This is a genomic window from Sphingomonas sp. Leaf5, assembly GCF_001421155.1.
GTDB lineage: Bacteria > Pseudomonadota > Alphaproteobacteria > Sphingomonadales > Sphingomonadaceae > Sphingomonas.
This window is the reverse complement of record NZ_LMJZ01000024.1, coordinates 114692-211032: the sequence shown is the minus strand read 5'-3', so window position 1 is coordinate 211032 and position 96341 is coordinate 114692. Positions and strand designations below refer to the sequence as shown.

The window sequence follows — 96341 nt, the reverse complement described above, 5'->3', positions numbered from 1 at the left end:
TCGATCCGCTCGTCAAGGCTGAACTGCCTGTAATCTCGTCCCATCGCGCTGCCACCTTATCGATGGTGCACTTCTTTCGTGAACTCAGCGAATCCATAGACGCCGACGGTTCGGCTCGATCCGCGACGCTGGCGTATATAGACTCCCGTCTGCGCGGAAGTGACGAAAGGAGATGGAGCGTCATTCGTGCGCCCAGCGAACTGAATGTCGATTGGCCCTAGCGACGGAGCAAGGTTCGAAGCAGTTCCGGCCGGCAAAACGCACAACCGCGCATTTTCAGACAATTACGCGAGGTCGTTCAGCGCCTTCTCGACCGCGTCCATCGTGAACGGCTTCGACAGCACCGGACGGTCGCGGTGCGCGGCCTCGATCATGTCGCCCGACCCGCCGGTTGCCAGCACGAAGGGAATACCCGCCGCCGCCAGCCGGTCCGCGACCGGCCAGCTCTTCTCCCCGGCGCGCAGATGCACGTCGAGGATCACCGCATCGATGCCGCCGCGATCGACGGCCGCCAGTGCCGCGCCGACATTGTCGGCAGTACCGGTGACGGTTCGACCGAGCAGATCGAGGAAATCCTCAAGCATCATGGCGATCAGGGGTTCATCCTCAACGACGAGGATCCGGGCGGGCGAAGTCATATGCGCGGTCCTTAGCGGTCAAAGCGGGAACACCGCAACAGGATTCCACGTACCATCAGGTGTTCGACAGCGCGTCGCGCGCCGCCGTGGCGAGTTGCTGGACCGAAAACGGCTTGGGCAGGAACGAAACTTGATCCAGATCAATCGATCGACGCAGCTGCTCTTCGGCGTAGCCCGACATGAACAGGATCGGCAAGGTCGGATAGACTTTGCGTACGTGGCCGACCATCGTCGGACCATCCATCGTCGGCATGACCACGTCGGAAATGAGCAGGTCGATATGCGGCCGGTCGGCGAGCAGTTCGAGCGCGACCTCGCCATTTTCGGCGGTCATCACGGTATAGCCCTGTCGGGTGAGCGCACGTTCGGCGATGGCGCGGACCATGTCCTCGTCCTCGACCAGCAGGATCGTGCCCGACCCCCATGCCGGCGCGGTCGGTTCGGTCTTGAGCTTCGGGTTGGTGCCAAGGCGCGGCGGTTCGGCGGCGGCGGCATGGACCGGCAGGTGGATGACGAAGGTCGCGCCGCGCCCGGCACGCGATTCGGCAAAGATATAGCCGCCCGACTGTTTGATGATGCCATAGACGGTCGACAGGCCGAGGCCGGTCCCCTTGCCCACTTCCTTGGTGGTGAAGAAGGGTTCGAAGATCTTCGGCAGGATTTCGGGTGGGATGCCGGTGCCGGTGTCGGACACCTTCATCGTCACATAATCGCCGATCGGCAGGACGTCGTCGTCCATAGCGCGGACTTCCTGCGCGCTGGTCGCCAGTGTTTCGATGGTCAGCACGTTGCGGTTGCCGCCCTGCGACAGCATCGCGTCGCGGGCATTGACCGCGAGGTTGACGACGACCTGTTCGAGCTGCCCCGGATCGGCGCGCACCGACCCCAGACCGCGCCCGTGATTGACGACCAGTTGCACCGTCTCCCCCAGCAGCCGCTTGAGCAGGTTCGAGACTTCGGAAATGACGTCGGGCAGCTGCAAGACCTGCGGGCGCAGCGTCTGCTGGCGCGAGAAGGCGAGCAGCTGGCGGGTCAGGCTGGCGGCGCGGTTCGAATTGGCGCGGATCTGCTGGATATCGTCATAATCGCTGTCGCCGGGCGAATGGCGCATCAGCATCAGGTCGCAATGGCCGATGATCGCGGTCAGGATGTTGTTGAAATCATGCGCGACACCGCCGGCGAGCTGGCCGACCGCCTGCATCTTGGTCGCCTGTGCCACCTGCCGCTTGAGCTTGCCCTCCTCGCCCGTATCGCGCAGCGACAGGACGACGGCGGCCTCGCCCAGCCCGCGCGCACCGGCAATGGTCAGCGCGATCGGTTCGTCGGAACGATCGGCCAGCCGGACCGCCATGTCGGCATTGTGCTGCGCGCCACCAGCGAACCGGCGGACGGCATCGGCCAGCGCGGCCTTGTCCTCACGCACCACCAGATCGCCCGGATAGAGTGGCGGCGCGACCGGATTGACGCCGGTCGCGCGGATGAAAGCGTCGTTCATGTGCAGGAAGCGCCCGTCGCGATCGACCAGCGCCATGCCGACCGGCAACAGCGACACGAGCGCGCGCACCTGCCCCGCCGATCCCGGCGCGGCGATCGGCATCAGCCCGACCGGCGCCTCCTCCTCGTCGAGCAACGCCACCAGCATCGGCCCGGCAGGATCGTCGGTAATCGGGACCTGTACGATGCGCAGCGGATCGCCGCCCAGCCCCTCGCGTTCGAAGCGCACCCGACCGCGATGGTCGGTGACGAGGAACCGCGCGAAATCGCGGCCCTCGATCGCGGCGTCCTCATTGCCGACGGCACGGGCGCGGAACACGCGGTTGGCAGCGCGGATCCGGCCATCGGGGCTGAGCAGCGCGAGCATCACGCCGGCGACGCCCAGCCGGTCGCCGGCGGTGCCCGCAATCATGTTGCGCATCGTCATCGCCTCGGCAATGACCTGCCCGCCTTCGAACTGCCAGACGAGCATGTTGTCGCCGGCGCGGCTGAGCGTCACGTTGAGCGGGGCATCGCCCTGCCGCACCGTCGCCCGCGCCTCGCCGTCGCGCCATGCCGACCGGGCGGCCCCGGCCAGCGTGTTGGCATCGACCCCGTCGCCCAGCACGCCCGGCGGCGTCGGATATCCTCCGAACATCGTCGCGAACCGGTCATTGGCGCTGACCAGCCGCCCGGCGCGGTCGGTCACCCCCAGCGCGAGCGGACAGGTGGCGGCGATCGCCTGCACCAGCGACCAGTCGACGCTGGGCTCGACAGGTTCGCGGGTGTCGGTCCAGTGCAGCACCGCCTGCGCCACGCCGGCCAGCACCACCGCCGCCGCGGCGAAGCCGGTCGCTACGGCCACGCTGCCGATCAGCCACAGGACGATGGCACCCGCAACGACCCCGGCGGCAAGCGCGGTGATCAGCGGCAGGACCGGCGACGGGCCAGCGGAAAATTTCGGCAGCATGGTTAGGCTGTTGGGGTGGTTGGCCCCCGCACGTCAAGCGTTGTGGCCGCGATCCGTCGCAGGGCCACGGGTGCTATTGGCTACGTGGCGGGGGCAGGAATGATCCGGGGATCTTTCCAGACTGGGCCGAACCCCGCGAGAGTATGGCATTCTGTGGGGATCGGCATTCGGCAAACCGGCATTTACCGTCACCCCGGGTCAAGCCCGGGGTGACGCGTAACGTGGCCAGCGCCACGAAGCAGGATGGGTAGATGAAGCGCACGACGCCCCGCCAGCGGATGCCGGCGGGGCATCGCATCACCAGATGCGGACGCGCTGTTCGGGGGGGAGGAACAGATATTCGCCCGCCGCCGGCTTGTAGCCCGAATACCACGGGTCGAGATTGCGGACGACCCATGCGCGCTGTTCGGACGGGCTGTGCGGATCAGTCAGCAGCCGCTGGCGCAGATTCGCCTCGCGATAGCTGCGCCGCCACACCTGTGCCCAGCCGAGATAGAAACGCTGTTCGGGCGTGAATCCGTCGATCGCCTTCTGCTCGCCCGGATAGGCATGGGAATAGGCATCCCATGCCGCGGTCAGCCCGGCCAGATCGGCGATATTTTCGCCCAGCGTCAACTCGCCCTTCACATGCATGCCGGGCAACGGTTCATAGGCGTCATACTGTTTGACCAGTGCGGCGGTGCGTTCGTCGAACCGCTTCACGTCCTCGGCGGTCCACCAGTCGGTCAGGCTGCCGTTGACGTCGTATTTGCGACCCTGATCGTCGAAATGGTGGCTAATTTCGTGCCCGATCACCGCGCCGATCGCGCCGTAATTGATCGCCGGATCGGCGTTGGGATCGAAGAAGGGCGGCTGCAGGATCGCGGCGGGGAACACGATCTCGTTCATGACCGGATTCGCATAGGCGTTCACCGTCATCGGCGTCATGAACCATTCCCATTTCTGGATCGGCTTGCCGAGATGCTGGACGTTGTAACGCTGCTGCCACTGGTTCGCGCGGACCATGTTGCCCAACGCGTCGCCGGGCGTAATCGTCAGGTCGCTCATGTCGCGCCACTGGTCGGGATAACCGATCTTGGGCGTGAACGCGGCCAGCTTGGCGCGCGCCTTCGCCTTGGTCTCGGGTGCCATCCAGTCGAGGTTATCGATCCGGCGGCCCATCGCCTCGGTCACGTTGCGGACCAGTTCGTCCGCCGCCGCCTTGGTCGCGGGCGGGAAGAATTTCGCGACATAGGCCTTGCTGACATCGTCGGCGACCGCCTCCGACGTGAAGTCGACCGCACGCTTCCACCGTTCCTCCTGCTGCGGCGTGCCCGACAGGACGGTGCCGTAGAAGGCGAAATTCTCGGCATCGAACGCCTTGGGCAGCACGCTCGCAAAATTGTCGAGCGAGCGGAGCAGCAACTGGTCCTTCAGCACGCCGATCGGGGCCGCGCCGATCACCCTGGCCATGCCGGTGAACGCGGTCGGCTGGGCGACGATCACATCGGGGGTGCTGGCACCGAGGGTGCGGAAATAGGTCGCGAAGTCGAACCCCGGCGCTTTGCGCTGGAGCTCGGCGACGGTCATCTTGTTATAGGTCTTGTTCGCGTCGCGGCTTTCGATCCGGGTCCAGTGCGCGCGGGCAATCTTCGTTTCGAAGTCGACGACCGCCTTGGCCCGCGCCGCTGCATTCGATTCACCCGCCAGCGTCAGCACCTTGGCGAGATGCGCTTCATACGCTTTGCGCGTTTCGACCAGCTTGGCGTCGGTCGACAGATAGTAATCGCGGTCGGGCAGGCCGATGCCGCCTTGTGCGCTCTGCAACGCATAGACCTGCGGCTGCTTGTCGTCGGGACCGACATAGGCACCGAACGGCCCGCCGACGCCGATCTGCGATGCCTTCGCCGCCAGCGCGGCATAGCCGGCCTTGGACGACAGGCCCTTGATCTCGGTCAGCCAGGGCTGGATCGGGGCCAGTCCCTTCGCCTCGATCGCGTCGCTGTCGAGGAAGGTCGCATAGGCGACACCGATCTTGGAGTTGGGATCGCCCTTCGCCGCATCGAGCAGCTCGCGGGTCCGCATCTTCGACAAGTCGTCGAGCGCGGTGAACATGCCGTAGCTCGACTTGTCGGCGGGGATCGGCGTGATCTTTTCCCACGTGCCGTTGGCATATTTGTAGAAATTGTCGCCCGGCTTCACCGCGCGGTCCATGCCGGCGACGTCGAAGCCGAAGTCGCCGATTTCGGGCCTGGGTGCCGGCGCAGGCTCGGCCATGGCGGTCGCGGGGGCCGGGGTCGCCGTCTCGACGGGCGTCCGCGTAATCGAGCAGGCCGACAGGGCGGAAGCCGCGAGCAAGGTGGTCAGGACGAAACTACGCCGCATCATATGCCTCTTCGTATCGGGTGATACGGTCATGCTGCACCCCGGCATATCGATCGTCAATATCTGGTTTGACCCAAAAGGCCCTCTGCGTCCTTTCCCTCTCCGTTTGCTTCGAGCGCAGGTTCGAGCTTGTCGAGAACCGTAGTCGAGAAGGGGTTGCCCCAAACACAGGGTTCTCGACGGACGCTTCTCGACAAGCTCGAAGCTGCTCGAACCGAACGGAGAGGCTATAGGGAAGCCCGCGCCCCATGCCCCCGCCGCTTCCACTTGGTGGCGATCCACCACCGCCAACCGAGCGCCGCGACCGCATAGCCCAGCACCGCGCCGACCACCGAGCACACGACCATGCCGAGCGCGGTCGCCGGGCCGACCTCCGCCACCAGCCATTCGAGCCAGCCCGGCGGCGTGGAAACGGCGTCGCCGATCGGCCGGCCCGGCACCACCCGGTCGAGGTGGAGCAGCCATGCCCCGACCTTGTAATAGAGAATGAACAGCAGCGGCGTGGTGATCGGGTTGGTGAAGAAAGTGGTCAGCGCCGCCGCCGGCACATTGGCGCGAAGCGGCAGCGCGAGGACCGCCGACGCCGGAATCTGACCAAGTGGGATCAGGATGCCGGTGAACATACCGAGCGCCACGCCGCGCGGGACCGAGCGGCGGGTGAATCGCCATAATTCGGGCGCGAGGACACGGTGCGCGACCGGCCGCAGGAAGCGGTTGGCCTCCATCGATTCGCGCGTCGGCAGGTTCGCGCGGACCCAGCGGAGCGCACGGCTGCCCAGCCCCCGGGCGTCGCCAGCGGGATCAGCCACGGTCGCGGAGCAACCTTCCCTGTTCACGCTTCCAGTCCCGTTCCTTGATGTGCTCGCGCTTGTCGTGGGTCTTGCGACCCTTGGCCAGTGCCAGTTCGACCTTCGCCCGCCCCTTGCCGTTGAAATACACCGATAGCGCGATCAGCGTCATGCCGTCGCGCGCCACCGCGCCGTGCATCTTGTTTATCTCACGTTCGTGAAGCAGCAGTTTACGCGGGCGACGCGGTTCGTGATTGAAGCGGTTGCCGTGGCTGAATTCGGGGACGTTGGAGTTGATGAGCCACACCTGTCCGTCGCGGACGTCGGCATAGCTTTCGGCAATCGACCCCTCGCCGAAACGCAACGCTTTCACTTCGGTGCCGGTCAGGGCGATCCCGGCCTCGTACACGGTGTCGATCTCGTAATCGAACCGCGCGCGGCGGTTTTCGGCGACGGTCTTTTTCTTGTCGAACAGCTGGGGACGCGGACGGCTCATGCGCGGGACATAGGAGGTCAGGGGGCGCAGGGGAAGCGCCGGCCGCAAAGTCCTCCCCGCCCCGCGGGGAGGGGGACCGCCGCGTAGCGGTGGTGGAGGGGGGTGGCGGCGCACCGCAGCGTTGCGTGTGCGGACCGCCCCCTCCACCAGCTTCGCTGGTCCCCCTCCCCGTGCCGGGGAGGACTTACGCGTCCAGCGCTTCCCGGACCTTCCTTGCCAGTTCGTCGACGTCGAACGGCTTGGGCAGCAACCGCGTCCCCGGATCGAGCACGCCGTTATGCACCACGGCGTTGCGGGTATAGCCGGTGGTGTAGAGCACGCGCAGTCCGGGGAACATGGTCAGCGCACGGTCGGCGAGCTCGCGCCCGGTCATGCGCGGCATCACCACGTCGGTGAACAGCAGGGTCACCTGCAACCCGTTTTCGAGCATCTCGACCGCCTCGAACCCGTCCGACGCATGGAAGACGGTGTAGCCGAGATCGCGCAGCACCTCGACCGAGAAGCTGCGGACGCGCATCTCGTCCTCGACCACCAGGATCGATTCATGCGCGCCGCCGCCACGCACCGGGCCGGTGGTCAGGCGGGGGGTCGGGGTCGGCGTCTCGCCATAGAAGCGCGGCAGATAGAGGCGAACCGTCGTGCCGACATCGGGCTCGCTATAGATGCGGACATGCCCGCGCGATTGACGGACGAAGCCGAACACCTGGCTGAGCCCCAGCCCGGTGCCACGCCCGACCGGTTTGGTGGTGAAAAACGGGTCGAATGCCTTGGCCAGCACGGCGGGTGCCATGCCGGTGCCGGTATCGCTGACCGCGATCAGCACATATTGGCCGGCCGCCATGTCCGCCTCGCGCGCATAATCGTCGCCGACATGGGCATTGGCAGTCTCGATCGTCAGCCGCCCGCCCTCGGGCATCGCGTCGCGGGCGTTGACGGCGAGATTGACGATCGCATTTTCGAGCTGCCCGCGATCGGCCTCGGCCCGCCACAGTCCCGCACCGAGCACCGTTTCGACCGCTATGCGTTCGCCCAGCGTCCGCGCGAGCAGGTCGGTCAGGTCGGCGATCAGGCGGTTGCCCTCGACCGGTTCGGGCGACAGCGGCGACTGGCGCGAAAAGGCGAGCAGCCGCTGGGTCAGCGCGGCGGCACGGGTCGCACCGTCCTTCGCCGCCTCGACGTAGCGGCCGACATCGTGGCGGCCGCTGGCCAGCCGCCGGTCGATCATGTTGAGGCCACCGATCACTACCGCCAGCATATTGTTGAAATCATGCGCGATGCCGCCGGTCAGCTGGCCGACGGCCTCCATCTTCTGCAACTGGCGCACCTGCGTTTCGGCGGCGGCGCGGGCGGAGGCGGCGTCGTGGAGTTCGGTCGCGACGCGTTCGAGCTGCGCGCCCTGTCGCCCGACCTTCGCCTCCAGCCGCAGCAGCGCATCGGCGCGCTGGATCGTGACCCAGCTGATCTCCGCCACTTCCTGCACCAGCGCGATTTCGCCCGGCAGCCAGTGGCGGGGTTCGGCATGACCGATGATGAGCAACCCTTCGAGCCGCCCGTCGCGCCGCAGCGGTACGGCAAGGCCCGACTTCGCGCTGTAGCTGGCGACGGTATCGGGTTCGAACCGGTCGTCCTGTACAAAGGCGTCGGACACCACCGTCCGGCCGGCGCGCAGCAGCGACGTGTTGCTCCGGCCCATCCGGTCGATCGAATGATCGCCGATCAGCGGCGGCAGCGCGCCGTCGTTCCACCCGGCGATGTAACGGACGCGATTCTCCCCGACCCGCGCGAAGCAGACGCGGTGGACGTCGAGCCGTTCGCCGAGCGCCCGGGCGGTGAACCGCATGATCGTTTCGGGATCGGTCGCCGCGCGCTGACGGGCGCTGAGTGACAGGACGAACTCGCGCTCGACCTTCGCCGCCAGCGCCGCCAGCTCGGCCTGTTTGCGGTCGTCAATGTCGTAGCTGACGCCAGGGAAATGGGCGGGGCGGCCTTCGTCGTCGAAGCTGCACCGGCCCTGCGCCGAGACCCAGCGGCTGGTCCCGTCGGCACGCACCACGCGATATTCGGCGATGAAGGTGCCGTCGCCCGCCGGGTCCATCGCCACCGCGATCTGCTCTTGCGCTCGTGGCAGATCGTCGGGGTGGATCGCGGCGAAGAAGGTGCCGATCGGCGCCCCCGCCTCCGCCACCGCCGGATCGACGCCGTAGAGCAAGGCGAAGCGCGAATCGGCGCGGACGACGTCGCCCTGCACGTCCCAGTCCCATGCGCCGATATGGCGGCCCGCCGACAATGCCTGTTGCAATCGTTCGTCGGCGGCGGCGCGCTCGCGCTCGGCCACGACGCGGGCGGTCGTCTCACCGGTGACGCACAGCAGGCCTGCGACCCGGCCTTCATCGTCGAAGGCGGGGGAATAGGTGAAGCTCCACCAGCTGTCCTCGGGCTCGCCGGTGCGGGCGAGGTCGAGCTTCATGTCGGTCGCGGTGACGCTGCCGCCGGCCATCGTCTGCTCGACCAGCGGCAGCAATTCGTCCCAGATGTTCGACCAGACGATGTCGAACCGCTCGCCCAGCGCGCCGTCGATCCGAATGCCCAGCAGCGGTCGATAGGCATCGTTATAGAAACAGCGCAGTTCCGGCCCCCATGCGAGGAACATCGGCGTGGGGCAGGACAGCATCATCGCCAGCAGCGAGCGGAGCGACACCGGCCATGATTCGATCGGGCCGAGCGACGTGCACGACCAGTCATGGGCAGCGATCTCGCGACCAGTAATGGTTTGCTGCGACAGGTGTCCGTTAGGCATATGGCCGACGTTTTACGAGCGGCGTGGTGCCGCCGCAAGAACGTGTGTCGACCCGCGACGGCAATTCAGCCGACCAGCCCGGCATGGTCGAGCGCGGCATCGACCGCCGCCCGCGATGCCGCCGACGGGGGCGTCATCGGCAGGCGCAGGTCGGTGGGGAAGCCCGGCCGGACCCGGCCCAGCGCGTATTTGACCGGCCCCGGCGACGCATCGCTGAACAGCGCGGCGTGCAGCGGATACAGCCGGTCCTGAATCGTCAGTGCCCGGCCATAATCGCCCGTCGCGCAGGCGTCCTGAAACTCGGCGCACATCGCCGGTGCGACATTCGCGGTGACCGAGATCGCACCGACCCCGCCCATCGCGTTGAAGGCGAGCGCCATGTCGTCATTGCCCGACAGTTGCGCGAAACCGGTGCCGCAGCGGGCGCGATGTTCGGACACGCGCGCCATCTGTCCGGTCGCGTCCTTGATCCCGACCACGACGTCCGGGAACGCCTTCACGATGCGCTCGACCGTCTCGATATTGATGTCGGTGATGGTGCGGCCGGGGACGTTGTAAAGGACGATCGGCAGGCCGCCAGCCTGCGCCAGCACCTCGAAATGGCAGAACACCCCCTCCTGATTGGGGCGATTGTAGTAGGGGGGAACGAGCAGCGCGGCGGCGGCACCCGCTGCCTTGGCGGCATGGATATGGTGCAGCGCGACCGCGGTGTCGTTCGATCCGCAACCGGCGATCACCGGCACGCGCCCGGCGGCCTGATCGACGCAGACGCGCACGACATGGTCATGCTCCTCGATCGTCATCGTCGCCGCCTCGCCGGTGGTGCCGCACGGGACCAGCGCGCTCGATCCGCTTTCCACCTGCCAGTCGACCAGCGCGCGGAACGAGGCTTCGTCGAACGTGCCATCCGCAAACGGCGTGACGAGCGCCGGGATCGAGCCGGAAAACATGGTGGTTGCGCTCCGTGGACAGGGATTCGGGCCGAAAAGGTGGCGACAGATAGGGCGCGCTTCCATATCATGTCCAGTATGCTGACCACCGTGTTCAAGAGCGCGTTCCTGCTCACCGGCGTCGCGAGCGCCGCCATGGCCACCGGGCTGTTCCAGACCGCGCCGCAGATGCCACCGCCCGCCAACCCCCTGCCCCGCGCGCAACCGGCCATGCCGGTCGCCCAGCCGATGGTGCAGCCGCTGCCCGCATCGGTCCCCTATGATCCGATTCAGCCGGTACTGTCCGAATGGAAACGCCTGCAGCAATCGGACAATTATCCCTTTGCCGACTATGCCCGGTTCCTGCTGGCGCATCCGGGCTTTCCGGGCGAGACCAGCCGTCGCGCGGCGGCCGAAACGGTGCTGCCCGATGGTGGACAGGATGCGGCGACGGTGTTGCGCTTCTTCACCCGCTTCCCGCCGCGCACCGCCGCCGGGCAGTTGCGCTATGCCGAGGCGTTGGCGGCAAGCGGTCGCCTGCCCGAGGCGCAGATGGCGGCACGGGCGGCGTGGCGGCGCGGCGTATTGCGCCCCGCCGACGAGGCACAGTTGCTCGGCCGGTTCGCCGGCGCGCTGGCGCCTGCCGATCACGATGCGCGGATGGACAGGCTGTTGTGGCAGGGGGCGACGACCGCCGGCCTGCGGCAGGTCGGCTATGTCTCGGCAGCGATGCGCCCGACGTTCGACGCGCGCATGGCGTTCCGCACCAATGCCGCCGACGCCAGCGTCCGCGCCGAACAACCGGGCGTCGACCGCGCCGATCCGGGCTATATCGCCGATCGCGCCAGTTGGCTGCGCGGATCGGGCCAGTCGGGGGCGGCACGCGCCTATCTGGCGCAGCCGCGCCGGTTGTCGCGAAGCCCCGGCGATGTCGAGGAATGGCTCGAAGTCCTGCTGACCAACGCGCGCGCGGCGCAGGCGGACGGGCAGTATGATCTTGCCTATCGCATCGCGTCGCAGATCGACGATGCGTTTCCGGCGGGCACGGTCGTCGCCGATGCCGGCTATGGCGAGCGCGACGACTATACCAGCCTTGCGTGGCTGGCCGGCACCGTCGCGCTCCAGCAGCTGAACCGGCCGAGCGATGCGACCGGCATGTTCGCGCGCTATTCCAGCGGATCGCGCACGCCGACCGTGCGGACCAAGGGCTATTACTGGGCGGGCCGCGCGGCAGAGGCGGCGGGCGACCGGCCGACCGCCGATCGCTGGTATGCGCAGGCCGCCGATCTGGGCGACCTGTTCTATGGCCAGTTGGCGAGCGAACGGATCGGCCGTCCGCTCCGCGCGCCGCCAGCGACCGCCGTTGCGGCGGCGGTACCGGCCGATCTTCGCGCCGCCTACATGAATGGCGAAATCGCGCGGGCCGTCCGCTATCTGGGCCGCACCGGTCAATATGCCGACCAGAGCCTGTTCATCCGTAAGATCGCCGAGGATGCGCGCAGCGACACCGACCATGCACTGGCGGTCGAACTGGCCAAGACGATCGACCGCCCCGATCTGGCGGTGATGGTCGGGCGCAGCGCGCTGCTGAACGGGCACAGCGACTATACGCTGGCGGGCTATCCGTCGGTGCCGGTCGGCGGGCCGCAACAGGACCAGTTCACGCTGATCCACGCCATCGCCCGACAGGAAAGCCAGTTCGACCGCACCGCCGTCAGCCGCGCCGGTGCGCGCGGGTTGATGCAGTTGATGCCGGGCACCGCGCGCGAGACCGCGACCAAGCTGGGCCTGACCTATAGCCCGACCGCGCTCAACGACCCGGCGTTCAACATGGCGTTGGGGTCGAGCTATATTCAGCGGATGCTCGATTATTATGGCGGCAGCTATCCGCTGGCGATCGCCGCGTACAATGCCGGACCGGGCAATGTGAACAAGTTCCTGCGCGCCAATGGCGACCCGCGCACGCCGGGCGTCGACATGGTCGAATGGATCGAGAAGATTCCGCTGTCCGAAACGCGCGGCTATGTGCAGCGGGTGCTCGAAAACGCCGTCGTCTATGACCTGATCCATACCGACAAGGCGCGGTCGCGCGGGCCGAACAATCTGAGCTGGTATCTGGGGAAGAATAGACCGGGATGAACGAACCGCGTCCGAACTATATCACCGCGGCGGGCTATGCCGTGTTGAAGGCCGAATACGACCAGTTGCTGGGCAGCGAGCGACCGAAGCTGGTCGACGTCATCGCATGGGCCGCCGGCAATGGCGACCGGTCGGAAAATGGCGACTATATCTATGGTCGCAAACGGCTGCGCGAGATCGACCGGCGGCTGGGGTTCCTCGCCAAGCGGATGAAGGCGGCACGGGTCGTCGACCCCGCCGCCCAGACCGAACGCGGGCGGGCCTGGTTCGGCGCGACGGTCACGATCGCCGACGAGGACGACAACCACCGCACGTTGGAACTGGTCGGCGACGACGAAGCCGATGCCGGCCGTGGGCGGATTGGCTGGAATTCACCGATGGCCCGCGCCCTGCGCGGAAGCGCCGTCGGCGACGTACGAACGGTGGTGCTGCCGGTCGGGGCCAAGGAGTATGAGGTGATGGCGATCGTCTATCCGTGAGGGTGGACTCCTGCCCCTTCGTCACCCCGGACTTGATCGGGACCTCTGCGGAAGTCGCGACCCGTCCCCCTGCCGTACCCCCGCGCAGGCGGGGGCCCAGGGTTCCAAGCGCAAACCGCTGTTCTGCTTGGCTCTGGACCCCCGCCTGCGCGGGGGTACGGTCAGTTTGCGGCTAAGATTACTATTTTCGCAGAGGTCTCGACTTGCTCCGGAGTGACAGGCGAGCGTTCGGCAGGCATGGCGGCGGGCGGGCAGCTGGGCTAGACCGTCGGCCATGATCCACCTCCCCCACCCCACCGGCAACGTCGCGTTGCTGATCGATGCCGACAATGCCGGTGCCGCCTATCTCGATTCGGTGCTGACGGTGCTGGCCGAGTTCGGCACGGTCAATGTCCGCCGCGCCTATGGCAATTGGGAAAAGCCGGGGCTGAAGAGCTGGAAGGCGCTGTTGATGCGCCACGGGATCGAGCCGTTCCAACAGTTCGACATTACCAAGGGCAAGAACGCGACCGACATGCGGATGACCATCGATGCGATGGACCTGTTGTTGCGCGGGCGGATCACCGGGTTCGGGATCATGTCGTCGGACAGCGATTTTATGCCGCTGGCGCAGCGCATCCGGCAGGAAGGGGTGCCGGTCTATGGCTTCGGCACCGACCGCACGCCCGAGGGCTTCCGCGAAAGCTGCACCCGGTTCATCGATGTCGGGTCTCTCGATGTCGAGGACGTCGCGAACATGCCGCTGCCACCGGCGATCGGCGGCGTGGCCGCGCCCGCCGCGACCCCGGCGGCCAAGCCGGCCCCCGCCCCGGCCCGCAAGCAGCAGAAGATCGACGCCGCGCTCGTGAAGCTGTTGTCCGACGCCTATGACGCGTCGAAGGTCGACAAGCGCGGCTTTGCCAGCCTGTCGGAAGTGGGGCAGCGCGCCGCCAACCGGTCGAGCTTCGATACGCGCAATTACGGGTTCAAACGCCTGTCGGACCTGATCGAGAAGGTGAAGGCGTTCGAGGTCGAGCGGCGCGATACCGGGGTGTTCGTGAAGCTGGTTTGAGGTCAACGCCTCACGATATCCGCTTGCTTCGAGGAGGTTCGAGCCTGTCGGGAACCGGAGGTCGAGAAGGCGGTGCCGCTACCCACAACCCCGTTCGTGCGGAGTAGGGGCTGAGCGAAGTCGAAGATCCGTATCGAAGCACCCGTGGCGGTCCTTCGATACGCCATTTCGACACGCTCTATGGCTACGCAGGACGAACGGTGGGATGCGTTGAACGAGATTCTCGACGGTCGGTTCTCGACAAGCGCGAACCGGCTCGAAGCAAACGGGAGCGGTGAGGCGAACGGGCATGCCCCGGCCGGCCCCTGAACCCCTTCGGGCGACGGCATCGAAAGCACTATGCGGGCCCCGGCCGGGCGTCCTCGAACGCCAGCGTACCGCCCAGTTGCCGGGTCAGGCTGTTCACCATCCGCATGCCGAGGCTGGTCGGCCGCGACGCGGTCGGGTCCAGCCCCTTCGGGTAGCCCCGATCCGCGACCGTCATCGTCAGGGAGCCATCGGCGCACCGCGTTTCGATCCGCACCGGACTGGTGCCCTCGCCACAGGCATAGTTGACCGCGTTGGCTGCCCGCACGATGTCGTGGCTGCGCAGCGCAGTCCCGCCGAATTCGGCCGGAATCCGCTGCTGGTCGAGGCGGTAGCGGATCGCATCGGCGGGGTATTCCGACCCCGCCCCGTTTTCCTCGACCACCGGCAAGGGTTCAGCGCGTCAGCTTCTTGTATGCCAGACGGGTCGGACGATCGGCGGCATCGCCCATGCGGCGGCGCTTGTCGGCCTCATAGGCTTCGAAATTACCCTCGAACCATTCGACATGGCTGTCGCCTTCGAAGGCGAGGATGTGGGTGCACAGGCGATCGAGGAAGAAGCGGTCGTGGCTGATGACCACGGCACAGCCCGCGAACGATTCCAGCGCCTCTTCGAGCGCACGCAGCGTTTCGACGTCGAGGTCGTTGGTCGGTTCGTCGAGCAGCAGGACGTTGCCACCCTCCTTCAGCATCTTGGCGATGTGGACGCGGTTGCGCTCACCGCCCGACAGCTGGCCGACCTTCTTCTGCTGATCCTGCCCCTTGAAGTTGAACGCACCGACATAGGCGCGCGTGCCCAGTTCCTGCTTGCCGAAACGGAACACGTCGAGGCCGTCCGATACTTCTTCCCAGACATTCTTGTTGGGATCGAGGTCGTCGCGCGACTGGTCGACATAGCCGAGCTTCACCGTCTGCCCGACCTCGATCGTGCCACCATCGGGCTGTTCCTGCCCGGTGATGAGCTTGAACAGCGTCGACTTGCCGGCGCCGTTCGGACCGATCACGCCGACGATGCCACCCGGCGGCAGGTTGAAGTCGAGATTCTCGAACAACAGCTTGTCGCCATAGGCCTTGGTCAGTCCTTCGGCCTCGATCACCTTGCCGCCCAGGCGGTCGGGTATCTGGATCAGGATTTGCGCCTTGCCGACGACGCGATTTTCCTGGTTCTTGACCAGTTCGTCGAACGCGCGGATGCGGGCCTTGGACTTGGTCTGACGCGCCTTGGGCGTCTGCCGCATCCATGCCAGCTCGTCCTGGATCGCCTTGGCCTTGCCGGCTTCGTCGCGCTCTTCCTGTTCGAGCCGCTTGGCCTTCTTTTCCAGATAGCCCGAATAGTTCGATTCATAGGTGTAGTAGCGCCCGCGATCGAGTTCGAGCACCCAGTTCACGACATTGTCGAGGAAATAGCGGTCGTGCGTCACGAGGATGACGTTGCCGGTATATTCCTTCAGGTAATTTTCCAGCCAGCCGACGCTTTCGGCGTCGAGGTGGTTGGTCGGTTCGTCGAGCAGCAGGATCTGCGGCTTTTCCAGCAGCAGCTTGCACAGCGCGACGCGGCGCTTTTCACCGCCCGACAGGTTTTCGACCGATGCGTCGCCCGGTGGGCAGCGCAACGCCTCCATCGCGATTTCGAGCTGGTTGTCGAGGCTCCAGCCGTCGACCGCATCGATCTTCGCCTGCAGCTCGCCCATTTCCTCAAGCAGCTTGTCGAAATCGGTATCGTCCTGCGGATCGCCCATTTCGGCCGAGATGGCGTTGAAGCGGTCGACCAGATCGGCGACCGGACGAACCCCGTCCTTGACGTTCTCCATCACCGTCTTGGTGTTGTCGAGCTTGGGCTCCTGCGCCAGATAGCCGACCTTGATCCCCTCGGCGGCCCATGCCTCGCCGGTGAATTCGGTGTCCATCCCTGCCATGACCTTCATCAGCGTGGACTTGCCCGCGCCGTTCGGACCGATGATCGCGATCTTCGCGTCGGGCAGGAATTGCAGATGGATGTTGTTCAGCACCGGCTTGTTCGCGCCGGGGAAGGTCTTGGTCAGACCCTTCATCACATAGCTGTACTGTACGGCCATTGCCGAAGGCTCCGTTTCGAATGTCGGGATGGGGTATAGGCGTGTGCCGCGATGTAGCGACGGGCCGGTGACTTGGCAACGAGCGGCCAAAAGCTCCTCCCCGCCCGCGGGGAGGGTGGAGGGGGATCGCCGCGAACGCCACCATCGTGCAGGCGGGAAACCCCCTCCACCACCGCTGCGCGGCGGTCACCCTCCCCGCCCACGGGGAGGATTTGCGTTCTTCCAAGCTGACCGTATGGAACGGCACAGAACCAAAAAGGGGAACTCCATGCGCCGTCTGCTCTTAGCCGCCCTTGCCCTGCCCCTGCCCGCGTTCGCGCAGCCGATGGACGTCGCCACTCTGCGCGATGCAGCGCTGAACGACACCGTCGCATGGGACATTACCGAGGGGCTGACGACCGAGATCGGCCCGCGTCTTGCCGGCACCCCCGACGAGGCGCGCGCCCGCGACTGGGCGATGACGCGGCTGAAGGCATTGGGGTTCAGCAATGTCCACATCGAACCCTATCAGATGCCGGTTTGGGTCCGGGGCGAGGAACGGGCCGCGATCGTCAGCCCCTTCCCACAGCCCCTGGCGATCACCGCGCTCGGCAATTCGGGAGCGACGCCGGCGAAGGGACTGGAAGCGGAGATCGTCTATTTCCCGACGCTTGACGATCTGAAGGCGGCGCCGGCCGGTAGCCTGAATGGCAAGATCGCGTTCGTCAGCCACGCCATGGCCGCAACGCAGGACGGGTCGAGCTATGGCCCGTTCGGCGCGGTCCGTCGCGCCGGCCCGGCGATCGCTGCGCAGAAGGGGGCGGCGGCGATCGTCATCCGCTCGGTCGGCACCGATCATCATCGCAACCCGCATGCCGGCAGCACCAGCTTCCCCGCCGGTACGACGCCCATCCCGGCGGGCGCGCTGTCGGTGCCCGACGCCGAACAGCTCGAACGCGTGCTGAAGCGCGGACAGCCGGTCCGGTTGCGCCTGACGCTGACCCCGCGCCAGATCGGCATGCGCGAATCGGGCAATGTCATCGCGGAGGTTCCGGGCAGCGATCCGGCCGCCGGGATCGTCCTGATCGGCGGGCATCTCGACAGCTGGGATCTCGGCACCGGCGCGATCGACGATGCCGCAGGTCTGGGCATCACCACCGCCGCCGCCAAGCGGATCATGGACGCCGGCCGTCCGCGCCGCACGATCCGGGTCGTATGGTTCGGCGCGGAGGAAGTGGGCGGGGTCGGCGGCGCAGCCTATGCGAAGGCACATGCCGGCGACCGCCATGTTGTGGCCGCGGAGAGCGATTTCGGGGCCGACCGCATCTGGAAGTTCGACGTCGCCCTGCCCCCCGAATCGACCGCGATCGGAGACCGTCTGGCGACCGCGCTCGCTCCGCTCGGCATTACCCGCGGCACCGCCATCGCCGGGGACGGCACCGATATCGGGCCGACGCTGGCGCAAAATGTTGCGGCGGTCGATCTGGCCCAGTCGGGGCTGCGCTACTTCGATTTGCACCACACACCCGACGATACGCTGGACAAGGTCGACCCGGAACAATTGCGCCAAAACGTAGCGGCATGGACGGCGATGCTGGCCGTCGTTACCAACGCGCCGGAACCGATCGGACCGTTTCGTCGCAAGTGACCAACGGTTCACCATTGGTCGCAAAGCCGCATTCTTGCCACAATTGGCGATTGACGGCGGCGTGGAAGGCGCTATTGCGGCAACTTCGCGACGGCGGTGACGCCGGCCTCTCGCGAAATGGATTTCTCTGGGAGTTACCCTTATGAAGAAGATCATGCTCGTCGCCGCCGCAGCCGGCCTCCTCTCGGTCGCCGCTTGCAAGAACACCCCGACCGACAACGCCGCGGACGCAGCGTCGGACAACCTGGAAATGCTGGCCGACAACCTCGAAGCGCAGGCTGAGAACACGTCGAACGAAGCCGTTGCCGCCGACCTGATGAACGCTTCGGAAAACGCCGAAGACGCGTCGGACGCGATCGAGAATTCGGCCGAGCTGAACGGCATGTAATCCATGTTCCCGCGTCCTTCGGGGCACGGGAAACCGGATTTCGGAAAGGGCGCCCCCGGCAACGGTGGCGCCCTTTTTCGTGCGTGCAGAATCGTTACGCCGGCGATCCCACGATGGCACGAATAAGGCATTATTGCGGCCTGCCGGTCGCCGGCTTTCGGAAGGCCCGACCCGTCGCCGATGTCGCGGTACCGACCGGTACATCGCGATCTACTCCAAATAGATGACAGGCGGCGGCAGTGGATCGCGCTATGGTTTCCGCCATAGGCGGGAGGCGATCGGTGACCGGACATACGGGCAATTTTGGGAAATGGATCCTGCCGATGGCGGCGATCTTGCTGTTGGCGTCCCCCGCCCTCGCGCAACCGGCACCGGGGATCACCATGCCGCCCGAAATAGGTGCGGCCTATGGCCGGCTGGGCAATGCGATGATGGCACATGACGCCGCCGGGGTCAGGACCGTCTGGGCCGAGGATTTCGTGGTCAACGCGCCGAACAACGCCGTCCTGCGTCGCGAGGAGGTGATCGCGGCGATGGCACAGGACCTGATCGACTATCGCGATTTTCGCAAACATATCTCGCTGATCGACCGCAAGCCCGAGGTCACCGTAGTGATGGGGTATGATACCATGGTTCCGATCAAGGGACCGGGTGCCGGCAAGCAGGTGCTGCGCCCCTTCACCGATGTCTGGGCCAAGCGCAGTGGCGGATGGCAGCTTATCGCCCGGCAGGCGACGATCGCCGCAGCGCAGTAAGCCGGCACCGGCTCGGCGTCGCCACTTCGGGAGGTCTCATGCCCTATCGCCACGCGCACCGATGGTTGATCCTGTTGTTTCCGATGATCGCCCTCGCCTTCTGGCCCGGCTATTTCGGGCGATTGGGGACCGCGCCGTTCGCGCTGCATGCGCACGGCATCACCGCGACCGCATGGCTGGCGCTGCTGACCGCGCAAAGCTGGTCGATCGCCACCGGCCGCATCGCGTGGCACCGGGCAAGCGGCCTCGCCACGTTCGTCGTCCTGCCGCTGTTCGCTGCGGCAGGTCCGCTCGCGCTGCACAGCATGGCATCTTCGTGGCGGACCGATGCCGATCCATTCCACGCTGCCTATGGTGCCCGGTTGGCGATCGCCGACCTGATCGCCGGGGCGGCCGTGATCGCGATGGTCGCCTATGCGCTATGGCAGCGACGTCGGGTGGCGGTGCATGCGTCGGCGATGCTGGCAACGGCGCTGCTGGTGCTGCCGCCGATCCTCGGGCGGTTGCTGCCGGCGGTCCCCGGCTATCCGAGCGGCGGCGTGGCGGGGTTCGACGGATTTCACCTGTCGTTCGAACTCGCCAACCTCCTGACGCTGCTGATCGCGATCGTCCTTGCGATGCGCAGGGAGGCGCGCGGCGTCGGCTTTGCCTTTGCCGCGATCGCAACCGCCGCGCAGATGATCGCGTTCGAGACGATCGGCGATACCGACGCGTGGCACCGCTGCGCGATACTGCTGACCGATATGCCGCCGCTGCTGCTGGCAGTCGCCGCGATGCTGGCGAGCGGGGCGCTGCTATGGTGGGCATGGCATCTGGTCCCGCCCCGTACGACGATGCGGCGCGACGTTGCTCCTGCCGGTCTTTAGCGATCGATGATGCGCTCCCCTCACCGTCCGCCATCCTGCGCAACGGGGTGGTAAGGTCGGACGAAGCAAGCTCGGGCGGCGGTGACGCGTGACGAAGACGATCCCGCTGCATTCGCACAGCTTGACCGGGAGGCGTACGCGACCGACGTAGTCAAGATGACCGACGCACGCGCCACGACGCTGGACCTTCTCGCGCGGCGCGCGGCAGGCGCGACGATCTGCCCGAGCGAGGTGGCACGTGCGCTGTCACCGGAGGACTGGCGCAGTATGATGCCGTCGGTCCACGCGGCGGTTGACGGGCTGGTCCGCGACCGATCGGTGCGGCTGAGCTGGAAGGGGAAGCCGTTGGCGACGCGATCGGGACCGTACCGGATCGGCCGTTCGGGCGACGATTGAGGCCTGCCCTCTCCCGCACCGGTCGGCGATACGCTACCCTGCGGACATGGCGAAAAAGAAACGCTACCTGACCGCGACGATGGCCGACGGCTATGTGAAGACGATCGGCCCGACCGCCGCGCCGTTCACGCATTACTGGCGGATCGTCGCGCACCTGCACGACGGCAAGACCGAAGTTTTCTGGGGACACGCCACCTCCGTCCGGGAAGCGGCGAGCAAGGAGGCGCTGACCGAACAGGCCGCGCGGCGGCACGGCTGGAAGGGCTTCGATTTCGAGATTGCCGAGCTAACCGAACATTGATGCGGTGCGTTCGGCAGGTGGCCGTTCGCGATCGCCGGTCGCATCGCGCGGCGAGCGGCGCTACAGCGGAACGATCCCGGGCAGATTGCCTGCCGACGCGCCTTGAAGGATGTCGATCATCTTCCTCGTCTTCCTGATACCGGCGATCTACGTCGCGTCCCGCACCCTGTGGCCATTGGCGCTGCCGCTGTGGAGCAAGGTCGTCGTGGCGCTGCTCCTGCTCGTCATATCGCAATATCACCTGTGGAGCAGGCTGTCCTCGGGTTCGGTATTCGCCCCCGAATTCCCGCGCCCGGTTGTGATCCTTTTCAACTGGGCGTTCGGGGCGCTGGTGCTGCTGTGGCTGGTTCAGATCGTGCTCGATCTCGGTCTGCTGACGACGGCGGCCGTCCGGTGGCAAAGCGTGGGCTTGCCGGATGCCGCGCGATATGGCGCGATCGGTCTGGCGTCGGTGGCCAGCGCGATCGCGGTCGCCAATGCGGTCCGGGTCCCGCCGATCCGCGACGTCGCGGTGGAGGTCGCGGGCCTGCCGCCGCAGTTCGAGGGGTATCGTATCCTCCAACTGACCGATCTTCACATCAGCAAACTGTTTCCCGGAGCTTGGGCCAGCGCCGTCGTGGCCCGCGCCAACGCGGCGGGCAGCGACGTGATCGTCGTTACCGGCGATTTCATCGATGGCTCGGTCGACATGCGCCGCAAGGATGTGGAGCCGCTTCGCGCGCTTCGGGCTCCCGACGGCATCTGGGCGATCCCGGGCAATCACGAATATTTCTTCGACTATGCGGCATGGATGCGACACCTGACCGCGCTCGGCTTCCGGATGCTGCCCAATGCCCATATGGTCATCCGGCGCGGCAGTGCTGAACTGGTCGTCGCCGGCGTGACCGATCTATCCGCCCCGAGCGTGAGTGAGGCAGGCCCGGACCTCGGGCTGGCGCTGCGCGGCGCACCGACCGATGCGCCGATCGTCCTGCTCGATCATCAACCGCGGCAAGCGCCGGACGCCGCCGCGAGGGGCGTGTCGCTGCAACTGTCCGGCCACACCCATGGCGGCATGATGATGGGTCTGGATCGGCTCGTCGCCCGCGCCAACGGGGGTTTCGTCGCGGGACGCTATCGGGTCGGCGACATGACCCTGTACGTCAGCAACGGCACGGGGCTGTGGCCGGGGTTCGCGCTTCGCCTTGGCGTGCCATCGGAGATGACCCGCTTCACCTTGCGCGCAAAGCCGTAACGGATGGCTGCGGTCACCGGATTGGCGATAGCGCCCAACAGCGACCATCGTCCCCGCATGACCATCTCGCTGGCCGATGCGCGACGCATGGCGCTCACGGCCCAAGGGTTCGGCCGGCCACAGCCCGTACCGAGGACGGCGGCGCACCTTCGCAAGGTTGCCGATCGCATCGGCCTGTTCCAGATCGACAGCGTCAACGTCCTCGCCCGCGCGCAGTATTTGCCGGCTTTCTCACGGCTCGGCGGCTATGACCGATCGCTGCTCGAACAGGCCGCCTGGGGTCCGAAGCGGCAACGCCGGTTCTTCGAATATTGGGCGCATGAGGCGTCGTTGTTGCCGCTCGACCTGCATCCGCTCCTGCGGTGGCGGATGGCGCGCGCCGAGCGGGGCGAGATCGGCTATCGGGCACTTCGCCGCTTCGCGACCGAACGCCGTGGCGAGGCGGACGCGGTGCTGGCCCGCATCGCAGCAGAGGGGCCGCTGACCGCCGCCGACTTCGAGAACGGTTCGAGCCGCAGCGGCTGGTGGGAATGGAGCGACACGAAACATGCCCTCGAATGGCTGTTCTGGTCGGGCCGGATCACGACCACGACACGGCGGGGCAGCTTCGCGCGGGTGTACGACCTGCCCGAAAAGGTCCTGCCGCCCGCCATTCTCGCCATGCCGACGCCGACCGTCGCCGAGGCGCAGCGCGCGCTGATCGAGCGTAGCGCGCGGGCGCTCGGCATCGCGACCGCGGCCGACCTGCGCGACTATTACCGGCTGAAGCCCGGTGAGGCGGATCATGCCATCGCCGATCTGGCGGAGGACGGCGTGCTGGTCCCCGTCCGTGTCGAGGGCTGGAGCCAGAAGGCGTGGTGCCATCGCGACGCTTCGCCACCGCGGCGGGTGCGCGGGGCGGCGTTGCTGGCACCCTTCGATCCGCTGATCTGGGAGCGTAGCCGCACCGAACGCCTGTTCGGTTTCCGCTACCGCATCGAGATCTATATGCCGCAGGACCGGCGAACGCACGGCTATTACGTACTGCCCTTCCTGCTGGACGAGGCGCTGGTCGCGCGGGTCGACCTGAAGGCGGACCGGCAAGCAGGTGTGTTGCTAGCGCACCGCATCACGCTCGAACCGGGTGCGCCAGACGATACCTTGCCCCGCTTGCAAGTCGAACTGGAGCGGATGGCGATATGGCTCAGCCTGTCGACGGTGCGCGTCGGCGAGGTCGTCCGCTCCGGTTGAACCGCACAGTTTGCGGTTCGGCAATCCCACGCCATCGCCGCCGATATATATAACGGCTCCCGATCAACGGGTTGGCGACGCGAAATCAGCAGATTTGATAAAGTGGTCGGGGAGACAGGATTCGAACCTGCGACATCCTGCTCCCAAAGCAGGCGCGCTACCAGACTGCGCCACTCCCCGACGGAGGGTTGCGCCTAGGCCGGTATCGGCCGCGACGCAAGCAGGCATTTGGTGGGCCCGGCAGGACTCGAACCCGCAACCTAGCCGTTATGAGCGGCCAGCTCTAACCATTGAGCTACAGGCCCCACCTGCGGGCGCAGCGATAGCGTCGCCGCCCACGCCTGCGCAAGGGCGTTGATGCCCCTGCCCTTTATGCGGAGTCGCGTTCGACCAGAACCGGCTGCATCATGACCGACGGTGCATCCTCACCGGCGATGCGGCGGAACAGCGCCGACACCATCGCATCGGCACCGCGGGCGATGTCCTGTCGCACCGTCGTGATGCGCGGCATCGCGCTGAGCGCCAGTGGCAGGTCGTCATAGCCGACGACCGGCATGTCGTCGGGCACGCGGATGCCGCGATCGGCCAGCACCCGCAGCGTCGTCAGCGCGATCACGTCCGAAGCTGCCGCGATACCGTCGATCTCGCCACCGACGCGGTCGAGATGCGCGGTCACTTCCTGCACCATGATGTCGGAGGCGAGATGGGTGTCGAGCTGGATCGGCGGATGGTCGATCCCCGCCGCCGCCGTGGCGGATGCAACCCCTTCGTAACGCTGGCGGATTTCCGGGGCGCGCAGTTCGCCGAGAAAGGCGATGCGCCGCGCGCCGCGCGCGATCAGGCGCTCGCCGGCCAATCGGCCGCCGGCGATGTTGTCGGTCCCGACCGCACAATGCACCTGCCCCGGCAGACCGCTGCTGCCCCACGCGACGAGCGGGCGATAGCGGCGGGCGACGCGTTCGATCGTATCGACCTGATCCGACTGGCCGATCAGCAGGACGCCGTCCATCATCCCCGAATCGACGATCCGTTCCAGCCAGTCGGTCGCGTCGGGAATGATCCGCGACAGCATCAGGTCATAGCCGTCCTCGGTCAGCCGGTCGGCCAGAAAGCCCAGCATCGTCATAAAGAACGGATCTGACAAATGCTGTCGCCGTTCATGACCGAGCGGCACGACCACGCCGATCACCCCGGTACGCTGGGTCCGCAACCGGCTGGCCATTTGGTTGGGTCGAAAGCTGTGTTCGGTGGCGAGCGCCTGTATCCGGTCCCGTGTTTCCGCATTCACCAGCGACTTGCCGGCCAGCGCGCGCGACACGGTGCCCGGCGACACCCCGGCCAGTCGCGCCAGATCGGCAATGGTTCGCACCCGCGCCTTGTGTGAATCTTGCTCCATGCCGCTGCTTGTACGAACAAAAACTCGCGATCCGCCAGCAAAATATCTGCCCGTATTCCAATGTTGCAAACGATTGCGAAAGACGATAGCGGATTGGGTACGGCCAGTTTACTTGCGATATCGGGCATGGGTGCGGCACAACGCCGGCCGACTTGGGGGAGAAGATCGAATGCATTCCGACACGATCGTGGCCGGCGTGGAACTGGGCGGCACCAAATCGATCGCGGTGGTCGGGCGGGGGCGCGAGATCATCGACCGGTTCCGGGTGCCGACGACCACCCCCGACGAAACGCTGGGCGCGATCGCGGCGAAACTGGCGCAGTGGCGGCAGGAACATCGCCCCGCCGCGATCGGCATTGCCAGTTTCGGGCCGATATCGGTCGCCGATGGCATCATGCTGCCGACCCCGAAACCCCATTGGGCGGGTGCCGACATCGTCGTCCCGCTGGCGCAGGGGTTCGATAAGGTCGCGTTCCATACCGACGTTACCGGCGCGGCGCTCGGCGAAGGCGCGTTCGGGGCTGGGGTCGGCCTGTCCGACTTCCTGTACGTCACGGTCGGTACGGGCGTCGGCATGGGGATCATCGCCGGCGGCCGGCCGGTCACCGGCATGATGCATCCCGAAGCGGGACATATCCGCGTTCGCCGTCGCGCGGGCGATTCGTTTGCCGGTGCCTGCCCGTTCCATGGCGACTGCCTGGAAGGACTGGTCAGCGGGCCGGCGATCGCGGCGCGTACCGGGGGATCGGCGCATCTGCTGTCGGCCGACGATCCAGCATGGCGCGACATCGCCGATGCATTGGGCGAGGCGTTCGCGACGCTGTTCCTGACCCTCTCCCCTGCCCGGATCATCGTCGGCGGCGGGGTCGGGCTGGGCCAGCCGCAAGTGCTGCCGATGGTGCGCGAGCGGGTCGTTGCCGCGCTGGGCGGCTATCTGGGCTTCGTCGATGCCGGATCGATCGATGCGCGGATCGTCCCGGCGGCGCTGGGCGAAGAGGCCGGTCCGCTGGGTACGCTGGTCATGGCGCAAGACGCGCTGGCGTAACGTCGCGCGCTGATCCACAGTTCGGGCGATGAACGACAGCACCGAAGAACCGTCCGGCGCCTCGCGCGGCACGCAGACGCTGATGCGCGGCCTCGATCTGGTCGAGGCACTGCGCGACGAGCCGCTGCGCGTCGCCGAACTGGCACGCACGCTGGGTCTGAGCCGGACGACGACGCACCGGCTGGCGGCGGCGCTGGTCGAGCGCGGCTATGTCGCGCAGGCCGAGCGCGGCTTGCTGACGCTGGGGCCGACGCTGCTGCAACTGGGGTTCACCGCGCATCGGCGCATCGACCTGGTCCGCGTGGCGCGGTCGCGCATGGAGGCGCTGTCGGCCGACACCGGGCTATGCGTCTTTCTGGGGCGGCGCGATGGCGATCATTCGCTTCACCTCGACCGGGCGGCGGGACGACAGCGGCTGGAAGTATCGACCCGCCCCGGCGACCGGCGGCCGGTGGCAAAAACCGGGCTGGGCAAGGCATTGCTGTTCGACGAGCGCGACGACGGCCTTGCCCGGCTGTACCGCGCGACCGGTGCCGACGATGGAGCGAAGATCGACCAGTGGGTCGCCGACATGCGTGCCGATATCGCGCGCGGCCATGTGATCCACGACAGCGTCGGCAATGACGGCATCCGATCGATCGCCGCGCCGATCCGCGACGTGTCCGGGGAAATCGTCGCGGCGATCGGCATCGCCACCGCCGCGCAATATCTGACCCCGGACAAGGTCGCGGCGATCGGCCCGCAGGTCGCAGCGACCGCGCGGGCGATCAGCCGCGATCTGGGCTATGCCGACCCCGATCCTTCGGTACCGGCGGCTTTATTTTCCTTGCCGCCTTCCCTGCCGTGATAGTCCTTCAGGCTCTGTCCGCCATCGAACCGTCCGGCATTGCTGTCGTCATGCGGGTTGGGATAGGCACCGCCGCCTGACTGACCGCCGCCGGGTGGGGTGTTGACGCCGTCGGGCTTCGCGGTGTCGCTGCTGCTGCCCACCGCCTGATTGGGTTGTTTGTCGTCGGCCATCGCGTGCTTCTCCTTCTGCGGGAAGGGGTTAACGCGTCGGTGGGCGATGTGGGTGCGCTTTAAAAGCCCTCTCCCCGCTTGCGGGGGAGAGGGTTGGGAGAGGGGCAGTCATGAGCCCTGTCGCTGATTGCGCCCCCTCTCCCCGGCCCTCTCCCCTGGCAGGGCACCCACGAAAGTAATACTTTCGTGGGACCCGGATGGGGAGAGGGAGCAGGGTTATGCGACCACGAAACTTCCATTCACGCCTTCCGCCTCGGCGGACGGCGCTACCCAGAGGCGGAAGCTGCCCGGTTCGACGACCGGCTTGTTGTGAACGCCGATGAACCGCAGATCATTTGCCCGCAGGGTGAATTCGACGACCTTCGATTCCCCCGGTGCCAACGCCACGCGCTGAAACGCCTTCAGTTCGCGCACCGGCCGGGTGATGCTGGCGGCGACGTCGTGGATATAGAGCTGCACCACTTCGGTCGCCGCCCGGGTTCCGCTATTCGTGAGCCGCGCCCGAACCTTGAGCGCGCCGTCGCTGTTCAGCCGCCCATCGCCAAGGTCGAGATCGCTATACGCGATCCGGCCATAGGTCAGCCCGTGCCCGAACGGGAAGCGCGCCGCATTCGGCCCCTCCCGGTACCGCGCCTTGTAGTCGGCGAGTGGCCCCGGCGGATTGGGGCGACCGGTGGCCTTGTGGGCATAATAATAGGGCTGCTGCCCGGTCGCATAGGGGAAGCTGACCGGCAGGCGCGCCGACGGACCGACATCGCCGAACAGGATGTCGGCGGTCGCCGGGCCGCTTTCCGATCCGAGGAACCACGTCACCAAAATGGCTCGCGCGTCGAGGACCGGCTTGTCGAGCACCATCGCCCGGCCGTTGCGCAGCAGGAGGACGGTCGGCTTGCCGGTCGCCAGCACCGCCTCCGCCAGATTGAGTTGCGCCTTGGGGATGCCGATATCGACGCGCGACTGCGCCTCGCCCGACATGCGTTGCGATTCACCGATTGCGAGCAGGACGATATCGGCCTGTGACGCCGCGATCACCGCTGCCTCGATCCCGCCGGGGATCGGATCGGTGATGCCCGATCCGTCGACGGCAGTGACCAGTTTGGGATCGGTGACAGCGGCGCGGACGCCGGTCAGCAGGTCGACCGCCTCCGCATCCGAACCATAGACGTTCCACGTTCCGATCAACTCGCGCTGCCCCTGCACGAACGGTCCGATCAGCGCGATGCGTTTGCCCGATTTGGGCAGCGGTAGCAGGTCGCCGTCATTCTTGAGCATGACGATCGACCGCGCCCCCGCCTCGCGCGCCAGCTTCAGATGGGCGGCCGTGCGCACGCGCTGCTTTTCGCGGCGCGGATCGATACGGCGGAACGGATTGTCGAACAGGCCGAGCTGTACCTTCAGCGCGAGTACGCGGCGGACCGCCTGATCGAGCCGCTCCATCGGGACCTCCCCCTTCGCGACCAGATCGGGGAGATGTTTGAGATAGAAACCCGACTGCATCGACATGTCGACACCGGCGAGGAAGGCGAGCTTCGTCGCTTCGCGGGCATCGGCGGCGAAGCCGTGCGCGATCAGTTCCTCGTCGCCGGTATAGTCGGACACGACCAGCCCGCCGAACCCCCATTCCTTGCGCAGGATCGTGTCGAGTAGCCACGGATTGGCGGTCGCCGGCACCCCCGACAATTCGTTGAACGACGCCATCGTCGTCGGTGCCCCGGCGGCGAACGCCGTCTGGAACGGGGGAAAATAGGTTTCGCGCAGCGTCCGTTCGGACACGTCGACGCTGTTATAGTCGAGCCCCGCCTCGCCCGCGCCATACGCGGCGAAATGCTTGGCGCAGGCCGCGACCGCATCGTCGGCCATCAGGCCGCGCCGGCCCTGGAACCCGCGCACCCGCGCATCGGCCATGGTCTTGCCGAGCAACAGGTCCTCCCCTGCCCCCTCGATCCCCCGGCCCCAGCGCTGGTCGCGGGCGATGTCGACCATCGGCGCGAAGGTCCAGTCGATGCCGGCCGCCGACGCCTCAACGGCCGCCGCGCGCGCGGTCCGTTCGGCCAGATCGGCGTCGAACGTCCCCGCCTCAGCCAGCGGCATCGGAAAGACGGTGCGGAACCCGTGGATGATGTCGGCGGCGAACAGCAACGGCACCTTCAGCCGCTGTTCCTTCATCGCGACGGTCTGCATCCGGCGCGCCATGTCGGCACCGTTGCCGTTGAACACGCCGGTCAGCCGCCCGGCACGGACCTGCGCCAGTTGTTCGTCGAACGTCGCCGTCGCACCGATCGGATTGAGCGCGTTCGCCGCACCGCCCGCCCATGCCGCCGCCATCAGCGTCAGCTGTCCGGCTTTCTCCTCGACGGTCATCTGCCCGATGAGCGTTTCGACCGATGCCGGCAGCCGATCGCCCGCCTGTGCCAGCAAGGCGCGCGCCGGAGAGGCGCTCCATGCGGCGATCGCACCGGCACCCATCATGATGGCCCGTCGCGAAATGCGAATGTCTTCCATGCGATCCCCTCTGTGTCGTTGGCGCAACGAAACCAGCGCGCTTGTGTTTCGAATCTGTAGTTGAAGCGCGTTTTAAGATCATGTAACCGGTTACATCAAGAGCGATCGGCCGCAAGCCGACGGATTCGTCGCGACGGGCGCGACGATATGGGAGTGGAACGGAACCAGCATGGCGAACGCCACCATCCGCGATGTGGCTCGCGCGGCGGACGTGTCCGTCGCTTCGGTGTCGCGTGTGCTGAACGGCCATGACAATGTCCGCGCCGAACTGCGCGAACGGGTCGAGGTGGCGGCGGCCAGGCTCGGCTATGTGCCGCACGCCGGTGCGCGCTCGCTCAGCCTCGCCCGGTCGAATGCGATCGGCGTCGTCCTGCCCGACCTGCACGGCGAATTCTTTTCCGAACTGCTGCGCGGCATGGACCGCGAGGCGTCGGCGCGCGGCCTGCAACTGCTGCTGTCGAACATGCATGCCGAACCGGCGCGCGGCGTGGAGGCGCTGCGGACGATGCGCGGGCGGGTCGACGGCATGGTGGTGATGGCCCCGCACATCGACCCCGATCAACTGTTCGCGCATCTGCCCACCGGGGTGCCGGTGGTGCTGGTCAACTGTGCGCCGCATCACCAGCCGCGCCCCGAACTGCGCATCGACAATGCGCGCGGCGCGCGGGCGATGGTCGATCATCTGGTCGCGACCGGGCGACGCCGCATCCTCCATCTCGCCGGTCCGATCGGCAATATCGATGCGGAGGAACGGGTCGGCGGCTACCGCGACGGCATCGCCGCTGCCGGGCTGCAACCCATGATCGAACGCGGAACCTTTCTCGAAGAATCCGGCATTTCCTTTGCCGAAACGCTCGTTCGGGAGGGAAGCGACGTCGATGCGGTCTTCGCCGCGAACGACATGATGGCGATCGGCGTCCTGATGGGATTGCGACGCGCCGGGGTGGCGGTGCCCGACCGGGTCGCGGTCGCCGGGTTCGACGACGTACCGCTCGCCCGCCTGATCTCGCCATCGCTCACCACGCTGCGCATCGACATCGCCGACCTCGGCGCGCGCGCGATTGCCCGGCTGACCGACCGGATCGGTGGTTCCGACGACCGCAGCATCGAACTTCGTGCACCGACCCTGATCGTGCGCGAGACGACTTCACCAAGGGAAGACCCGGAAAACCGGGAAACAAGGGGAATTTACGCATGAGGAATACGATGTTACGCGCGGCACTTGCCGCTGCTACGACGCTGGCGACGGGTGCGGTTGTTGTGCCGATGGCACCCGCTTCGGCGCAAACCACGACGGCTTCGGTGCGCGGCACCGTCCGCGACGCCGCCGGTGCCGCCGTTGGCGGCGCGACCGTCGTCGCCACCTCGACCGGTACGAACCAGTCCTATCGTGCGACGACCGATACGACCGGTCGCTACACGCTCAACGGCATCCGTGCCGGTGGCTATTCGATCACGGTGACCGGTCCCGGTGGCGAAACCGCGACCAGCGAAGTCACTGTCGGCATCGCGCAGGCGGCAAGCCTCGACGTGACGCTGGGCGCGGCTGCCGCGCCGGGAACCCCCGACGAGACGGTCGCGGCCCCCGGCGACGATACGATCGTCGTGACCGGCCGCCGCCTGATCGAGAGCCGGACCAGCGAAATCGCGACCAACGTGACGCAGGAACAGCTCCGCACCCTGCCGCAGACCGATCGCAACTTCCTGTCGTTCGCCGCACTCGCTCCTGGCGTGCGCTACAATGACAGCGAAACCGACAAGGGCATTCAGGCAGGTGCGTCGACCGCGTCCCAGGTCAACGTGTTCATCGACGGCGTCAGTCTGAAGAACAAGCTGCGCGAAGGTGGCGTCGCCGGCCAGCAGAACAGCCGCGGCAACCCGTTCGGCCAGTTGGCGGTGCAGGAATTCCGCGTCCTGACCCAAAACTACAAGGCCGAGTATGAACAGGCCGGCTCGGCGATCATTACCGCTATCACCAAGTCGGGCACCAACGAATTTCATGGCGAGGCGTTCGGTCAGTATACCGACCGCAGCCTGACGGAGCGCAACTTCTTCGATCGTCAGGCCGGTCGCGAAAAGCCCGAGTTCGAGCGCAAGCAATATGGCGTCTCGCTCGGCGGCCCGATCATCAAGGACAAGCTGTTCTTCTTCGGCACCTATGAAGGCAACGACCAGAACCGTGCCTTCATCGTCGATGCGACGACCAACGCCAACCCAGCAAACCTTGCCGCTTTCGAACGCGCGACCGGTCGGAGCGTCAGCGAATTCGAAGGTAATTTCGTCAGTCCGTTCCGCGCCGATTTCTATTTTGGGAAACTGACTTTCACGCCGGACGACCGCCAGACGTTCGACCTGTCGTACAGCCGGCGCGAAGAAACCGACATTCAAGGTTTTGGCGGCACGACCGCGTATGAGTTCGCCGAAAACAAGATCAATACGGTTGATACGTACCTGCTGAAATGGACCTATCGAGGCGATAACTTCATCAACGAAGTCAATCTGAACTACCTGAATTACGTGTTCAACCCGACATCGTTGAACCCGGGCAGCCCGAGTTTCAATTACGAAAACACGATCCTGTTCGGTGGTCGTGATTCGACCCGGCGTGAAGTGCAGCAGGGCTACACGTTGCGTGACGATATTACCTATACCGGTCTCGACGACCACGCGATCAAGGTCGGCGCACGGGTCGAGATTACCGATATCGAGTTCTCGAACCTGGCGTTCCTGCAACCCGGTTTCGTCTTCCGGCTGGATACACAGAACAACACCGACTTCACGTTCCCCGCAGAGGCCCGACTGGGGTTGGGCAACGGGACCGTTCGCGGCTCAAATACACAGATCGGCCTGTACGCGCAGGACGATTGGGACGTTACCGATCGGCTGCAACTTAACGTCGGGGTGCGTTGGGACTATGAAACCAACGGTAGTAACAACGACTACGTAACGCCGGCCAACGCAGCCGCCGCTCTGCGCGCTTTGCCCACTACAAGCTACTTCAACCCGGAAAATTACATCAGCACCGGCAACAACCGCAAGCCGTTCGCAGGGGCAATCGCGCCGCGCTTCGGCTTCTCCTACGACATTTTCGACAACGCCAGCACGGTCATCTTCGGTGGGTTCGGCCGCTATTACGATCGTAACAATTTTAGCAACACAGTCGACGAACTGTCGCGGACGATCAACCCGGTCGGCGTGTTCCGTTTCTCGCGCGACGGCCAGCCGCGCAACGGACTGCCGACCGTGGCGTGGAACCCGTCCTACCTGACCCGAGAAGGCCTGCTCGCCCTCCGCGCGAACTCGACCAGCGGCCTGCCCGAACTGTTTGCGGTTCAGAACAATACGAAGCCGCCGGTGAACGACCAGGTCAGCCTCGGCATCCGCCAACAGGTCGGCCCGTGGCAGTTCTCTGCGACCGGTTCGTACCAGCGGGGCCGCAACGGCTACACCAACCTGTTCGCCACCCGTAACAACGGCGGGCTCGGCGGGTGCTGCAATACGGCACCGGTTGTCCCATTCGGTTATTCGAACGCCCTGATCGGGTTCGACGGCCTCGATACCCGGTACAAGGCGCTCTATTTCACGGCAGACAAACCATACACGGAAGTATCGGGCTGGGGCGTGAACGTTGCTTATACGCTGTCGAAGGGTGAGAAGAACGGCGGCGACCTATTCAGTCTCGATGAAGTGACGCCGGACGATTACGGTTGGCGTCCGCGCGATGGCGACGAACGGCATCGGGTCGTCGTATCGGGCATCGTTGATCTACCGCTCGGCTTCCAGTTCTCGACGCTCAGCACCTTCGGGTCGGGCCAGGCCTATCAGGTCGTCGACTTCACCAACGGTGCCGATCCGGGTCAGCGGCGCTTCCTCGCTGCATATCCCGAAAAGAACTGCATCAAGGGCGTCTTTGCCTTCTGCGAAGTCAACCTGACGCTGGCCAACAAGCTGAAAATCCTCGGCGGCCAGACCGAGATCGCGGTCGATCTGCTCAACGCCTTCAACAACAATAACTTCTCCAGCTTCGATGGTGCGTTCAACAATCAGATCGATCCGGAGACGGGTCAGCCACGGGATGCATTCATTCCCGGTCGGATCGGCAGCAACCTGCTGACCCTGCCGCGGCGCATCCAGTTCCGCGTCGGCTACCGCTTCTAACCCTCCCTCCCCTGCCGGGACAGGCGTTACGCCTGTCCCGGCATTTCCGTATTCCGCAAGGGGCTTGCCTGTGATCGATCGCCGCCATTTCCTTGCCGCCAGCACCGCCGCGCTCGTCGCCGGGTGCACTGCACGGACCGGGATCGGCTCCGGGACCGCGCCCGACCTGATCTCGGACGTGCAACAGCGCGCGTTCCGGTTTTTCTGGGAAACCACCGACGCGGAAACCGGCCTTGCGCCGGATCGCTGGCCTACCCCCAGCTTCGCGTCGATCGCGGCGATCGGGTTTGCGCTGACGGCCTATGGCGTCGGCGAAAAACATGGCTGGATCACCCGCGAACAACATCGCGCCCGCACGCTCGCCACGCTCGAATTCCTTGCCGCTGCGCCGCAGGGCGATGGCGAAACCGGGTTCAGCGGGTATAAGGGCTTTTTCTACCACTTCCTCGGCGTGACGAAGGGACTGCGGTTCGCCCGTTGCGAACTGTCGACGATCGACACGTCGCTGCTGCTGGGCGGCGTTCTGTTCGCGCAAAGCTGGTTCGATCGCGCCGACCCGCAGGAAGCGCGCATCCGCGATCTGGCCGAGCGGCTCTATCGCGCGGTCGAATGGGACTGGATCATGCCGCGTGCGCCCTTCGTCTCGATGGGCTGGCATCCCGAAAACGGCTTCATCCGGTCCGACTGGGATAGCTATAACGAAGGCATGATCCTGTACGTGCTGGCATTGGCCAGCCCGACGCATCCGCTGCCGCCCGCGACCTGGGGCGCACTGACGCAGAAATTCGAGAGAAGCTGGGGCAATCGCTGGGGCGAGCCGCATCTGCAGTTCGCGCCGATGTTCGGTCACCAGTACAGCCATGTCTGGGTCGATTTCCGCGGCATCCGCGACCGCTATATCGCGTCCAAGGGCATCGATTATTTCGAGAACAGCCGTCGCGCGACCCATGCACAGCGCGCCTATGCCAAGGAGAATCCGGGCGGCAAGGCCGGATATGGCGACGATTGCTGGGGGCTGACCGCTTGTGACGGTCCTGGCGACTTCACCGTGACCATCGACGGCCGCGAGCGCGAGTTCTTCAGCTATTCGGCACGTGGCCCGGGCGAACGCGACGACGGCACACTGGCCCCGACGGCGGCGCTGGGATCGATCGCCTTCGCCCCCGACATCGTCACGCCGATGATCGGCAAGATGCATGCACGCTATGGTGCCGGCATCTATGACAAATACGGCTTTCTCGACGCGTTCAATCCGACGCTGACCCGCACCGACGAACCGCTGAAACACGGCAAGATCGTACCCGGCATCGGCTGGGTCGATGGCGATTATCTGGGCATCGATCAGGGACCGATCGTGCTGATGATCGAAAATCAGCGCAGCGGCATGATCTGGGAGGTGATGCGGCGCAATCCGCATATCCGGCGCGGGCTGGAACGGGCCGGCTTCACCGGCGGCTGGCTGGCCTGAGCACCACGCTGCGGGCGGCAGTTTGGGTGCGCCCGGTGGCAGCGTCAATCCGGGCGAAGGGCGACCGGGTGTTGCCACGATCGATGGCAATCCGGCGTGGATCGCCGTGGCCGGTCCGCCCATCCCGGCGCGCACCGGACCGATCCGGATCGTGATGGAACGCAACCGCCAACATGTCGTTTCGTATCCGTGTCGGATATTGCGACGCGGGGCGAAGGGGGATTATGCGGGGCGTAAAGGCCAGTGGCGGGATAACCGCGCTGCTCGTTCTGGGGGGCTGTAATCGACATCAATCGGCGCTGACGGTCTTTGGCGAAGAGGCGGCGACCGTCCGTCACCTGACCATCGTGATGCTGATCGGCGCGATCGTGATCGCCTGCGGCGTCGCCGCGCTGATGATCGCCGCCGTCCGCGCGCCGGAGGGTCGACTGACCTTGTCGGGCGGCATGCGCCTGATCGGCTGGGTCGGTGGCGTGGTGCCGGTGGTCGTGCTGCTCGGACTGCTGCTCTACAGCCTGCCCGCGATGCGCCCGTTGCCGGTGGCGCAGAACGATCTGCGCATCGCCGTCAAGGGCGAGCAATTCTGGTGGCGCGTCCGGTATCAGCCGCCGGGTGCAGCGCCGGTCGTCACCGCCAACGAAATCCGGGTGCCGGTCGGCCGCACCGTACAGTTCGACCTGACCGCCGGCGACGTGATCCACAGCTTCTGGATCCCGGGCCTTGCGGGCAAGATGGACATGATCCCCGGTCGGACCAACCGGCTGATCGTCCGCGCGACGAAGCCCGGGACGTTCCGCGGCGTCTGCACCGAATTTTGCGGCCTCAGCCACGCGCTGATGGCGTTCGATGTCGTGGCGATGGAGCCGGCCGCGTTCGACGCATGGCTGGCGAACGAGCGTCGCCCTGCCACCCCCGCCGCCGGTACCGCCGCGGGCGCACGGGCCTTTGCCGCCAATGGCTGTGCCGGTTGCCATGCCATTGCCGGAACCGACGCCGCCGGCGAGATCGGGCCCGACCTGACCCATCTCGGCAGTCGCAGTTCGCTGGGTGCCGGGACGCAACCGATGAGCCGCGCCGCGCTGGTCCGCTTCATCACGGATGCGCCGGCGGTCAAACCCGGTGCGCGCATGCCCGCCTATCCGCAAATGCCGCGCCACGATGCGCCGGCGATCGCCGCCTATCTGGAAAGCCTGAAATGAGCCTGCACGCGCAAGACGATCCCGCGCTCCGCGCCGCGCAGGAGGAACGCCTTCGCAAGGTTTGGGCACCACCGCAGGGTATTTTCCTGCGCTGGACCGACTGCAACAACAACCGGGTCGGTGTGTGGTACACGCTGACCGCGTTCGCCTTCATGCTGTTCGCGGGTGTGCTGGCGCTCATCATGCGCACGCAGCTGGCGGTACCCGACAACGACCTCGTCTCGGCGAATACCTTCAACCAGCTGTTCACGTTGCACGGCTCGATGATGATGTTCCTGTTCGCCGTGCCGATGTTCGAAGCGGTATCGATCATCCTGTTGCCGCAGCTGCTGGGCGCACGCGACCTGCCGTTCCCGCGCCTGTCCGCCTTCGGCTATTGGTCGTTCCTGCTGGGCGGGGTGTTCGTCGGGGGATCGATCTTCTTCAACGCCGCGCCCGATGGCGGCTGGTTCATGTATCCGCCGCTCACCACCCGCACCGACCTGTCGGGGCTGGGTGCGGACATCTGGATGCTGGGGCTGTCCTTTATCGAGGTGTCGTCGGTGGCGGCGGCAGTCGAGCTGATCGTCGGCGTGCTGAAATGCCGGCCGCCGGGGATGCGGCTGAACCTGATGCCGCTTTATGCGTGGTACATCCTCGTCGTCGCGGTCATGATCCTGTTCGCGTTCCCGCCGCTGATCGCGGGCGACGTGCTGTTCGAAATGGAGCGGTTGCTCAACTGGCCGTTCTTCGACGCGGCGCGCGGTGGCGATCCGCTCTTGTGGCAGCACCTGTTCTGGATCTTCGGTCATCCGGAGGTCTACATCGTCTTCCTGCCGTCGATCGCGCTGTTCGCGATGATGATCCCGACCTTCGCGCAGCGGCATCTGTTGGGCTATCCGTGGATCGTACTGGCGGCGGTCGGTACCGCATTCCTGTCGTTCGGGCTGTGGGTCCACCACATGTTCGCGACCGGCCTGCCCAAGATCAGCCTCGCCTTCTTCTCGGCGGCGTCGGAGGCGGTGGCGATTCCGACCGGTATCCAGATCTTTGCGTTCATCGCGACGCTGTGGGCCGGCAAGGTGAAATGGTCGACGCCGCTGCTCTATGCGACCGGCAGCCTCGCCATCTTCGTCATCGGTGGCCTGACCGGGGTGATGGTCGCGGTCGCGCCGTTCGACTGGCAGGCGCACGACACCTATTTCGTGGTGGCGCACCTGCATTACGTGCTGATCGGCGGCACGTTGCTGCCGTTGTTCGGCGGTCTATATTATTACTGGCCGCTGATTACCGGCAAGAAACTGTCGGACCGGTTGGGGCGCACCGCCTTCTGGACACTATTCGTCGGTGCGAACCTGACCTTCTTCCCGATGCATTTCAGCGGCCTGTACGGCATGCCGCGCCGGGTCTTCACCTATCCGAGCGAACTCGGCATCGATTATCTCAACCTTGCCTCGACGATGGGGGCGTATCTGTTCGCGACCGGTACCGCGATCATCTGCTTCGATCTCGCCCGCTCGCCATGGCGGCAAAAGGCGCAGCGCAATCCGTGGAATGCCGGCACGCTCGAATGGCTGGCCCATCCGGATGACGAGGATTGGGGCATCCGTTCGGTGCCGCTGATCGAAAGCCGCTACCCGATCTGGGACCAGAAGGATTTCGTGAAGAAGGTCGACGAGGGCCGCTTCTTCCTGCCCGATGCCGAGGAGGGGCGGCGCGAGACGATCGTCACCACCGTGCTCGACGCGCGCCCGCTCTACGTCGTGCGCCTCGGCACGCCCAGCTGGGTGCCGATGCTGACCGCGATCGCGCTGGGCAGCGTGTTCATCCTGACCACCTATCACCTCTATTGGTGGTCGCTGGCCGGCGCGGTCGCGACGCTCGGCTTCGTGCTCTACTGGCTGTGGACCGGTACCGCCGAGATTCCGGAAAAGCCGTCCAAGCCGATCGGTCATGGCATCGAATTGCCGCTTTACGTCTCCGGCTCGGCCGCGCCGGGATGGTGGGCGATGTTCATCACGATGATGGCCGATGCGACCGCGTTTTCGGGGCTGGTCTTCGGCTATTATTTCTTCTGGACGGTGCATCCCGAATTCCCGCCATCGGGACCGGGCATGGATGGCCCCGGCACTTTCTGGCCGATGGTCGCGCTGGGCGTCGCGGCGATCAGCTGGATCGCGACCGTCGCCGCGCGCGGGACCAACCGGCGCGGCAGTGTCGGCACGGCGCGACTGTTGCTGGTCGTCGGCATCGCCGCCAGCCTTGCAGGTATCTGGGCGGGGTTGCAGGGGCCGCTGACCACCGGGCTCGATCCCGAACTGCACAGCTATCCCGCGATCGTGTGGGTGCTGGTGATCTGGACCACTGCCCATGCCGGGATCGGCGCGATCATGCAGGGCTATACGCTGGCGCGCAGCATCGCCGGGCGGATGACGCCCAGTCATGACGCGGATCTCAGGAACATCACCGTCTATCAGCATTTCATGGCACTGACCGCCATCGTCACCTACGCGACGATCGGCCTGTTCCCGGGGGTCGCATGAAACGTGGGCTGCACGGCATGGTCACCCGGCTGAAGGTGACGCTCTGGACGCTGATCGTGCCGCCGACCGTCTGGGCGGTGCATTTTCTGTTTTCGTACCTGTGGGCGGCGATCCACTGTGCGAAGGTCGGCGGATTTCCGCGGCTACCGATCCTCTATACGGTAGGAACCGTCATTGCCCTGCTGCTGATCGCCGCCGCCGGCATCGTCGCGCATATCCAGTCGCGCGTGCCCGGCGACACTCCGCCGCATGAGGAAAGCACCGACACCGACCGTGTCCGGTTCCTCGCCTTCTCGACGGTATTGCTCGCCGCGTTGAGCTTCGTCGGTGTCATCTTCACCGCCGCACCGGTCGTCTTCCTGACGGACTGCCGATGAAGCGCGTCAGCCTGATCGCCGGATTGGTCCTGTTGCCGCTCGGCTGGCTGGCGGCGGCACAGGCGGGCATGGTCGGGCATATGGCCGGACACATGATCGCGGTCGCGGTGGCCGCACCGCTGGTCGCGTTCGGGCTGACCGACAGCGCCTGTGACCCGGCCCGTCGCTGGCCGCGCGTCGTCACTCCGCTCGCCATGTCGCTGGTCGAGCTAGCAACGGTATGGGGCTGGCACCTGCCCGCGCTGCGGATGCTGGCCGACAGCAACATGGCGGCGATGATCGTCGAACAGGCGATGTTCCTTGCCGCCGGCTGGCTGCTCTGGGCCGCCGTGCTCGGCACCGGGCCCGATCGCCGCTCGGCGGGCGTCGGCGCGCTGCTGCTCACCTCGATGCACATGACCCTGCTCGGCGCGCTGATCGGCCTTGCCCCCCGCCCGCTTTATCCGGCGATGGCGCATGGAATGCACGACGCGCTTGCCGACCAGCAACTCGGCGGGGTCGTGATGCTGCTGGTCGGCGCGGCCAGCTATTTCCTCGGCGGCCTTGCGCTGCTCGCCACGTTATTGCGCCAACCGGAGCCGCAGCCATGACCATCCGCCTGACGTGGAAGCGCGTCATCGTCACGCTGCTCGGGCTGTTCGCGCTGGGCATGGCCTTTGCTTGGTCCGGGTTGTTCAACGTCGCCGCATCGTCGGGGCATTGGGCGATCAGCGACTGGTTCCTGCACTGGGTGATGCGCAATTCGGTGCAGACCCATGCCGCCTTTTCCACACCCAAAGATGCGAAGGACGATAGCGGCCTCGTCAGCGCGGCAGGCTATTATGCCGCGTCCTGCGCCTCGTGCCACGGCGCGCCGGGCGTGCGCCCACTGCCGTTGATGCAGAAGGCGACGCCGCCTGCCCCCGACCTGTCGAAAAACGCGACGGAGTGGACCGACCGCCAGCTGTTCTGGATCCTCGAACACGGCGTGAAGTTCAGCGGGATGCCCGCCTGGGCCGCCAAGGACCGGCCCGACGAAGTGAAGCGCATGGTCGCGTTCGTCCGCCTGCTGCCGACGATGACGCCGCAGCAATATCGTGTGCTGGCAGGCAGCAATGCGCAGGGCTTCGGTGCCGCCAATGGCCGGTTCGACAGCTGCGCCGGTTGCCATGGCAGCGACGGGCTCGGCCAAGGTCAGCGCGACATTCCGATCCTCGCCGGACAGGACCCGGCCTATCTTGCCGCCGCCCTCGAAGCCTACGCCACCGGCACCCGCCAGAGCGCGGTCATGGCCAATGCCGCCGCACAGCTGACCCCGGAAGAACGCGTCGCCCTCGCCCGGCGGTTCGCGGCGATGCCCGGCATCGTGCCGGGTCGCGCCGGCAATGGCGACGCGGCGGCGCGCCAGATCGTCGAGCGCGGCCTGCCCGACAAGCAGCTTCCCGCCTGTCGCAGCTGCCATGACGCCGCCGGAGCCAAGCGCTTCCCGGTGATCGATGGCCAGCGCGCCGTCTATATCGCCGGGAGGCTCCGCCATTGGCGCGGCGAAAAGGAGGTGGTCGATGCGCGCAAGGATCAGGCGACGATGCCGGTCATCGCCCGTCGCATCCCGGAGGACATGATCGAACCGGTCGCGCGCTACCTCGCCGGCGAATGATGGCGGGCGGCCATTGCCTGCGCCGCCGGCCGCGATAGGGTGCGGCCGATGGCGCCCCTGTTCGAGCTCGACCCGCAAACGCTGCTGCGCGCCTATGCCAGCGGCATCTTTCCGATGGCCGACGATCGCGATGCGCCCGGCATCTACTGGGTCGAACCCAAGCTGCGCGGCATATTGCCGCTGGACGGATTTCACCTGTCGCGCTCGCTGCGCAAGCTGATCGCGTCGGACCGCTACCGGGTCACCGCCGATCAGGCGTTCGAGGATATCATCCGACTGTGCGCCGAAAGCGCGTCCGACCGGCCGGAGACGTGGATCAACGGTACGATCGAACAGGCCTTCAACCGGTTGCACGAAATGGGACTGGCCCATTCGGTCGAGGTCTGGGACGGTTCGCGTCTGGTCGGCGGCCTATATGGCCTCGCGCTGGGGCAGGCGTTTTTCGGCGAATCGATGGTCAGCCGCGCGCCCAGCGCATCGAAGGTCGCGCTGGGGTGGCTGGTCGCACGACTGCGGGTCGGCGGCTTCCGGTTGCTCGACTGCCAGTTCCTGACCGATCACCTCGCGACAATGGGCGTGGTCGAGGTGCCCAAAAAGACCTATTCGGTGCTGTTGGCGGGTGCGCTGGGGCTGGGTTCGGCAGGCGCTTCCGGGCTGGCCTCGGCCGCGTTCGACGCACTCGATCGACGCACGGCTGGGCCCGGCGATGCGGCCCCCGCCCCGGCCGATACCGTGTCCGGCCCCCTGTCGGGGAAGGACATCGTGCAGCTCTTGGGCCACACGTCGTAGATCGGGTGGAGCACGACGTTCAGCGCCGGACGCTCCTTGAACAACCACCCCGAAAACGGTCGCCGCCATTTCGAATCCGCGCCCCGGACGTCCATCTGCACAAACGCGCCGGTATACTGCTCCTGCTCCCACGGCGCGGTGCGTTCGCAGGCGCGCAAGCGCACGATCACGTCACCGACCCGCGTCGCCTGACCGGGCTTGAGCGTCAGGTCGCGGGTTTCGCCGTTGCGCTTGTTGAGCAGGCCGACCACCGCGACCCGCTCGGCCATCGGCGTCGCCCCGGCCAGCAGGCTGCTGTCCAGCCCGGCATCGACGCTCACCACCTCGGGAGCGTTGGGATTGGGACGCACCGATTCGGGCACAGCGACCTCGGCGGTGGCCGGCGCGGTCGTTGCCGACTGCCGATGCAGCCGTTGCCAGCCGAACCAGCCTGCGACCGCCAACACTATCGCAATCGCCAGCCCGGCCAGCCAGCGGCGTGGGTTCACGCGTCGGGGCTCCACGCCTCGTAATCACCGGTCGCACGGACGCGCGCGCCACCCTTGTCGAGCACACCCGGCGGACGATAGGCGAGCGCGGTGCCGGTCTGGTTCTCGATCGGCGGCTTCTGCCACTGGCGCACCGGCGGCAGCGATTCGTCGGGCGTGCGATCGATCTGATGGTGCAGCCAGCTGAACCACTCGGGCGGCACCCGGCTTGCGTCGTTCGATCCCGAATAGATCACCCAGCGCCGCGGGTTACCCATCGTGTCGCGACCACCCTCATAATAGGCGTTGCCGAGATGGTCGGTCCCGACCTGCGTCTTGCCGCGCAAGCCGAGCCACGTGCCGAAGGTGGCACCGTTCCACCAGGTGAAGACATTCGCGAGGATACCCATAAGCGACCGCTTAGCGCCTGCCCACGCCCGCGACAATGGGGCGGATCATTTCCACGTCACCTTGTCGCCGGCCGCGATTCCCAGTTCGGCGGCACGTCCGCCGGCGATCTCCAGGACCGCCGCGATCGGCTCGCCCGATTCGACCTTCGTGCGCGACAGCGGCACGGCATTTTCGCCGATCGTCGCGATGGTGCCGTCGGCGCGAATGAAGACGATGTCGAGCGCGTTGGGCGTATTCTCCATCCAGAAGCTCGCCGCCCGGGGCGGGCCGCCATCGGGGGGATAGGGCGCGAACAACATGCCGGCATCGGGTGCCAGCCGCGCGCGATACATCAGCCCTTGCTGTTGCTGCGCCTCGTTCGCGGCGACTTCTGACTTGAATATATGGGCCTTGCCGTCGGCGGTGGTGACGGTCACCGGCTTGACGACCATGCCGTGTCCCGAAACCGGATCGTTGCCGGGGGCTTCCCCCTTGCAGCCGTTCAGTGCCGCCAGCAACGCCACAGCCGCCAGTGCCGAAAATCGCAATCCCGTCACGCTGTCACTCGCCCGCTTCGACCGCAACGGCCATCGGCCCCTTCTGCCCCTCGACGATGCGGGCGACAAGCCGCTGTTCGGGCTCGACCTCCTCGATACCGCCCCGACGCAGCGTTTCCATATGGACGAACACGTCGCCGGCCTTGCTGTCGCGGACCAGAAAACCATAGCCTTTCAGCCGATTGAACCATTTCACCGTCACCGGTTCGAACGGTCCCGCCTGTTCGGCCATCGCCGTCCGGTCGGGGCGGTCGACGGGGCGGCGCACCGGCTCGACGGCCAGCGACAAGTCGATGTCGAGGATCTCGACCGCCTGCATCCCCCGACTGCGCCGGGCGGCGGTGCAGGTGACGACCGCCCCTTCGGGCAGGGTGCGGCGGCCATGCGGCTCCAGCACCGAAAAATGAATCAGCACATCGCCGAGACTGGCGTCGTCGGCCACCGCGAAACCGAAGCCGCGGGTGACGTCGAACCATTTGACGACGCCGCGCACCGACACGACGGCATCTTCCCGACCGTTGGACATTGCCGCCGCCACGGCCGGCTGGACCGCGCAATCATCGACAATCGTTCGCGCTTCCAGACGCATGGTTGCTTACTCCCCCTGCCGCCCTTTGTAACACGATGTTTCATGAACGCGACGGTTTCTTTGCGCTTCGCCGATCGTCGACCGCGTCCTCTCCGTCGCCCGGGGCCATCGCGGCGATCCGCCTTGCCAGTGCAGGCGAATGGCCGGCGCGGACCATCGCGCCGATCTGCTTTTCCCGGCGGTCGCGCTCGACCGGTTCGGTGGCGAACGGACCGATCCGCTTGCGGCGGGCAAAGGCCATGGCCGACGCCTCCGCGCCGTCGTCCAGCGTGTCGACGACCGCCTCGCTATCGTCGGTCCCGACCCCGGCATGGCGCAGCGCGTCGCGCACCCGCCGCGCGCCCAGCCCGCGTCGGGTCATCGATGCCGCCCGCGCTTCGGCGAACGCGCGGTCGTCGACATAGCGAAGGTCCGCCATCCGGTCGGCCAGCGTCGCGATATCGATCGGCCCTTCCCCGCCCCGCTCGCGCAGTTTGCGTGTCAGATAGGTGGCAAGCTTTGCCCGGGTCGTGGCAAAGCGCTCAACATAGCGCAGCGCCATCCGCTCCAGCGCAGGCTGGTCGAGGGGCGGGAGAGGGCGACGGGGGTCACGCGGCATGCGCCATGTTTGTGCCACACTACGCCGCGATTTTGAAATCAACTGTGCCGTGCGGCACTTTGCCGCTATGGCGACACGCTTCGAACGCCGCGCATGCGTGCGAACGGTGCCGAGAGTTGGACAAGAATGACGACAAAACTTGAAGGAAGTGTTGCAATCGCGCTGAAAGCGACCCCGACCGGCGACGCATTGCCGCGCCGGCTCGCGGATTTCGCGACGCTGGGCGAGGCGATGGACTATGCCGCGCAGGGCACGCGCGGGCTGAACTTCTACGATGCGCGCGGCACGTTGAAACACCCCTACCCGTTCCGCGAGATGCGCGAGGACGCGCTCCAGCAGGCCTATCGCCTGATCGCGAAGGGTGTTCAGCCCAACGATCGGATCGCGCTGATCGCCGAAACCGGTGCCGAATTCGCCGCGTTGTTCTTCGGCGTCGTCTATGCCGGCGCATGGCCGGTGCCGCTGCCGCTGCCCACGTCGTTCGGTGGTCGCGAGGCCTATGTCGAACAGTTGCGCGTCCAGCTGGACAGCTGCGATCCCAAGACCCTGTTCTACCCCGCCGAACTCGAAGCGATGGCGGGAGAGGCCGCGCGCATCGCCGGCGTCGAAGGCATGGATTGGGAAAGCTTCTCGGCGATCGACGCTCCGATCGTCGATCTGCCTACGGCATCGACCGACGACATCTGCTATCTCCAATATTCCAGCGGCTCGACGCGCTTTCCGCACGGGACCGAAATCACCCATGCCGCGCTGCTCAACAACCTCGCCGCGCACAGCCATGGCATGCAGGTGGCCGCGGAGGATCGCTGCATCTCGTGGCTGCCCTGGTATCACGACATGGGGCTGGTCGGCTGTTTCCTGTCGGTCGTCGCCAACCAGGTCTCGACCGATTATCTGAAGACCGAGGATTTCGCACGTCGTCCGCTGGCGTGGCTCGACCTGATCAGCCGCAATCAGGGGAATTCGATCAGCTATTCGCCGACCTTCGGCTACGACATCTGCGCGCGGCGCATGTCGAGCCAGACCAAGGCGGCGGACCGGTTCGACCTGTCGCGCTGGCGGCTGGCGGGCAATGGCGCGGACATGATCCGTCCCGATGTGATGCAATCGTTCGTCGACGCCTTCGCCGATGCCGGATTCAAGGCGTCGGCCTTCCTGCCGTCCTACGGGCTTGCCGAAGCGACGCTGGCGGTGGCGATCATGCCGCCGGGCGAAGGAATCATCGTCGAACTGGTCGAAGAGACCGAGCTTTCGGGCCATGCCGGCCGCGCCGACCGGCCGCAGCGTTACCGCGCGATCGTGAATTGCGGAAAACCGGTCCGCGACATGGCGATCGAGATTCGCGAAGAGGACGGATCGCCGCTTCCCGAACGCGCGATCGGCAAGGTCTGGTGTAAGGGGCCGTCGCTGATGAGCGGCTATTTCCGCGATCCCGAAGCGACCGCCGCATGCATGGTCGACGGCTGGCTCGACACCGGTGACATGGGCTATCTGTCTGACGGCTATATCTACATCGTCGGCCGGGCGAAGGACATGATCATCGTCAACGGCAAGAACCACTGGCCGCAGGACATCGAATGGGCCGTCGAGCAGTTGCCCGGTTTCAAAGCTGGCGACATTGCGGCTTTTGCGATCACGACTCCCGGCGGTGAGGAAACGCCTGCCGTCCTCGTCCAGTGTCGTGCATCGGACGAAGGCGAGCGCCAGCGGCTGCGCGAGGAAATTCGCGAGCGTGTCCGTTCGGTTACCGGCATGAACTGCGTCATCGAACTGGTCCCGCCGCGCACCCTGCCCCGCACGTCGTCGGGCAAGCTGAGCCGAGCCAAGGCGCGCAAGCTGTATCTGGAAGGCGAGATCAAGCCCTACGCGATCGCCGCCTGATCGCGCGGAGCGGCATTTTTCGCTTTCCTACCGGCCGCCGCTCCCCTAACCACAAATCGGCCTTGCCCTTCCGGTTCGACCGGGATAGAGGCCGCGTCCGCACACGAGTGTAGCTCAGCTGGTAGAGCATCGGTCTCCAAAACCGAGGGCCGGGGGTTCGAATCCCTCCACTCGTGCCAGCGCACCCCGCGCCGACCCTATATGGATGCCGACGATGTTCCGTGCGCTGTACGACTGGACGCTTCGCCTTGCCAACCATCGGCACGCGGTGCGTAGCCTGGCGGTCGTAAGCTTTTGTGAAAGCTCGTTTTTTCCAATTCCGCCCGATGTCGTGCTGGTGCCGGTCATCCTGCAGCACCGCAGCCGTGCCTATCAGATCGCGGCGATTTGCACGATCGCGTCGGTGCTGGGCGGCATGGTCGGCTATTCGATCGGCTATTTCCTGTGGGATACGGTCGGGGCGTGGGTCATCAACCTGTATGGGTTGCAGGACAAGGCGGCGAAGTTCCAGGCGGGGTTTGCGCAGTATGGCGCGGCGATCATCCTGCTGAAGGGGCTGACGCCGATCCCGTTCAAGCTGGTGACGATCGCGTCGGGGCTGGCCAAGTTCAACTTCGGCCTGTTCGTGCTGACGGCCGCGATCACCCGCGCCTTCCGCTTTTTCCTGATCGCGTTCTTGCTGAAGAAATATGGCCAACCGGTGCAGACGTTCATCGAAAAGCGGCTGACGCTGATCGGCACGTTGCTGGTCGTGGCGCTGGTCGGCGGGTTCGCGGCGGTCAGTCTGCTCTGAACCGGACCAACGTACCGGCGACTTCGTACCGATTATACGATACCGGCCCTGCCGTTCGACGCGACAACCGCGCGGACTAAAGGGGTTTCCATGAAGTTTCAGGCAGCGGCCATCATGGCCGCAACCATCGCGTTCGCACAACCCGCAGCCGCGCAGGACGCGCTGCCATCCTATCCCGAAATGAAGGAGCGGGTCGCGCACGATCCGCTACAGGGACTGCGCGTCGAAGCGCTGGTCGGGTACGACCGGCTGGAAGGCAATTATTACGAAGACGATACGAAATATTACGATGGCTATGACGGCATCGGGTTCGGCGGCGAGATCGGCTATGACGTCGCGGTCAGCGCGAAGGTGCTGCTCGGTGCCTATGCCGGCATCGGCAAGTCGACGCAGAAGCAGTGCGACGAAATCTTTGGCAATGACGAACTGTGCCAGGAAGCCGGCGTCGCCCAATATGCCGGTGTACGCGTCGGATTCCCGATCGGGGCGCGGTCGGTCGCCTATCTGCGGGGCGGCTATTCCCACGCCAAGCTGAAGCTCGATTACGATGCCGTGGGCACCTCGGCCGACTTTTCGACCGACGAGCGCTATAGCGGCTATCACATCGGCGCGGGTGCGGAATATGGCATTGGCGGGCGCGCCTATCTGAAGGGCGATGTGGCCGTCACCCAATATTCGACCAACAAGACGCTGTATGACGGCGTCAATTTCGAACGCGTGCAGGCAACGGCCGGTATCGGCTTCCGCTTCTGAAAAGCGGTTTGGAACCGCGCGGCGGCGTTTTGCGGTGTCGGGCGGAGCAGCGGGCCGGCACCGCGTCGAAAAATCGTCCCTCGCGCGGTTCCAGACCAACCCCCGATCCGCACGGGGCGGCGGGTGCGCCGCCCCGTTGCCCCGCGCGCTTGCTTCCTTCGCGCTGGATCGCTAGATACCATCCCCAATCCGACAGCGTGGATGGGCAGCGCCGGTTTCCTGACAGGAACCGGACGGGGCCTTGTGTCCCGCCGTCGGTCAAACCGATAACGAAGGTCAGGCACGTGGCGAAGGTTACCCCAGTCGAATTCATGCGGCAGGTCCGGGCCGAAACCGCCAAGGTGACGTGGCCGACGCGCCGCGAAACCGTGATGACGGCGGTGATGGTCGTCATCATGACGACGTTGCTGGCGATATTCTTCCTCGGCGTGGATTCGGCGTTCGACGCGATCGTCAAGGGCCTGCTGAAGCTCGCACAGTAACCGATCGGTCTCCCGCACCCCTTCGAAAAGTTCAAAGGATACGCATGTCGCGCTGGTACATCATTCACGCCTATTCGGGTTTCGAGGGCAAGGTCCGCGATTCGATCCTGAGCGAGGCGACGCGCCTCGGCCTAGATCACGCGGTCGAAGCGATCGAGGTTCCGACCGAGAATGTGACCGAAGTCCGTCGCGGCAAGAAGGTGCAGTCCGAACGCAAGTTCATGCCCGGATACGTGCTGGCGAAGCTGGACCTGAGCGATCAGGTCTATCACCTCGTCAAGAACACGCCGAAGGTCACCGGCTTTCTGGGATCGTCGGGCAAGCCACAGGCGATCAGCGAGGCGGAAGCCACGCGGATGCTGAACAGCAAGGAAGAGGCCGCCGCCTCGCCCACCAAGCAGAAGATCAAGGTCGATTTCGAGATCGGCGATTCGGTCAAGGTGCTGGACGGCCCGTTCGCAAGCTTCAACGGCCTCGTCGAGGAACTGGACTTCGACAAGTCGAAGGTGAAGGTGTCGGTGTCGATCTTCGGGCGCGCGACCCCGGTCGAACTGGATTTCGAGCAAGTCGAGAGAAGCAAGTAGGGCTTTGCCTTACTTGCTGGCCGCACGAAATTAGCGTCAGCTAATTTCGAGACGGCGACCGACCGGTCGGCGGGTGCAAGCCCGACCGACGTTAGCGGCGTAGGGCGAAGGCCCTGCGCCGTTTTTCATGCGATTTCGCCCATTGCGAAGCATTCTCCGCTGGAACATTTCATGAACTTTCGCCATGGTTGCGCGAAGGTCCAATTCGACGCACAAGGCTCCGACGATGCGCCAGCCCCACTCCTTCTATGAGTTCTTTGCCGGCGGCGGCATGGCGCGCTCGGGTCTCGGAAGCGGTTGGCATTGCACGTTCGCCAATGACGTCAGCCAGATGAAGGCGGAGACCTATCGCACCAACTGGGGCGACGCGCATCTGGTCGTCGGCGACGTAGCCGCGCTCGACGTCGACAACTTGCCGGGCCGGGCCGACATGGCGTGGGCTTCGTTCCCATGCCAGGACCTTTCGCTGGCCGGCAATCATCGCGGGCTGGGCAACTCGTCGAGTGCGGTCATGACGCGATCGGGTACCTTCTGGCCCTTCTGGAAGCTCGTCCGCGAACTTGGCGAGGAACGGCGGGCACCCAAACTGGTCGTGCTGGAGAATGTGCCCGGCTTGCTGACGTCGAACGAGGGTGCCGACTTCGCCGCCATATGCAATGCGTTGGCCGATGCCGGCTATCGTCACGGTGCGGTCGTCGTCGATGCCGATCACTTCGTCCCGCAAAGCCGTGTTCGCGTCTTTTTCGTGGCGGTCGCGCCGGATGTCGAATTTCCCCGGACCCTGATCGCAGCAGGGCCGCAATCGACCTGGCATCCGCCATCTCTGGTCGCGGCGCATGGCAGATTGTCCGGTCCGGCGGGCGATCTGTGGTGCTGGTGGAATCCGGTAGCGCCGGCGAAACGCAATATTGGCTTCGCGGATATCATTGAGGAACATCCCACCGGATGCCGTTGGCACTCCGCGGCGGAAACCGCGCGGCTGCTGGCGATGATGACGCCGTTGCATCGGCAGAAAATCGAAATCGCGCAGCGCAGCGACGTTCGGCAGGTCGGTGGCGTCTACAAGCGTACGCGGGTCGAAGAAGGGGCGAAGCGACAACGGGCCGAAGTGCGGTTCGACGACAAGGCGGGTTGCTTGCGCACGCCCGCAGGCGGATCGAGCCGGCAGACGATCCTGGTCGTCGAAGGCGGGAACATACGGTCGCGCCTGTTGTCGTCGCGCGAGGCCGCCCGACTGATGGGGTTGCCCGACGACTATATCCTGCCGTCGCGTTATAACGACGCATATCATGTCGCGGGGGATGGCGTGTGCGTTCCGGTCGTCCGTTATCTGGCGGCGCAGCTGATCGAGCCGATACTGGATGCGCAATTCGGCCAGTCGGGTGAATTGGCGGCGTAACGCAGGTGGCGATCGATCTGGATTTCCGGCGGCGCGCCGTCCGCACATTGACCAACCAGATCGGCTGCTATGCGCTTTGCGATCTGGATGACGTGCCGATCTATGTCGGACAGTCGCGTGACGGCATTCGTTCGCGCGTCAACCGGCACCTGACATCCGCACGTTCCGATATCATCGCCAACCGGCAGATCGACGTCTGGGAGATCGCGTTCGTTCGGGCATTTCCGGTCGAATCACCGACACAGATCGATACGATCGAGAATGCGCTGTTCCACCGATATCATCCGGTTTCCGCGTTGATGAACGGCAAGGTTCCGCCGTTGCCGGTAGCGGACGTCGAACCGGTCGAACCGGCGCAGATCGTTCAGGTCATGTCCGCCGAAGAGATCGCAGCGAAGCGCGATCCGGCACTCCGGTTACCGCGTCAGGCGGAACATTATTCGCAGATCGTCGGCCATTTTCTGGCCGTCAAAAATTCGCGCGAAATCGCAGGCGCGATTGCTGCACATTTCCAACGCCTCGAACGCTATCATCGCGAGTTGCTTCGTCTCGGGCAGGCGATCGAAGGTGACGGGCTGGAGGATTGAACCCGGTCCCGGTTCATGATGACCCGGGGGGCCGGGTGGCCAGGGCATGCAGATACCGCGCCCGCTGTTCCGTTCCCCATTTCAACTTGCGCAACTGCCGCTCCTGCCCGCGATCCAGCACGATCTCGCGATAGCCGCGACCGATCAGGCACGTCTCCACCATGCCGACCATCGTCTGCTGCACTTCCGTGATATTGCCGCGGATGCGTCGTTTGTAGATCAGCGCGTAGTCGGCGATCGCGTCGTTCGCATGGAACGAGCGCGTGTTGTCGAGCGCCAGTTCCTGTTGCTTGACACCCTGAACGACCTCCTTGGTCGGCTTCCACGCGCGAATATCCGCCTTGCCCCCCTGCAACGCGCATTCGCGGGCGTCGCGGCGATAGGCGTCGAACGACACGCCGGGCTTGCCCCAGGTGGTGATCGGCAGGCGCTCGGCGAAGGCCGGACCGGTGGTGGCGATCAGGGTCAGGATCAGGAACGCGCTTCGCATCGTGTTGCCGCCTTTCGTATATCCTCTTCGGTCAGGAGCGTGCGCCGGTCGCGGCGGATCGGCAAGAGGACGATAGGTGCGTTTCGGCGGTTTCGGGGCGGGTGGTGCGCGCGATCGGCGCGGGACCCCGGCCTCCGCCGGAGTGACGATCATGGGGGACGGTCTAGCCTGTGTCGGCGCGACCGTCATGGGCCAGCCGCCCTTCCCTTCATCCGCAACGCCTGTTCGAGCAGCAGGTCCCAGCCGCCCGGCTCCCATTGCGCGCGGCGGCCGCCCTTGCGCCATTCTTCCTGTGCATATTCGACCATGCGTGCTTCCTCTTCGCCGAGCATCCGGCACACCCCGATCGCCTGTACGCGGCGTTCGATCCAGGCGGCGTTGTTCTCGCCGCGTTTGGGCAACGCATCAGGATTGGTCAGCGCGCGTTCGCGGCGGACATTCCGATTGAGCATCTGCATCGCCTGTGCGACGGTCATCGGCGGGATGGCGGGCGGATCGTTGTGGCGCCAATGGTCGTGGGTGCCGGACTCGGGCAGGCCGCTTTCGAGCAGCGCCGCTTCCAGCCGTTCGGCACCGATGGCGATGGCAACCCGCATTTCCCGCGCGAAGCCGGGATGGGTGCGGGCGCGGGCGTAGAAGCTCGAATGGGTGAAGCCGACGGCGCGTGCCGAGAGGCGGACATTGGCGGTGGCACTCAACGCGGCGAGGAAACGCTGTTCGGCGTCGCGGTCGATGGTGCGGGTTCGCGAGATGCGCAGTTGCAGACGGCCTTTCGATCGCACGACGCGCGCGGGGCCTTGGACCTGGTCGGGCCTGGCGAGGCGGGCGGCGGCGAGGGTCAGCGCCGCCTCCCATCGCTGCGCGAAATCGGGGTCGGCGTTCCGCCGCTGGCTCATCATCGCGCGGTTGAGACCGGTCACGCGCGCGGCGTCGCGGGCGTTGCCGGTGCGCTCGAGCTGGGCGAGAAACGCGGCGTTCTGCAGCGCCTGTTTGCGGGTATAGGGGCGTGGGGCGGGTGCGGTCATGGTGCCTACCGGATCAGGCGAAATCCTACATTGCAAGTGCGCAGTGTTTCGGCTAGGCGCGCCGCTTCCCAAACGACAGTTTTGGAAACCATGGCGGGAGGCCGGTCCGGCAGGATCGCGCCGCACGTACCGCTAAACTTGAAAGAGAGTGAGACTCATGGCCAAAAAGATTACCGGCTATATCAAGCTGCAGGTGCCGGCAGGCGAAGCCAAGCCGTCGCCGCCGATCGGGCCGGCGCTGGGTCAGCGCGGCGTGAACATCATGGAATTCTGCAAGACGTTCAACGCGCAGACCTCCAGCGGCGACATCGCCAAGGGCACACCGCTGCCGACGATCATCACCGTCTATGCCGACCGTTCGTTCAGCTTCGAGACGAAGACGCCGCCGGCGACCTATCTCATCAAGCAGGCGATCAACCTGAAGTCGGGTTCGAAGGAACCGGGCAAGTCGGTTGCCGGCAAGATCAAGCGTTCGCAGCTGAGCGAGATCGCGACGATCAAGATGAAGGATCTGAACGCCAACGACATCGACGCGGCGACGAAGATCATCGAAGGTTCGGCCCGCGCGATGGGCCTCGAAGTGGTGGAGGGTTAAGACTGTGGCCAAGCTGACCAAGAAGGCGAAGACCCTCGCCACCGCCGTCGACGCGCTCAAGCTGCACGGCATCGACGAAGCGATCGCGCTGGCGAAGACCCATGCGACCGCCAAGTTCGACGAGACGATCGAAGTCGCGCTGAACCTCGGCGTCGATCCGCGTCACGCCGACCAGATGGTCCGCGGCGTCGTGACCCTGCCCAAGGGCACCGGCAAGACCGTGCGCGTCGGCGTGTTCGCGCGCGGCGCGAAGGCGGACGAAGCCACCGCGGCGGGTGCCGATGTCGTCGGTGCCGAAGACCTGATGGACGCGATCCAGGGCGGCAAGATCGATTTCGATCGCTGCATCGCGACCCCGGACATGATGGGTCTGGTCGGTCGTCTCGGCAAGATCCTGGGTCCGAAGGGCCTGATGCCGAACCCGAAGCTGGGCACCGTCACCATGAACGTCGCGGCTGCGGTCGAGGCGGCCAAGGGCGGCCAGGTCGAATATCGCGTCGAAAAGGCCGGCATCATCCATTCGGGCATCGGCAAGGCGTCGTTCTCGGCCGAAGACCTGCGCGAGAATTTCGACGCGCTGGTCGATGCTGTGGTCAAGGCCAAGCCAACGGGCGCCAAGGGCAAGTATGTCCGCAAGGTCGCGGTTTCGTCGTCGATGGGCCCGGGGATCAAGGTCGACACTACGGAAGTAGCCGGAGCGTAAGCTCCGGGCCGCACCGCTTTAGCGCAAGCTAAAACGGAGACGGCTGGCGACCGGCCGGCCGGGCGTAGCGCCCGACCGACGACGCGGGATTAACTCCCGCGTCGGCCGACACACAGAATTGGGGTCGGAGGCTTATCGCTTCCGGCCCTTTTCTTGGATGGCGTTTCTGTCGCGAGCACCCGACACAATGGATCCCGGCCTTCGCCGGGATGACGGTGGTGGACCGGGAGTGGCGTTACCGCTCAAATATTCCCCTGCTCCTCCTCCGGCACGTCGTCGTCCGGGCCGTAATAGAGCTTCGCGCATTCCGCACGCAGGCACCCGCCCTCGATCACGATGTCGTCGCGATAGGCGTCGCTGATAAAGGCCAGCGTATCGATGTGCCGATCCTCGAAATACATGGCGTGCACATCGTCGCGGCCGGCGCCGTAGACGACGCGGCCGACCTTCGACCAGATCGAGGCCATGGTGCACATGCCGCAGGGTTGCAGCGTCGAATAGAGCGTCGCGCCGCGCAGCTCCATGTCGCCCTCGCTTTCGCAGGCGCGGCGGATCGCCATCATTTCGGCATGGGCGGTTGCGTCGGGGAGTTCCTGCGTCTGGTTCGGCTGCGCCGACAGTACGCGGTCGCCCCGGACGATGATCGAGCCGAGGGGGGAGCAGGACGGGTCGTCACCCTTGGTCCGGGCGATGGCGATCGCCTCGCGCATCCAGTGTTCGTCTTGCGCGGTGAGCATCGGCAATTCCTTTCGCGCGGCCCAACGCACGGGGAAGGCGAAAGAATCAGGTGGCGGCGGCGAGGATGTCGTCGCTGGACGCGGGATGGACGTGCAAGGTGGCGAGCAGCGCCAGCACGGCATCCCACCAGTGCCAGAAGGCGGCCAGATCGGCGGCATCGCGGACATAGGGGGTGTGGCCGGGCACGAGGCTGGGCGAATGATAGGCGAAGTTGAGGACACGCACCCCCTCGCCCACCGCCACCCGGATCGCCTCCAGCGCGTCGGCCAGCGGCATGTCCTCGGGCGTCAGCGCGACGCGGTGGAGCAGGCCGAGCCGGGCGAGCAGACCCCGGCCGCGGGGAAACCGGCCTGCACTTTCGTACAGCCGCGCATCGCCGCGCCGCAGCCGCCCGGTGAAGACGGTCGTCAGCGGCAGTTCGACGATGCGCTCGTCGGGGCCGGTGTGGAACGCATCGTTGCCGATGCCGCGATAATCCGGCCCGCCCTGTGCCCGATAGTCATAGCGGGCGCGCATCGAGCTATCGAGTGCATAGCCACGCGCCGCCAGCAGCCCCAGCGTCGCCGGCCCCAGTCCATAGCGCCCGGCCCGATAGACGATCGGGCGGGTCCCGAAACCCCTGGTCAGGGCGTCGGTCAGGCGGTCGAGCTTGGCGGCCTCCAGCGCGCGCGGCAGGTTGCCGGCAAAGCTGCTATGCGCCGACAGGGTTTCGTCGAACGGCGGATTGACCCACGGGTGCAGCTGCGCACCGATCGTGGCGCGGCCATGCGCGACGACCGCGCGCAGCGCGTCGAGGGCGGCAGGATCGGTCGCGACCGGATAGTCGACCAGATAGCAGGTCTCGACGCCGTTGCCCGCGAAACGGCGGTGCGCGTCGGGCAGCGCGGCGACGGCACCGACACCCCAGCCATCGTGGCGGAACGGCGCGCGCCAGTCGAACTCTTCCTCGGTATCGACGAAGACGGTGAAGCGTGTGCCGAACCCTTCGCGCCAGACGACCGGTCGGCCATCGGCGGGCCGGAACGGCTGCATCAGCGCCGCTGCGCCCGTTCGATCTCCACCGCATGGGCGGCCGGCAGGCGCAGGGTCAGGGTCGCCGAGCCGAACGCCAGCGTCCCGTCGAGTTCGCGCGCGAGATTGCGGGCGAGGCGCAACGCGAAGCCGGTCCCGAGCAGCGACATATCCTCTTCGCCGTCATCGACGTCGAACACACTGTTACCGGGCCATGCGTCGAGCGCCTGCGGCCGGTCGAGCACGATCGACACAAAGCCATCGCCTTCGAGGCCGACCCGGACATGGATCGATTCGTCCTGCCCCCCCGCCGAAACGAGGGTCGCGAGCAGCCGGGCGAGAAGCCGTTCGACGGCGCGGCGATCCCCGGCGACGGCGATGTCGGTCGGATCGACCTCCAGCAGCGTGCCGCGCAATTCGCACAGCGACACGAGATCGGCAGCGATCACGTCGAACAACGGCCCGAGCGCGACGCGATCGTCGCGCAGGTCGAGCGCGTCGCCGTCGATCCGCGCGGCAAGGTCGAGATCGTCGATCACCGCGACCAGATCGCGCGAATGGTTGAGGATCGCACCGGCACGGTCGCGATAGACGGGCAGCACCGGCCCCAACAATTCCTGCTGGATCATCTCGGCAAAGCCCGCGATTGCGCCCGCCGGGGTGCGCAGTTCGTGGACGAGCTGGCGCAGCTGGGCGATGCCGGCATCGCGGTTGAGATACGGTTCGGCGCGTTCGCCGTGATAGGGCCGCCGCGCGGTCCCGCGATAGCCGATGAACCGGCCGGTGGCATGGTCGAACGCGGGCACGCCCGACACGAACCATTCGCCGGTCGCATCGCTGTCGCCGCCGATGGTCAGACGGGCATCGCGGAACGGCGCGCGCTTGCGCAGCGCGCCGGCGGCGATCGCATCGAACCGGGCATGGCCGGGCGTCGCGCAGAAATCCAGCGACATGCCGATCAGCGGCGCACGGCTTACCCCGTCGACCCAACGGATCTGACCGGCGGCGTCGGCTTCGAAGCGGAAGCTGTCCTGCGGCGCGATTTGCGGCGGGGGCGGCGGCGCGCCGTCATGGATGCGTTCGAACGCCTCGATCCGCGCCATGACGTCGGCGATGCGGAACGGACCGGCGGGATCGGGCTCGGTCGCGGGATCGAGGAACAGCGGTTCCGGATCGATCGCCGGCGCAGTCACCGGAACGGCAGCGAGCGGCGGGACGACGGCGAGAACCGGCGCGGCGACCGGCTGCGGCGCGATCGGTTCGACCGGGCGTTCGTCGGACAGCACCAGATCGACCGATCCGAAGCTGTCGAGCGCGCGGTGGACGGCGGGGTCGATGTCGCGGCGATTGCGCACCACGCCGCGCGCGGGTGGCGACAGGCTGGGCAACAGCGCCTGCCACTGATCGACCGACAGGGTAGCGCCGCGCAGTACCGGCAAGGCCGCTTCGATCACATCGGTCGCCAGCAATCCGACCAGTTCGACCGGCGGACGGGCATATTCGAGGTCGCGGGCACTGGCCACGCGAACCGTTCGCGGGACATGGTCGCGCAGATCATGGAGCAAGGCGATGGCGCGGGGGTCGGCGGACACCCGTCCCCGGCCCACCAGATCGACGAGTTGCCGCCACACCGACGCGCGCGCGCCCTCGCCCGACAAATCGGCAGCGAGAACCGTTTCGAGAGTGTCGTCGAAGTGCACCAGCCACCCATGAAAGCGCCACGCGAAGCCGCCGCGCTAAGGAACCCTTAACGAGGAGAAGCGCATTCCGGAACCGCTCAATTTCGGTACGTCGCAATGTGGGACAATTACGCTTCCGCGCAATTTTGTGATGCTGTAGGTTGCGCTTTCATTCGAACAAACCCATGGACCGCACTATATGGCTTTCGATCGTATCGACCGGCAGATCCTGTCGCTGTTGCAGGAGGACGGGCGAATGACGAACGTCGAACTGGCCGAGCGCGTCGGGCTGACCGCACCCCCCTGTCTGCGCCGTGTGCGGGCGCTGGAGGAGGCCGGCGCGATCAAAGGATATCACGCCGCGCTCGACCCGCGACTGCTGGGTTTCACGATCACCGTGTTCGCGCTGGTCAGCCTGAAAAGCCAGGCGGGCAGCGATCTGGCGGCGTTCGAGGCGCACATCGCGACGATCCCCGAAGTCCGGGAATGCCATATGCTCAACGGCGAGATCGATTTCATCCTGAAGATCGTCGCTGCCGATCTGGAAAGCTTCCAGTCGATGCTGACGACGCAGCTGATCACCGCGCCGAACGTCGCGAGCGTGAAGACGTCGCCGACCGTCCGGACGTCGAAGGCGTTGCCGGGGATACCGGTGGTTACGGAATAGGCGCTTTCGCTAAGCGGGAGCGAAATTCAGTTTGATGGGCGCAGGAATGGCGTTCTACCCCCTTTTCGTCACTCCCGCGCAGGCGGGAGCCCATATACGCGGCGTCGCGGATCGAGCCGAACCGTCAGCGTTTATGGATTCCCGCCTGCGCGGGAATGACGAAGTTACATGGGTATCGCTGAATGTCGATCGGTCCCAAGGTTTCGCCGGAACCGGAAGCCGGTTGGGAAGGCTTTCCGACAGATCGCCGATGTTTCCAACCTGGCCCCCGGCCTCCGCCGGGGTACGGAAGAAGGCCCCCGCGCGGGACGTTCGTCGCAGCCCCGCCGACCGGACAGGATCGGGAGCGCTCGACAATCCCCGCCCCGCCCGGCATAGCCCGGCCATGGGTCTGACCTCGCTCGATATCGCCGTTCTGCTCACCGTTGGCGGTGCGGCAGTGCTCGGCTTCCTGCGCGGGTTCGTGACCGAGATTTTGTCACTCGGCGCATGGGTGCTGGTCGTGCTGGCGCTCAAGCTGTTCCATACGCCGGTTGCCGCTGCGCTGGTCGGGCCGACCGGCACCGCCGGGGGGGCCGCGACGCTGGCCTTCGCACTGATCGCGGGGATCGGCTATTTTGCCGGGCGGCTGGTCGCCAATGCGATCGGCGCGCGGACGCGGGCGTCGGTGCTGGGCCCGGTCGACCGGGCTTTGGGGTTCGGCTTTGGTGCATTGAAGGGCCTGATCCTGACCAGTCTCGCCTTTCTATTGCTGTTGCTGGCGGCGGACTTCATCGGCGGCGGGCCGACGCGGCGACCGGTGTGGATCAAGGACGCGCGGACCTATCCGCTGCTCAACGCCACCAGCACCAGCGTGGTCGATTTCATCGATCGACGCCGCCGGGGCGAGCCGGTGTTCGGCGAATAATCGCGCGACCGACTCGCCAGCGTCACGATCGCGCCCTACATCCGGTCGCGTGACCGCCAATCTGTACAACACCGAAATCCTCCGCCTCGCCGCCGAGACCGCGCAGGCCGTCCGCCTGCCCAACCCCCATGCCAGCGTCGAGAAACGATCACCGATCTGCGGCAGCCGGGTGACGGTGGATGTCGCGCTGGACGAGGACGGTCGCGTCGCGGCGGTCGGAATGCTGGTGCGTGCGTGCGCACTGGGGCAGGCGTCGTCGGCGTTGCTGGCGCGCGAGATCGTCGGGCGGAATGCGGCGGAACTGGCCGCCGCTCGCGACGCGCTGGCCACGTGGCTGGCAAGGGAAGGCGATGCGCCCGAATGGCCGGGGTTGACGCTGTTCGAACCGGCGCGGCCGCACAGCGCGCGCCATGCCTCGATCCGGCTCGCGTTCGAGGCGGCGGCGGAGGCGGCGGCGATTGCCGGCCGGCGGGCTGCGGCCTGATGGAGCACGGCACCGCATCGCTGTTACGGGATTTCGCGCCGCTGCTGGGCGCGGCGCTGATCTTCGTCCTGATCTTCCGGAAACTGGGACTGGGTGCGACGCTCGGCTATCTGGTCGCCGGATCGGTGGTCGGGCCGCAGGTGCTGGGGCTGGTCGGCAACGCCGAATCCAAGCTGGCCATCGCCGAACTCGGCATCACCCTGCTGCTGTTCCTCGTCGGGCTGGAACTCAGCCCGTCGCGGCTTTGGCAGATGAAGCGCGATATCTTCGGGCTGGGGCTGATGCAGGTCGTGCTGTGCGGCGTGGCGATCACCGGCGTCGTGTGGCTGGCAACGCATTTCAGCTGGGCGGCGGCACTGGCGCTCGGCCTGCCGCTGGCGCTGTCGTCGACGGCGCAGGTGCTGCCGATGCTGCAATCGGCGGGGCGGATGAAGACGCCGTTCGGCGAGCGGGCGTTCGCGATCCTGTTGTTCCAGGACCTGTCGATCGTGCCGCTGATCACCATCGTCGCCGCGCTGTCGCGTAACCCGGCCGATGCCGCTGGGCCGCCGGGGTGGCAATTGGCGCTGTGGACGATCGGCGCGGTCGCAGGGCTGATTCTTGCCGGGCGGTTCCTGCTCAGGCCGATGTTCCGGCTGATCGGCAATATGGGCGAGCGCGAGATGTTCGTGTTCGCCGGACTGTTCACCGTGATTGCCAGCGCGGCAGTGATGCAGGCGCTGGGGCTGTCGACCGCGCTCGGCGCGTTCATCGCCGGCGTGATGCTGGCCGACAGCCCGTATCGCCACGAGCTGGAGGCCGATGTCGAGCCGTTCCGTTCGATCCTGCTCGGTCTGTTCTTCCTGGCGGTGGGCATGATGCTCGATCTGGGTGCGATCGTCGAGCGGCCGGTGTTCGTGGTCGGCATGGCGATCGCGCTGATCGCGACCAAGGGGCTGGTGATCTTCGGCATCGGGCGATTGTTCGGGATGCCATGGCGCGGGGCGCTGGCGCTCGGCCTATTGCTGAGCCAGGGCGGCGAATTCGGTTTCGTGCTGTTCGCGCAGGCGCAGAACGCGCTGCTGATCGCGCCGGAAGCGGCGAGCGTCTTCGGCGCGATCGTCACCCTGTCGATGGCGACCACGCCGTTCCTGATGATGGCGACGCGCCGGTTCCGCGCCGACCCGGAAAAGCGTGAGGGCGGTACGCCCGAAGGGCCGCGCCATGACGGGGCGAGCGCGGTCGTGGTCGGTTATGGCCGGTTCGGGCAGACCGTCGCGCAGATGCTGTTGGCGCAGGGAATCAGCGTCACCGTGATCGACCGCGACGTCGAGATGATCGAGATCGCCGGCAGTTTCGGCATGAAGGTCTATTATGGCGACGGCACCCGCATCGACCTGTTGCGGCTGGCGGGGGCACAGGATGCCGAACTGCTGCTGTTCTGCGTCGATGGCGATCCGCTGGACGGTGAATCGGTCGCGGCGATCCATCAGGCGTTTCCGACGCCCGGCATCTTCGTGCGGGCGTTCGACCGGCGCGCGGTCATGAAGCTGGCGGGTGCGCCGATCGAGGGTGTGTTCCGCGAGGTGCTCGATTCGGCGGTGACGATGGCGCGCGCGGCGATGGTCTCGGTCGGCGTCGACGATGGCGAGATCGACCGGACTGAGGATCTGTACCGCAAGACCGATGCGAAACGGTTGCTGCAGCAGTCCGAAACCGGCGACATTCGCCAGGGCCGCGAGATGATCTTCACCCATGCGCGGGTCAGCGCCGCGGCAGGTACCGTCGCCGACGACGCGGGATGAAGGGGCGGCCGCTCCGCGAACGGCTGGGCTTCGCGGTTGCGGGACTACGGACGGCGCTGCGTCGCGAGGCAAGCTTTCGCAGCCATCTGGGTTTCGCCGCCGGAGCGTTGGTTGCGCTGATCGTTCTGCGACCGTCCCCGGTCTGGTGGGCGCTGGTCGGCGTGACGATCGCGATCGTGCTGGCACTGGAACTGGTCAATTCGGCACTGGAAGGCGTGATCGACCTGTTGCATCCCGCGCGGCACCCCGAGATCGGCGCGATCAAGGATATGCTGGCGGGTGCCGTATTGGTCGCCGCCATCGCCGCGCTGGGTGTGGCGGCGGCGATGGTCGTCGATACGATCCGGGCCGCGGGCTGACCACTGCGCCGTTCCCGCCGACCTCACCACGTCATGCTGCTGGCCCCCGCTTCCCATCGCGCTTAACGTCGCGTCAACCCGCCCGTGCGATACCGGCGGTCGACGCGAAGGGGCCGGCTAATGATCGACAATTTCTCGCTGGGCCTTACCCATTTCCTGATGCTGCTCGCGGTATGGCACCTGCTGCGGCGCGATGATCTGGATCGCGAGGGCGAGCCGGCCAGGGTGCGCGTGAAGCGGGGCAAACGCCCGGGTGCGTGATCTCGTCTTCGTCGCGTTCCTGTGCGCGTTGTTCGCTGCCGGGTTGCGGCGGCCGTTCGTGTTCGTGCTCACCTATGTCTATATCGACATCGTCGCGCCGCAGCGGCTGACCTATATCCTGCTCAACTCGGTGCCGATTTCGCTGATCGCCGCCGGCATGTCGGTGGTCGCGTGGATCGCGGTCGACGACAAGCGCGATACGCGTATCGCGCCGCGACAATTGCTGATGCTGGCGCTGCTCTTTTATTGCCTGTGGACCACGAAGACCGCCGATTTTCCGGTCGACGCGCAGTATAAATGGGAATGGGTGTGGAAGGCGCTGGCGTTCGCGATCTTCCTGCCGCTGACGCTGCGGACGAAATTGCGAATCGAATCGCTGCTACTGTTCATGGTGCTGTCGGCGGCGTCGATCATCATCGTCGGCGGGATCAAGACGCTGGGATCGGGCGGCGGCTATGGCGAGCTGAACCTGATGGTGTCGAACAATGCCGGCCTGTACGAAGGGTCGACGATCTCGACCGTCGCGATCGCGATCATCCCGCTAATCCTGTGGTTCACCCGGTTCGGCACGGTGTTCGCGCCCGACTGGCGGGTGCGGACCTTCTGCTATGCGCTGGCCTTTTCCTGCCTGCTGATTCCGGTCGGCACGTCGACGCGGACCGGGTTGCTGTGCATCGTGCTGCTGGGCGTGCTGAGCCTGCGCGACGTGAAGCGGCGGCTGACCTATCTGGCGGTGGCGGGTGCGGCGGGACTGCTGGCGCTGCCGTTCCTCCCGTCCGCCTTTACCCAGCGGATGGAGACGATTGGCACCTATCAGGCCGACGCATCGGCATCGACGCGGCTGGCGGTGTGGGCCTGGACGCTGGACTATGTGAAGCAGAACCCGTTCGGCGGCGGGTTTAACGCGTTCCTGCAGAACCGTATCCGCTATGAAAAGGTCGCGGTGGTCGGCGACACCGGCAACCGCACGGTCGAGCGCAGTCTGGAGGTCGACAAGGCGCGCGCCTATCACTCCGCCTATTTCGAGATGCTGGGCGAACAGGGCTGGCCGGGGCTGATGCTGTGGCTGGCGATCAATCTGGGCGGGCTGTTCCGCATGGAAGTGCTGCGGCGACGCTATGCGAAGGCCGGCGAGGACGAGGCGTGGGTGGTGCCGCTCGCCGCCGCGCTGCAGAACGGGCACATCGTCTACCTGTTCGGGGCGAACTTCATCGCCATCGCTTTTCAACCCTTCGTCTTCATGCTGATCGGCGCGCAGATCGGCCTCGACACCTATCTGGCGCGCAAACGGACCGAGGCGGCCTGGCGGCCGCTCCAGCGGCGCAAGGCGGGGACGATGGCGGCATGAACGAGTTGAAGGCACTGACCGGCGCGCGCGGTATCGCTGCATGGTGGGTGGTGTTGTTCCACTTGCGCGGGTCGATGGGCGCGCTGCACCCGGCGATCGAGTCCGCGATCGCCAAGGGGTATCTGGCGGTCGACTTCTTCTTCCTGCTGTCGGGCTTCGTGATCTGGCTGTCCTGGGGATCGCGGTTTCGCGAACGCGGGGTCGGCGAGGCGGGACGGTTCCTGTGGAAGCGGATGGCGCGCATCTGGCCGCTGCATCTGTTCGTGCTCGGCTGCGCGGTCGCCCTTGCGATCGTACTGGCGGCGAGTGGGCGCAATATCGACCGCTTCCCCTTTGCCGAATTGCCGCTGCATGTGGTGCTGCTGCAAAGCTGGGGGTTCGTCGAGCCGCTGGCATGGAACGATCCGGCGTGGTCGATTTCAGCGGAATCGGCGGCGTATCTGCTGTTCCCGGTGCTGGCGGTGACGATCGACTGGCGGCGGGTACCGAGTTGGGCGCTGGTGGCGGTGGTCGCGGTGCTGCTGTTCGGGCTGCTGCCCTATGCAGGGCAGGATGGGCTGGGTGCCGATCTGCGACGCTTCGCGGTGGCGCGGTGCGTGATCCAGTTCGCGGTGGGGACGGCGATCGGCGCGCTGTGGGTCCGGTGGCAGCGGCGCGACGGGGTCGCGGGGATTGCGGTGCTGCTGGCGGGGCTGCTGGTGGTTGGATGGGGGCTGAAGCTGTTGCCCGAGCCCTATGCGTTTCCGCCGGCGCTGGCGTGTCTGTTGCTGGCGTTGGCGATCACGTCGAACCGGCGAGGTAATCCGCTCGAATGGTGGCCGATCCATCGGTTGGGGGAGATCAGCTATGCGACCTATCTCGGCCATTTCCTGCTGTGGTTCGTGTTCAAGCTGGTGTTCGTCGCCGATGCGGCGGTGGCACCTGTCTGGGTGCTGGCGCTGTATGGGGTCGCGGTGATCGGGTCGTCGGAACTGCTGTATCGCTATGTCGAGCGACCGGCGCAGGGGTGGGTGAACCGGTTGTGGGATCGGCGGAGGGTCGCGGTCGAGGTTTGAAGGGCGGACGGCAGGCTCTTACCATTTCAGGTTACGCCTCGTTGTCCCCGACAAGGCGGGGACCCACAGCCGCAATGGCTGCGATCCGACCGCAAACCCTAACGCATATGGATCCCTGCTTTCGGAGACCTCCGCGAAGGTCGTAAGCTTGTCGAAAACTCGCCGTACCCCCGCGCAGGCGGGGATCCAGAGCCAAGCAAAACAACGGGATGCGCTTGGAACCCTGGACCCCCGCCTGCGCGGGGGTACGGCAGGGCTGGAACCAGTACTTTCGCAGCACCCTCCCTTGGCGGGAATGACGAACGCCGGTTACCGCGAACACGGGGCGGAGGTTGCTCCGCCCCGCCCCGTTCACGCCTCGGCCAGTTCGCTTTCGATCGCCTCGATCATCGCCTTTGAGAAGGCGGGAATGTCGTCGGGCATGCGGCTGGTGATGAGGTTGCCGTCGATCACCACTTCCTGATCGACCACTTCCGCGCCGGCATTTTCGAGGTCGGTGCGCACCGACGGCCAGCTGGTGACGCGGCGGCCATCGACCACATCGGCTTCGACCAGCAGCCATGGCGCGTGGCAGATGGCGGCGACGATCTTGTCGTCGTCCATGAATTCGCTGACGATTTCGACCGCGCGTTCCTCCATGCGCATCTTGTCGGGATTGCCGACGCCACCGGGCAGCAGCAGCGCATCGAACTGTTCGGTATCGACATCGTCGAGCGTCAGGTCGGGGGTGATCGTGCGCGCCTTTTCGCTGTCGTTGACGACGCCCTGGATCGGATCGGTCTTGATCGAGGCGAGGGTCACCTGCGCCCCGGCGTCGAGCAGCGCCTGACGCGGATCGAACAGTTCGGATTCCTCGAACCCGTCGGCGGCGAGGATCAGCACGCGGGCATTGGCGAGGTCGGCCATGGGTAATCTCCTGTTACGGTCCGCCCCTAACCGGTCGGCACCGGCCGGGTTCCGGAACGAAGCGACGAGCCGAACATTGATCGGATCACCTGCAGGGAAAGCCCGATGGAACCAGCCGAAGACGACCTCCCCTGCCCCGCCGGCTGTACCTTTTCGGACTGCGCGGCGACCGGCATCACCCGCAAGAAGCTGACGCGCGGCTGGGGATATTATGACGCGGACGGCGAACGCATCACCGACCGCGACGAGATCGACCGGCTGAACGCTGTCGGCCTGCCGCCCGCCTATCGCGACGCATGGTTCTGCCCCGACCCTTCCGGCCATATCCAGGCGATCGGTTGGGACGACAAGGGTCGCAAACAATATCGCTATCACCCCGATTTCCGCGAAGCGCAGGAGACGGCGAAATATGATCGTTGCGCCGCATTCGGCCATGCCCTGCCCCGGTTGCGCGCGCAGGTCGAACGCGATCTTGCCAAGCGGGCGCTGTCGCGCGAGCGGGCGGTGGCGGCGGTGGTGCGGCTGCTCGATCTCGGCCGGGTCCGGGTCGGCAACGAAGGCTATGCGCGGGTCAACAAGAGTTTCGGCGCGACGACGCTGCGCAAGCGCCACGCCAAGCTGTCGGGCACCTCGCTGAAGCTGCAATATAAGGCGAAGTCGGGCAAGCTGCGCATCCTGACGATCACCGACCGGTCGCTGGCGAGCTTCGTCCGGAAATGTCAGGACCTGCCGGGACAGCATCTGTTCCGCTGGGTCGATGCCGAGGGTGAGACGCATCCGGTCACGTCGGGCGATGTCAACGCCTATATCCGCGAGGCGATGGGTGGGGACTTCACCGCCAAGCATTTCCGGACGTGGGGGGCGAGCGTGCTGGCCTTCACCTCGCTGGCCGAGGCGGAACAGGACATCAGCCTGAAGACGATGCTGGGGCCGGTGGTCGATGCGCTGGGCAATACTCCGGCGATCGCCCGCAAATCCTATGTCCATCCGCTGCTGATCGATCTGGTCAAGGACGGGCAGACCGAATTTCGCGAGACGCTGCGCCTGCCGCGCAGTGCCAAGCATCTCAACCGGCACGAACGCGGGCTGATCGCGCTGCTCGAAGCGCAGGCGAAAGTTGCCCAAGCCGCGTGAAAGGATTGCATGACTGCCCAAAACAATTCGGCCGCCGCGACGGTCGAAAAGAGTTTCAGCACCGATCAGGCGCAAGCACAGGCGCAGTTGTTGTTGCAGGACAGCGCGCGGTGGATCGCCGACAACTGGTTGCAGGTGCTGGTCGCGCTGGGCGTCGGGGCGGCGATCGTCGTCGCGCTGCTGGTCGTGCGGCGCTGGGGCATGCGGCTGTGTCGCAACGATTGCGCCGGATGGGGCACGGTAGCCGGGCGCGTGGTGGCGCGAACCGGCCTGTTCTTCATGGTGACGCTCGCCGCCAAACTGGTCGACGGCTATGCCAGCGCGCCGCCGATGGTGACCGCGACGATCGAGTTCCTGTTCACCGTCGCCGCGGTGTTCCAGGCGGCGATCTGGGCACGCGAAGTGATCCTGGGCGTGGTCGAGCGACGGACGGCGAGCGACCATAATCACGGCGAGGCGCTGGCATCGGCAATGGGGCTGATCCGGTTGCTCGTTACTTTCGCACTGTTCGCCATCGCGCTGATCGTCGTGCTCGACAATCTGGGGGTGAACGTCACCGGGCTGGTCGCGGGATTAGGCGTCGGCGGCATCGCCATCGGTCTGGCCGCACAGGGAATTTTCGCCGATCTGTTCGCCGCGCTGTCGATCATCTTCGACAAGCCGTTCCGGCGCGGCGAAAACGTCAGTTACGATCAGACCAATGGCGCCATCGCCGAAATCGGGCTGAAATCAACGCGGATCCGGTCGATCACCGGCGAAGAACGCATCATTTCGAACAAGAACCTGCTCGACAAGGAGATCACGAACAACAGCCGGCGCGAGCATCGCCGCGCGTCGTTCGTGATCGGCGTGACCTATCAGACCGATGCCGACACCTGTGCGCGTATCCCGGCGATGCTGCGCGAGATCGTCGAGGCCGAACAACGCGTGTTCGTTCGCTGCGGCTTTGTCGGCTTCGGCGCGTCGAGCCTCGATTTCGAGGTCATCTTCGATTCGCCCGGCGTCGACTATGCGGCCTTTTACGACGGGCGGACCGCGGTCGGCATCGCGATCCTGCGGCGGTTCAATGCCGAGGGGATCGAGATCGCCTATCCGACGCAGGTCAACATGACGGCCCGGGCCGATGGCTCGATCATCGACCCCGCCCCTGCGGCAAGCTGATCTTTTCGAAGATAGGGTTTGGATTGCAGCTAGTTTGATGGGGCCGCTTTGCGGTTTCCGGTGTGTTTTCGCTTGCGACTGCCGGTCGTGCGGCTATGCTTCGGCCGGACAAGGAGAGGTCGGTGACGGCGATCACGGCGGAAGCAATGGCGGAACGGATCGGCGGCGAATGGCTGTCCGACTGGATGACGCTGGACCAGTCGCGGATCACCGCCTTTGCCGATGCGACCGACGACCATCAGTTCATCCATGTCGACCCGGTGGCGGCCGCCGCGACGCCGTTCGGCGGCACGATCGCGCATGGTTTCCTGCTGCTGTCGCTGATGCCGAAGCTGGCCGCGAGCAGCGGGATGCCGGCGATCGTCGGCACGCGGATGGGCGTGAATTACGGTGGCAACCGCGTGCGTTTCGTCCGGCCGGTCCGGTCGGGGTCGCGCCTTCGCGGGCGCTTCACGCTGGTGGCGTTCGAACAGAAGCACCCCGGTCAGTGGCAGCAGACCATCAGCTATGCCGTCGAGGTCGACGGTACCGATCAACCCGCGCTGATCGCCGAATGGATCAGCCAAATCTTCACCTGAACAAGGACCCGCCATGCGCTCAGCCGTCATCGTTTCGACCGCCCGTACCCCGATCGGCCGCGCCTATCGCGGGGCGTTCAACAACCTGCCCGCGCCGACGATGGCCGCGCATTCGATCCGGGCGGCGGTCGAACGCGCCGGGATCGAGGGGGGCGAGGTCGACGACGTGCTGTTCGGCGCGGCGCTGCAACAGGGGCATCAGGCCGGCAATATCGCGCGTCAGGCAGCATTGCGCGCGGGCCTGCCGACGACGGTGTCGGGCATGTCGATCGACCGGCAATGCGCCAGCGGGCTGATGGCGATCGCCACCGCCGCCAAGCAGATCGTACACGACCGCATGGACATTTGCGTCGCCGGCGGCGCCGAGTCGATCAGCCTCGTCCAGACGCCGCAGATGCGGATCGCGGCCGATCCCGAATTGCTGGCGATGCACGGCGACATCTATATGCCGATGCTCCAGACCGCCGAGATCGTCGCCAAACGCTATGACATCTCGCGCGATCGGCAGGACGCCTATGCGCTCCAATCGCAACAGCGCACCGCCGCCGCGCAGGCCGCCGGGCTGTTCGATGCCGAACTGGTGCCGGTGACCACGACGATGAACGTCGTCGACAAGGCGACGAAGGAAGTGTCGGCGCATGAAGTCACGCTGACCAGGGACGAAGGCAACCGCGCCGACACGACGCTGGAAGGGTTGCAGTCGCTCAAACCCGTGATGGGCGAACAGGCGGTCATCACCGCGGGTAATGCCAGCCAGCTGTCGGACGGGTCGTCGTCCTGCGTGCTGATGGAAGAGTCGGTCGCCGCGGCACGCGGGTTGCAGCCACTGGGCCGCTATGTCGGCATGGCAGTGGCGGGCACCAAACCCGACGAAATGGGGATCGGCCCGGTCTACGCCGTGCCGAAGCTGCTCGAACGCTTCGACCTGTCGGTCGATGATATCGGGCTGTGGGAGCTGAACGAGGCGTTCGCGGTGCAGGTACTGTATTGCCAGGACATGCTGGGCATCCCGAACGACCGGTTGAACGTCAATGGCGGCGCGATCTCGATCGGGCATCCGTACGGCATGTCGGGGGCGCGGATGACCGGTCACGCACTGATTGAGGGCAAGCGGCGCGGGGTGAAATATGTCGTCGTAACGATGTGTGTCGGTGGCGGCATGGGTGCTGCGGGACTGTTCGAGGTCCTTTGATCCGTCAACATTCAGTTGACCGCGGCGAGTCAATGGTTGATTGACAAATCGTCAAGCAATCATTGACGAAGCAGCAGATGCGGATGCAGGAAGAACAACGGTTGCGGACGAGGACGGCGTCGATCGTCCTCGATTGGGCAGAGGAGCGCGAGCCGCCCTTTTCCGGTGAGGGGAAGGCCGATTTTGCCGAGGCCATCGTCGCGGCGCATGTCGTTGCCGATGAGGCGCGGCTGAACCTGAACCGCTGGATCGATGCAGCGCGACGGGCCGACATGAGCTGGGCGGAGATCGGCGAAACGCTGGGCATCAGCAAGCAGGCGGCACAGCAGCGGTTCGGGCGGGTTACCGGCTATGCCGAAGAACGGTCGGAGGGCGGCACGTTCGTTCGTACGGGCGCGACGGCGTTCAACGAACTGCGCATTATGGCGGAGGAAGGCAGGAGGGGTAACGAGTTGGTTGCGCTTGGTGCGCTGACTCTCAGCTTCCGTCCTAGCGAGCGGCTATGGGAATATTGCCGTCGGATCGGGACCGGCAGCGACGCAACGCGCCTGCAAGCCGAAGGCTGGGAGCATGTCGCCAGTTGGCTGCCGTTTCATTATTATAAGCGGGCGATCGGGTAGCGGGTGGGCCGGGATGGCAGGCAGTGCTCCGGACCGGGCGTGGCGCACTGCCCCTCTCCCAACCCTCTCCCCCGAAGGGGAGAGGGCCGTGGGTCAGCCGATGCGTTGCATCCAGCCGTGCGGGTCGTTGCTGCGGCCGCGCTGGATGTCGGTCAGTTGCTTGAGCAGCGCCTGCGTCCGCGGACCGGGCTGGCCGTCGCCGATCTGGAAGCTGAAGTCCGCCGACGACACCTTGCCGATCGGGGTGACGACAGCGGCGGTGCCGCAGGCGAACGCCTCGACCAGACGGCCGCTGGCGGCGTCGGCCTGCCACTGGTCGATCGAATAACGTTCCTCGCGCACGTCGATCCCGGCATCGCGGGCCAGCGTCAGGATCGAATCGCGGGTGATGCCGGGCAGGATCGTGCCGGTCAGCGGCGGGGTGAGCATCGTGCCGTCGTCGAACACGAAGAAGATGTTCATGCCGCCCAGTTCCTCGACCCAGCGGCGTTCGACCGCGTCGAGGAACACGACCTGATCGCAGCCCTGCCGGATCGCTTCCGACTGGGCGAGCAGGCTGGCGGCGTAATTGCCGCCGCACTTCGCATCGCCAGTACCGCCCGGCGCAGCGCGGGTGAATTCCTTCGACACCCACAGCGACACGCTCTTGGCACCGCCCGGCCAGTAGTTGCCGACCGCCGAGGCGATGACGCAATAGAGATACTCGGCGGACGGCTTCACGCCGAGAAACGTCTCGCTCGCGATCATGAACGGGCGCAGATAGAGCGCGCTGCCCTCCCCGGCCGGAATCCAGTCGCGCTCGGCCAGCGTCAGTTCGCGGCACGACGCGACGAACAGGTCCTCGGGCAATTCGGCCATGGCGAGGCGCTTTGCCGAGCGGCGGAAGCGGGCGGCATTCTGTTCGGCGCGGAACAGCGCGACGCCGCCATCGGGCAGCGTATAGGCCTTCAGCCCTTCGAAAATTTCCTGTGCGTAGTGGAGAACGGCCGCGGCCGGGTCCATGACGATCGGCGCCCGCGCGCTGATCTTGGCGTCGTACCAGCCCTTGTCCTCCGACCAGCGCATCGTCGCCATATGGTCGGTGAAGACGCGCCCAAAACCGGGGTTGACGATCCGTGCCGCCCGCTCGCTCGCCGCGACCGGCGTCGCATGGGATTCGAAGGCGAAGGTCGGCTGCGTCATGGCGTCCTCATGGATGAATGCTTGCGGTGGCGTAGGCCGGATGGCAGAAATGGTCAACATGACTGCCCCAATATCGCCCGCCCAGCCCATGGCCGCATCGGCATTGTTCCTGCGCGAGGCGGAGGTCCGGCGTGGGATCGAATTGCTGTATTTCGGCTACAGCCATCTGACGCGAACGATCGACGAGGAACTGGCGGCGCAGAATCTGGGCCGCGCGCATCACCGCGCGCTATATTTCATCGCCCGCCGGCCCGACCTGTCGGTCAGCGAATTGCTGCGATTGCTGGCGATCACGAAACAGTCGTTGGGGCGGGTGCTGAACGACCTGTCGTCGCGCGGTCTGGTCGAGAGCCGGGCGGGCGACCGCGATGCGCGACAGCGGTTGCTGAAACTGACGGCCGAAGGACAGGCGCTGGAGACGCGCCTGTACGAAATGCTCAACGCGAAGCTGTCGCGTGCTTATTCGGGTGCCGGGCAGGACGCGGTCAGCGGATTCTGGGCGGTGCTGGAGGGGCTGATCCCGGCGGGCGACAAGGCGGCGGTGGCGGCGCTGGGGCGGTAGGTCGCGCTTCGTCGGCCAGCCTGTTGTCGAGACGCCGGGTCGCGGCGTCGGCATAGGCGCGGCAGCCGTTCCGGTCGACCAGCGGCTTTTGGCCTGCCAATCGTTCCGCCATGTCGCTTGCCCCCGGATGCGGGGTGAGGACGATATCGCACGGCAGCGCCGCCACCCGGGCGATCGTCGCGCGTAGCCGTGCGACATAGGCCGGATGGTCGCGAAAGCGGTAGGCGTCCGACGATACGGCGGACAAGCTATCGGCGAAGACGATGGTGCGGCAGACCGTTCCCGCGCACGACCGCCACGACCAGCTCATGCCGTCGGGCGAATGGCCGGGGGTCAGATGCGCGGTCAGTCGAATCGGGCCGAGCGTGACCGATTGGCCGTCGGTCAGGACGCCGGCGACCGGAACGCGATCTACCGGGGAGAGGATGTCGCGCTGCGGATCGTCGGCCGCGAACCGGCCGCGTTCGATCACCTCGCGCGCCGCAGCGCTTGCGAACAATTTCGCACCGGTCGCGCGACGCAGCGCGGCGAGGCCGCCGGCATGGTCGATATGGCTGTGGCTCATCAGCAGCAGCTTCACATCCTGCGGGCGGAAACCCAGCTTGCGGATGTTGTTTACGATCGATGGCACCGCTTCGGCGGTCGCGGCGTCGATGACGACATGCCCCCGCGGTCCGGCGATCAGCAGCACGGTAATGCCACAGGTGCCGATGTCATAGACGTTGCCGAAGATGCGGACCGGCGGCGCGGGATCGCTCCAGCCGTCCTTGCCGGCGCATTGTCGCGCGCGAGCGGTGACGTCGGCCGGCGGGGCTGCGACCAGTGTCGCCGCGAGCAGGATCGCGCCGATCATCGTCTCGCCGCCGCCGCCATTTCGGCATTGCGCCGTTCGGACGCAGCGAGGGTCGCGGCGATCAGGCGTTTCAGTGCATCGCCATCGTCAAGCACGTTTAGCCCCTGTCGCGTCGAGCCGCCGGGGCTGGCGACACGATCGGCGAGCGTTGCGGGCGGGACATCGGCACCCGCCGCCATCGTCGCCGAACCCTGCACCGTGGCGATGGCGAGGCGTTGCGCTTGATCGGCGGGCAGACCGAGTGCCGCCCCCGCCGCTGCCAGCGCATCGATGAAGCGGAATACGAACCCCGGCCCGCAGCCCGACAAGGCGGTGACGGCATCGAACAATGCGGCATCGTCGATCCATTCGACCAGTCCGAGCGGTTGCATCAATGCTTCGGCAGTCGACCGGGCATCGCCATCCGATCCGTGCGAGTGGAGCGCGACCACCCCCTGCCCGATCGCAACCGGCAAATTGGGCATGGCGCGGACGATCGTCCCGGCGTCGAACCGGTGCCCGAGCGCCGCTTCCTCGACACCGGCAAGGATCGAGATCAGCAGCGGCACGCCGGCGATACGGGGTGCCAGATCGGGCGCGATCCCGTCGAGTTGCTGCGGTTTCACCGCCAGCACGACGATCGCCGGACGCGTTTCTGGCAGCATGAGCGCATGGGTGACGCCCGCCGGAACCTCGCGCGGGCTGCGGGTAACGACCGTGATCGCCGCCGGGTCGACGCCGTCGGCGATCCAGCGATCCAGCATCGCCCCGCCCAAATTGCCGCAGCCGATCAACCACAGCGGTCCGGGCAGGGCGGTCATGCCTCGCCCTGCGTCTCGATCATCGACGCGGCGATGGCTTCCTTCGGCGTCTTGCCGCCCCACAGCACGAACTGAAACACCGGGTAGAAGCGTTCGCATTCGTCGATCGCGGCATCGATGATCAATTCGGCCTGATCGATGGTCAACGCCGGCTCGTCACTCAGCATCGCGGCATGGCGATACAGCAGGATGCCGCTCGACGACCAGAGTTCAAAATGGCCGATCCACAGCTGTTCGTTGATGAGCCCGATGGTTTCGTAGATCGCACCGCGTCGTTCGTCGGCGACGCGAATATCGGGCAGCGCGAGGAATTGCAGGACACCGTCCTCTCCGCGCCAGATCGCGCGGAGTTCGAATTCGGTCCAGCTGCCCTTCACGTTCGCGACGATCTCGTCGCCGTCCCGTTCGTGCTTCCAGCCGTGCGCCGCGAAATAGCGCTCCAGCGTATCGATCGGAGCGGCGTCGTCGCCGTCCTCTTCCACTTCGTCCAACATCATCCCCACGTCTTAGCCGCGCGCGTCGCCCCCGTCACGCGGCACGGCGGACGTACGGCACGAATCAAAGCGCGCCTTCGCCTGCACCCGACGTGTCGGACGTCGCCGTCTGTGCGAAGGCCTCCCTGCCTTCGAGCGCATCGAGCCGGGCGCGCAGCGCATCGGCTTCGTCGCGGGCGGCGACGGCCATGGCCTTCACCACTTCGAATTCGTCGCGGCTGACGAAATCCATGCCGCCGAGAAACGTCTTGGCCCGCTCGCGCGCTGCCGCCTCGCCCTCACGCGCTATGCCGGCAATGGTGCCGGCAGCGCCGTTCACGAACTTGGCGAAATCGTCGAACAGGCGGTTGTCGGATTGCATGGAAAATCCTTTTCGTTGGCAAAGTCGGAACGCCGCCTGCCGTTACAGTGCGATTTGGGTGGAATGGGCCGGCGGCACAAGGGTTTCGGCGTCGGGATTGCGCCGGTCGATCTGCCAATTGAGCGCCGATGCGATCACCAGCCACGCCAGATACGGCACCAGCAGCCACGCCGCGAGCGGACGGATGCGGCCAAAAGCGAAGGTCGTGGCAAGCGCGGTGAAGAACAGCGCGACAATCAGCATCAGTGCGAGGCTCACCTGATGCGCGCCGAAGAACAGCGGCGACCAGACGAGGTTCATCACCAGTTGCACGACGAACAGCGCGACGGCGATGCCCCGCCCCCGCGCGCCGCGCGCGCTGAGGACGATCGCCAGCGACAGACCCATCGCCACGTACAGGATCGTCCAGACCACCGGGAAGGCCCAGTTCGGCGGCCGCAGCGCCGGCAGGTCGAGCATCCGGTACCAGCCGTTATCGTCGCCGGCGACGACCAGCTGGCCCGACGTGAAACCGAGCAGCAGGATCAGCGGCACGCATATGACGGCCCGTCGCAGGAATTCCGAACGCAACTGCCACTTCGACGCGATCTCGTTCATCCCGTACCCCGGTGCCGGCCACACGTCGTGCGCGGCCGTTCAGGCGGCATTGCTTGCTGTGTGCGCCGCGTCATTGCAAGCCTAAGCGACCAATTCGGGGGCGGTGGCGGCGATCAGGAACTCGATATTGCCCTCGGGCCCGGTAATCGGGCTGCGATCTATGCCAATTACCTGCCAGCCGATGCCGGTCAGCCACGCCGCGACCTCGTCACAGACGCGGGTGTGGATGGCGGGATCTCGCACCACACCGCCCTTGCCGACCTCTTCGCGCCCCGCCTCGAACTGCGGTTTGATGAGGGCGAGCAGCCGCCCGCCGGGCTTTACGAAGCCGAGCGGGACGGCCAGCACCTTCGACAGGGCGATGAAGCTGGCGTCGCAGACGACCAGATCGACGGGTTCGGGAATATGAGCGGCCGTCAGCAGCCGGGCGCTCAATTGTTCGAGGACGACGACGCGCGGGTCCTGCCGCAATTTCCAGGCAAGCTGGTTCGTACCGCTGTCGACGGCATAGACGCGGGTCGCGCCGTTGGTCAGCAGCACGTCGGTAAAGCCGCCGGTCGACGATCCGACGTCGATCGCGATCACGCCGGTCACGTCCCAGCCGAAATGGTCGAGGCCGTGCGCCAGCTTGACCCCGCCGCGCGAAACCCACGGATGATCGCGCCCGCGCACGTCGAGCACGGCGGCGTCGGGAAGCTGCTGCCCCGGCTTGTCGACCTTGCGGTCGCCGACGAAGACCAGGCCGGCCATGATGAGCGCCTGCGCCCGGGTGCGGCTCTCGGCGAGGCCGCGATCGACGAGCATCTGGTCCGCGCGTTGCTTTGCCATGGACGGCGCATGGCGCGGCTTTCGGTTTGTCGCAACCCTCGATCCGTTGAACGATTGGCTATTGCCTATCATTGCAGTAGGAATATCTCTGGTGATGAAGGTCGACCCGGCCCCGATCCCCTCCCCTAAAGCTGACGGGTCGGCCTTCATCGATAGCGAACCGTACAGGAGCGTGACGATGGCGCAGTTTTCGACACCCCCGACCGCCCTGCCGACGGTGCTGACCGTGCCGGGATTGAATGGCTCCGGACCGTCGCACTGGCAGACCCTGTGGGAACAGTCGCGACCGGACACGGCGCGCGTCGAACTGGGTTTATGGTCGCGCCCGTTGCGCAATGCGTGGGTGACGAAGCTGGATCAGGCGATCCGGCAGGCGCAGGCGCCGGTGGTGCTGGCGGCGCATTCGCTCGGCTGCCTTGCGGTCGCATGGTGGGCGCAACTGTCGGGACAGCCTTATGGCTGGCCGGTCGCTGGCGCATTGCTGGTCGCGCCGGCGGATGTCGACCGGCACGGCGCGCCGATGGAGTTGCAGGGATTCGCGCCGACGCCGCGCTTCTCGCTGCCCTTTCCGTCGATCGTCGTGGCGTCGACAGACGACCCATGGGTGTCGATCGAACGCGCGCATTCGATGGCCGCCGATTGGGGCAGCCATTTCATCGATGCCGGAGCGCAAGGGCATCTGAACGCCGCCAGCGGTATCGGCTGGTGGGAAGAGGGCCAGGAATTGCTCGAACGCGTCATTTCGGCATCGGGCGACGGGCATGGCCATATCCGCCTGCCCAGCGATGCGCGCTCGGTGCTGGCGATCAACGCGACCGACGCGGCTCAGGGGCAGTTTTTGCGGTAAGGGAAAAGGGTTCGGCGACCGTCAGTCGGGTAGCAGCGGCAAATCCGTGCCGAAAATCTCCCTTCGATCGCCGATCATGGCCGGCGTTCGACCCAGCCGATCGCCGGCCGTGATTGATGCGGACATCGATCGTGAAAACGAAAGGGAATTATGCCGACCGATGCATGGTGACAACTGACTGAAGATATAGCGCCAAATCGCGAAGGTCGTGGAGCGGCGGAATAGCATCGGCTTCCGGCCGTTCGAACCCGAGTTCCTCGCATCCCGTCGCCGCGATATCGGCAATCTCCGTTTCGTCGACGGCGAGAAAAGCACGAAAATCGTCGTCAGGGTGCGGTGCCACGCCTTTACCATAAAAAGATTGGATCAGATCACGCACCTTCTCTGCGACCAGCGGTGATACCCCTGCCCCCGCAAGCATCGCGTCGAAATCCGCGACCGTCCAGCCGGCGCGCTCCGCGCTGGCCAGCCTGAACCGCCGCCACATCCGCCAGTTGAACCAACCGACCGCGATCACCGCCAGCGCGATGATCGCGACCGCCTTTTGCGGGCCGGTCATGCGCGGACTTCGGCGGCCCCGCTTTCGTTCCAGCGCAGCGCCTGCAACACGGTATCGACGATCTGCGGCGCGTTGAGGCCGGCTTCGTCATATTGCTTCTGCGGGCTGTTCTGATCCTGGAAGCTGTCGGGCAGGCGCATCGTGCGCAGCTTCAGGCCGGCGTCGATCAGGCCGGTATCGCTGGCGAAGGTCAGCACATGCGCGCCTAGTCCGCCGACCGCGCCCTCCTCGACCGTCACCGCGACCTCGTGCGTGGTCAGCAGGCGGCGGATCATCGCTTCGTCGAGCGGCTTGGCGAAGCGCAGGTCGGCGACGGTCGTCGACAGCCCCTTCGCCTCCAGCGCGTCGGCGGCCTTGAGCGCTTCTTCCAGCCGGGTGCCGAGCGACAGGATCGCGACCTTGTGCCCTTCGCGCACCAGCCGCCCCTTGCCGATTTCCAGCTTCTGCGGGGTTTCGGGCAGCGCGACGCCGACGCCGTTGCCGCGCGGATAGCGAACCGCGATCGGGCCGGCGTCATATTCGGCGGCGGTATAGGTCATGTGGACCAGTTCGGCCTCGTCCGCCGCCGCCATCACCACCATGTTCGGCAGGGTGGCGAGATAGGTCACGTCGAAGCTGCCGGCATGGGTCGCGCCGTCCGCCCCGACCAGCCCGGCGCGGTCAATCGCGAAGCGGACCGGCAAATTCTGGATACAGACATCGTGCACGACCTGATCATAGGCGCGTTGCAGGAACGTCGAATAGATCGCACAGAACGGGCGCATCCTCTGCGCCGCCAGCCCGGCGGCAAAGGTCACCGCATGTTGTTCGGCGATGCCGACGTCGAAGAACCGGCCCGAATGCGCCTTCGCGAACTTGTCGAGGCCGGTGCCCGACGGCATTGCGGCGGTGATCGCACAGATGCGGTCGTCGGTTTCGGCCAGCTTGCTCAGCGTTTCACCGAACACGTTCTGATATTGCGGCGGGCCGGCCGGGGCCTTCACCTGCGTACCGGTAATGACGTCGAACTTCTGCACGCCGTGATATTTGTCGGCCGCGGCCTCGGCCGGGGCATAGCCCTTGCCCTTCTTGGTCACGACATGGATCAGGATCGGACCCTCCGCGGCATCGCGGACATTTTCGAGGACCGGGATCAGGTGGTCGAGATTGTGCCCGTCGATCGGACCGACATAGTAGAAGCCCAGCTCCTCGAACAAGGTGCCGCCGGTCGCCATGCCGCGGGCGAATTCGTCGGTCTTGCGGGCGGCGGTATGCAGCGGACGCGGCAGGCGGCGGGCGATCTTCTTGAACGTCTCGCGAATGCCGAGAAACTCGCGGCTCGACACGATGCGCGACAAATAGGCCGACAGGCCACCGACCGGCGGGGCGATCGACATGTCGTTGTCGTTGAGGATGACGACCAGACGGTTGCCGGCCTGTTCGGCGTTGTTCATCGCCTCATAGGCCATGCCCGCCGACATCGCGCCGTCGCCGATCACGGCGATGCCCTTGCCCGGCGTGCCCGCGATCTTGTTCGCGACGGCAAAGCCCAAGGCGGCCGAGATCGAGGTCGAGCTGTGCGCCGCGCCGAACGGGTCGTATTCGCTTTCAGAGCGCTTGGTGAAGCCTGACAGCCCCCCGCCCTGTCGCAGCGTGCGGATGCGATCGCGACGGCCGGTCAGGATCTTGTGCGGATAGCATTGATGGCCGACGTCCCAGACGAGCCGGTCGGCCGGGGTATTGAAGACATAATGGATCGCGACGGTCAGTTCGACGACGCCCAGACCCGATCCAAGATGACCGCCGGTCGTCCCGACCGCGCTGATGGTTTCGTGTCGCAATTCATCGGCGAGTTGCCGAAGATCGCCGGCGGAGAGCTTGCGAAGGTCGGCGGGCGTCTGAACGGTATCGAGCAGCGGCGTGCTAATTGGATCGGCCATCATCCTTGCTTATCGCAGGTCAGCCACAGTGTCGATTGTTCGTGGCACGCCGTTCGGACAAAGCGCGGCGATGCTTCGGGAAAGCGTCAGTCGTGCACCGTTCCTGCACAGTCCGCGCACGTACCCCGAACCTCGATCACCGGACGGACGGGCGTGAAGCCGGCCCCGCTGGCGGCGGAGCGGACGCTGCCGGTGATCCGGTCGTCGTCGATATGCGTCGTCTGTCCGCAGCGGTCGCAGACGAGGAAGATGCAGTCGTGGATGCAATCGGGATGACTGTTCGCCAGATAGGCGTTGGCGCTTTCGACCCGGCGGGCGAGGTTCGCGTTCACGAACAGGTCGAGGATGCGATACACGCTGTTGGGGGCCACCCGCCGCCCCTGCGCCTTCGACACGGCATCGGCGATGTCATAGGCGGAAGCCGGTTTGTCGAACGAGGTGAGCACGTCGAAAATGCTCGCGCGCATCGCAGTCCATTGTTCGCCGGCGCGGGTCAGCGCGACTTCGGCAGCCTTGCTCCACGCGGGGCCGTGATGATCGTGATGCTCATGCGCCATCGCGGTGAGATAAGCGCCCGCGCCATTGGCGGCAAGCCGGTCAGCAGCCGGCGCGACGGTTCAGATGATGGCCGTACGCCAGCAGCGCGACCCCGCTCAGCGTCGCAATCGCTTCGGGCACCCCGTGCGGCAGGGTCAGCGCCAGCGCCATCACGGCAAGCCCGACGCCGCCGATCGCGGTCGGCAGACGCTGACCATGACGCAGATAACCTGCGCCCAGTGCGACGATGCCAAGCAGCACCGCAAAGGCGAGACCGAGTTCGTGGATCGCAGGATGCAGCAACGCGCCGCCGACCGACGCGAGCAACGCCATGATCGCGATCGTCGTGACGCAATGCACCGCGCACAGCGCCGACAGCACGATGCCGGCGCGGTCGAGGCGACCTTCGTGCAACCAGGATCGGGCGGTGGAGCTGCGCATCGCCGCCTTATGCTCCGGTTCGCGCGAAGATACAACATAACGCTTCATCGTGGCTCCAACGCCGTATCCGGGCTTTGGTTCGATGCAAATCGCTACGAACGCTATCGTTTCCGGGTCACCATCGGATCGGGCTTTTTCGGCGGTTTCCAGCCGGCGGGCGGTTCGACGCGCTGGCGGCTGGTGCCCAGACCCATCGCGCCCGGTTGCTGACGGGTCAGGCCGGTCGTGTCGGCGGCGGTCGCCGCGTCGGTCTGCGCACCGCCGCGAAGCAGGTTGATCCGGTCGCGCAGCCGCGATGCGGTTTCGAAATCCATCGCGGCGGCGGCGGCCTCCATCTGCTGGCGTAGGGCGTCGATCGAATCGGTCATGCGCCCCGAACGCACGAAGCCGCGCCGCGCCTCATCGCCAGTCGAAGCCGAGCGGCGCTTCGCGAAAGGCGAAGCGATCGAGGTGGCGGGCGACGGCGCCCTCCAGCCCCGCCAGTTGATCGGTCGAGGTCGCGTCGATGCGGACGGTCAACGCATCATCGGCGGCGTCGAACGTCACCAGCGCATCGCCGGGATGGTCGGCCCCGCGCGCGTCGCGGGGGAACACGACCGTGCCGTGATGCGCGTCGAACGCGACGGTCAGGTTGTGCTGCCAATGTTTGCAAAGCTGTTGCAGATACCGGCTGGCATGGGCGGTCGCGACGATCGCGGTGGCGGTGTTGGCGGTCACAGGCGTTCGACCTTTTGTGCGGCTTCGTCGAGGATGGCGGCGACGCGGTGGAGGGTTTCGGTGTCGACGTCCGCCGCCGCCAGCCGATGATGGATCGCGGTGCGCAGGTTTGCACGGGCGCGGTGGATCGGACCGGCATCGGTGCGGGCGCGATGCTCGCCCAGTGCCGCAAGCCGATCGAATAGTTCGCCGACCTGCGCCGCATCGGTCGTCAATTGCGCGGTACCCGCTTCCGTCACCGCGAACCGCTTGCGCGTCCCCTCACTCGCCTGCTCGTCGATCAGGCCCATGTCGGTCAGCAACGTCAGCGTCGGATAGACGACGCCGGGGCTTGGCGCATAGGCACCGCCGGTCTTCCCCTCGATCGCGCGGATCAGGTCATATCCGTGGCGCGGCGTCTCGGCGATCAAGGCCAGCAGGACCAGCTTCAGTTCGTCACCGCCCAGCACCCGCCCGCGCGGTCCGCGCGGACCATCGTGTCGGCCACGCCCGCCCATGCCCGGCCCGCCGGTCCATGAATCATATCCCAATCCAAATCGCATCTTCATTCTCCGATATATCTTGAGCGGTAAGATATATCTGAAACAATCGCATACAAGATCGACTTTCGGGTTTTTTCGCGCACCCTATATTGCCGGCATGGCCGACCTTTTCGCCGACTTCGCCCCGCCCCCGCCCGAGACGCCGACCGGCGGGCCGCTCGCCGACCGGTTGCGCCCGACAACGCTGGCGGAGGTGGTCGGACAGGATCATCTGACCGGCGCGGATGGCGCGATCGGGCGCATGGTCGCGGCCGGCAAGCTGTCGTCGATGATCCTGTGGGGTCCGCCCGGCACCGGCAAGACGACGATCGCCCGCCTGCTGGCCGATGCGGTAGGCCTGCGCTATTCCCAGATTTCGGCGGTGTTCTCGGGCGTCGCCGACCTGAAGAAGGTGTTCGCCGAGGCGCGCGACCATGGCCGGATCGGCAAACGCACGCTGCTGTTCGTGGACGAGATCCACCGCTTCAACCGCGCGCAGCAGGACGGTTTTCTGCCCTATGTCGAGGATGGCACCGTCACGCTGGTCGGGGCGACGACCGAGAATCCGTCGTTCGAACTGAACGCGGCATTGCTTAGCCGGGCACAGGTGCTGATCCTGCACCGGCTCGACGCCGCCGCACTCAACGAACTGCTGATCCGTGCCGAGGCGACGGAGGAACGCCCCCTGCCCCTGACCGATGCCGCGCGGGCGGCACTGGTGGCGAGTGCCGATGGCGATGGGCGCTTCCTGCTCAATCAGGCGGAGACATTGTTTTCGATCCAACTGCCCGAACCGCTCGACCCTGCCGGGCTGTCGGCGCTGCTGCAACGCCGGGTCGCGGTCTACGACAAGGACCGCGAAGGGCATTACAATCTGATCTCGGCGCTGCACAAGTCGCTACGCGGATCGGACCCGCAGGCAGCGCTCTATTACATGGCGCGGATGTTGACGGCGGGTGAGGAACCGCTCTATGTCCTGCGCCGGCTGACGCGGTTCGCCAGCGAGGATATCGGCCTCGCCGATCCGCAGGCGCTGGTGCAATGCCTCGCCGCCAAGGATGCCTATGACTTTCTCGGCAGTCCCGAAGGCGAACTGGCGATCGTGCAGGCGTGCCTGTACCTCGCCACCGCGCCCAAATCGAACGCGGCGTACAAGGCGCAGAAAGCGGCCTTTGCTAGCGCGCGCGAGACGGGATCACTGATGCCGCCGCCATCGATCCTGAACGCGCCGACCCGGCTGATGAAGGATATCGGCTATGGCAAGGACTATGCCTATGACCACGATCAGGCCGACGGGTTTTCGGGCGCGAAGTACTGGCCGGAGGAGATGACGCCGAAGCGATTCTACGAACCGACCGGGCGCGGCTTCGAACAGCGGATCGCCGAACGCATGGCGTGGTGGGACGAACGGCGTCAGTCATGAGGGACTGGACCGACGTCGTGGCGATCGGCTGCGCTCTGCCGGGCGTCGAGTTGGGCAGCAGCTATGGCCAGCCGGCGCTGCGTTTCAGGAACAAGACGCTTGCTGGCACGACCGCGCCCGGGTCCGACAGCTTCGTGCTGCATGTCGCGGAGGGTGAGAAGGACATGCTGATCGAGACCGATCCGGCGACCTTCTGGCAGACCGACCATTATCGCGGCTGGCCGGTGGTGCTGGTGCGCTACGGAACCGATGCCGGCGATCGGATCGCGACGCTGCTGCGCCGGGCATGGTGGGACCGGGCGACGATCGCCCAGCGCAAGGCGTGGGGCGAGCGGCCCTGACCCGGCACTTCACCCGGTTCATGGCGATCGATTGGTCGGGACAGGCGGTTGCGCACCCGAAAGGGCTGGCCGTCGCCGAGGTCGGTGACGCCGGCCCCGAACTGATCGTGCGCGAGCGCGGATGGTCGCGGGGCGCGGTGCTCGACTGGCTGGTCGGGCTGGCGGCTGCGCGAGCCGACATGCTGATCGGGCTGGACCTGTCGCCGGCGCTGCCATTTGTCGACAAAGACACCTATTTTCCGGGCTGGGACGCGTCGCCGCCCGATGCGCGGGCGCTTTGGGCGATAGTCGACACGATGGCGGCGGACGATCCGTTTCTGGCGGCATCATCGGTGGTCGCCGATGCGGAACTCTCGCGGCACTTCCGGCGGCAGCGCGCGTGCGGCGACCTGTTCGGGGTGGGCCGCGGACGGTTGCGGGTGTGCGAGGAGCGGCAGTTGCTCGCCGGGCTGTCGCCGACCAGCTGTTTCAATCTCGTCGGCGCGGCGCAGGTGGGGAAGTCGAGCCTGACCGGCATGCGCGTCCTGCACCGGCTACGCGGCGCGATCCCGGTCTGGCCGTTCGATCCGCTGCCCGATACCGGGCCGGTGATCGTCGAAATCTACACGACTATCGCGGCGCGGGCGGCGGGGGTGCGCAAGGGCTTGAGCAAGTTGCGCGATGCCGCGTCGCTGGATGCGGCGCTGGCGGTGCTGGGCAGTGCCGCGCATGTCCCGATCGCCCGCTACGACGATCATGCCACCGACGCGCTGCTGAGCGCGGCATGGTTGCGGCAGGTCGCGGGTGATGGCGGGTTGTGGACGCCGGCCGGGCTGACGGGGCAGGTGGCGCAGACGGAGGGGTGGACGTTCGGGGTGCGGTGAGGCGGGTAGCGTCGCGACGAGCGGGTCGAATATCCCGCCCCGCCCGCCGTTGTGCTGACGCACGCCGCTTGGTACAGAGCGCGAGGAAGTGCCCCGTTACGTTAATGGTAAACGGCTTCCTTTGTAACGAAGAGACGCGGGTTCGATTCCTGCACGGGGCACCACCATCCCTTCTTCCCTGCCCGGGCGGACAGGTCAGCGCGGCGGCGCGAGCCGGTACCCGACGCCGGGTTCGGTCAGGATCAGCCGGGGATCGGTCGAATCCTCCTCCAGCTTCTGCCGCAGATAGCCGATATAGACGCGCAGATACTGGCTGTCCGCCGATGGCGATCCCCAGCCGACCTCGAGCAGCCGCTTGTGCGTGACGACCTGTCCGGCGCTCATCGCCAGCGCCTGCAACAGGTCGAATTCCTTGCGCGACAATCGGATCGGTTCGTCTTCGATCCGGACAGACCGGGCGTCGAAGTCGATCGCCAGCGGGCCGCTATGATAGGTCCGCGGCTTCACGCGTACGCTGGCACGCCGCCGCACCGCCGCGCGGATGCGCGCGGTCAGTTCGCCGATCTCGAAGGGTTTGTTGACATAGTCGTCAGCCCCTTCGTCCAGCGCCGCGATCTTTTCGCTTTCCTGATGCCGCGCCGAGATCACGATCACCGATGCCGCGCTGATCGCGCGCACCGCGCCGATCACGTCCTTCCCGTCCATGTCGGGCAGGCCGAGGTCGAGGAGGATCAGTTCGGGGTCGGTCCGTCGTACCGCCTCTACAGCGGAGTTGCCGTCGCAGGCGGTCGCCACCTCATACCCCGCCGCACGCAACGTCGGCTCCAGCACCGCGACCAGCGACGGTTCGTCATCGACGATCAGGATGCGGGTCAAGTCGCGGGCATTCCGCTGGCGATCGGCAGTTCGATAACGATCTTCGTGCCTCCGTTCGCCACGCCCGGCGTCTGCGCCGCGATCGATCCGCCCAGCGCCTCGACGAAGCCCTTGGCGATCGCCAGTCCCAGGCCGCTGCCGCGGGGCGATGCCTCGCACCGGCGCACCCGGTAGAAACGCTCGAACACGCGGACTAGGTCGTCCTCCGGAATACCGCAACCCTCGTCGGCGATGCCGATGCGGCAGCGATCGCCCAGATCCTCGGCGCTCAGCACGATGCGGGTGCCGTCGGGACCATAGAGGATCGCGTTGTCGAGCACGTTGATGAGCACCAGTTCGAACAATGCCGGGTTCGCCGACACGACCAGTCGCGGGTCCATGCCGACCGTTTCGAAGCGGCGGTTGCCAGCGCGCGGACGCACGCGCTGGATGGCGACGCCGATCATCTCGGCAACGCCCAGCGTCTGCAACAATGCCGGGTCGTCGCCGACCTCCAGCTTGCTCATTTCGAGCAGGTTCGCCGTATAGCGATTGAGCCGTTCGCAATCGTCGACGATCTGGCGCAGAAACTGTTCGAACGTGACGGCATCCAGCTTGTCGCGGTAGATCAGCAGGCTTGACGCCGACGCGCTGATCGCGGTCAGCGGCGTGCGGAAATCGTGGCTGACCGAATTGAGCAACGCGGTCTTCAACTCCTCGGCCCGAACGGTCGCGCGGCGTTCGGCATTCTGTTCCGACAGGATGGCGCGTTCGAACGCGACCGAGACGCTGCCGCCAAAGGTCTTGAGCAGGGTCAGGTCCATGGGGCCGCCGCCGGCTTCCTCGAGCAACAGGACGCCGATCGCCCCTTCGCTGCCGTCCAGCCGGATCGCCACCAGCGGACGCTCGATGAGGATGCCCTCGTCGCTGGCGAGCAACGCGGCGATCATGTCGTCGATCGCGCACAGGGTCTCGTCCGGGCCGACGCGATCGAGACCGCCCGGCCGCAGCCGGAAGATCATCAGGCGTGCGTTGAGGATCGGTTCGGCGACACGGGCCAAAGCGGCGGTGATGTCAACGACCCGCCCGGCCGATTGCAGCGCCCGACTGAGCCGCAGCAGGTTGGTCAGCCGGGCATTGCCGAGCCGCGCCAGTTCCGACCGGTCGCGCAACCGCCCGGCGAGGATGCCGGTCACGATCGCGCACAGGTTGAAGATGAACAGCGGCGCGAGATCGCGTTCCGTCCCCAGCCGGAACGAGAAAGCAGGCTGGGTAATGAAGAAATTGAAGATCAGGAACGCCGCCACCGCCGCGATCAGCGCGCTGGACAGGCCGCCGACCGCCCCGGCGACGGTGACGCCCAGCATGAACACCAGCGCGGCGGTGACCTCGTCATAATGGGCGGCGACCAGATTACCGACCAGCGCGAGGACGAGGATGACGGTCGCGGTCGAGGCAAGCTCCTGCCGGGTCAGCGACAGCTTCAGTCCGCGCGAGGCGAGATCGGCGGTGATCGGATAGGACGGCATAGCGGCAGGCTCACTCCCACGAACGCGCCGCGGCACGGCCCGTGCGCCCGGACCATGCGTAGCCGGGCACTGGACGCCGTCCATACATAAGAAAGCTATAGTAACGGCTTAATGATTCGTTGGCCTAGCGGTCCGTTCGGGCATCGCCACGGCTGACCTGCGCGGGAATCGCATCCCGTCCGGCACCTTCCGCTGCCCCCATATCGACGTCGTATCGGGAGAGGACCTATGCAGTGGCCGTTTATTCGTCGTCAGCGTCTGAATGACGCGTTGCTCGACGCCGATCGCCGATTCAATCAGATCGACCGCGCGGCGCGGACCTATCGCGACGAGCGCGACCGGCTGAAGGCGGCATTGTCCGCGGTCAGCAATTACCCGCATTGATGATGGTCGACATCGCCGCCTTCGTCGCGATTCCGATCGGCAACATCGCGATGACGATCGGCTTCCTCAAGCTGATCTGGATATCGGACGGGGCGCTCGCCTATGCCGGCGGGGGCCGCGCGACGCGGAACCTGCCCGGTCTGGCGTGGGTCGCGGCCGGGGCGGCGCTGTGTTTCCTGCCGCTGGCGCTGCGCTATCCGGGATGAAGTCGGTCGCCCGCGCGGGCGGATCAGGCGGCGTGGCAGCGTAGCCGCGCCAGCATGTCCTCCAGCGTCACTTCCGACAGCTGATCCTGCCCGTCGCCACCGCGCAGCACGCTGGCGAGGTTGAGCAGGATCTGCGTGACGTGATCGATCGATTGCAATCCGGTCAAATGCCGGCGCAACGTCGCTTCGTCGCTGCCGAGTTCGAAGGCGAGGTCGCCCAGCATCCGCGAGGCGCGCACCAGTTCTTCGGCCAGTGCGCCGCCCATCGGGATCGGCTGCGGAAAGGTCGCGGGCGCGTTCATTTCGAGCACAGTTTCAGGACGCTGGCGGTCAGCGCGTCGGGCGCGACCGGCTGCGTGACCATACCCCGCGCCAGCGTGTGGCCGCCGCCGCCCTCCGCCGGGGAAAAGGCATAGCTGCCCGCACCCAGCATCGCCTTCAGACCGCCGCCGCCGTCTTCGCTGCCGTCGATCATCAGCACGCCGACCGCATTGGCCCCCGCCGCCTTGGCAGCGGCGGCGAACAGCAGCGAGATCGACGGACGCTCGCCCGCTACCGGATCGCGCGCCAGCAAGCGCAATTTGCCCGACGGCCATGCGTCGACGACGACGTGATGGTCGCCCTGTGGCGCGAAATAGATGGTGCCCTGCTCGATCTTCATCCCGTCCTGCGCGACGACGACCTTCGGTGCGACCTGCGTCCCGAGCTTTTCGACCATGCCATCGACCAGACCCGGCCCCAGATGCTGCACGACGATCGTCGGCGGGCAGTTGGCGGGAAAGGCACCGAACATGCCGAACATCGACGCGGTGCTCGACGCATCACCGCCCAGCACGATCAGGCGACCGTTCCAGTCGATCGGTGCCGCCGCCTTGGCCGCCGGCCCCTTGCTCTTCATCGGCGCATTGCGGGCCGACTTGATGCGCTTGCCCAGCTTGGCGATGATCGCGTTCAGTTCGGCCGGGGCCGCGACGCGCGGCTTGGGCAGGCAGTCGATCGCCCCCAGCCGCAGTGCCTCGATCGTCTCGCCCGCGCCGTCGGTGGTGCGGGTGGAGAACATGATGACCGGCATCGGCTTCGATTCCATGATCTCGGCCAGATATTCGATGCCGCTCATTCCCGGCATTTCGACGTCGAGCGTGATGACATGCGGTTTCAGCGACGCGACCATCGACCGTGCTTCGGCAGCACCATCCGCAAGGCCGACGACCTCCACACCCGGAATCCGTTCCAGCGCTCCCGAAATGAGCGCCCGCATGGTCAACGAGTCGTCGACGACGAGAACCTTGGTGCTTGCAGCCATGATGTCAGTGTCCCAAAAAGATTACGCGGTACTTCAGGCGGCTTCGGCGACCGGCTGGTCGACCAGACGGTCGAGCGCCAGCACCAGGATCATGCGATTGTCGATCGTCGCCAACCCTTCGAGGAAGCGCGAGGCTTCGGTGTCGCCCATGTCGGGGATCGGCTGCATCGCATCGGGATGGATCGACACGATGTCGTTGACCGCATCGACGATGATGCCCTGCAGCTGTTCGCCGATGCGCACGACGATGATGACGTGGCGCGCCGACGGATCGGTCATGCCCCAGTTCAGCCGATGACGCAGGTCGAACACCGGCAGCACGACACCGCGCAGGTTCACGACACCGCGGACATAGGGCGGCACGTTGGGCAGCGGCGTCGCCGGCGACCATGCGCGGATCTCGCGGATCGCCATGATGTCGACGCCCAGAATCTGGTCGCCCAGCTGAAAGGTGATAAGTTGGCGGGACATGCTCTAATCCTCGGGCGGAAAACGGGTCAGTGCAGCACGCGGCGGATGGCGGCCGCGAGCTTTTCGGGGTGGAACGGCTTGACGATCCAGCCGGTCGCGCCGGCATCGCGGGCGCGCTGCTTCTTTTCGTCCGAGCTCTCGGTGGTCAGCACCAGGATCGGCAGGCTGCGACGCCCCTGCCCGCGCACTTCGGCGATCAGGCCGAAACCGTCCATGCGCGGCATGTTGATGTCGGTGATGAGCAGGTCGGGCTGTACGCCGTCGAGCTTTTCGAGCGCATGGACGCCGTCCTCCGCCTCGATCACGCTATAGCCCAGGTCGGTCAACGCCACCCGCAGCAACATCCGCATGCTGGGCGAATCATCGACGGTCAGGATCGTCTTTGCCACGGTAAACTCCCTCGGTACGAAATCAGTCATCAAAAAAATTCCACGTCGCCGACGGCGGCGGGGGGCGGAGGTGGCTTGCGGACCACGATCACCGGCGGTGCCGCATCGACGACCGACCGGCACCGGGCCAGTCCGACCGCCGCGCGAAACTCGACGCGGCGTGCCCGCGTCCCCCCGACGTCCTCGCCGACCAGCGCGATCCGCTCGTTGCGCAGGAAGGTGCGGGCAAAGGCGATGTTGGCACCTCCGATATCACGAAATCCTTCCCGCATCGTTGCACCGCCGAAGATTCGTGCGCGCAAACGCGATCTTGCGGCACCCATGGTCAACATTGCGTTGATAAGTACTTCCATCGCGTAAACGCCGTAGCGTTGCATCGATGCCTGATCCGATGCCGTGCCATCGGCCAGCAGATAATGGTTGATGCCGCCGATCTGCGCGACCGGATCGTAGAAGCAGGCGGCGACGCAGCTGCCCAGCACCGTGGTCAGCACGACATCGGGTTCGCGGCTGACCTGCGTCTCGCCCTGCGCCACGGTGATCCGGCGCATACCGTCCCGGGCGGACAGGGCGTTCACAGCGCACATTCGGCGAGCAGCCGACCGGCGATGCGGCGCAGCGGCAATTGTTCGGCGACGCCGCCGATCTGCCACGCGATGGCGGGCATGCCGTACACGACGCTGGTCGCCTTGTCCTGACCGAAGGTCATCGCGCCGGCGGTTCGCATCGCCTTCATCCCCTCCGCGCCGTCGCTGCCCATGCCGGTCAGGATGGCGGCGGTGGCATCGCGTCCGGCAAGGCGCGCGACCGAATGGAACAGCCGGTCGACCGACGGGCGGTGGCCATTGACCTTGTCCCCTTCGAGCAGGCGGCAATGCCGCCGGTCGCCGATGCCCGCCAGTTCCATGTGACGCTCGCCACCCGGCGCGAGATAGATCTTGCCGATGCCCAGCACCGCGCCCGGCCGCGCTTCCTCGACGCTCGGCGCGCACAGCCGGTTGAGCCGGGCGGCGAAACTGGGCGTGAAGGTCGCGGGCATATGCTGCACGATCATCGTCGGCGGGCAATTGGCGGGAAACGCCGACAGCAATTCGATCAGTGCCTCGACGCCGCCGGTCGACGCGCCGATCGCGATCATCGATCCGGGACGCGGCGTGTAGGTCGCGCGTTCGTGGACCACCGGGGCCACCGGCGCGACGCGCGCGGCCGGACGCGTCTGCGAAGCGGCTCGGACCAGATCGGCGAGGTCCAGCCCGCTATGATCGTTGTGCGCCATCAGCCGGTTCTTGTCGAAACAGTCGAACGCCCCCCGCTCCAGCGCGGTCAGGCTGGCCTCTGCACCTTGCGCGGTCAGCGTCGACAGCATCACCACCGGCGTCGGGCGCAGCCGCATCAGCCGGTCGAGAAAGTCGAGGCCGCTCATGCCCGGCATCTCGATGTCGAGCGTCACGACATCGGGGTCGAGCGCCTTGATCTGGGCCCGCGCCTCGTCGGCGCTGGCGGCGGTGCCGACGACCTCGATCGCCGGATCGGCCTGCAGCTTGCGACGGATGATCGCCTGCATCGAATAGGAATCGTCGACGATCAGTGCGCGGACGGTCATGCCGCCACCTTCTGATAGGCGGTGCGACCGATCGGACGGAATTTGTCGATTACCGCGCCGAGCAACCGCTCCGAATGACCAATGTACAGCATCCCCCCCACCTCCAGTCGGTCGGCGAGCCGGGCCAGGAGCTTTTCCTTGGTCGGTTCGTCGAAATAGATCATCACGTTGCGACAGAAGATCGTGTCGAACCGCCCCTTGATCGGCCAATCGCCGAGCAGGTTGAGCGGCCGGAACGCGATCGCGTCGCGCAATAGCGGGTCGACGATCAGATCGTCGCCCTCCCCCCTAGTCCATGCGCCGCGCAGTGCGGCGGGCACGGTGCGCATCGTTTCCTTCGAATACTGCCCGGCCCGCGCCTTTTCGAGGACGCTTGGCGACACGTCGGTCGCCAGCATCCGCAGATCGGCCTTCAGCAGTCGCTGCGCGAGGCTGCGGTCGGCACCGAACGCCGCCATCAGCCATGAATAGGGTTCCTCGCCGCTCGAACACGCCGCCGACCACAGGCGGACGCGGCCACCCTTATTCAGCCGGTCGACCAGCCCCGGCCAGATGCGATCGACGAAATCCTCGAAATGATGGTTTTCGCGAAAGAAGCTGGTGTGGTTGGTGGTCAGCGCATCGACCGCGCGGGCGCGTTCTTCGGCATCGCGGCCGATGAACGCGACATAGTCGGCGAAGCTCGACAGACCGGAGGCGCGGACCCGCGGCGCGATCCGGCCATAGACCAGCTGCGCCTTGCCGTCGGGCAACAGGATGCCGACCTCCTGATACACCAGCGCGGCGATCGCGCGGTGGTCGGCCGGCTGGAAGTCGAACTCCCGCGTCCGACCGTTGTCGAGGGCGGCGGCGGCGCTCATGCGGCGATGGCCGCCGGCGCGCGGTTGGCGAAGCGGCTGCGCGAAGTCAGGGCATCGACATCGGCGATCAGCGCGACGCGCCCGTCGCCGAGGATCGTCGCCCCCGCCACGCCGTCGATCGCCTGGTAATTGGCCTCGAGGCTCTTCACGACGACCTGCCGCTGATCCTGGATCGAGTCGACCAGCAGCGCGGCCTGTCCATGATCGCCCTCGACCACGATCAGCACCGCATCGGTCGCGTTGCGCTGCGCGCCGGCGATGCCGAGATGATCGGCGATGCGCAGTACCGGCACATAGGAACCGCGCACGTCGAGCAGCGTCCCCTCCGGCCCCAGCCGGTTGAGCGTCAGGTCGGTCGGCCGCAGGCTTTCTACGATATGGCCGAGCGGGATGACGAACGTCTGTTCGCCGACCGTCACGATCATGCCGTCCAGCACCGCCAGCGTCAGCGGCAGGCTGAGCGAGAAGCTCGACCCGAAGCCTTCGCGCGACTGGATGCCGATGCGCCCGCCCAGCGCCTGTATGTTTTTGCGCACCACGTCCATGCCGACGCCCCGGCCGGAGACGTTGGTGATTGCCGCCGCAGTCGAGAAACCGGGCGCGAAGATCAGATTGTCAATCTCTTCGTCGGTCAGCGCCGCATCGGGCAGGATGATGCCCTTCTCGATCGCCTTGGCCTTCACCCGCGCCCGGTTGATGCCCTGTCCGTCGTCGGCGACGGTGATGACGATCCGGCCCGACTGGTGCGCGGCCGACAGGCGGACGACGCCTTCGGCCGGCTTGCCGGCGGCGACGCGCACGTCGGGCATCTCGAGGCCATGGTCGACGGCATTGCGGATCAGGTGGGTCAGCGGCTCGCCGATGCGTTCGACGACGGTCTTGTCGACCTCGGTCATCTCGCCATCGACCTCGAGGCGGACGCGCTTGCCGGTCTCGCCCTCCAGTTCGCGGACGATCCGCGGTACGCGGCTGAACACCGTCTTCATCGGCTGCGCCCGGATCGCCATCGTCGACTCCTGCAATTCGCGCGTAAGATGTTCGAGGTCGTTAAGCTCGGAAATCCCGCCCATCGCGTTTTCCGCGAGACGCTGGGCGAGCATCGCCTGGGTGATGACGAGCTCACCGACCAGATTGACCAGCCGGTCGAGCTTGTCGAGGTCGACGCGAATCGTCTGCGCCGCCGGGGCGACGGCCGCCGCGGCGCGCGGCGCAGCCTTCTCGTCCACCGGAGCCGAAGCCGCCGGTGCCGGCGCAACCGCAGCCGGCACTGGCGCAGGCGCAGGCGGCGGGGGTGGCGGCGGAGCGACCGGTTCCTCGACCGCCGCTACCGGTGCGGCGACCGTGTCGAGCGAGTCGAACAGCGAATCGACATCGTCCATGATCGACGCTTCCGGCGCGCCCTTGCCGAGCGTGATCGCGTTGCTGTCCGAAAATTCGAAGACCGCACGGATATCATCCTCGGCAACGCTGGCGGGCAACGCCACGTCCCATGCCAGATAGCCGGTTTCGGGATCGAGCGCGTCGAGACCCGGCAGCGCGCTGCGATCGCACTGCGTCACCTTGCCACCCAGCAGCGTCAGTTCGCGCAGCAGCAGCAGCGGTTCGGCACCATGTTCGAACGCCTTGGCACCCGGTTCGTAGTGCAGCCGCCAGCCGTCATCGGCATCGGCGCCCTCTTCGGACGGGGCGACATCGCCCAGCATCGACATCAGATCGTCGAAGTCGTCGGAGATTGCCGGGGCCGGTTCCGCCGCAGCCGGGGCCGCTGCCGCTTTGGCCGAACCGCCATGCGCCGAGCCGCCGCCCGCCGCCGCCGACAGCCGGTCGAGCATCGCCGCGTCGGATGGCGGCGTTCCGCCATCGCGGGCGGCTGCGACATGGTCGGCCAGCATGTCGAACGCACCCATGACCACGTCGAGCAGCGGCGAAGTCAGTTCCAGCGTGCCGTTGCGGATCAGGTCGAGCAGCGTTTCATATTGATGGGTATAGGCCTGCAGACGTTCGTGACCGAACGCCCCTGCCCCGCCCTTGATCGAATGCACGCAGCGGAAGACGGCGTTGATCGTTTCCGAATCGCGGTCGCCGTCGCGCAGCAACGCGAAATTGCCTTCCATCGCGGCGAGACCTTCCTCGCACTCCTGAAAGAAGATCTGCTGGATTGCGTCGAGGTCCATGGGTTCGCTCCGGAATCAGGCGGCGAGAAGGGTGTCGAGCGCGGCCAGCGTGGCCATGTCGGCAAAGGCGGGGCTGGCACCGACGACGCGGAAGTCGAGGCCGGCAAGGTCCGCCGCCGCTTCGGCGGCGGCAAGGATCTGTAGACAGGCCTGCCCGATCCGCTCGACCGCGGATGCGTCGAGGATGATCGACTGACCGGTGTCGATCGCGGCGCGCAGCGTCAGCCGAAGCGGAGCGGCGGCGGCGGTGTCGAGCACGGGAGCGAGTACGATGGGCATCGGAAATTCCTGTTCGGAAAAGACGTGGGTCGCCGGAGCGATCAGAATTCGGACCAGTCGTCCTCGTCGACGACCGGTGCAGGCGCAGCGGCCCCGCCACCGCCGCCGGCAGCGACTTTCTTGCGCGATCCGCGGGCGATCTCACGGCCGACCTGCGCGGCGCGGGCTTGCAGGCGGTGCACCGCGCTCGGCATCTGCTGGACATGGCCGCCCCCGCCCATGCTCATGCCGCCGCGGTAGTTGCCGCTGTCGACCGTGAAGCGGGCGACCTGTCGCGCGAGCTCCTGCGCCTCTTCGGCAAGGGTCCGGGCAGCGGCGTTCGCCTGTTCGACCATCGCCGCATTCTGTTGCGTCACGCCGTCCATCTCGCCGACGGCGGTGTTGACCTGCTGGAGGCCGGTCGCTTGCTGATCGGCCGAGGTGGCGATGGTGCCGACCAGCGTGCTGATCTCACCGATGCGGTTGATGATCCGTTGCAGTGCCTTGCCGGTCTCGCTGACCAGTTCGACACCCATGGCGACCTGTTCGGAAGAAGCGGTGATCTTGGACTTCACGTCCTTGGCCGCATCGGCCGACCGCTGGGCGAGCGCCCGGACTTCGCTGGCGACGACGGCAAAGCCCTTGCCCGCATCGCCCGCCCGCGCCGCCTCGACCCCGGCGTTCAGCGCCAGCAGGTTCGTCTGGAACGCGATCCCGTCGATCACGCTGATGATGTCGCCGATTTCGCCCGAGGCGCGCTCGATGCCGTTCATCGCCTCCACCGCGCGGCGGACGACGTCCCCCGACTGTTCGGCTTCGTCGCGGGTTTCGATGACCACCATGTTGGCGCGGCTGGCACCGGTGGCGGTTTCCTTCACCGTGCTGGTGATCTGGTCCATCGCCGCGGCGGTCTCTTCAAGGCTGGCGGCCTGTTGCTCGGTGCGCTGCGACAGGTCATCCGATGCCTGACGAATGTCGTTGGCGCCGTTGTTGATGCCGCTGGTCGCGTCGCGCACTGCCGACAACACTTCGGACACCGCGTCCATCGCGGCGTTGAAATCGATGCGGAGGCGTTCGTAATCCGATGGGAAGCTTTGTTCGATGCGATAGGTAACGTCGCTGGCGGCAAGACGCGACAGCCCCTGCCCCAGCGAACCGACCACCTGCTGCTGCGCGGCCGCCGCTTCCTTCACCACCCGGCCGTTCTCGCGGAATACTTCCATCGCCCGCGACATGCGACCGACACAGTCCTTATGGTCGGCGAAGCCGATCGGCGTGGTCAGGTCGCCTTGCGCGAGCCCCTCCATCCGTTCGACCGTGCCGACATAAGGTCCGCAGACGATGTTACGGAAAAGAACGCCGAGCACGATGGCAACGATGACGGTCGCGCTGGTGATGCCCAGCAACACCGGTTCGGACAGCGTCTCGTTGACGGCCAGCACCGTCGTGCCGAACGGGACGCACATCAACGCGACATACACGATCCCCATGACGAGGAATTTCGTGCGGATCGGTGCGTCCTTGCTGAACCATCTCATCGTCAACCTGCTCCCCCCCGAAACGCTTCCGCACGGACGCGCTGTCGTATCGATCCACGGGTAGTAGCGGTGAGGCGATAACTTACGGTTAACGTCGAGAATGCGCCGTTCCTGCCGCACACAGGGCATCGATCCCGACCTAAAAAGAATACAAGATAATATCTTAGCAGCGGCGAATCACACCGTTCGCGCATTGACAACGCTGGACAGATTGGTAGCGTTACCACAGCCGGATCATCCGGCGAGAATGATGGACGGATTGAACCGTCAGAACCACTTAGGGGAGATTCCGTATGAAGGGCCACCTTCTTCGCACGCTCGCGCGCACGTCCTCGACCATTGCGCTCGCCGCATTGTCCGTCGCACCGGGCATCGCCGCCGCACAGACCACCGATACCGCCACCAATGCCCAGCCGGGCGCGACCGAAGGCACGGCGGGCAGCATCGCCCAGCCGACCGGTCAGGACCCCGTGCAGGAAGATGGCGGCGAGATCGTCGTCACCGGCATCCGCGCGTCGCTGAACCGCGCGATCGATATCAAGCGCAACTCGGCGGGCGTCGTCGATGCGATCTCGGCCGAGGATATCGGCAAGTTCCCCGACACCAACCTTGCCGAGTCGCTGCAGCGCATCACCGGCGTATCGATCAACCGCGTCAACGGCGAAGGCTCGCAGGTCTCGGTCCGCGGCTTCTCGGGCGGGTTCAACCTCGTCACGCTGAACGGGCGTCAGTTGCCCGCCTCCAACGTCGACACCAGCGGCGCGGGCGACTTCGCACGCGGCACCGGCCGCTCGTTCGATTTCCAGAATCTCGCGTCCGAAGGCGTATCGGCGCTGGAGGTCTACAAGACCGGCCGCGCCGCGATCCCGTCGGGCGGCATCGGCGCGGCGATCAACGTCGTCACCCGCAAGCCGCTCGATTCGCGCGAAACCGGCGTCACCGGGTCGTTCGGCGTGAAGGCGCTGCACGACGTCAGCACCAATGCCGGCGAAGGCGCCCGCGTCCTGCCCGAAGTGTCGGGCCTGCTCAGCTGGCGCAACGACTCGCGCAGCATCGGCCTGTCGGTGTTCGGCAGCTATCAACGGCGCGACAGCACCTCGGCACAGAGCGCGCCCAATTATTTCACCGTGGTACCGACCGCCAACGTCCTCAACCCCGCCGGTCCGTATGTGAACGGGCAGACGCAGATCGAGAACCGGCCGACCACCCCGTTCGCGCTGATCCCGAACGACAGCCGCTACCAGTTCTCCGAGAACAAGCGCGAGCGCATCAATGGACAGGCGGTGCTGCAACTCGCCCCGACCGACCGGCTGACCTTCACCGCCGACGCGCTGTTCGCGCAGAACCGGCTGGAAGAGCAGCGCAGCGAGCAGACCAACTGGTTCAACCGCCCGTTCGGCCAGATCCGCTTCAACGGCAACGACGTGATCGCAACGCCCGACTTCATCGCGGAATCGATCAACGGCGTAAAGGATCAGGGGTTCGAACAGCAATTCCGCGCGACCAAGACCCAGCTGCAATCCTACGGCCTGAACGGCAAGTGGGAGATGACCGACAATCTGACGCTGAACCTCGATGGCTATCATGCCGTGTCGAAGTCGACGCCGGATGCCGCCAACGGCACGTCGGTGACGCTGGTGTCGCTCGGCGCGCCGGTCATCAGCAGCCAAGCGATCGACTACAGCACCGGCTTCCCGCAGGTGACGCAGACGATCAACGACACGATCAACGGCAA

The 96341-nt window shown here is 66.3% G+C and carries 101 protein-coding genes, 4 tRNA genes and 1 pseudogene (1 of these 106 cut by a window edge); 55 read left to right on the top strand and 51 right to left on the bottom strand.

Annotated features, from left to right (window positions below; genetic code table 11):
* The coding region (locus ASE50_RS19580) for a hypothetical protein (protein ID WP_235512417.1) at positions 1 to 221 on the top strand (221 nt) is incomplete at its 5' end.
* Positions 222 to 284: 63 nt separating this feature from the next.
* Here ASE50_RS19580 and ASE50_RS17195 read toward each other — a convergent pair.
* From ASE50_RS17195 to dapA, 7 genes are all read right to left on the bottom strand, one after another.
* Entirely contained in the window at positions 285 to 638 is a 354-nt protein-coding gene (locus ASE50_RS17195; RefSeq protein ID WP_056403449.1) for a response regulator, read from the bottom strand.
* Between the two features lie 55 nt (positions 639 to 693).
* Complete coding sequence (locus tag ASE50_RS17190) at positions 694 to 3081, bottom strand: PAS domain-containing sensor histidine kinase (RefSeq protein WP_056403446.1); 2388 nt, start codon at positions 3079 to 3081, stop codon at positions 694 to 696.
* Positions 3082 to 3378: 297 nt separating this feature from the next.
* A complete protein-coding gene (locus ASE50_RS17185) occupies positions 3379 to 5445 on the bottom strand; it encodes a M13 family metallopeptidase (protein ID WP_056403521.1) in 2067 nt (688 codons plus the stop codon).
* Positions 5446 to 5672: 227 nt separating this feature from the next.
* Positions 5673 to 6170: a DUF2062 domain-containing protein gene (locus ASE50_RS17180; protein ID WP_056403516.1), complete on the bottom strand. Its 498-nt coding sequence runs from the start codon at positions 6168 to 6170 to the stop codon at positions 5673 to 5675.
* Positions 6171 to 6246: 76 nt separating this feature from the next.
* Positions 6247 to 6729, bottom strand: a complete 483-nt coding sequence (gene smpB, locus ASE50_RS17175) for an SsrA-binding protein SmpB (protein ID WP_055759935.1) — start codon at positions 6727 to 6729, stop codon at positions 6247 to 6249.
* A gap of 184 nt (positions 6730 to 6913) precedes the next feature.
* A complete protein-coding gene (locus ASE50_RS17170) occupies positions 6914 to 9526 on the bottom strand; it encodes an ATP-binding protein (protein ID WP_082439095.1) in 2613 nt (870 codons plus the stop codon).
* A 65-nt stretch (positions 9527 to 9591) separates the two neighbouring features.
* Positions 9592 to 10476, bottom strand: a complete 885-nt coding sequence (gene dapA, locus ASE50_RS17165; protein WP_056403442.1) for a 4-hydroxy-tetrahydrodipicolinate synthase — start codon at positions 10474 to 10476, stop codon at positions 9592 to 9594.
* Between the two features lie 78 nt (positions 10477 to 10554).
* Here dapA and ASE50_RS17160 point away from each other — a divergent pair, with 78 nt between their 5' ends.
* The 3 genes from ASE50_RS17160 to ASE50_RS17150 all read left to right on the top strand — a co-directional run bounded on the left by ASE50_RS17160 (position 10555) and on the right by ASE50_RS17150 (position 14124).
* Positions 10555 to 12594: a lytic transglycosylase domain-containing protein gene (locus tag ASE50_RS17160; RefSeq protein WP_056403439.1), complete on the top strand. Its 2040-nt coding sequence runs from the start codon at positions 10555 to 10557 to the stop codon at positions 12592 to 12594.
* Positions 12591 to 13073: a transcription elongation factor GreB gene (gene greB / locus ASE50_RS17155; RefSeq protein WP_056403437.1), complete on the top strand. Its 483-nt coding sequence runs from the start codon at positions 12591 to 12593 to the stop codon at positions 13071 to 13073. The genes ASE50_RS17160 and greB overlap by 4 nt, the downstream gene beginning before the upstream one ends.
* 274 nt (positions 13074 to 13347) lie before the next feature.
* Positions 13348 to 14124 carry an NYN domain-containing protein gene (locus ASE50_RS17150; RefSeq protein ID WP_056403434.1) on the top strand — a complete coding sequence of 259 codons (777 nt, stop codon included), beginning with the start codon at positions 13348 to 13350 and terminating at the stop codon, positions 14122 to 14124.
* Positions 14125 to 14461: 337 nt separating this feature from the next.
* Here ASE50_RS17150 and ASE50_RS17145 read toward each other — a convergent pair whose 3' ends face one another.
* Both ASE50_RS17145 and ettA read right to left on the bottom strand, forming a co-directional pair.
* On the bottom strand, positions 14462 to 14815 hold the full coding sequence (locus tag ASE50_RS17145; protein ID WP_156347518.1) for a hypothetical protein: 354 nt from the start codon (positions 14813 to 14815) through the stop codon (positions 14462 to 14464).
* 10 nt (positions 14816 to 14825) lie between these two features.
* On the bottom strand, positions 14826 to 16505 hold the full coding sequence (ettA, locus tag ASE50_RS17140; RefSeq protein ID WP_056403428.1) for an energy-dependent translational throttle protein EttA: 1680 nt from the start codon (positions 16503 to 16505) through the stop codon (positions 14826 to 14828).
* A gap of 268 nt (positions 16506 to 16773) precedes the next feature.
* Here ettA and ASE50_RS17135 point away from each other — a divergent pair, with 268 nt between their 5' ends.
* The 8 genes from ASE50_RS17135 (at position 16774) to ASE50_RS17100 (ending at position 23302) form a co-directional block, all read left to right on the top strand.
* Positions 16774 to 18132: a M20/M25/M40 family metallo-hydrolase gene (locus ASE50_RS17135; RefSeq protein ID WP_056403425.1), complete on the top strand. Its 1359-nt coding sequence runs from the start codon at positions 16774 to 16776 to the stop codon at positions 18130 to 18132.
* A 142-nt stretch (positions 18133 to 18274) separates the two neighbouring features.
* Positions 18275 to 18520 carry a hypothetical protein gene (locus ASE50_RS17130; RefSeq protein WP_055999903.1) on the top strand — a complete coding sequence of 82 codons (246 nt, stop codon included), beginning with the start codon at positions 18275 to 18277 and terminating at the stop codon, positions 18518 to 18520.
* Between the two features lie 281 nt (positions 18521 to 18801).
* Positions 18802 to 19275, top strand: a complete 474-nt coding sequence (locus ASE50_RS17125) for a nuclear transport factor 2 family protein (RefSeq protein ID WP_056403422.1) — start codon at positions 18802 to 18804, stop codon at positions 19273 to 19275.
* A 38-nt stretch (positions 19276 to 19313) separates the two neighbouring features.
* On the top strand, positions 19314 to 20141 hold the full coding sequence (locus tag ASE50_RS17120) for a hypothetical protein (RefSeq protein WP_056403419.1): 828 nt from the start codon (positions 19314 to 19316) through the stop codon (positions 20139 to 20141).
* 156 nt (positions 20142 to 20297) lie between these two features.
* Entirely contained in the window at positions 20298 to 20537 is a 240-nt protein-coding gene (locus tag ASE50_RS17115) for a DUF3253 domain-containing protein (RefSeq protein ID WP_056403514.1), read from the top strand.
* Between the two features lie 46 nt (positions 20538 to 20583).
* A complete protein-coding gene (locus ASE50_RS17110; RefSeq protein ID WP_056403418.1) occupies positions 20584 to 20838 on the top strand; it encodes a hypothetical protein in 255 nt (84 codons plus the stop codon).
* Between the two features lie 109 nt (positions 20839 to 20947).
* Positions 20948 to 22072, top strand: a complete 1125-nt coding sequence (locus tag ASE50_RS17105) for a metallophosphoesterase (protein ID WP_056403415.1) — start codon at positions 20948 to 20950, stop codon at positions 22070 to 22072.
* Between the two features lie 57 nt (positions 22073 to 22129).
* On the top strand, positions 22130 to 23302 hold the full coding sequence (locus tag ASE50_RS17100) for a winged helix-turn-helix domain-containing protein (protein ID WP_056403412.1): 1173 nt from the start codon (positions 22130 to 22132) through the stop codon (positions 23300 to 23302).
* Between the two features lie 103 nt (positions 23303 to 23405).
* Here the strand turns inward: ASE50_RS17100 and ASE50_RS17095 are convergent.
* The 3 genes from ASE50_RS17095 to ASE50_RS17085 all read right to left on the bottom strand — a co-directional run bounded on the left by ASE50_RS17095 (position 23406) and on the right by ASE50_RS17085 (position 24698).
* Positions 23406 to 23482 (bottom strand) — tRNA-Pro (locus ASE50_RS17095).
* A gap of 49 nt (positions 23483 to 23531) precedes the next feature.
* Positions 23532 to 23607 (bottom strand) — tRNA-Ile (locus tag ASE50_RS17090).
* 65 nt (positions 23608 to 23672) lie between these two features.
* Positions 23673 to 24698 carry a LacI family DNA-binding transcriptional regulator gene (locus tag ASE50_RS17085; RefSeq protein ID WP_056403409.1) on the bottom strand — a complete coding sequence of 342 codons (1026 nt, stop codon included), beginning with the start codon at positions 24696 to 24698 and terminating at the stop codon, positions 23673 to 23675.
* A 169-nt stretch (positions 24699 to 24867) separates the two neighbouring features.
* On the opposite strand from ASE50_RS17085, the gene ASE50_RS17080 reads away from it, so the two are divergent.
* Together ASE50_RS17080 and ASE50_RS17075 are read left to right on the top strand one after the other, a co-directional pair.
* On the top strand, positions 24868 to 25743 hold the full coding sequence (locus tag ASE50_RS17080) for an ROK family protein (protein WP_082439093.1): 876 nt from the start codon (positions 24868 to 24870) through the stop codon (positions 25741 to 25743).
* Between the two features lie 28 nt (positions 25744 to 25771).
* A complete protein-coding gene (locus ASE50_RS17075) occupies positions 25772 to 26590 on the top strand; it encodes an IclR family transcriptional regulator (protein WP_056403406.1) in 819 nt (272 codons plus the stop codon).
* On the opposite strand, the gene ASE50_RS17070 is transcribed toward ASE50_RS17075, so the two are convergent.
* Entirely contained in the window at positions 26527 to 26763 is a 237-nt protein-coding gene (locus ASE50_RS17070) for a hypothetical protein (protein WP_056403403.1), read from the bottom strand. The genes ASE50_RS17075 and ASE50_RS17070 overlap by 64 nt on opposite strands.
* A 216-nt stretch (positions 26764 to 26979) precedes the next feature.
* Complete coding sequence (locus ASE50_RS17065) at positions 26980 to 29265, bottom strand: glycoside hydrolase family 3 N-terminal domain-containing protein (protein WP_056403400.1); 2286 nt, start codon at positions 29263 to 29265, stop codon at positions 26980 to 26982.
* A gap of 169 nt (positions 29266 to 29434) precedes the next feature.
* Between ASE50_RS17065 and ASE50_RS17060 the strand changes: the two genes are divergently transcribed.
* From ASE50_RS17060 to aat, 9 genes are all read left to right on the top strand, one after another.
* Entirely contained in the window at positions 29435 to 30463 is a 1029-nt protein-coding gene (locus ASE50_RS17060; RefSeq protein WP_056403397.1) for a LacI family DNA-binding transcriptional regulator, read from the top strand.
* Entirely contained in the window at positions 30460 to 33423 is a 2964-nt protein-coding gene (locus ASE50_RS17055; protein WP_055995185.1) for a TonB-dependent receptor domain-containing protein, read from the top strand. Before ASE50_RS17060 ends, ASE50_RS17055 begins: the two co-directional genes overlap by 4 nt.
* A gap of 70 nt (positions 33424 to 33493) precedes the next feature.
* Positions 33494 to 34891, top strand: coding sequence for a glucoamylase family protein (locus tag ASE50_RS17050; RefSeq protein WP_056403395.1), 1398 nt, complete (start codon positions 33494 to 33496; stop codon positions 34889 to 34891).
* A 224-nt stretch (positions 34892 to 35115) separates the two neighbouring features.
* Positions 35116 to 36090: a cytochrome c oxidase subunit II gene (gene coxB, locus ASE50_RS17045; RefSeq protein WP_056403392.1), complete on the top strand. Its 975-nt coding sequence runs from the start codon at positions 35116 to 35118 to the stop codon at positions 36088 to 36090.
* Positions 36087 to 38612 (top strand): cytochrome c oxidase subunit I, encoded by a 2526-nt coding sequence (gene ctaD / locus ASE50_RS17040; RefSeq protein ID WP_056403389.1) that lies wholly within the window; start codon positions 36087 to 36089, stop codon positions 38610 to 38612. The genes coxB and ctaD overlap by 4 nt, the downstream gene beginning before the upstream one ends.
* Complete coding sequence (locus ASE50_RS17035) at positions 38609 to 38989, top strand: hypothetical protein (protein WP_056403386.1); 381 nt, start codon at positions 38609 to 38611, stop codon at positions 38987 to 38989. Before ctaD ends, ASE50_RS17035 begins: the two co-directional genes overlap by 4 nt.
* Positions 38986 to 39579, top strand: a complete 594-nt coding sequence (locus tag ASE50_RS17030) for a cytochrome c oxidase assembly protein (RefSeq protein WP_056403383.1) — start codon at positions 38986 to 38988, stop codon at positions 39577 to 39579. The genes ASE50_RS17035 and ASE50_RS17030 overlap by 4 nt, the downstream gene beginning before the upstream one ends.
* Positions 39576 to 40625 carry a c-type cytochrome gene (locus tag ASE50_RS17025; RefSeq protein WP_056403380.1) on the top strand — a complete coding sequence of 350 codons (1050 nt, stop codon included), beginning with the start codon at positions 39576 to 39578 and terminating at the stop codon, positions 40623 to 40625. The genes ASE50_RS17030 and ASE50_RS17025 overlap by 4 nt, the downstream gene beginning before the upstream one ends.
* 48 nt (positions 40626 to 40673) lie before the next feature.
* Positions 40674 to 41414: a leucyl/phenylalanyl-tRNA--protein transferase gene (gene aat, locus ASE50_RS17020; protein WP_056403377.1), complete on the top strand. Its 741-nt coding sequence runs from the start codon at positions 40674 to 40676 to the stop codon at positions 41412 to 41414.
* 35 nt (positions 41415 to 41449) lie between these two features.
* Here aat and ASE50_RS18900 read toward each other — a convergent pair.
* The 5 genes and pseudogenes from ASE50_RS18900 to ASE50_RS17000 form a co-directional block, all read right to left on the bottom strand.
* Positions 41450 to 41683: pseudogene (locus ASE50_RS18900) on the bottom strand (DUF2155 domain-containing protein); the annotation flags it as partial.
* Positions 41684 to 41898: 215 nt separating this feature from the next.
* Positions 41899 to 42291, bottom strand: a complete 393-nt coding sequence (locus tag ASE50_RS17015) for an NADH:ubiquinone oxidoreductase subunit NDUFA12 (RefSeq protein WP_055995212.1) — start codon at positions 42289 to 42291, stop codon at positions 41899 to 41901.
* Positions 42292 to 42336: 45 nt separating this feature from the next.
* Positions 42337 to 42828 carry a DUF192 domain-containing protein gene (locus ASE50_RS17010; protein ID WP_235512416.1) on the bottom strand — a complete coding sequence of 164 codons (492 nt, stop codon included), beginning with the start codon at positions 42826 to 42828 and terminating at the stop codon, positions 42337 to 42339.
* Between the two features lie 4 nt (positions 42829 to 42832).
* A complete protein-coding gene (locus ASE50_RS17005; protein ID WP_056403506.1) occupies positions 42833 to 43354 on the bottom strand; it encodes a cold-shock protein in 522 nt (173 codons plus the stop codon).
* Between the two features lie 103 nt (positions 43355 to 43457).
* On the bottom strand, positions 43458 to 44015 hold the full coding sequence (locus ASE50_RS17000) for a regulatory protein RecX (RefSeq protein WP_156347517.1): 558 nt from the start codon (positions 44013 to 44015) through the stop codon (positions 43458 to 43460).
* Between the two features lie 126 nt (positions 44016 to 44141).
* Here ASE50_RS17000 and ASE50_RS16995 point away from each other — a divergent pair, with 126 nt between their 5' ends.
* The 8 genes from ASE50_RS16995 (at position 44142) to ASE50_RS16960 (ending at position 50494) form a co-directional block, all read left to right on the top strand.
* The gene (locus ASE50_RS16995; protein ID WP_056403372.1) at positions 44142 to 45896 is read left to right on the top strand and encodes a fatty acyl-AMP ligase; all 1755 of its coding nucleotides are present in this window, start codon (positions 44142 to 44144) and stop codon (positions 45894 to 45896) included.
* A gap of 103 nt (positions 45897 to 45999) precedes the next feature.
* Positions 46000 to 46075 (top strand) — tRNA-Trp (locus tag ASE50_RS16990).
* A 26-nt stretch (positions 46076 to 46101) separates the two neighbouring features.
* The gene (locus tag ASE50_RS16985) at positions 46102 to 46689 is read left to right on the top strand and encodes a YqaA family protein (RefSeq protein WP_082439090.1); all 588 of its coding nucleotides are present in this window, start codon (positions 46102 to 46104) and stop codon (positions 46687 to 46689) included.
* A 90-nt stretch (positions 46690 to 46779) separates the two neighbouring features.
* The gene (locus tag ASE50_RS16980; RefSeq protein ID WP_056403369.1) at positions 46780 to 47442 is read left to right on the top strand and encodes an outer membrane beta-barrel protein; all 663 of its coding nucleotides are present in this window, start codon (positions 46780 to 46782) and stop codon (positions 47440 to 47442) included.
* Between the two features lie 284 nt (positions 47443 to 47726).
* Positions 47727 to 47924 (top strand): preprotein translocase subunit SecE, encoded by a 198-nt coding sequence (gene secE, locus ASE50_RS16975; RefSeq protein WP_055995225.1) that lies wholly within the window; start codon positions 47727 to 47729, stop codon positions 47922 to 47924.
* Positions 47925 to 47968: 44 nt separating this feature from the next.
* Positions 47969 to 48508: a transcription termination/antitermination protein NusG gene (nusG, locus tag ASE50_RS16970; RefSeq protein ID WP_055995227.1), complete on the top strand. Its 540-nt coding sequence runs from the start codon at positions 47969 to 47971 to the stop codon at positions 48506 to 48508.
* A gap of 226 nt (positions 48509 to 48734) precedes the next feature.
* The gene (locus tag ASE50_RS16965; protein WP_056403365.1) at positions 48735 to 49907 is read left to right on the top strand and encodes a DNA cytosine methyltransferase; all 1173 of its coding nucleotides are present in this window, start codon (positions 48735 to 48737) and stop codon (positions 49905 to 49907) included.
* Between the two features lie 5 nt (positions 49908 to 49912).
* A complete protein-coding gene (locus ASE50_RS16960; protein ID WP_056403363.1) occupies positions 49913 to 50494 on the top strand; it encodes a GIY-YIG nuclease family protein in 582 nt (193 codons plus the stop codon).
* A 13-nt stretch (positions 50495 to 50507) separates the two neighbouring features.
* Here the strand turns inward: ASE50_RS16960 and ASE50_RS16955 are convergent, their stop codons facing one another.
* Positions 50508 to 51173: a hypothetical protein gene (locus tag ASE50_RS16955; protein WP_156347516.1), complete on the bottom strand. Its 666-nt coding sequence runs from the start codon at positions 51171 to 51173 to the stop codon at positions 50508 to 50510.
* Positions 51170 to 52009: a hypothetical protein gene (locus ASE50_RS16950; protein ID WP_056403358.1), complete on the bottom strand. Its 840-nt coding sequence runs from the start codon at positions 52007 to 52009 to the stop codon at positions 51170 to 51172. Before ASE50_RS16950 ends, ASE50_RS16955 begins: the two co-directional genes overlap by 4 nt.
* 157 nt (positions 52010 to 52166) lie before the next feature.
* Between ASE50_RS16950 and rplK the strand changes: the two genes are divergently transcribed.
* Together rplK and rplA are read left to right on the top strand one after the other, a co-directional pair.
* Positions 52167 to 52604, top strand: a complete 438-nt coding sequence (gene rplK, locus ASE50_RS16945) for a 50S ribosomal protein L11 (protein WP_055995235.1) — start codon at positions 52167 to 52169, stop codon at positions 52602 to 52604.
* 4 nt (positions 52605 to 52608) lie between these two features.
* Positions 52609 to 53307, top strand: coding sequence for a 50S ribosomal protein L1 (rplA, locus tag ASE50_RS16940; RefSeq protein WP_056403353.1), 699 nt, complete (start codon positions 52609 to 52611; stop codon positions 53305 to 53307).
* Between the two features lie 242 nt (positions 53308 to 53549).
* Here the strand turns inward: rplA and ASE50_RS16935 are convergent, their stop codons facing one another.
* From ASE50_RS16935 to ASE50_RS16925, 3 genes are read right to left on the bottom strand one after another with little or no spacing between them, the layout of a single operon-like run.
* Positions 53550 to 54044: a nucleoside deaminase gene (locus tag ASE50_RS16935; protein ID WP_056403351.1), complete on the bottom strand. Its 495-nt coding sequence runs from the start codon at positions 54042 to 54044 to the stop codon at positions 53550 to 53552.
* A gap of 46 nt (positions 54045 to 54090) precedes the next feature.
* Positions 54091 to 55077, bottom strand: coding sequence for a polysaccharide deacetylase family protein (locus ASE50_RS16930; protein WP_056403348.1), 987 nt, complete (start codon positions 55075 to 55077; stop codon positions 54091 to 54093).
* Positions 55077 to 56756, bottom strand: coding sequence for a sensor histidine kinase (locus ASE50_RS16925; protein ID WP_056403345.1), 1680 nt, complete (start codon positions 56754 to 56756; stop codon positions 55077 to 55079). The genes ASE50_RS16930 and ASE50_RS16925 overlap by 1 nt, the downstream gene beginning before the upstream one ends.
* A gap of 178 nt (positions 56757 to 56934) precedes the next feature.
* On the opposite strand from ASE50_RS16925, the gene ASE50_RS16920 reads away from it, so the two are divergent.
* The 8 genes from ASE50_RS16920 to ASE50_RS16890 all read left to right on the top strand — a co-directional run bounded on the left by ASE50_RS16920 (position 56935) and on the right by ASE50_RS16890 (position 63600).
* Positions 56935 to 57402 (top strand): Lrp/AsnC family transcriptional regulator, encoded by a 468-nt coding sequence (locus ASE50_RS16920; protein WP_056403342.1) that lies wholly within the window; start codon positions 56935 to 56937, stop codon positions 57400 to 57402.
* Positions 57403 to 57787: 385 nt separating this feature from the next.
* A complete protein-coding gene (locus ASE50_RS16915; RefSeq protein WP_056403339.1) occupies positions 57788 to 58309 on the top strand; it encodes a CvpA family protein in 522 nt (173 codons plus the stop codon).
* A gap of 49 nt (positions 58310 to 58358) precedes the next feature.
* Positions 58359 to 58793: an iron-sulfur cluster assembly scaffold protein gene (locus ASE50_RS16910; RefSeq protein ID WP_056403336.1), complete on the top strand. Its 435-nt coding sequence runs from the start codon at positions 58359 to 58361 to the stop codon at positions 58791 to 58793.
* Positions 58793 to 60577, top strand: coding sequence for a cation:proton antiporter (locus ASE50_RS16905; protein ID WP_056403332.1), 1785 nt, complete (start codon positions 58793 to 58795; stop codon positions 60575 to 60577). The genes ASE50_RS16910 and ASE50_RS16905 overlap by 1 nt, the downstream gene beginning before the upstream one ends.
* On the top strand, positions 60574 to 60936 hold the full coding sequence (locus ASE50_RS16900; RefSeq protein ID WP_056403330.1) for a diacylglycerol kinase: 363 nt from the start codon (positions 60574 to 60576) through the stop codon (positions 60934 to 60936). The genes ASE50_RS16905 and ASE50_RS16900 overlap by 4 nt, the downstream gene beginning before the upstream one ends.
* 120 nt (positions 60937 to 61056) lie before the next feature.
* Positions 61057 to 61197, top strand: a complete 141-nt coding sequence (locus ASE50_RS19310; RefSeq protein ID WP_200909573.1) for a hypothetical protein — start codon at positions 61057 to 61059, stop codon at positions 61195 to 61197.
* Positions 61190 to 62545 carry a putative O-glycosylation ligase, exosortase A system-associated gene (locus tag ASE50_RS16895; RefSeq protein ID WP_056403327.1) on the top strand — a complete coding sequence of 452 codons (1356 nt, stop codon included), beginning with the start codon at positions 61190 to 61192 and terminating at the stop codon, positions 62543 to 62545. Before ASE50_RS19310 ends, ASE50_RS16895 begins: the two co-directional genes overlap by 8 nt.
* Positions 62542 to 63600, top strand: a complete 1059-nt coding sequence (locus ASE50_RS16890; RefSeq protein WP_056403324.1) for an acyltransferase family protein — start codon at positions 62542 to 62544, stop codon at positions 63598 to 63600. Before ASE50_RS16895 ends, ASE50_RS16890 begins: the two co-directional genes overlap by 4 nt.
* A 351-nt stretch (positions 63601 to 63951) precedes the next feature.
* Here the strand turns inward: ASE50_RS16890 and ASE50_RS16885 are convergent, their stop codons facing one another.
* Entirely contained in the window at positions 63952 to 64506 is a 555-nt protein-coding gene (locus tag ASE50_RS16885; protein ID WP_056403323.1) for a type 1 glutamine amidotransferase domain-containing protein, read from the bottom strand.
* Positions 64507 to 64611: 105 nt separating this feature from the next.
* Here ASE50_RS16885 and ASE50_RS16880 point away from each other — a divergent pair, with 105 nt between their 5' ends.
* The 5 genes from ASE50_RS16880 (at position 64612) to ASE50_RS16860 (ending at position 69191) form a co-directional block, all read left to right on the top strand.
* Complete coding sequence (locus tag ASE50_RS16880) at positions 64612 to 65640, top strand: DNA topoisomerase IB (protein WP_056403320.1); 1029 nt, start codon at positions 64612 to 64614, stop codon at positions 65638 to 65640.
* Between the two features lie 9 nt (positions 65641 to 65649).
* Positions 65650 to 66801: a mechanosensitive ion channel family protein gene (locus ASE50_RS16875; protein WP_082439089.1), complete on the top strand. Its 1152-nt coding sequence runs from the start codon at positions 65650 to 65652 to the stop codon at positions 66799 to 66801.
* A 122-nt stretch (positions 66802 to 66923) separates the two neighbouring features.
* Positions 66924 to 67379 (top strand): MaoC family dehydratase, encoded by a 456-nt coding sequence (locus tag ASE50_RS16870; protein WP_082439088.1) that lies wholly within the window; start codon positions 66924 to 66926, stop codon positions 67377 to 67379.
* A 13-nt stretch (positions 67380 to 67392) separates the two neighbouring features.
* Positions 67393 to 68571, top strand: coding sequence for an acetyl-CoA C-acyltransferase (locus ASE50_RS16865; protein ID WP_056403314.1), 1179 nt, complete (start codon positions 67393 to 67395; stop codon positions 68569 to 68571).
* A 77-nt stretch (positions 68572 to 68648) separates the two neighbouring features.
* Positions 68649 to 69191, top strand: a complete 543-nt coding sequence (locus tag ASE50_RS16860) for a hypothetical protein (protein ID WP_056621038.1) — start codon at positions 68649 to 68651, stop codon at positions 69189 to 69191.
* Between the two features lie 93 nt (positions 69192 to 69284).
* Here the strand turns inward: ASE50_RS16860 and ASE50_RS16855 are convergent, their stop codons facing one another.
* Positions 69285 to 70373 (bottom strand): branched-chain amino acid aminotransferase, encoded by a 1089-nt coding sequence (locus tag ASE50_RS16855; RefSeq protein ID WP_056403308.1) that lies wholly within the window; start codon positions 70371 to 70373, stop codon positions 69285 to 69287.
* 58 nt (positions 70374 to 70431) lie between these two features.
* Between ASE50_RS16855 and ASE50_RS16850 the strand changes: the two genes are divergently transcribed.
* Positions 70432 to 70935, top strand: coding sequence for a MarR family winged helix-turn-helix transcriptional regulator (locus ASE50_RS16850; RefSeq protein ID WP_235512415.1), 504 nt, complete (start codon positions 70432 to 70434; stop codon positions 70933 to 70935).
* Here the strand turns inward: ASE50_RS16850 and bla are convergent.
* The 6 genes from bla to ASE50_RS16820 all read right to left on the bottom strand — a co-directional run bounded on the left by bla (position 70859) and on the right by ASE50_RS16820 (position 74868).
* Positions 70859 to 71788, bottom strand: a complete 930-nt coding sequence (gene bla / locus ASE50_RS16845) for a subclass B3 metallo-beta-lactamase (protein WP_082439087.1) — start codon at positions 71786 to 71788, stop codon at positions 70859 to 70861. The two genes, ASE50_RS16850 and bla, sit on opposite strands and share 77 nt — an antisense overlap.
* Complete coding sequence (proC, locus tag ASE50_RS16840; protein WP_056403303.1) at positions 71785 to 72588, bottom strand: pyrroline-5-carboxylate reductase; 804 nt, start codon at positions 72586 to 72588, stop codon at positions 71785 to 71787. The genes bla and proC overlap by 4 nt, the downstream gene beginning before the upstream one ends.
* Positions 72585 to 73085: a YbjN domain-containing protein gene (locus tag ASE50_RS16835; protein WP_056403298.1), complete on the bottom strand. Its 501-nt coding sequence runs from the start codon at positions 73083 to 73085 to the stop codon at positions 72585 to 72587. The genes proC and ASE50_RS16835 overlap by 4 nt, the downstream gene beginning before the upstream one ends.
* Before the next feature lie 61 nt (positions 73086 to 73146).
* Positions 73147 to 73443: an accessory factor UbiK family protein gene (locus ASE50_RS16830; protein ID WP_056403295.1), complete on the bottom strand. Its 297-nt coding sequence runs from the start codon at positions 73441 to 73443 to the stop codon at positions 73147 to 73149.
* Positions 73444 to 73485: 42 nt separating this feature from the next.
* The gene (locus tag ASE50_RS16825; protein ID WP_056403291.1) at positions 73486 to 74040 is read right to left on the bottom strand and encodes a TspO/MBR family protein; all 555 of its coding nucleotides are present in this window, start codon (positions 74038 to 74040) and stop codon (positions 73486 to 73488) included.
* Positions 74041 to 74121: 81 nt separating this feature from the next.
* Positions 74122 to 74868 carry a TlyA family RNA methyltransferase gene (locus ASE50_RS16820; protein WP_056403289.1) on the bottom strand — a complete coding sequence of 249 codons (747 nt, stop codon included), beginning with the start codon at positions 74866 to 74868 and terminating at the stop codon, positions 74122 to 74124.
* 178 nt (positions 74869 to 75046) lie between these two features.
* On the opposite strand from ASE50_RS16820, the gene ASE50_RS16815 reads away from it, so the two are divergent.
* The gene (locus tag ASE50_RS16815; protein WP_056403286.1) at positions 75047 to 75715 is read left to right on the top strand and encodes an RBBP9/YdeN family alpha/beta hydrolase; all 669 of its coding nucleotides are present in this window, start codon (positions 75047 to 75049) and stop codon (positions 75713 to 75715) included.
* 148 nt (positions 75716 to 75863) lie between these two features.
* On the opposite strand, the gene ASE50_RS16810 is transcribed toward ASE50_RS16815, so the two are convergent.
* The 7 genes from ASE50_RS16810 to ASE50_RS16780 all read right to left on the bottom strand — a co-directional run bounded on the left by ASE50_RS16810 (position 75864) and on the right by ASE50_RS16780 (position 80436).
* Positions 75864 to 76232: a hypothetical protein gene (locus tag ASE50_RS16810; protein WP_156347514.1), complete on the bottom strand. Its 369-nt coding sequence runs from the start codon at positions 76230 to 76232 to the stop codon at positions 75864 to 75866.
* 38 nt (positions 76233 to 76270) lie between these two features.
* Positions 76271 to 78193, bottom strand: a complete 1923-nt coding sequence (gene dxs, locus ASE50_RS16805; protein ID WP_056403282.1) for a 1-deoxy-D-xylulose-5-phosphate synthase — start codon at positions 78191 to 78193, stop codon at positions 76271 to 76273.
* 86 nt (positions 78194 to 78279) lie between these two features.
* Positions 78280 to 78750, bottom strand: a complete 471-nt coding sequence (locus ASE50_RS16800; protein WP_055995302.1) for a Fur family transcriptional regulator — start codon at positions 78748 to 78750, stop codon at positions 78280 to 78282.
* A 40-nt stretch (positions 78751 to 78790) separates the two neighbouring features.
* A complete protein-coding gene (locus tag ASE50_RS16795) occupies positions 78791 to 79219 on the bottom strand; it encodes a MerC domain-containing protein (protein ID WP_235512414.1) in 429 nt (142 codons plus the stop codon).
* Between the two features lie 53 nt (positions 79220 to 79272).
* Entirely contained in the window at positions 79273 to 79539 is a 267-nt protein-coding gene (locus ASE50_RS16790; RefSeq protein ID WP_056403278.1) for a UvrB/UvrC motif-containing protein, read from the bottom strand.
* A 31-nt stretch (positions 79540 to 79570) separates the two neighbouring features.
* The gene (locus ASE50_RS16785; RefSeq protein WP_056403273.1) at positions 79571 to 79888 is read right to left on the bottom strand and encodes a DUF2218 domain-containing protein; all 318 of its coding nucleotides are present in this window, start codon (positions 79886 to 79888) and stop codon (positions 79571 to 79573) included.
* Complete coding sequence (locus ASE50_RS16780) at positions 79885 to 80436, bottom strand: PadR family transcriptional regulator (RefSeq protein ID WP_156347513.1); 552 nt, start codon at positions 80434 to 80436, stop codon at positions 79885 to 79887. The genes ASE50_RS16785 and ASE50_RS16780 overlap by 4 nt, the downstream gene beginning before the upstream one ends.
* A gap of 91 nt (positions 80437 to 80527) precedes the next feature.
* On the opposite strand from ASE50_RS16780, the gene ASE50_RS16775 reads away from it, so the two are divergent.
* The 4 genes from ASE50_RS16775 to ASE50_RS16760 all read left to right on the top strand — a co-directional run bounded on the left by ASE50_RS16775 (position 80528) and on the right by ASE50_RS16760 (position 83200).
* Positions 80528 to 81832, top strand: coding sequence for a replication-associated recombination protein A (locus ASE50_RS16775; protein ID WP_056403270.1), 1305 nt, complete (start codon positions 80528 to 80530; stop codon positions 81830 to 81832).
* Positions 81829 to 82173: an MmcQ/YjbR family DNA-binding protein gene (locus ASE50_RS16770; protein WP_056403267.1), complete on the top strand. Its 345-nt coding sequence runs from the start codon at positions 81829 to 81831 to the stop codon at positions 82171 to 82173. The genes ASE50_RS16775 and ASE50_RS16770 overlap by 4 nt, the downstream gene beginning before the upstream one ends.
* On the top strand, positions 82155 to 83036 hold the full coding sequence (locus ASE50_RS16765; protein WP_321163381.1) for a hypothetical protein: 882 nt from the start codon (positions 82155 to 82157) through the stop codon (positions 83034 to 83036). Before ASE50_RS16770 ends, ASE50_RS16765 begins: the two co-directional genes overlap by 19 nt.
* Positions 83037 to 83126: 90 nt before the next feature.
* Positions 83127 to 83200: transfer RNA gene (locus tag ASE50_RS16760), tRNA-Thr, on the top strand.
* Between the two features lie 31 nt (positions 83201 to 83231).
* Here ASE50_RS16760 and ASE50_RS16755 read toward each other — a convergent pair.
* The gene (locus ASE50_RS16755; RefSeq protein WP_056403264.1) at positions 83232 to 83912 is read right to left on the bottom strand and encodes a response regulator transcription factor; all 681 of its coding nucleotides are present in this window, start codon (positions 83910 to 83912) and stop codon (positions 83232 to 83234) included.
* A complete protein-coding gene (locus tag ASE50_RS16750) occupies positions 83909 to 85420 on the bottom strand; it encodes a sensor histidine kinase (protein ID WP_056403259.1) in 1512 nt (503 codons plus the stop codon). The genes ASE50_RS16755 and ASE50_RS16750 overlap by 4 nt, the downstream gene beginning before the upstream one ends.
* Positions 85421 to 85648: 228 nt before the next feature.
* Between ASE50_RS16750 and ASE50_RS18895 the strand changes: the two genes are divergently transcribed.
* On the top strand, positions 85649 to 85804 hold the full coding sequence (locus ASE50_RS18895) for a hypothetical protein (RefSeq protein ID WP_156347512.1): 156 nt from the start codon (positions 85649 to 85651) through the stop codon (positions 85802 to 85804).
* Complete coding sequence (locus ASE50_RS16745) at positions 85804 to 86010, top strand: hypothetical protein (protein ID WP_056403256.1); 207 nt, start codon at positions 85804 to 85806, stop codon at positions 86008 to 86010. Before ASE50_RS18895 ends, ASE50_RS16745 begins: the two co-directional genes overlap by 1 nt.
* 23 nt (positions 86011 to 86033) lie before the next feature.
* On the opposite strand, the gene ASE50_RS16740 is transcribed toward ASE50_RS16745, so the two are convergent.
* From ASE50_RS16740 to ASE50_RS16695, 10 genes are read right to left on the bottom strand one after another with little or no spacing between them, the layout of a single operon-like run.
* A complete protein-coding gene (locus ASE50_RS16740) occupies positions 86034 to 86312 on the bottom strand; it encodes a hypothetical protein (RefSeq protein WP_056403252.1) in 279 nt (92 codons plus the stop codon).
* Positions 86309 to 87313 carry a chemotaxis protein CheB gene (locus tag ASE50_RS16735; protein WP_235512413.1) on the bottom strand — a complete coding sequence of 335 codons (1005 nt, stop codon included), beginning with the start codon at positions 87311 to 87313 and terminating at the stop codon, positions 86309 to 86311. The genes ASE50_RS16740 and ASE50_RS16735 overlap by 4 nt, the downstream gene beginning before the upstream one ends.
* Positions 87314 to 87346: 33 nt before the next feature.
* Positions 87347 to 87784: a chemotaxis protein CheW gene (locus ASE50_RS16730; RefSeq protein ID WP_055995334.1), complete on the bottom strand. Its 438-nt coding sequence runs from the start codon at positions 87782 to 87784 to the stop codon at positions 87347 to 87349.
* 26 nt (positions 87785 to 87810) lie between these two features.
* The gene (locus tag ASE50_RS16725; protein WP_055995337.1) at positions 87811 to 88173 is read right to left on the bottom strand and encodes a response regulator; all 363 of its coding nucleotides are present in this window, start codon (positions 88171 to 88173) and stop codon (positions 87811 to 87813) included.
* A 29-nt stretch (positions 88174 to 88202) separates the two neighbouring features.
* Positions 88203 to 88760: a chemotaxis protein CheD gene (locus ASE50_RS16720; protein ID WP_235512412.1), complete on the bottom strand. Its 558-nt coding sequence runs from the start codon at positions 88758 to 88760 to the stop codon at positions 88203 to 88205.
* Positions 88748 to 89776 carry a protein-glutamate methylesterase/protein-glutamine glutaminase gene (locus tag ASE50_RS16715; RefSeq protein WP_056403243.1) on the bottom strand — a complete coding sequence of 343 codons (1029 nt, stop codon included), beginning with the start codon at positions 89774 to 89776 and terminating at the stop codon, positions 88748 to 88750. The genes ASE50_RS16720 and ASE50_RS16715 overlap by 13 nt, the downstream gene beginning before the upstream one ends.
* Complete coding sequence (locus tag ASE50_RS16710; protein ID WP_056403240.1) at positions 89773 to 90636, bottom strand: CheR family methyltransferase; 864 nt, start codon at positions 90634 to 90636, stop codon at positions 89773 to 89775. The genes ASE50_RS16715 and ASE50_RS16710 overlap by 4 nt, the downstream gene beginning before the upstream one ends.
* Positions 90633 to 92810, bottom strand: coding sequence for a chemotaxis protein CheA (locus ASE50_RS16705; protein ID WP_056403238.1), 2178 nt, complete (start codon positions 92808 to 92810; stop codon positions 90633 to 90635). The genes ASE50_RS16710 and ASE50_RS16705 overlap by 4 nt, the downstream gene beginning before the upstream one ends.
* A 15-nt stretch (positions 92811 to 92825) precedes the next feature.
* A complete protein-coding gene (locus ASE50_RS16700) occupies positions 92826 to 93089 on the bottom strand; it encodes an STAS domain-containing protein (RefSeq protein ID WP_082439085.1) in 264 nt (87 codons plus the stop codon).
* Between the two features lie 41 nt (positions 93090 to 93130).
* Positions 93131 to 94606 carry a methyl-accepting chemotaxis protein gene (locus ASE50_RS16695; RefSeq protein ID WP_056403235.1) on the bottom strand — a complete coding sequence of 492 codons (1476 nt, stop codon included), beginning with the start codon at positions 94604 to 94606 and terminating at the stop codon, positions 93131 to 93133.
* Between the two features lie 293 nt (positions 94607 to 94899).
* On the opposite strand from ASE50_RS16695, the gene ASE50_RS16690 reads away from it, so the two are divergent.
* Positions 94900 to 96341: the 5' end (the start) of a TonB-dependent receptor gene (locus tag ASE50_RS16690; protein ID WP_056403231.1), read on the top strand. 1705 nt of this gene lie beyond the right edge of the window; the window shows 1442 of its 3147 coding nt (coding positions 1-1442); it begins with the start codon at positions 94900 to 94902; its stop codon lies off the right edge, out of view.

Coding starts and splice junctions, on each gene's coding strand:
- ASE50_RS17100 (WP_056403412.1), top strand. CDS start 22,130: ATGACCATCTCGCTGGCCGATGCGCGACGCATGGCGCTCACGGCCCAA.
- ASE50_RS17075 (WP_056403406.1), top strand. CDS start 25,772: ATGAACGACAGCACCGAAGAACCGTCCGGCGCCTCGCGCGGCACGCAG.
- ASE50_RS16875 (WP_082439089.1), top strand. CDS start 65,650: ATGACTGCCCAAAACAATTCGGCCGCCGCGACGGTCGAAAAGAGTTTC.
- ASE50_RS16815 (WP_056403286.1), top strand. CDS start 75,047: ATGGCGCAGTTTTCGACACCCCCGACCGCCCTGCCGACGGTGCTGACC.
- ASE50_RS16700 (WP_082439085.1), bottom strand. CDS start 93,089: ATGCCCATCGTACTCGCTCCCGTGCTCGACACCGCCGCCGCCGCTCCG.
- ctaD (WP_056403389.1), top strand. CDS start 36,087: ATGAGCCTGCACGCGCAAGACGATCCCGCGCTCCGCGCCGCGCAGGAG.
- ASE50_RS17150 (WP_056403434.1), top strand. CDS start 13,348: ATGATCCACCTCCCCCACCCCACCGGCAACGTCGCGTTGCTGATCGAT.
- ASE50_RS17170 (WP_082439095.1), bottom strand. CDS start 9,526: ATGCCTAACGGACACCTGTCGCAGCAAACCATTACTGGTCGCGAGATC.
- ASE50_RS17060 (WP_056403397.1), top strand. CDS start 29,435: ATGGCGAACGCCACCATCCGCGATGTGGCTCGCGCGGCGGACGTGTCC.
- nusG (WP_055995227.1), top strand. CDS start 47,969: ATGTCGCGCTGGTACATCATTCACGCCTATTCGGGTTTCGAGGGCAAG.
- ASE50_RS16735 (WP_235512413.1), bottom strand. CDS start 87,313: ATGGCTGCAAGCACCAAGGTTCTCGTCGTCGACGACTCGTTGACCATG.
- ASE50_RS16820 (WP_056403289.1), bottom strand. CDS start 74,868: ATGGCAAAGCAACGCGCGGACCAGATGCTCGTCGATCGCGGCCTCGCC.
- ASE50_RS17135 (WP_056403425.1), top strand. CDS start 16,774: ATGCGCCGTCTGCTCTTAGCCGCCCTTGCCCTGCCCCTGCCCGCGTTC.
- ASE50_RS16730 (WP_055995334.1), bottom strand. CDS start 87,784: ATGTCCCGCCAACTTATCACCTTTCAGCTGGGCGACCAGATTCTGGGC.
- ASE50_RS16695 (WP_056403235.1), bottom strand. CDS start 94,606: ATGAGATGGTTCAGCAAGGACGCACCGATCCGCACGAAATTCCTCGTC.
- ASE50_RS16715 (WP_056403243.1), bottom strand. CDS start 89,776: ATGACCGTCCGCGCACTGATCGTCGACGATTCCTATTCGATGCAGGCG.
- ASE50_RS16790 (WP_056403278.1), bottom strand. CDS start 79,539: ATGACCGATTCGATCGACGCCCTACGCCAGCAGATGGAGGCCGCCGCC.
- dapA (WP_056403442.1), bottom strand. CDS start 10,476: ATGTTTTCCGGCTCGATCCCGGCGCTCGTCACGCCGTTTGCGGATGGC.
- ettA (WP_056403428.1), bottom strand. CDS start 16,505: ATGGCCGTACAGTACAGCTATGTGATGAAGGGTCTGACCAAGACCTTC.
- ASE50_RS17115 (WP_056403514.1), top strand. CDS start 20,298: ATGACCGACGCACGCGCCACGACGCTGGACCTTCTCGCGCGGCGCGCG.
- ASE50_RS19310 (WP_200909573.1), top strand. CDS start 61,057: ATGATCGACAATTTCTCGCTGGGCCTTACCCATTTCCTGATGCTGCTC.
- ASE50_RS16890 (WP_056403324.1), top strand. CDS start 62,542: ATGAACGAGTTGAAGGCACTGACCGGCGCGCGCGGTATCGCTGCATGG.
- ASE50_RS16920 (WP_056403342.1), top strand. CDS start 56,935: ATGGCTTTCGATCGTATCGACCGGCAGATCCTGTCGCTGTTGCAGGAG.
- ASE50_RS16705 (WP_056403238.1), bottom strand. CDS start 92,810: ATGGACCTCGACGCAATCCAGCAGATCTTCTTTCAGGAGTGCGAGGAA.
- dxs (WP_056403282.1), bottom strand. CDS start 78,193: ATGGCCGATCCAATTAGCACGCCGCTGCTCGATACCGTTCAGACGCCC.
- ASE50_RS16905 (WP_056403332.1), top strand. CDS start 58,793: ATGGAGCACGGCACCGCATCGCTGTTACGGGATTTCGCGCCGCTGCTG.
- ASE50_RS17120 (WP_056403419.1), top strand. CDS start 19,314: ATGCCCTATCGCCACGCGCACCGATGGTTGATCCTGTTGTTTCCGATG.
- coxB (WP_056403392.1), top strand. CDS start 35,116: ATGCGGGGCGTAAAGGCCAGTGGCGGGATAACCGCGCTGCTCGTTCTG.
- ASE50_RS16930 (WP_056403348.1), bottom strand. CDS start 55,077: ATGCAGCCGTTCCGGCCCGCCGATGGCCGACCGGTCGTCTGGCGCGAA.
- ASE50_RS16825 (WP_056403291.1), bottom strand. CDS start 74,040: ATGAACGAGATCGCGTCGAAGTGGCAGTTGCGTTCGGAATTCCTGCGA.
- ASE50_RS17195 (WP_056403449.1), bottom strand. CDS start 638: ATGACTTCGCCCGCCCGGATCCTCGTCGTTGAGGATGAACCCCTGATC.
- ASE50_RS16830 (WP_056403295.1), bottom strand. CDS start 73,443: ATGCAATCCGACAACCGCCTGTTCGACGATTTCGCCAAGTTCGTGAAC.
- ASE50_RS16750 (WP_056403259.1), bottom strand. CDS start 85,420: ATGCCGTCCTATCCGATCACCGCCGATCTCGCCTCGCGCGGACTGAAG.
- ASE50_RS17030 (WP_056403383.1), top strand. CDS start 38,986: ATGAAGCGCGTCAGCCTGATCGCCGGATTGGTCCTGTTGCCGCTCGGC.
- ASE50_RS17080 (WP_082439093.1), top strand. CDS start 24,868: ATGCATTCCGACACGATCGTGGCCGGCGTGGAACTGGGCGGCACCAAA.
- ASE50_RS17180 (WP_056403516.1), bottom strand. CDS start 6,170: ATGGAGGCCAACCGCTTCCTGCGGCCGGTCGCGCACCGTGTCCTCGCG.
- ASE50_RS17160 (WP_056403439.1), top strand. CDS start 10,555: ATGCTGACCACCGTGTTCAAGAGCGCGTTCCTGCTCACCGGCGTCGCG.
- ASE50_RS17065 (WP_056403400.1), bottom strand. CDS start 29,265: ATGGAAGACATTCGCATTTCGCGACGGGCCATCATGATGGGTGCCGGT.
- ASE50_RS16745 (WP_056403256.1), top strand. CDS start 85,804: ATGATGGTCGACATCGCCGCCTTCGTCGCGATTCCGATCGGCAACATC.
- ASE50_RS16720 (WP_235512412.1), bottom strand. CDS start 88,760: ATGTGCGCTGTGAACGCCCTGTCCGCCCGGGACGGTATGCGCCGGATC.
- bla (WP_082439087.1), bottom strand. CDS start 71,788: ATGATCGGCGCGATCCTGCTCGCGGCGACACTGGTCGCAGCCCCGCCG.
- ASE50_RS16935 (WP_056403351.1), bottom strand. CDS start 54,044: ATGCTCACCGCGCAAGACGAACACTGGATGCGCGAGGCGATCGCCATC.
- ASE50_RS16740 (WP_056403252.1), bottom strand. CDS start 86,312: ATGAACGCGCCCGCGACCTTTCCGCAGCCGATCCCGATGGGCGGCGCA.
- ASE50_RS17130 (WP_055999903.1), top strand. CDS start 18,275: ATGAAGAAGATCATGCTCGTCGCCGCCGCAGCCGGCCTCCTCTCGGTC.
- greB (WP_056403437.1), top strand. CDS start 12,591: ATGAACGAACCGCGTCCGAACTATATCACCGCGGCGGGCTATGCCGTG.
- ASE50_RS16780 (WP_156347513.1), bottom strand. CDS start 80,436: ATGAAGATGCGATTTGGATTGGGATATGATTCATGGACCGGCGGGCCG.
- ASE50_RS17055 (WP_055995185.1), top strand. CDS start 30,460: ATGAGGAATACGATGTTACGCGCGGCACTTGCCGCTGCTACGACGCTG.
- ASE50_RS16835 (WP_056403298.1), bottom strand. CDS start 73,085: ATGATGTTGGACGAAGTGGAAGAGGACGGCGACGACGCCGCTCCGATC.
- ASE50_RS16800 (WP_055995302.1), bottom strand. CDS start 78,750: ATGGCGCATGAGCATCACGATCATCACGGCCCCGCGTGGAGCAAGGCT.
- ASE50_RS16985 (WP_082439090.1), top strand. CDS start 46,102: ATGCCGACGATGTTCCGTGCGCTGTACGACTGGACGCTTCGCCTTGCC.
- ASE50_RS16865 (WP_056403314.1), top strand. CDS start 67,393: ATGCGCTCAGCCGTCATCGTTTCGACCGCCCGTACCCCGATCGGCCGC.
- ASE50_RS16860 (WP_056621038.1), top strand. CDS start 68,649: ATGCGGATGCAGGAAGAACAACGGTTGCGGACGAGGACGGCGTCGATC.
- ASE50_RS16995 (WP_056403372.1), top strand. CDS start 44,142: ATGACGACAAAACTTGAAGGAAGTGTTGCAATCGCGCTGAAAGCGACC.
- ASE50_RS18895 (WP_156347512.1), top strand. CDS start 85,649: ATGCAGTGGCCGTTTATTCGTCGTCAGCGTCTGAATGACGCGTTGCTC.
- proC (WP_056403303.1), bottom strand. CDS start 72,588: ATGACCGCCCTGCCCGGACCGCTGTGGTTGATCGGCTGCGGCAATTTG.
- ASE50_RS17110 (WP_056403418.1), top strand. CDS start 20,584: ATGGCGAAAAAGAAACGCTACCTGACCGCGACGATGGCCGACGGCTAT.
- ASE50_RS16770 (WP_056403267.1), top strand. CDS start 81,829: ATGAGGGACTGGACCGACGTCGTGGCGATCGGCTGCGCTCTGCCGGGC.
- ASE50_RS17015 (WP_055995212.1), bottom strand. CDS start 42,291: ATGGGTATCCTCGCGAATGTCTTCACCTGGTGGAACGGTGCCACCTTC.
- ASE50_RS16855 (WP_056403308.1), bottom strand. CDS start 70,373: ATGACGCAGCCGACCTTCGCCTTCGAATCCCATGCGACGCCGGTCGCG.
- ASE50_RS16955 (WP_156347516.1), bottom strand. CDS start 51,173: ATGACGGTCGCGCCGACACAGGCTAGACCGTCCCCCATGATCGTCACT.
- ASE50_RS17190 (WP_056403446.1), bottom strand. CDS start 3,081: ATGCTGCCGAAATTTTCCGCTGGCCCGTCGCCGGTCCTGCCGCTGATC.
- ASE50_RS17005 (WP_056403506.1), bottom strand. CDS start 43,354: ATGTCCAACGGTCGGGAAGATGCCGTCGTGTCGGTGCGCGGCGTCGTC.
- ASE50_RS16980 (WP_056403369.1), top strand. CDS start 46,780: ATGAAGTTTCAGGCAGCGGCCATCATGGCCGCAACCATCGCGTTCGCA.
- ASE50_RS17085 (WP_056403409.1), bottom strand. CDS start 24,698: ATGGAGCAAGATTCACACAAGGCGCGGGTGCGAACCATTGCCGATCTG.
- smpB (WP_055759935.1), bottom strand. CDS start 6,729: ATGAGCCGTCCGCGTCCCCAGCTGTTCGACAAGAAAAAGACCGTCGCC.
- ASE50_RS17025 (WP_056403380.1), top strand. CDS start 39,576: ATGACCATCCGCCTGACGTGGAAGCGCGTCATCGTCACGCTGCTCGGG.
- ASE50_RS16710 (WP_056403240.1), bottom strand. CDS start 90,636: ATGAGCGCCGCCGCCGCCCTCGACAACGGTCGGACGCGGGAGTTCGAC.
- aat (WP_056403377.1), top strand. CDS start 40,674: ATGGCGCCCCTGTTCGAGCTCGACCCGCAAACGCTGCTGCGCGCCTAT.
- ASE50_RS17000 (WP_156347517.1), bottom strand. CDS start 44,015: ATGCCGCGTGACCCCCGTCGCCCTCTCCCGCCCCTCGACCAGCCTGCG.
- ASE50_RS16850 (WP_235512415.1), top strand. CDS start 70,432: ATGACTGCCCCAATATCGCCCGCCCAGCCCATGGCCGCATCGGCATTG.
- ASE50_RS16900 (WP_056403330.1), top strand. CDS start 60,574: ATGAAGGGGCGGCCGCTCCGCGAACGGCTGGGCTTCGCGGTTGCGGGA.
- ASE50_RS16885 (WP_056403323.1), bottom strand. CDS start 64,506: ATGGCCGACCTCGCCAATGCCCGCGTGCTGATCCTCGCCGCCGACGGG.
- ASE50_RS17185 (WP_056403521.1), bottom strand. CDS start 5,445: ATGCGGCGTAGTTTCGTCCTGACCACCTTGCTCGCGGCTTCCGCCCTG.
- ASE50_RS16775 (WP_056403270.1), top strand. CDS start 80,528: ATGGCCGACCTTTTCGCCGACTTCGCCCCGCCCCCGCCCGAGACGCCG.
- ASE50_RS17035 (WP_056403386.1), top strand. CDS start 38,609: ATGAAACGTGGGCTGCACGGCATGGTCACCCGGCTGAAGGTGACGCTC.
- ASE50_RS16915 (WP_056403339.1), top strand. CDS start 57,788: ATGGGTCTGACCTCGCTCGATATCGCCGTTCTGCTCACCGTTGGCGGT.
- ASE50_RS16965 (WP_056403365.1), top strand. CDS start 48,735: ATGCGCCAGCCCCACTCCTTCTATGAGTTCTTTGCCGGCGGCGGCATG.
- ASE50_RS17105 (WP_056403415.1), top strand. CDS start 20,948: ATGTCGATCATCTTCCTCGTCTTCCTGATACCGGCGATCTACGTCGCG.
- rplK (WP_055995235.1), top strand. CDS start 52,167: ATGGCCAAAAAGATTACCGGCTATATCAAGCTGCAGGTGCCGGCAGGC.
- ASE50_RS16950 (WP_056403358.1), bottom strand. CDS start 52,009: ATGACCGCACCCGCCCCACGCCCCTATACCCGCAAACAGGCGCTGCAG.
- ASE50_RS16795 (WP_235512414.1), bottom strand. CDS start 79,219: ATGAAGCGTTATGTTGTATCTTCGCGCGAACCGGAGCATAAGGCGGCG.
- ASE50_RS17070 (WP_056403403.1), bottom strand. CDS start 26,763: ATGGCCGACGACAAACAACCCAATCAGGCGGTGGGCAGCAGCAGCGAC.
- ASE50_RS16880 (WP_056403320.1), top strand. CDS start 64,612: ATGGAACCAGCCGAAGACGACCTCCCCTGCCCCGCCGGCTGTACCTTT.